The following is a 115,343-nucleotide window of genomic DNA, read 5'->3' as shown; positions in this document are numbered from 1 at the left end:
ACAACCGCATAGCCCACGCTGATTGCGCAAGGAGACCAACATGACCCAGCACGATCCCATTGTGATTACTGCCGCCGCCCGCACGCCGATTGGCGGCTTTCAGGGCGACTTCGCGTCCGTGACTGCGCCCCAGCTCGGCGCCGTTGCGATACGCGCCGCGCTCGAACGTGCCGGCTTGCAACCGGCGCAGATCGATGAAGTGGTGTTCGGCTGCGTGCTGCCCGCGGGCCAGGGCCAAGCGCCGGCACGCCAGGCTACGCTGGGCGCGGGCCTGCCGCTGGCGACCGGCGCCACCACCGTCAATAAAATGTGCGGCTCAGGCATGCGCGCGGCGATGTTCGCCCACGACATGCTGGCCGCGGGCTCGGTGGACGTGGTGATCGCCGGCGGCATGGAAAGCATGACCAACGCTCCTTACCTGCTGCCCAAGGCGCGCAGCGGCATGCGCATGGGCCACGGCCAGGTGCTCGATCACATGTTTCTCGACGGCCTCGAAGACGCGTACGAAAAAGGCCGCTTGATGGGCGTGTTCGCCGAGGCTTGCGCGGGTCAGTATCAATTCAGTCGCGCCGCGCAGGATGCGTACGCGATCGAATCGCTGCGTCGCGCCAAGCTCGCCAATGAGGACGGTTCGTTCGACTGGGAAATTGCACCGGTGACCGTGAGCGGCAAGAAAGGCGACGTGATCGTGAAGCACGACGAACAACCCGCCAACGCCAACCCGGAAAAGATTACGCAGCTCAAACCCGCGTTCGCCAAGGATGGCACCGTGACGGCCGCCAACTCGTCGTCGATTTCCGACGGTGCCGCGGCGCTCGTCATGATGCGGGCATCGAAAGCCGAGCAGTTGGGGCTCAACCCGCTCGCGCGCGTGGTGGGGCATGCGAGCTTCGCGCAGGAACCGAATTTATTCACCACCGCGCCGGTAGGCGCGCTGCGCAAGCTGTTCGACAAGACCGGCTGGCGCGCCGAGCAGGTGGATTTGTTCGAAATCAACGAAGCATTCGCGGTGGTTGCGATGGCGGCCATGCACGAGCACAAGCTGCCGCACGAAAAGGTCAACATCCACGGCGGTGCCTGCGCATTAGGCCATCCGATCGGTGCGTCCGGCGCGCGGATTCTGGTGACCTTGCTGGGCGCGCTGCGCAAACAAGGCGCGCGGCGCGGCGTCGCGAGCCTGTGCATAGGCGGCGGCGAAGCCACCGCGATGGCGCTGGAATTGTTCTAAAGCAAACCCTAACCTTAAGACAAGACCTGCTTTCATGAAATCTGTTTTAGTAGTCGGCGCATCGCGCGGCCTCGGTCTCGAATTTGTGCGGCAGTACAGCGCGGCCGGCTGGCGTGTGCTGGCAACCGTACGTGATGACGCAGCCGCCAAGGCCGTGGAAGCGTTGGGCGCGCAAAGCTTCTTTCTCGATGTCACGCAAGCCGAGCAGATCGCGGGGCTTGCCTGGCAACTGGACGGCGAAACGCTGGACCTCGCGCTGTTGGTGTCAGGGGTGTTCGGTCCGCGAACCGAGGGTGTCGAGGTCGTGAGTGATCGCGATTTCGACACCGTCATGCATACCAACGTGCGCGCGCCGATGCAGATGATTCCGATCCTGCTGCCGCTGGTCGAAGCGGCATCCGGCAAGCTGGTGGTGCTCTCCAGCGTGATGGCCAGTATCGGCAGTGCCACCGGCACCACGGGGTGGTTGTATCGCGCCAGCAAGGCCGCATTGAACGCCGTGCTGGGTTGCGCCGCGCTGGAAGCGAAAACCGCGACCTGCCTTACCCTACACCCAGGCTGGGTACGCACCGATATGGGCGGCGAGGGTGGGGCGCTGGCGATCGAAGACAGCGTAAGCGGCATGCGACAGGTAATCGCCGCAGCGACCCGCGAGGACAATGGCGCGTTCAAACGATACGACGGTCAGGTGTTGCCGTGGTAACGGCGCAGGCGCGGCTCGAAAGCGCATCCGCCACCTGCCCTTGCGGCGGTCAGCCAGTGGGTGCGTCTTACGATCAATGTTGCGGCCGGCTCATCGATGGGCAGCTCCCCGCGCACGACGCTAGCGAGCTGATGCGCTCGCGCTATACCGCCTATGTGCTGCAGGCTCATACGTACTTGCGCCAGACCTGGCATCCCGACACCTGCCCGGTCGACCTGGAGGCCGGCGTCGACGCCGGCCAGAAAACCCATTGGCTTGGCCTGAGCGTAAAGCGCAGTGCGCAGCTCGATGCCACGCATGCGGAGGTCGAATTTATCGCGCGCTACAAAATAGGCGGTCGCGCGCACCGCCTGCATGAAGTAAGCCGCTTCGAGCGCACTGGCGACCAGTGGCGCTACGTCGATGGCGATCTTCTGACGTGAATCTCTGTTCGCTCCCGGTGTGCGCCAACGTTGCGGCGCATCTTGACGGTGCCCGAACCGCGCCGAACTGCACATTAAGCGGGAATTTTTGCTAAGACTCTTATGCCGATACTAGAAACGCAGCTCAACGTTCGCTCCGACGATTTTCACACCAACACCACGGCCATGCAGGCCTTGGTCGACGACCTGTACCAGCGAGTCGCCACGCTGTCGGCCGGCGGCGGCGAAGCCGCGCGCCAGAAGCACCTGGGACGCGGCAAGCTGCTGCCGCGCGAACGTGTCGCGCAGTTGATCGATCCGGGCACGCCCTTCCTGGAGTTTTCCCAGTTGGCGGCCTACGGCATGTACAACGACGATGCGCCCGGCGCCGGCATCATCACCGGCATCGGACGGATCTCCGGCCAGGAATGCGTGATCGTCTGCAACGACGCTACCGTCAAGGGCGGCACGTATTACCCGATTACCGTCAAAAAGCACGTACGCGCGCAGGAAATCGCCGCCGAAAACTGCCTGCCCTGCGTCTATCTCGTGGACTCAGGCGGCGCCAACCTGCCCAATCAGGACGAGGTGTTCCCCGACCGCGATCACTTCGGCCGGATCTTTTTCAACCAGGCCAATCTATCGGCTGAAGGCATCCCGCAAATTGCGGTGGTGATGGGTTCCTGCACGGCGGGCGGCGCCTATGTCCCCGCGATGAGCGACGAGTCCATCATCGTCAAGGACCAGGGCACGATTTTCCTGGGCGGCCCGCCGCTCGTGAAAGCCGCGACCGGCGAAGTGGTGACCGCGGAAGATCTGGGCGGCGGCGACGTTCATACTCGCTTGTCGGGCGTGGTCGATCACCTCGCGCAGAACGACGCTCATGCGCTCAAAATTGCTCGCAGTATCGTCGCCAACCTTAACCGCACCAAGCCGACCACGCTGCAAGTGCGCGAACCGCTGCCGCCGCGCTTCGACCCGAGAAGCGTCTACGGCGTGATTCCGGTCGATACGCGCAAGCCCTTCGATATCCGCGAGATCATCGCCCGGCTCGTCGACGATTCTGCATTCGATGAATTCAAGGCGCGTTACGGCACGACACTGGTGTGCGGCTTTGCGCATCTGTGGGGTTATCCGGTCGGCATTATCGCGAACAACGGCATCCTGTTTTCCGAATCTGCGCTCAAGGGTGCGCACTTCATCGAGCTATGCTGCCAACGCAAGATCCCGCTGATTTTCTTGCAAAACATCACCGGCTTCATGGTCGGGCGTAAATACGAGAACGAGGGCATCGCGCGCAACGGCGCCAAGATGGTGACCGCCGTGGCGACTGCCAAGGTACCGAAGTTCACGGTGATCATCGGCGGCTCGTTCGGCGCGGGCAACTATGGCATGTGCGGGCGCGCGTATTCGCCACGTTTCCTGTGGATGTGGCCGAACGCGCGCATCTCGGTGATGGGCGGAGAACAGGCGGCTTCGGTGCTGGCGACCGTACGGCGCGACGGTTTGGAAGCGAAAGGGCAAAGTTGGAGCGCCGAGCAGGAAGAGGCGTTCAAGGCGCCGATCCGCGACCAGTACGAAGCGCAAGGGCATCCGTATTACGCCAGCGCGCGGCTGTGGGACGATGGCGTGATCGACCCGGCCGAAACCCGCAATGTGCTGGGTCTGGGCTTATCGGCGGCGTTGAATGCGCCGATCGCGGAAACGCGTTTTGGCCTATTCCGCATGTAAACGGGGACAGGCGGGGGGCAGGCGGAGCGGGCAGGCCGCGCTTGCGTCGCGAGTGTGCCGCTAGTGCGTCGCGGACAGGCCGGTTTGCCCAGAGCCCTCTTTGCGCAAAGTAACGGGTTTTTATTGCGTTTTACGCGAATGAAGCGCGCAGTAACCGAAACGAGCGCGCGCCGCACCGCTCGACCCGCGAGTGGCAGCGGGTAAACGAGGAGACGGATCGCCCGCAAGTCCGTCTTTTTTAAGATAATCGATCATTTGGCCACGCATTTCCGCCCGCAAGGGCGTCATGCTGACGCACAGTGCCGAAGCTGGATGCTGGGGCTGGCTGCAGATGTTGGATGTTCAAGTCTGATCTGCAACACACTCAGTGCCAACATAAGGAGCAAGACACACCATGAGTTACGAACGGATCACGCTGACGCACGACGACCGGCTACCGCACGTGGCTCAGGTCACCTTGAACCGCCCGGAGATACGCAACGCGTTCGACGAGATGACGATTGCCGAGTTGACACAGGTATTCAGCGAACTCGATGCCAATGGTCAAGTGCGCGTGGTGATACTCGCCGCGAACGGCCCGTCGTTTTGCGCCGGCGCCGATCTGAACTGGATGAAGCGCATGTCCGGCTACACCGACGCTGAAAACCGCGCCGATGCGCTCGCGCTGGCGACGATGCTGAACACGATATACCGCTGCTCCAAGCCGGTTATCGCGCAAGTCCAGGGCGACACGTATGCAGGCGGCATGGGCTTGTTGGCGGCTTGCGATATCGCGATCGCCGCCGATCACGCGCAGTTTTGCCTGTCTGAAGCGCGCCTCGGACTGATGCCCGCGACGATCGCACCGTATGTGATCCGGGTCATGGGCGAGCAAGCAGCGCGCCGGTATTTTGTGACGGCCGAGCGCTTTGGCGCGGCCTACGGCGCGCAGATCGGGATGTTGCATCAGGTGGTGCCGGCCGATGTACTGGAGGCGGCGGTGGGTGAAATCGCTCGCACGCTGGCCGCCAACGGCCCGAGCGCAGTGAGCGAATGCAAACGGCTGGTGATCGATTTGGCGCACCGCCCTATCGATACCGCGTTGATGTGGGACACGGCGGATCGCATCGCGCGGATACGTGCCAGTGACGAGGGCCGTGAAGGTATTGCCAGTTTTCTGGAAAAGCGCAAACCGAATTGGTTGGCGACGTGATGTCGCCTTGCACTTTGCTTTGTATAGCCGTTTTTTGAGATAGGATTCGATGTGAACAAGCACCAATCCAAAGAGTGGGCGGACCGCAGCCTTGCCTCGGTCTGGCATCCGTGCACGCAAATGAAACAGCACGAGCAGACGCCGCCGCTGGCGATCGCGCGCGGGGCCGGCGCCTGGCTGTACGATTTCGACGGCAATCGTTATCTGGACGCGATCAGCTCCTGGTGGGTCAACTTGTTCGGGCACGCGAACCCGGTCATCGGCGCCGCGCTCAAAGCCCAAATCGATACGCTCGAACACACGATGCTGGCCGGTTGCACGCACCAGCCGGTAGTCGAACTTTCCGAGCGGCTGGCAGCACTTACGGGTGGCGTACTCGGCCACGCGTTTTACGCGAGCGATGGCGCGTCGGCAGTCGAGATCGCGCTGAAAATGAGCTTCCACTATTGGCGCAATCATGGCAAAACGGCCAAGCAGGAATTCGTCTGCCTCGCTCATAGTTATCACGGCGAGACGATAGGCGCGCTTGGGGTGACGGATGTCGCGCTATTTCGCGATGCCTATGACCCGCTGCTGCGTCGGGCCCACCTGGTTGCATCGCCCGATGCGCGCGGCGCGCAGCCCGGCGAAAGCAGCGCGGACGTAGCCGCGCGCGCGCTAACCGAAGTGCGCGCACTGTTCGAAGCGCGCCACGAGCAACTCGCGGCTATCATCGTCGAGCCGCTGGTGCAATGCGCGGCCGGCATGGCGATGTATCACCCGTCGTATCTGAGCGGCCTGCGCGCGCTGTGCGACCAATACGGCGTGCATCTGATTGCCGACGAAATCGCGGTCGGGTGCGGGCGCACCGGCACGTTTTTCGCGTCGGAGCAGGCCGGTGTTTGGCCCGATCTGCTGTGTCTATCCAAGGGCATCAGTGGCGGTTACCTGCCCTTGTCGGTGGTGCTCGTGCGCGACTCGATTTACGAAGCGTTCTACGACGACGAGGTCGCCCGCGGCTTCCTGCACTCGCACTCGTACACGGGCAACCCGCTCGCCTGCACCGCCGCGCTAGCCACGCTGGACCTGTTCAAGAACGAAGACGTGCTGGCAAGCAATCGTGCGAAGTCCGCGACGCTGGCCAAGCATATGGCGCCGCTCGCGAGCCACCCCAAGGTGCGCCACCTGCGGCAAAGCGGCACCATTTTTGCCTTCGACGTACAACTCGGCCAGCAAGTCAGTGCGCAGGCGGCAGGCGCTTTTGCACGACGTTTTTTCGAAACCGGCTTGCGTCACGAATTGATGATTCGCCCAATCGGGCGCACCGTGTACTTTATGCCGCCGTATGTGCTGACCGATACTGAGCTCGAACTCCTGGCCTGGCGCACACGCGCGACGCTGGAATATGTACTGAACACGTACGAATAATTTAAGGTTGGTTGTTATGGAATTGCTGGACTCACTGGAACGACAGTTGCGCGAGATCGAGGCGCAGCGGCTGACCCGCCAACGCCGGATCGCCGACACCCCGTGCGATGCGCACATGAAGATCGACGGGCGCGACATCATCGGCTTCGCGAGCAACGACTACCTGGGCCTGGCGGCCCACCCGGCGCTGGTGGCGGCAATGGCCGAAGGCGCCGCGTTGTACGGCGCCGGCAGCGGCGGTTCTCACCTGCTGGGCGGTCACTCGCGCCCTCATGCGCAGGCCGAGGACGATCTGGCAGCCTTCACCGGCGGCTTCAGCGATGCACCGCGCGCGCTGTATTTTTCGACCGGCTACATGGCGAATCTGGCGGTGCTCTCGACGCTAGCCGACAAAGACGCCATGATTTTTTCGGACGCGCTGAACCATGCGTCGCTGATCGATGGCGCGCGGCTCTCGCGTGCGACGGTGCAGGTTTATCCGCATCTGGATTTAGTCACGCTCGAACGGCAATTGAACGCCTGCTCCTGCGCCACCAAGGTGATCGTCAGCGACGGCGTGTTCAGCATGGACGGCGACCTCGCGCCGATTCCGAGCTTGCTCGCGCTGGCCGAGCGCCATCATGCGTGGCTGGTGATCGACGACGCCCATGGCTTCGGCGTGATCGGCGGGGGCGCCGGCATCCTGGCGCACGCGCAAGTGCGCTCGCCTTACCTGGTGTACGTCGGCACGCTGGGCAAAGCGGCGGGCGTGGCCGGCGCGTTTGTCGTGGCGCACGAAACCGTGATCGAGTGGCTGCTGCAACGTGCGCGCCCTTACATCTTCACGACCGCGGCACCCCCGGCGATCGCCCATGCCGTGTCCGCGAGCGTGCGCCTGATCGCATCAAGCGAAGGTTCCGCGCGGCGGCGGCGCTTGCAACAGTCGATTGCGCGCGTGCGCGACATGCTCAAACGCACGCCGTGGCAACCGGTCGATTCGCACACCGCGATCCAGCCGCTCATCATCGGCGAGAACCAGCCTACGCTCGCGCTCGCCGCAGCGCTCGACGCGCACGGCATGTGGGTGCCGGCCATCCGACCGCCGACCGTGCCACGCGGTAGTTCGCGCTTGCGTATCTCGTTATCGGCCGCGCATACCGACGCCGATCTCGACCGGCTCGAAGCGGGGCTGCGCGAGGTCAGCAAGGTGGCTGCATGAAAACCTTAATACCTGATCACGCCTCGACACCTGATCAAGCCTCGTTATCGCCTCGAGTTTCGGTGCCGCATCAAGCCTCGGTATCGCCTCAGGCCTCGTTACCGGATCAAGCGCCGATGCCCCGGTCGATCTTCGTCACCGGCACCGATACCGGCATCGGCAAGACGCTGGCATCGAGCGCGTTGGTGCACGCGTTCGGCGCGTTGGGAGCGCGTACCGCCGCGATGAAGCCGATTGCATCGGGCGCGGTTTGGCACGGTGGCCGCTTGCTCAACGACGATGTCGAACAGCTCGCGGCCGCCGTCAATGTAAAGTTGCCGCTGGAGATGACCACACCGTACTTGTTCGAGGAGCCGGCGGCACCGCATCTGGTTGCTGCCGCGGCTGGCGTCACACTCGAACTCGAACGCATCGTGGCGTGTTACGAAGAGGTACGCACACGCGCGGATGTCGTGGTGATCGAAGGCGTCGGCGGCTTTCGCGTGCCGCTTGACGACACGCTCGACACGGCCGACCTGACCGTGGCGTTGGGCTTGCCGGTGGTGCTCGTGGTCGGCATCCGGTTGGGCTGCATCAGCCATGCCTTGCTTAGCGCCGAAGCCATCGTCGCGCGCGGCTTGACGCTGGTGGGCTGGATCGCCAACCAGATCGATCCCCACATGCTCCACCGCGAGGCCAATATCGATACCTTGCGAACCCGGCTCGAGCGGCAGTACGGCACGCCGCTGCTGGGCAGCATCCCTTTTCTGAATCCGCCCAGCGCTGCCGGCGCGGCCCATTATCTGAATATTAAACCGCTGCTTGGCGTAAATTACGCCAGCACGCACTCGACGATTTAAAGGAATCCGATTATGACGCTCAATACGCTGACCCCGACGCCAACCCCGACTCAAACCCTGACGGGCGCCGCCGCGTCGGTCAACGCAACGGCCGCTAAAAGCGCGTCGGCTGCATGGAAAGTGGCCGATGTCATCGCGCTATACGACCTGCCGTTCAACGACCTGATGTTTCGCGCACAACAAGTGCACCGCGAGCACTTCGATCCGAATCTGGTGCAGCTCTCGACGCTGCTGTCGATCAAGACGGGGGGCTGCCCCGAGGATTGCGCCTATTGCCCGCAGTCGGCGCATCACGACACCGGTGTCGAAGCCGACAAGCTGATGCCGATCGCCGAAGTGATCGAAGCAGCGCGCGCCGCCAAACAACATGGCGCAACACGCTTTTGCATGGGTGCTGCGTGGCGCAGCCCGAAAGAACATCAAGTTGCGCAAGTGGCCGAGATGATCCGCGAGGTCAAGGCGCTCGGCATGGAAACCTGCGTGACGCTGGGCATGCTCAAGGAAAACCAAGCGCAGTCGCTCAAGGAAGCGGGCCTGGACTACTACAACCACAATCTCGACACCTCGCCCGAGTTCTACGGCCAGATCATCAGCACCCGCACCTACCAGGACCGCCTGGATACGCTAGAACATGTGCGCGACGCCGGCATCAACGTGTGTTGCGGCGGCATTGTCGGGATGGGCGAATCGCGCCGCGAACGCGCCGGCTTGATCGCCCAGTTGGCCAACCTCGATCCGTATCCGGAATCGGTGCCGATCAATAACCTGGTGCAGGTCGAAGGCACGCCGCTAGCCGGCACCGCGCCGCTCGATCCGTTCGAATTCGTACGCACCATCGCGGTGGCGCGCATCACCATGCCGCGCGCGATGGTCAGGCTCTCGGCCGGACGCGAGCAAATGGACGAAGCGTTGCAGGCACTGTGCTTTGCCGCCGGCGCCAATTCGATTTTCTATGGCGAGCGCTTGCTCACCACCGGCAACCCGCAGGCCGAGGCCGACCGCGCGTTGCTGAAACGGCTGGGCATGCGCGCCGAGGGCGTCGACTATAACGATAAACAAGCCGCCACCGCATAACACGCACGCCGCACCGCAGCCTAGGAGACACCATGTTCAACAAAGTCCTGATCGCCAATCGCGGCGAAATCGCCTGCCGTGTGGCGGCGACCTGCAAGCGCATGGGCATTGCCAGCGTAGCCGTCTATTCGGACGCCGACCTGCAGGCACGCCACGTTGCGGTATGCGATGAAGCGGTGCGCATCGGCGAGGCCAGCGTCGACGCCAGTTATTTGCGTATCGATGCGATCATCGCCGCAGCGCTGGAAACCGGCGCGCAGGCGATCCATCCGGGCTACGGTTTTCTGTCCGAGAACGAAGCGTTTGCACAGGCTTGCGCGCAGCACGGCATCGCCTTCATCGGACCGCCGGTCGAGGCAATCGCGGCCATGGGCTCCAAGGCGGCGGCCAAGGCGCTGATGGGTAAAGCCGGTGTGCCGCTGGTGCCGGGCTATCACGGCGCCGATCAGAGCCCGGCGCTACTGCACCGCGAAGCCGATCAGATGGGCTACCCGGTGTTGCTCAAGGCGAGCGCCGGCGGCGGCGGCAAGGGCATGCGCGTGGTCGAGCGCAGCGAAGATTTCGAAACGGCGCTGAGCTCCTGCCAGCGTGAGGCGCGCAGCAGCTTTGGCGACGATCGCGTACTGATCGAGAAATATTTGCAGCGCCCGCGCCATGTCGAAATTCAGGTTTTCGCTGATGGCCTGGGGAATTGCGTCTATCTGTTCGAGCGCGATTGCTCGGTGCAGCGCCGCCATCAGAAGGTGCTGGAAGAAGCGCCTGCGCCCGGTTTGTCGGACGAGCGTCGTCGGGCGATGGGCGAGGCAGCGGTAGCTGCGGCGCGCGCGGTCGGCTATGTCGGCGCCGGCACCGTGGAATTTATCGTGGCGGCGGCGCCCGATGGCGGCGAAGGCCCGTTCTATTTCATGGAAATGAATACCCGCCTGCAGGTCGAACATCCAGTGACGGAAATGATCACCGGTCTCGACCTCGTCGAATGGCAATTGCGCGTGGCCGCTGGGCAAGCGCTGCCGCTCGCGCAACACGAGCTCACCGTGAACGGTCATGCGATCGAGGCGCGCGTGTATGCGGAAAACCCCGCGCGCAGCTTCCTGCCCTCTACCGGCACGCTGCGCTATTTGCGCACGCCTGCGGCCGTGCAATTCACCGTGGGCGACGGCCCGCAGCCGGCCGCGGTGCGCATCGACAGCGGCATACGCGAACACGATACGATCAGCCCGTACTACGATCCGATGATCGCCAAGCTGATCGTGTGGGGCCAGGACCGTGCCCAGGCGCTGGCACGCATGGCGCAGGCCCTGCGTGAATTCGAAGTGGTGGGGCTGCATACCAACCTCGCGTTTCTGGAGCGGCTCGTGATCAGCGTGCCGTTCAGCACCGCCGATCTCGATACGGGGTTGATCGAACGTCATCACGACACTTTGTTCGCGGAACCACCGGCACTGCCGGCCGCGGCAGTAGCCCTGGCCACGGCCAGCCTGCTCGCGCGCGAAGCCAGCCGATACGGCGGCGTCGGCAGCGCCGATCGGGCCGATCCGCATTCGCCATGGCAAGCTCTGCACGGTTGGCAGCTTAATGGCCGCTACACGCGCAACCTCAGCTGGCTCGATCCGATCAGCGAGACTGAGGTCAGCGCCAAGTTGAGTAGCGATGCAAGCGGTTCGCAACTGACCTACAACGGCGTAACCGCCCGCTTCGGCTGGACGCGCGACGGCAGTGGCAGTGGCAACGTCGATGGCAGCAACAGCGATGGCAACGGCAACGCGTATAGCCTGACGGTGACACTGGACGATGCGCGCGCAACCGGGCGCGTGTTTGCGCAGGGCGACACATTCACCGTGTTTCATCAGGGCCGCGCCATGCCGCTTGAATGGCAAGACCCGCTCAGCCATGCCGATGAAGGTGATCATCGCGAAGGCAAGCTCACGGCGCCGATGCCCGGCAAGGTCATCGCAATTTTGGTCGCGCCGGGTAGTTCGGTTGAAAAAGGCGATGCGCTGCTGGTGATGGAAGCGATGAAAATGGAGCACACGATCCACGCGCCGGCCGCCGGCACCGTGGACGAAATTTTGTTTGCGATCGGCGATCAGGTCCAGGAGGGTGCGCAGTTGCTGGCGTTCACTCCGGCCGAGGCCGAGGTTGCGCTCGCGGCGGTCTAAACGCCGCGTTCGAAACCTGAGGCGGCTCGCGCTCGGGCGACGCCCAGTGTCATGTCTCCGAGCGTGGTCTAGCGATCGTTGCACCGATCTTCACTGGATGAAGGGCATGGATTTACTGATTTATGTCGCAGATACCGATGCTGCAAAGTGGCTCGCGGGTTTTGCCGAACGGATGCCCGATGCGCGCGTACGCGCGTGGACGCCGGGCGATAGCGGCCACGCCGACTACGCGATAGTCTGGAGACCGCCAGCGCAAATGCTGGCAGCACGTCAAGGCTGGCGCGCGATCTTCAACCTCGGTGCGGGCGTCGATGCGCTGCTCGACCTGGAGCGTGCCACACCGGGATTGCTGCCGCCCGAGCTCGCGCTGATCCGCCTGGACGACGCGGGCATGGCGAGCCAGATGGCGGAATATGTCGCGTATACCGTGTTGCGGTATATGCGCCGCTTCGACGAATACGCGGCTCAGCAAGCGCGGCGCGAATGGCACCCGCTCAAACCGCATCCGCGCACGAGCTTTCACGTGGGCGTGCTGGGCCTCGGACAACTCGGCATGCAGGTAGCGCAAACCTTGGTCGGACTCGGTCTGCCGGTGCGCGGCTGGAGCCGTAGCGCCAAGCAATTGCCGGGCATCGCGAGCTTTCACGGCGAGCAACCGTTCGGCGCGCAGTTCGATGCGCAGTTCGATGCATTTCTCAGCGGCGTACGCGTGCTGGTGAACCTGCTGCCCAACACGCCGCAAACGCGCGACATCCTGAATCGCGACACGTTCGCGAAGCTGGCCAAGTCGGGAGAGCCCGCTTATCTGATCAACGTGGCACGTGGCGCACATCTGGTGGAGGCCGACCTGCTCGCAGCGCTCGCTCAGCAACAGATAGCCGCGGCCACGCTCGATGTGTTTCGCGAAGAGCCACTGCCGCAAGATCATCCCTTCTGGAGCGAACCGCGCATCACCATCACGCCGCACATTTCAGCTCTGACCCTGCGCGACGAAAGTATCGAACAGATCGTGGCCAAGATCGCCGCGCTGGAGCAGGGGCTGGCGGTAAAGGGTATGGTTGAGGTTGCCCGAGGATATTAAGAATAAGTCAGGACGCTAAAAAAGCCGGGGCCGGCTGAACCGGCGCACTGCACAGGAGAAATGCCATGAAGTTTCCCGAACACGTCAAAGTGGTTGAAGTGGGTCCGCGCGACGGCCTGCAGAACGAAAAAGACTGGGTACCCACCGTCACCAAGGTCGAACTGATCGACCGGCTGACGGCCGCCGGCTTCGCCAACATCGAGGCCGCATCGTTCGTGTCGCCCAAGTGGGTGCCGCAAATGGCGGACGGCTCGGAAGTGATGGCTCGCATCAAGCGCGGCCCGAACACGATCTATTCGGCGTTGACGCCGAACCTGCGCGGCTTCGAGGCCGCGGTCGCGGCGGGCGTGGACGAGGTGGTGATCTTCGCGGCGGCCAGCGAGGCGTTCTCGCAGCGCAATATCAATTGCGGCATCGCCGAAAGCATCGCCCGCTTCGAACCGGTGGCGCAAGCGGCCAAGCAGCATGGCTTGCGGCTGCGCGGCAGCGTTTCGTGTGCGCTGGGCTGCCCGTACCAAGGCGAAGTGCCGGTGTCGTCGGTGGTCGACGTGATCGAGCGGCTCGCCGCACTCGGTTGCGACGAAATCGATATTGCCGACACGATAGGCGTGGGCACCGCGGCGTTGACCCGCGAGGTCATGGCCGCAGCCGTTCGCACCTTTCCGCGTGAACGCTTGTCGGGACATTTCCACGACACGTATGGGCAGGCGCTCGCCAACATCTATGCGTCGCTGGAAGAAGGCATTGCGATTTTCCATGCGTCGCTCGCTGGCCTCGGCGGTTGCCCGTATGCGAAAGGCGCGACCGGCAATGTGGCGACAGAAGACGTGCTGTATCTGCTGCATGGACTGGGCATACGCACCGGCATCGATCTGGCGCAGGTGGTCGCTGCCGGCGATTTCATTTCGACGGCGATCGGCAAGTCCAATGCGTCGCGTGCAGGCAAGGCACTGCTCGCCAAGCAACGCGCGGCGGCCGAAGTCTAAACAATGCGGAGTGCGATGTGAAGTACAACGCGAAGCACAACGTGAAGCACGATTGCGTTCCTCGACCTTTATGAACTCTCCTGACTCAAGCGCCAGCCCCACCTCAAGCGCGGCATTCCCTGACGCAGCGCAACGGATTATCGAAGTGCTGCGCGCACGCGGCATGGATCTGCCCGTCGTGATGCTGCCCGAAACCGGCCGTACTTCGGCTGAGGCCGCTGCCGGCCTCGGGTGCGCTGTCGCACAGATCGCCAAGTCGATTATTTTCAGACGTCTTAGCGACGATGTGCCGGTGCTGGTGATTGCGAGCGGCGCGAACCGCGTCGACGAGACCAAGGTGGCAGCGCATACCGGCCCGATCGGCAAAGCCAACGCCCGATATGTGCGGGAAAAAACAGGTTATGCGATTGGCGGTGTCGCACCCTTCGCACATGCAACGAAGCCCGTGACCTTGATCGATGCCGACTTGCTCGAACTGGAAAGCCTGTGGGCTGCAGCAGGCCATCCGCACGCGGTATTCAATGTGACGCCCGCACAATTGGTCGCGCTCACGGGCGCGCCGGTATGCGACGTGGCGCTGCGTGAATCCGATCTCGAGCTGCAGCGCTCCTGATTCATGAGTTGCTGGATCATGGCCTTGCTACTCATGACCTGCCGGCTTAAACCCTACTGACTTGGTACCCCTTGAACCATGGCCGCCCAACGTCCGTCTCCCTGCACCAGCGTATGCACCATGAACCCCGAGACGCAGCTATGCGACGGGTGCCTGCGCACGCTCGGTGAAATCGCCACATGGTCGCAGTTGAGCGCCGCGCAACAGCGTCAACTGTGCGCGACGCTGCGGCAGCGACGCGCGCTGCAAGAGCGCCGCGCCCCATCCACCGGAGCGTCGCCGCAATGAAGCTGCCTGCACGGCTCGTCAATGTCGGCGAGCGTTGTTCCAAGAATCTGACGCTGAACGAGGAGAACATCAAATCGTTCGCTACACGCGTCGAAGATTTCAATCCGCTGCATCACGACGCCGAATATGCGGCACAGTCCCGTTTCGGCGGCTTGATTGCGTCGGGCACCCAACCGGTCGCCTATTTTATGGCCATGCTGGCCAGCCATTTTTGCGACGAACGCCAACCGCTCGGCCTTGAGTTTTCGATGAAACTGAGGAAAGCGGCGCATCTCGGCGATACGCTGACGATGAGTTGGGAAGTGACCGAATCTCACTGGAAGGAAAGCCTGAACGGCGACATGGTTACGCTGGCCGGCCAAATCGTGAACCAGCGCGGTGAGACGGTGACGGTGGGCTGCGCGAAAATTTTGGTGATGCCCAAGCCCAACACGGCCGCGTCGGATACCGACCGCGCGGCTCATGCATGACCGCGCCCACATTGCCGGCATCGATGCACGTCTTCGAGCGTGGCTGGCTATCGTCGAACAATATTCTGCTGCGCGGTCGCAACGGCAATGCATTGGTGGACACCGGCTACTCCACGCATGCACCTCAAACGCTGGCGCTCGTGCAAAACGCTTTGGGCGAGCAAACGCTAGCCTTGATCGTCAACACGCATCTGCACTCCGACCACTGCGGCGGCAACGCCTTGCTGCAACAGCATTACGGCGCGCACATCGCGATTGCAGCGCACGAGGCCGATGCCGTGCGCAACTGGGACGAGGACCAACTCAGCTTCAAGGCGACCGGCCAAACCTGCGAGCCGTTTACGTCCGATCGCGCACTCACGCCCGGCTCGACGATCGAACTCGGGGATCTCGAATGGCGCATCCTCGGCGCACCCGGCCACGACCCGCATTCGCTGATGCTGTATTGCGACGCTCACGGCATTTTGATCAGCGCCGACGCACTATGGGAAAACGGTTTTGGTGTGATCTTTCCGGAGCTGATCGGCGACAGCGGATTTGCCGAGCAGCAGGCGGTGCTCGAAGAGATTGCGCGACTCAAGCCGCGCGTGATTATTCCTGGCCATGGCGCACCGTTTGAAAATACGGAAGCGGCACTGGAACGCGCGTTCTCCCGGCTTGCCTATTTACGCGCCGAGCCGTTGCGCAATGCCCGCCACGCGCTGAAAGTGCTGATCGTGTTCAAGCTGCTGGAGGCGCGTACGCTGTCGATGGTCGAGTTGCTTGCGATGCTGCACGACGCCGCCATCATGGGCGCTTGCGCCGAGACGCTGATCGGTCGGCCGCTGACGGGTGACGATGATGTCGCGTGCAAGGCGTTGCTGGTATCGCTATTGGCGGATCTGGAACGAGGTGGTGCACTGGTCGTGGAAGGCGAAAGAATCCGCGCGGCGTGACTGCGTGCCTTATTGTCGCTGCGAGCCGTAGCTGTGACCCGCAGCTGTGAACGGCGGCCACAAAAAGAGAAAGCCGCCCGGCTATGAGCCCTGGCGGCCTAAGAAAACTAAAACATAAATTGTGAGACGTGATCAGCGTCGAATGCATAGTACCGCGGCACAAACCCTTGCCGCATCGGGACTTTCCCTCGATCACAAGCAGCTCGCTAAGCGGACAAGGCGCGCAAACCGTTCCCTGCACACCCCGTCTGGAACGCCGTGCCTAAACACAGCCGGCTTGGACGATCAGGCCGCCCCGCTGCCGATGGCTTGCGCGATGGCGGTGCCCAAGTCGACGGTGTTTCCCTTGCCGCCCAAATCGGCGGTCAACGGTGCGTGCGCCACGCCGCTACTCAGCACCTGCTCGATTCCGGTCAGGACCGCCGCGCCCGCTTCCGGATAGCCCAGGTGCTCGAGCATCAGGCCCCCACACCAGATTTGCCCGATCGGATTGGCGATGCCTTTGCCGGCAATATCTGGGGCCGAACCATGCACCGGTTCGAACAGACTCGGAAATTTGCGTTCCGGATTGATATTGGCCGACGGCGCGATACCGATCGTGCCGCACACAGCCGGCCCCAGGTCCGACAGGATGTCGCCGAACAGGTTGCTGGCCACCACCACATCGAACCAGTCGGGATGCGCGACGAACTGCGCGGTCAAGATGTCGATATGATATTTGTCCCTTTTGACCTGCGGATAGTGCTGAGCCATCGCTTCGACTCGCTCATCCCAATACGGCATGGTGATGGCGATGCCGTTGGACTTGGTCGCCGAGGTCAGATGCTTTTTCGGGCGACGTGCTGCCAGCTCGAATGCATATTTCAGAATCCGGTCCACGCCGTGACGCGACATCACCGTCTCCTGCATGACGATCTCGCGCTCGGTGCCCTCGTACATGCGACCGCCTATGCTCGAATACTCGCCCTCGGTGTTTTCGCGGACCACGTAGAAATCGATATCGCCGGGCTTGCGGTCAGCCAGCGGCGAGCGCACACCCGGCATCAGGCGGCAGGGCCGCAGGTTCACGTACTGGTCGAAATCGCGCCTGAAGCGCAACAAGGAACCCCACAGCGACACGTGATCGGCAATTTTCTCGGGCCAGCCGACCGCGCCGAAATAGATGGCGTCGTAACGGCTGAGCACCTCGAACCAGTTATCAGGCAACATCTTGCCGTGCTTCTCGTAATGATCCCAGCTCGACCAGTCGAACTGGTCGAATTGCAGGTCGATGCCGAAGCGGCGTGCGGTCGCGTCCAGCGCGCGAATGCCTTCGGGTATGACTTCCTTGCCGATACCGTCGCCGGGTATCACAGCGATACGATGTTGCGCCATGGTGCGGTCCTTTTCTAAATGAGCGGTGTCCCCATCTCATTATAAAGCGCACTCACTCGCGCTACCTGTGACCCGATGGACACATTAATCTTTCAAGCCCGATCGGCCACTGGCTTGCCGAGGATCGCCCGCGCCGCTTGTCGAATCAACCGCGACCTCGTGGGGCCCTCGCCTCATTGCTGTTTATGTTGTTGTGTAAATTTATTATTATGCTGTACTAACCTTAAAATCGTTCCATGTCGATGGTGAATTTTTTCATCTACATGAATTATTGAAATGGCACCATCCATGCGCGATCGGGACCGGTGCGTTAGCGAACACCGTCGAGCTTCAGTGCGGCAAGCGGCAACCGGAGCCATCGATACACGTAGGCTCGAAGCATGCTCCGATCGAAGCGTCCTTTAACTCTCCTGCGCCGTAAAAAACGCAATCATCTCCGCATACAACGCATCCGGCGCTTCCTCCGGAATGTAGTGGCCACAGGGCAACGCCCGCCCGCTGACATCGCGCGCCACGCTACGCCACGCTTCAAGCGCATCGAAGCATTGCTCGATCACGCCATACTCTCCCCACAACACACGCAGCGGGCAGGCCACTTTTCGGCCACGCTCGCGGTCGTCGCGGTCATGTTCGAGGTCTATGGTGGCGGCCGCCCGGTAGTCCTCGCAGATCGCATGGACGGTATCCGGATTGGCAAACGCGGCTTTGTACGCAGCCAGTGCCTCGGGCGCAAACACGCCCAGCCCCGCGTGACGGCTGCCCATGACGCGTTCCACATAGGCATCGGGATTGGCCCCCAGCAATTCCTCCGGAAACGGCGCCTGCTGGATCAGGAAGAACCAATGAAAATACGCGGTGGCAAAAGCGCGATCGGTGTTTTCATACATGGTCAGCGTGGGCGCAATGTCGAGCAGCATCAGCCGCTCGACCGACGCCGGGTGATCGAGCGTCATCCGATGTGCGACGCGCGCACCGCGATCGTGGGCGCACACCAGGAACTGATCGAAGCCGAAATGTCGCATCACGGCGACTTGGTCCGCGGCCATCTCGCGCTTGCTGTACAGCGCATGTGCGACGTCTTCACTATCGTTGCCGCCGGCCGCCACAGCGCGCGGTTTGGAAGACGCGCCGTAACCACGCAAATCGGTGACGATCACGGTAAAGTGTTCTGCCAGCCGCGGCGCCAGCAGATGCCAGATCATGTGGGTCTGAGGATGGCCATGCAGCAGCAACAGCGCAGGGCCGGTTCCGCCCTTGAGCCCATGAATGCGCGCGCCGCCGGTATCGACTTGAAACTGCGTGAAGTTTTCAAACGCCATGATGGGTGCGCCTTTTTTTTGAGACTTAATTGTAGGCGGGCGCTGCATCGAGACAAACCGCGAATTGCGCGTTTCTTGCGCAATCCGAATGTTTACTCAAATTTGACCGGCACGAGCAAGCGCTCAGAGCCTCTATAATCGAACGATCGTTCGTATTTAAGGAGAGTCCCGTATGGCCCTGCCTAAGGTTTTGCAACACCTCGCGCTGCCGGTCGTAGCGTCGCCGATGTTCATCGTCAGCTACCCCGAGCTTGTGCTCGCCCAATGCAAGGCGGGGATCGTCGGCGCATTTCCCGCGCTCAATGCACGACCGGCCGAAATGCTCGGCGACTGGCTGGTGCAGATCGAAGAAAACCTCGCCGCGCACCGCGCCCAGCATCCCGATGCCATCGTCGGGCCGCTGGCGGTGAACCAGATCGTGCATGTGTCGAACGCGCGCCTGGAGCACGATATCAAGGTGTGCGTAGAACACAAGGTGCCGATCTTCATCACCAGCCTGCGTGCGCCGCCCAAAGAAATGGTGGATGCGGTGCATAGCTACGGCGGCATCGTCCTGCACGACGTGATATCGATTCGCCATGCCGAGAAGGCGCTGGAAGCCGGCGTGGACGGGCTGATTCTGGTCGCGGCCGGCGCCGGCGGTCATGCCGGCATGCTGTCGCCGTTCGCTCTGGTCGGAGAAGTGCGGCGTATGTTCGATGGCGCCATCATTTTGTCCGGCGCCATCGCCAATGGCGGATCGATTCTGGCGGCTCAAGCGATGGGCGCCGATCTGGCTTATATGGGAACGCGCTTCATCGCTACGCGCGAGGCGCACGCTACGGATAACTACAAGAAGGCTATCGTCGACGCGCAGGCGGCCGACATCATCTATACCAACCTGTTCACGGGCGTGCATGGCAATTACATACGCGAAAGTATCGTCTCGGCCGGGCTGGATCCGAATAACCTGCCCGATTCCAGCAAGCATGCGATGAATTTCAGCGATGGTTCGAGCGCCAAGGCATGGAAAGACGTATGGGGCGCAGGACAAGGCGTCGGCCTGACCAACGATGTGCCGAGCGTGGCTGAACTGGTCGCGCGATTGAAGGATGAGTACGAGACGGCGCGGCAAAGATTGATCGCGCGCTAAAGAGCTTGTTGCTCACCGGGAAACATCGGGGAAGTGTGAACCGGAATCGGTCCCGAAGCGTGGCGCCAAAGTAGCCCGTTAGATCAGCAACGGGCCTATATGCAGAGCGCGGGTATCGCGCTTTTAATTGCTGTAGAGATTCGGAGAGTACGTCTGCGGCGTACGAGTCAGCTCAGCCGGACTCGATTCCGACTGCCCATGGCCCGAGCGTTCGGCGCTATAACGAGCGATATCTGCCCGCAACGAACCCGCGCGCACCGGACCCGTGTCGAGCGGCGGCCGAAACGCCGTGACGCTGCCTACGCTGAGTGGTGTACTCGGCGTCGCGGAATTGACGGACGCACTGGCAGCCAGGCTGGCCGAAGCCTCTCGAATACTGGCTCGCCCAACCGGCTGTGTCGAACCCGCGTGCAAGCCGTATCCCAAGCCGGTGCCATGTTTGGTCGACTGGGGTGCCTGCGGTTTCAGACCGGGCGTCCACCCCGTTTGGGGCCGTACAGCCAGACCGGGCTGCGCCGGAGCCTTGGCGCTGGGCGCGATGGTACTGAGTGGGGGAGGTTTAGCGGAACTCGCCTGGGGCCGTGATGTTTGCGTTGTTTGCGTTGAAGCAGCTTCGTCTTTGGCCACCGCACAAGTCCCGAGTAGCAGTGCACCCCCTAGTGCCAGGGAAGCAGCCACTGCCGCGTAGAGAGGGATGCGCTTAACCATCATGGGTCGTCGTTTGGTCGGGGTGCGCGGCGTTTTTCCCGCGGAAAAACGTTTGAGAGCGCGATGACCTTAATTTAGTGCGGCGCGCCTCCTATGTCGAGTCACAAAGTGTTAGTCCGGTAGGAGGGATGTAACACCCTGTAACCTATTGACCCATAAGCATAAATTGTCGGTGACCAGCCCGACGCGAGCCCATCGCGGAACAACTCATGCGATCGGCACATCAATTTTAAATTTAAATGAATTTGTTTTTCCAATTCAAATTCGCGGAAAATAAGGGTTTTCCGCTATATCGCACGTGCATATGGCTCACCCTGGTTTGAACCGACATCATGGCCCGCCCCAAGCTTTTACCCGATAACTTCACTCTCTGCCTGCTCGCAACCGTTGCCACCGCCAGCCTGCTCCCTTCCCGAGGCGAAACCGCCGTGGTGTTCGACTGGGCTACCAATTTCGCCATCGGCCTGCTGTTTTTCCTCCACGGCGCCAAGCTCTCGCGCGAAGCGGCGCTGGCTGGGGCGACCCATTGGCGACTGCATTTGCTCGTTCTACTCTGCACATTCGGCATGTTTCCGCTGCTCGGTCTCGCGCTCAAGCCGCTCTTGATGCCGATTGTGACTCCGGCGCTGTATGCCGGCGTGTTGTTTCTGTGCACGCTGCCCTCGACCGTACAATCTTCGATCGCGTTTACCTCGATGGCCAAGGGCAATGTGCCGGCGGCCGTCTGCTCGGCATCGGCGTCCAGCCTGCTGGGCATTTTCATCACACCGGTAGTGGCCAGCGTCGTGGTGACGTCCAATACCGCGGGCGGTATTTCGCTGCATACTATTTGGGGCATCGTGCTGCAATTGCTGGTGCCGTTCGTAGCCGGGCAAATGGCCCGGCCGCTGATCGGGAAATGGGTCGCACGTCATCGCTCGTTCCTGCGTTACGTCGATCAAGGCTCGATCCTGCTCGTGGTGTATACGGCGTTCAGCGAAGCCGTCAACGAGGGTATCTGGCGTCAGACGCCGTTACTCGCGCTAGGCGGCGTGCTGGTCGTGTGTGCCGTGGTGCTGGGCCTGGCACTGGTCATTACCTATTTCACCGCAAGACGCCTCGGCTTTGACCGAGCCGATCAAATCACGATTATTTTTTGTGGTTCGAAGAAAAGCCTGGCTTCGGGCATCCCGATGGCCAAGGTATTGTTCGCAGGTCACGCGCTCGGCTCAGTTGTATTGCCCTTGATGCTGTTTCATCAAATGCAGTTAATGGTTTGCGCGGTGCTGGCGGCGCGCTGGGGAGCTCGTCCCGAAACGGAAAGCACCGAGATCGTTCACAAAGCGTAGGTACTTTAAACGGGCTGATAAGAAGTGGGCTTTCTCGATTTTTTCATTCGATTAAGATTCAGTATTCTTTTCGAAAATGCAACGTCAAATATATTTCGAGCAGATTATTGTAGCTAAAACAAAGCACCGCACTCGCTTGCACAGATGAATTCAAACGCAGAACCTATTGCTCCATGCCCGTAAGCAAATAAATCGGCAATTGATTCTGATAGAAAAATATCGCATCGAAGTTAAATTTTTCTTTCGCATATCGGCAGATTCGAAGCGATAATCATTCGCCTGGGGCTTATCGCATTCGCGGTATCCTTTATCGGTGATACCGGCCACGTTACATCATCCAGTGACGCGAAAACCCCGATTTGTCGAGACCATCATGGCATTAGTCGGGGATGTGAAAAACGAGCCGCGCGGACACGAGATGCCCGATGACGCCCGCTCGTTCAGCGAATACGTTTCGCGGCGGCTGGGGTCTTTCATGCGGGTGCAATTGATCGCCGGCATGATCGTTTATTGCGTCGCCATCCTCGGCCACTCGGTCATCGAATTGCCCAGCGTATCGTATTGGCTCATCGCGGCGCCCGTCTGCGCAATGCTGCTGCTTACACTAGCGACCTGGCGCAGCCAATCCAGCATCGTTCTGGGCGCCGCCTGTGTCTTGTATGTGGCGTGCGCCGAAAGCGGCGTCATCATCAATGCGCTGAGTTGGACCGACGGCGTGAAAATGGGCTTGCCGTTTTTTGTCTTGATCCCCATGGTTGCGTCCGTGGTGCTGGCGCAGGGTTGGGATTTCGCGCTGGCCAGTGCGATTGCGGCGATTGCGCCATTGGTTTTGATACTCATGCATTCGGGTTCGCCAGCGATGCGAATCTACTACACGCTATATATGCTGATTGCGATCTCGATGAGCATCGTGACCAATATTTTCGCGGTACGCATTTATCACAAGAATTATCGATTTGAACGTCAATTGCGCGCGTTTGCCGATATCGATGAGTTAACTCAATTGCCTCGCCGGCGTCGTGTTATTGAATTGGCGAAACGTATCTTGCATCGTTGCGAGCGGGCCGACTTACCGGTCTGCGTTTTATATCTCGATGCGGATCGCTTCAAGTCGATTAACGATTTATTTGGGCACGACGCGGGCGATCGCGCATTGGCGATGATCGCCACTCAAATTCAGGAAGCGGTACGCCCCGCCGACGTAGCAGGACGTTTCGGTGGCGAGGAATTCATTATTTTTCTGCCTGGCGCCGACCTGCACGTGGCCACCAGGATCGCCGAGCGCATACGCAAGCGCATCGAAAGCATCAACGATTTCGAGGCGTCGCTAACGGTAAGCATCGGCGTGGCGCAGCATATGAAGGACCAGGACATCCACGATGTGATCCAGGCGGCCGATGGCGCTCTGTTGCATGCAAAACGCACGGGCCGTAACCGCGTCACGATTGCGGACGCCTCGCTGCGCGTGCATGGGCTGCCCTCCGCCCTGACCGACCACGCGGCCGAAAACGGTGCGCAAAACGATCTGAACTGTATCGGCTCCTGATTCGACGCTGGGTTGCCCGCTCGTCTGCCCGCTCGTCTGCCCGCTTATCTGCCTGCTGGTCTGCGGTGCCCCCGGGCGCGTGTTCCCGGCGGCGCCCTACGTAAATCCCCGTAAACGTGCATAATTCCTGCCCACCTGCGCGGCCGGCGCTCGTGCATGGCCGCGGCTTTCTCGGTGATGGCGTCGGTATCGTGATAAAACTGATGGCAATGGACTATTCAAACGCGCTTACAGACGCGCTCGCGCTACGGCCGAGTGACACGCCGCCCGGTGCATCTGTAGCGATTTGTACCTTGGAGCAAACCTATGACCGATAAGAGCCAACCACCGGACAGCACACACGCCGGCCATGACCACGACCACAGCCATGACCACCACGACGCGGACCACGGCTTCAGCGAAGTCGATTGGCAAAGGTTTTTAGTCAGCCTGGGCGAAGATCCGAATCGCCCGGGGCTGCGTGAAACACCGACCCGCGTGACCCGCGCATGGAAGCACTGGACCTCTGGCTATGCGCAGGACCCGACCGAAATTCTCAAAGTGTTCGAAGATGGCGCCGAGCGCTATAACGAGTTGATCGTGGTGCGCGGCATCCCTGTGTACAGCCATTGCGAGCATCATTTGGCGCCGTTCTTCGGCACGGCGACAGTGGGCTACGTGCCGGAAGGGAAAATTGTCGGCCTCTCGAAGCTGACTCGCCTTGTCGAGTGCTTTTCGCGCCGCCTGCAAGTGCAGGAGCGGCTCACGAGCCAGGTGGCCGAAACCCTGCTGCGCGAGCTGCAGCCCAAGGCCGTCGGCGTTGTCATTCGGTGCCGGCACTTATGCATGGAAAGCCGCGGAATTCGCACCCCGGGCGAAGAAACCATCACCTCGGCCATGCTCGGCGAGCTGCAGACCAATTTGGGCATGCGTTCCGAGTTACTCGCGCTGGGTCGGGAAAAATGAGTGTGCAACACGCACGTGCGCCAACGTATTGCCAAACTCTGGCGGCGCGATAAAAGGGTCTGGCGGGAAGGAAACCCGGGCCTCAGTGCAATTGCCCTTCGGTGGCAACCGCACCGAAGGTCTCGCTACGATTGGCCGCGCGCATTCGATGAGCAAATCCACGCGCAGTGAACAGTGCGACGACGATTGCGACTCCGCCCGCCCCCAGTAGCGCCGGTTCGCCGTATGTGACGTAAGCCGATTTAGACGACTCCACGCCTAGTGCCATCAGCAACATGAAAAGTGTGTTGATAGCGGCGGCTACCGCGCCTTTGGCGCCGTCCGAGGCGAACAAGGCCTGACGATAGATCGACGTATAAAACGGCCCCAGGCCCAGCGCGTAAATGGAGAAACCGGTCACGGCGCCGGTGAACGCCCCCGTTAGTACGTAGCCCAGATACGCCACGAAAACGCCGGCCACCATTGTGATCATGCCCGAGCGCATCAAGCGTTCGAGCGACCAGCGGCCGGCCACCCGCGCCACGATGATATGGCCGAGTATCATCGCGCCAAACACCGGCAACTGCCACCAGCCATAGTTCAACGGCGTCAGATGGTGCTGGTCGATCAGGATGACAGGGGCCAATGCGATCCAGTTCATTAGCGGCACGCAGGCACATCCGAGCGCAGTGGCCCCCAGCAGAATACGGCGATTGCGCAGCACCGGCACGTAGTCGCGTACCAATTGGCGCAAGGTGAAGCGCTGCCCGGCTCCCGGATGAGTCAGTGGATAAATGCGCGCCCCTGCGGTCTCGGGCATCTTCACCCACAGCCCGCAGAATCCGATCGAGGCAATCGCCGCAATCACGCCGAACACCATGCGCCACGACCATATGGTCACGACCCACGCGCCGAGCAGCGGCCCGAGCAAGGGCGCCAGCAACGCCACGCTTGCCATCAGCGCCACCGTGCGCACGGCGGTGGCTTCGTCAAATGCCTCCTGCACCGACGGATATCCGACCGCCGCGACGAATGCGCAGCCCATGCCTTGCAACCCGCGCAGCACGACAAACTGAGTCATCGTTTGCGCGAAGAACATGCCGAGACAACTCAGGATGAAGAATGCCACCCCCGCCAGCAAGACCGGGCGCCGCCCTTTGTAATCGGACAAAGGGCCCAGCAACCATTGCAGCGCGACATTGCCCAGCAAAGCCGCCGTCAGCGCGAGCGAAGCGCTGCCGATACCGACGTGAAACTCATGCACGACGCGAGGCATCCCCGGCATGATCATATCGTTGGAGATGTATGTGGAAAATTCAAACAGCACTAGAAACGCGGGAAACCAAAATCTCATTACACACTATCCACTTCAAAATATACGGGAGACGAGGAGCACCGCTGGGAGCGCATCGGTGGAGCGACACGGCAACCTGATGACACGACAGATGACACGGCGGCACGATCACATGGCTGCGACAAGTCGTCGCCCGAACGGCCACAGCCCCACCTTATGCTAACCGCTGCGCGGGTATGCGGATTCGCGGAAAATCAGACGCCGCGCTTGGCATAACATGCACGACGCGTGGATCTGAAAACCGCGAGCCTGGCCTTGGCATCGGATGACCCACTGTCGACGGATCTTGCAGCGTAGCACTATGCGAACATCACGTAGCGGGTCATGACGGCAAGCGTCAAATACACCGAGCCGGAAGGTAGAGAAGAGCCACTGGAACGAATTGCGACGCGGATAGGGGCCAGGTGCCGAGAGCCAGGATGCGCTGGAATAATCGTTTATCGAATTCTGGTGGAGGTGATCGGGATCGAACCGACGACCTCAACGTTGCGAACGTTGCGCTCTCCCAACTGAGCTACACCCCCCATGCATTCTTTTCCGCATCGGTAAAACGCGCGGCCTCCGAATTTCATCGCCAAATTCCACCCTCATCGGACGCCGTTCGAAAATACTAGCATAAACGCCTGCGCGTTTGGCCTTTTGCAGCGTCCTCCAGCTTGTGCTGTGCGCGTGGCACAATGCCGAAACCGAAGCGCGTCTTCTCCACGCGCCAACATTGCATTTTCGAAAGGTTTTCAGTTGGCCGATCTTCTCTCGTTCGCCGCGACACAGCAGTATCCGGCCGCCACCTTATATGTGGTGGCCACCCCCATCGGCAATTTGGCGGACATCACATTGCGCGCGATGCATTTGCTCAACCTGGTGGATCGCATTGCGGCCGAAGATACGCGCACCACAGGCCAGATGTTGTCGCGTTATGGCATCAGCAAACCATTGATTCCAGCCCATCAGCACAACGAGCACGAAGCAGCGGCGCGGATCATCGAGCACTTGCGCGCTGGCGAACGGGTAGCCTACGTCTCGGATGCCGGCACGCCCGGCATTTCCGACCCTGGCGCCAAGATCGTGGACGCCGTGCGTGCAGCGGGTCTTACGGTTGTGCCGCTACCCGGTTGCAGCGCGCTGGCAACCGCGTTAAGCGCCGCGGGTGCATGGGTCGATACCTTTACGTTTGTTGGTTTTCTGCCGACCAAAGCCCGGCAACGCGCGCAGTACCTGGAGAGCTGGCTTACCCATGTCCCGGCTCTGGTGCTCTACGAGGCGCCGCATCGTATCCTCGAAACAGTGGCAGCACTGGCTCTAGCGTTGGGCGGCGAGCGTCGCATCCTGATCGGGCGCGAGTTGACCAAGCTGCACGAGTCACTGCATGTGTGCCCCTTGGGAGAGGCGTCGGCGTGGCTGGAAGCCGACGCCAATCGCCAACGCGGTGAATTCGTGTTGGTGGTTCAAGGCGCGGCACCGCCCGCGGAAACGGGCGCGACCGAGCACGATGCGATGCTCAAAATTTTGCTGGAAGAAGTGTCGGCCAGCACCGCGGTCAAACTGGCTGCGGCCTTGACCGGCGCCTCGCGCAAAGTTTTGTACGCGCGCGCGCTTGAACTCAAGCAGGACTAGAACTCCCGCTTAGAGCCCCGCTTAAGAACTAGATCCCCGTTTATTTGGGGGCACCCGCCAGAATCCACTGGGTCACCGTCTTGATATCGGCGTCGTTCATATTCGGATGGGACGGCATCGGTAGCATGCCCCAGACACCGGATCCACCCTGTTTGATTTTTTGCATCAGCTTGGGCACCGCGCCCGGATCGCTCCCGTATTTGCTGGCGATCTCCTGAAACGAAGGCCCAACCACGTTACGGTTCACTTGATGGCAGCCGAAGCAGGCATTTTTGGTGGCGATCTGCGTGGCCGCGGCAGAATCGACACTGGGGCCGCCGGCAGCGTGAGCAATCGACGCTACGCCGCTCGCCGCCAGCGCGACTATCGTAAGAGCAAGTTTCATCGGGTAGGATCAGCGCGAACGCACACTCGCGTTATTTCAACTCGACCGGCTTGGGCGTCGAATCGACGATAGGTGCGGGACTCTGCAGATCGACCGGGGACGTGGTGGCCGGCGCATTTGCCGCAGTATTGGCCACCGAAGCATTACCGTTCGCCATGCCACCGGCTCCCGATATCGGCGCTGAGCTCGAATTCGAATTCTGATTGGAACTCGAGTCGAATTGCGTATCGAGCGACAAGGCGCGAGCCTCCTCCGGTGTGATGTAGCGATACACTTTAACGACCCCCATGACGCCGGGCACTTGGCTTGCGACCAGCGCGCCCTGATCGCCTTCAGCCTTGGTGACGAGACCCATCAAGTAAATATTGCCGCGCGAGCCGACCACTTTGAAATCGTTGGCCGAAATACCCCTCTCGGCAATTAGGGCGCTTTTCACGCGACCTTCAAGATACAGGTCGTTCGAGCGATCGGTAAACGACGCCTCGGGCATGACACCCAGTTCGTTGATTACGCCCTGTACGTTGTCGACGCCACGCGCAATGTCTCCGGCATGTTTTTTCGCGGCCTCGGTAGGCACCTCGCCGGTCAACAACACCCGCCGGTTGATGACGGTCGCGCTTGCATGAGCGTCGTCGGGCAAATCGTGATTCATCTGCACCTGCGTCTTGACCTGGATTTCGCGGTCCTCGGTTTGCGTGCCGACCGTGCGCCGGTCGCTCGCAACCAGAGCACCGCCGCCGGCCGCGCCGACCACCAGCAACGGGCAACCCTGCAACGACGCGATAACGCCAATGCCAAAAACGGCCTTGACCACTGTATTCGTGAAGCGAGTCGAAATCGTCAAAATCAGGTTCTCCTTGAATAGCGTTCGGCGTGGGCGGCGGTAACCCGCTCATGAAGCCACATAATTAAGCCAGATCGTAGTCCTCGCCTTTACACCCAGTCGCCCAGTCGCTCAATCGCTCAATCGGCATCGCCGAGTAACATCGCATCGATGCCGTCGCACAAACAATGCAGCGTCAGCAGGTGCACTTCCTGAATTCTTGCCGTGCGATCGTTCGGCACGCAGATCTGCAAGTCGGTATCGAACAACACCTCGTTCATTTTGCCGCCGCCCTTGCCCGTCAACGCAATCACGATCATTTCTCGATCATGTGCCGCTTCGATCGCCTCAAGCACGTTCGCCGAATTGCCCGACGTGCTGATAGCCAATAGGATATCGCCCGGTTGGCCCAGTGCGCGCACTTGCTTGGAGAAAATTTGATTGAAATCGTAGTCATTGCCGATGGCGGTCATGATCGACGAATCGGTGGTCAGCGCAATGGCGGGCAAACCCGGGCGCTCACGCTCGAAACGGCCGATCAGCTCCGCCGCAAAGTGCTGCGAGTCGGCCGCCGAACCGCCGTTGCCGCACGCGAGGACCTTGCCGTTATTCGTCAGCGCGCCGAAAAGGGTATCGATGGCCGCGGCGATCGGTGCAGCCAAATGATCGAGAGCGTCGAGTTTGGCGGCCGCGCTGTCGCGGAATTGTTGTTGAATGCGCTCGATAGACATAGAGATTTCCAGTAGCTCACATAAATCGGCTACGAGTGTACCGCACTCGCAGCATCGCGCTTATCAAAAGCCGTCGAACACATGCGGCAACCAGTCACAGCGACCACCATCGAACGCTACCACGTCAAAGCGGCACGGCGGACTGGGGCCGCGCCACCGAGCCAGCACTTGCCGCGCGGCGCACCGCAACCGAGCGCGCTTGGCGATGCCTATGCTGGCCGCAGCACCTCCAAAACGCGAGTCGGCGCGCGCGCGCACTTCGACAAACACGAGCACGCCTGCCGGATCGCGCATCAAAAGATCGATCTCGCCGCAGCGAAAATTGAGATTGCGCTCGATCAATTCGAGCCCCTCGTGTTCGAGAAGGGCCAACGCCCTGTTCTCAAAGGTCTTGCCGATGGATTTCGACATGCTGGCTGCAAAAAAGTTGTGGGTTCTGGTGAGCCCTATTTTGAGCAGAGTCGCAAGTTGGCACACCCTGGCCCAACGGCCAGGAATGTAAGGAAAACAGGCGAGCGCGAAACGTCGCCTGGCGAGGATCAGAGGGTCGTTATGGGAAACGAGAAGCGCTTATTTACCCGATGCCAGTACCGCGCCTCGTGCCTCTTGGGCTTCGTCCGCAGACAAGCCCTGAATTTCGACCCGTGCCGTGCCGCTATGCTGCAGGTCCAGCGCACTGGCCGCCGCAACTGACAAGTCGATGATACGGTTGCCGAGATAAGGGCCACGATCGTTGATGCGCACCACAACCGATTTACCCGAACTCTTGTTTGTCACGCGCACGTAACTCGACATCGGCAAAGAGCGGTGCGCCGCCGTCAGCGCAGCCATGTCGTAGCGCTCGCCGCTGGCAGTGCGGCGTCCGGCGAATTTATGCCCGTACCACGATGCTCGGCCTTCTTGATGAAATTTCGATACATCGGGTGCAGTGAGCGGCTGCGCGTCGGCCAATGAAGAGCCCGAGGTGGCGCCGTGGCTTTCACCTTGGCCGGAGAAAACGTCGCCAGGTTGGCCGCCTGCTTGCGCAGTGCTATTTACAATGCCGGAAGGGCTGGTTGCTGCATGCTCACCCGGCTGGGTGGCACAGCCGGCGAGCAAAAGTGCCACGACCAGGCTGCTAAACGTATGAGTAACAGAGAAGTGAAATGCTCTCAAAACCTATCCCTTTTTAAAGCAGGGGCTATAAGCCGCCACTGGGTTAAAAATCCGGACGCAATGGAAGATCACCTCCGACAGAAATCGCTGTCTGATGCGGATGTGTCTAACGGGTACGTCAATTACCGGCCGCAGCGGATGTGGCATTGCTGCATGCCCGCCAGACCGGGATTTCCCGCGTCTGCGCGTACTGACTTGATACTTGAACCGACCGCCAACGAAGTTCTCGCGCTTAAGGCAAGCGTGCTAGCGGGGCTAACTCTTTGCACCCGGCGTGTGCTCGACGGTTCTGCTGTCGGACGGCGGGTACTGAAACGTGCACCACGTTAAATTGGGGCGCAATTTGATGCAGATTACGAGTGGTAGTGAATCTATTATACAGCCTACCCGATTTCGCGTCGGAACCGCCATTTTTGGCATCGCACTTGGCATCGGCAAGCACCGGCAGGCCCCGGCAATGCGACACCAGCGTGTCGCGCCTGTCGATACAATAGGGGCTTTGGTCGATCCGATCGATCGCCCACTTCTGCCGGTTCGAACGAACACACCGTGCAGTACGGGCATCTCCCGGGTTCGGCCCTGCTTGCAGGTGCGCCCAGCGCAACCGCACGCAACCCACGGAGTCAGCTTATGAGTCAGGAAATTTACGTCAGCACCGATATCGAGGCCGATGGCCCGATTCCCGGCCCTCATTCCATGCTCAGCTTTGCATCGGCCGCCTACACCGCGGACAAGGAGTTGATTGCGACGTTTTCGGCCAATCTCGAAACTTTGCCGGGGTCGGCCCCCCACCCGATTCAGGCCGCTTGGTGGAAGACTCAACCGGAGGCATGGGCCGCCTGTCGCAAGGATTTGCAAACGCCCGAAAAAGCGCTGCCCGATTATGTGAAATGGGTCGAAGCACTGCCGGGCAAGCCCGTGTTCGTCGCGTTCCCGGCCGGCTTCGATTTCACCTATATGTTTTGGTACATGATGCGATTTGCCGAACGCTGTCCGTTTTCGTGGTCGGCGCTCGATATCAAGACGCTCGCGTTCGCGATAACCGGTATGCCGTACCGCAAGTGCATCAAACCGCGCTTTCCCAAGCACTGGTTCGACCCGCACCCGCACACACACGTCGCGCTCGACGACGCGATCGAGCAAGGCGCGTTGTTTTGCAACATGCTGGCCGAATTGCGTGCAACACAGGCAGCTGCGGCAACCGCGCCCGCCACGGCAGCCATCGCCTCGCCACCGCCCGAGGATGCAGCGGCGTGAGCCGTCGGAGCCATCGGCTACCCGGAATCGCTTCGAGCGCGTTCAGCGCACCGTAACCACCGGGATTCCCTTGAGCATGTTCGTGCCAGACGCGAGTTCCGCCATCGCTTCCTTGACGACCGGCGCGGTTGCCACGTCGACACCGAGCTGGCGCCCCAGCGCTTGCTCGCGCTTCTTGATCGCGACCAGATTGGCCAACTTGACCGGACCGTAACCGCGAATCTTGGCATGCAAGCCTGCCAGTTCGACGGCCGCGTCCAGGTTGCCGGGTTCGAGCTTGCTCAACAATTGCGCCAGCGTCGTCTCGTAGTCGCCCGGCAGCGCACGCTCCATTTTGCGCTCCAGCGTGCGGCCGAACGGGTCGATCAACGAGCCGCGCAGGAATTTGGCGCGCGCCATCAAACCGAGCACCGGCCACAACCAACTGCCAAAGGTCAGCTTGCGGGGTCGCCCGCCTGCGGTGGTCCCGCGCGCCAATCCCGGCGGCGCCATATGGAACTTGACCTTCAATGCGCGGCCGTCGACGGCCTCGAACTGGCTTTCGACCTGCGCGCGGAAGCTGCCGTCGGTATAAAGACGCGCCACCTCATATTCGTCCTTGACCGCTAGCAGACGATAAAAGGTCTCGGCCACTGCGGCGGTCAACGGGCCCTCGACGCCGCTGACCCGGATTTCAGCGTGACGCCCCTGCTCGATCAAGGCTTGGTATCGCGCCGCGTAACGTGCACCTTGCGCGCCGCCACCGTAGGCGAGCAACCGGTCGCGGCGATCGGCCACGAGATTCGCATTGTCGCGTTGAGGATCAACCGCTGCGTCGATTCCCACACCCGCGCCGATACCCGCGCCCACACCGGCGGCTGCGCCAACAACGGGCCCCGCGCCATGCAGCAAGGCGTCCAGCCCCGCTGGATCGGCGGCGGCAAGCCGTCCCAAGCTCAGCGCGAGCCGGTTCATCGGGACCGCGACGTTGTTCAGCTCGATCGCACGCAGCAGGGCGACCAGCGATACCGGAATCAGTCCGAGTTGCCAGGTGTAACCGAGCATCACAATATTGGCACCCATCGTATCGCCGAGGAAACGTGTGGCCAGTGCTTGCGCATCGCAAGCGTCCAAATGCTGATCGCCGGCCGCGGCGCACATCTTCTCCAGCAGCGCGTCGCCGTGCAAATCGGCGTCGGGATTTTGCACGAAACTGGCGTTCGGAATGGCATGGGTATTGACCACGATCCGCGTGCGTCCACGCCTTACCGTCTGCAGCGCATCGGCGCCGGCGCCCACCACCATGTCGCAAGCAAGCAGTACGTCGGCTTGTTGCGTATCGATGCGCACCTGGTTGAGGAACTCGGCACGCGCGGCGAAGCGGACAAACGACAAAACCGCGCCGCCCTTTTGCGCAAAACCCATGAAGTCCAGCACCGAAGCGCTTTTGCCTTCAAGATGCGCGGCCATGCTGATCAGCGCGCCGACCGTCACGACACCGGTGCCGCCCACGCCCGTCACCAGGATGTCGTAGGGCGCGTCAAAGAGTTGCACTTGCGGCTGGGCCAGCGCGTCGACGCGCGCCGCCAGCGCGGCCGGATCGAACACCGCGCCCGACGGCTTTTTCACGCGTGCGCCTTCCAATGTCACGAAGCTCGGACAGAAGCCGTTCACGCACGAGAAGTCTTTGTTGCATGACGATTGATCGATGCGGCGTTTGCGCCCCAGCTCGGTTTCCACCGGTTCGACCGCGAGACAGTTCGATTGCACGCCGCAATCGCCGCAGCCCTCGCACACTGCCGTGTTGATGAACAAGCGCTTGTCGGGATCGGGAAACTCGTTTTTCTTGCGGCGCCGGCGCTTTTCCGCGGCGCAAGTCTGGTCGTAAATCAGCGCGGTGACGCCCGCGATCTCGCGCAATTCGCGCTGTACGGTGTCGAGATCGTCGCGGTGATGGAATGTGGTTTGCGACGGAAATTGCTGTTTGTGACCATCGAATTTTTCCGGTTCGTCGCTGACCACCGCCAGGCGTACCACCCCTTCCGCTTCGACCTGCCGCGCGATCTGCGGTACCGAGATGCTGCCATCGACCGGCTGCCCACCTGTCATCGCCACGGCATCGTTATAGAGAATCTTGTAGGTGATGTTGGCGCGCGCCGCTACAGCCTGGCGGATCGCCAGGATGCCCGAGTGGAAGTACGTGCCGTCACCGAGGTTCTGGAAAATATGCGGGGTTTTGGTGAACATGCCGTGCGCGGCCCAATCGACGCCTTCGCCGCCCATCTGGATCAGTCCGGTGGTTTCGGCGCTATCGGCGCGCGTCATCCAGGACGCCATGAAGTGGCAACCTATCCCGGCATGCGCGACCGATCCTTCCGGCACACGGGTGGAGGTGTTATGCGGACAGCCCGGGCAAAAATACGGTAGCCGTTTCACGCCGTCGGCGGCGTTCGAGAGTATCTGCGGCGCCACCAGATCGACCACGCGTTCGCATCGATCCAGCTCCGGCTTGTGCCGTGCCAGCCACTGCGCGAACACCGGCAGAATCCGTCCTGGGCGCAGCTCGCCCAGCGCGGAAAGCAAATGCGCGCCGTCGGCGTCCGTCTTGCCCAACACAAGCGGGCGTGTGCCGCTGGTCCGGTTGTACAGGTACTCCTTGATCTGCTGCTCGACGATCGGACCTTTTTCCTCGACGACAAGAATTTCGCTTAAGCCCGCGACCAGCGCGTCGATACGCGACATTTCGAGTGGGAACGAAAGACCGACCTTGTAGATCCTCACGCCGGCACGCTCGAGATCGTCTACCGTGAGATCCAGGCGGCGCAGGGCCTCCATCAAATCGAGGTGGGCCTTGCCACACGTGACGATGCCGACGTTGGCGTGTGGGCTGGGCGCAATCCATCGATCGATGCTGTGCAGACGCGCAAAGTGCCGGGCTGCGTCAAGCTTGGCTGCAAGCCGCGCCTCGATATCGAGGCTGGGCAAATCGGGCCAGCGGTTGTGCAAGCCGCCGGGCCTTGCCGCCAAACCGTCTGCATCATGATTGCCGGGCGCCGGCCCCCAGTCGAGCTGCAGCGTATCGAGGTTGACTGTCGCGCCCGACTCGACCGTTTCCGAGATCGCTTTGAAGCCTACCCATGCGCCGCAAAAGCGCGACAATGCCCAGCCGTACAGACCGAATTCCAGCATGTCGGCCAGGTTGGCAGGGTTCACGATGGGCATCTGCCACGCCATCAAGGCATGGTCGCTTTGGTGCGGCATCGACGACGACACGCAGCCGTGGTCGTCGCCCGCCACCACCAGCACGCCGCCATGCGGCGACGAACCGAACGCGTTGCCGTGCTTGAGCGCATCGCCCGCGCGATCGACGCCGGGACCCTTGCCGTACCACATCGAAAACACCCCATCGACGGTGCGCTCGGGATCCGCCTCCACCCGCTGGCTGCCCAGCACCGCTGTGCCGCCGAGCTCTTCGTTGATCGCCGGCAAGAAGCGGATCTGGTTGGCCTCGAGCAGCTTCTTGGCCTTCCACAATTGCTGATCGACCATGCCCAACGGAGAGCCGCGATAGCCGCTGATGAAACCGGCCGTGTTCCAGCCGCGTTGCACATCCAACGCCCGCTGCATCAGCGGCAGGCGCACGAGCGCTTGGGTTCCGGTGAGAAAGATCTGCCCATGGCGGGCGACCAGATTGTCGGTGAGTTGATATTGCGCAAGCGTGACGTTTTCGCTTGTTTTCGAATGATCGGTCAAGGCTGTCTCCGGATAACGGTGCACTTCGGCGCGCGTGAGCACGCGACGAGCGTCCATCCCGTTATTTTCAGCCTCTACTTAAGAAATACTTTACTTGGTTTTGCGGAGAAACCCGCTATGATTGAGTATAAATAACCCGAGAGTATTGCATTTTGGGATATTCCTTCTTGTTGACCCCAATAGTCGTTGTTAAGCGCTGGTAACCGCTGGCCCCATAGACTCACCGGCGTCCTTTGCGCGCCGCACTTGACCAGCAAGATCGACTGAACGCCAGGTCCGCAGCGATGCGCCATCGGGACACCCCTGGCGCAGCGCGAACGGTCGCCGAGCAAAGCGAATGAGTTTGCTTTCGCTTCTCGGCACTTCTACCATCAATTACGGGCGATCCGCTGCGGGAGTCATGCCTTGAGCCTCGACGCTTTTTCCCAGAAGATCCTGCGGCTGCTGCAACTCGATGCACGCCGATCAGTGCAAGAGATTTCCGATCAGGTCGGACTCTCAAGTACGCCGTGCTGGCGGCGTATCAAGGATATGGAACAATCGGGTGTGATTCAGCGCTATACCGCGTTGCTGGATCGCGAGAAACTCGGTTTGCACATTTGCGCGCTCGCGCACATTCATCTCGCGCGTCATACGGAGGGCGGCGTCGAGCAGTTCGAACGCGAGATCGCGCTGTGTCCTCAGGTGACCGAGTGCTACAGCACGACCGGCGAAGCCGACTATATTCTCAAGATCGTCGCGCCTGACATCAAGGCGTACGACGCATTCCTGCATGAACGGATTTTCAAAATTCCGGCGGTCGCGCAGGTCCGTACCAGCATGGTGTTACGCGAAATCAAATTCGATACGCAGTTGCCGCTCTGATCAAGTCCGTTCGGGCACCACGGCCAATTCCCGCGCGACTCTGATCTGTCGTACACCGAGCTTCTTGCGCAATTGTTGAAGCTCGGTCGCCGCCGGCATGGCCGAGTTTTCGGGCAAAGTAATCTCAAGGTCGATGCCACGTCGCAAGTAGTGAATATTGACGTCCAGCACGTGAATGCTTGACGTTGCAAATGCACGGGTAATCTCTGCGGTAAGCTGTTCGCGCGACGGCAGTCCGGGCGTCGGCTTGCCGAACAGGTCGTTTTCCGGATCGACGTGTATCAGCGCATCGAGTACGCTGGGCGCCTCCAGCACCCTGAGCCGCGCCGATTCGGCGATATAGTGGCCTTCCGACACGCTGATCAACGGGTCAACCAGAATATGCGCGTCGACGAGTGCCATGTCACCCATCTTGCGTGTGCGTAATTCGTGCACGCCACGCACGCCTGAGGTGGCCATCAGCAATGCATAGATATTGTCGGCCGCGCTCTCGTCGAGAGCCCGGTCCGATAAATCCTGCACCGCATCCCAGCCGAAGGTCCAGCCCATGCGGGCAACCATGAAGCCGACCACCGCTGCCGCAATCGGGTCCAGCAGGCGCACGCCGCAGACGCTACCGATGATGCCCAGCGCCACCACCAGCGAGGACGCCGCGTCCGAACGCGCATGCCAGGCGTTGGCGATCAGCATGGCCGAGCGTACGCGACGCGCCTCGCGCAGCATGTAGCGAAACAGTAGTTCCTTCGAGAGCAGCACGACAAGCGCGATGCCGAGCGCGCTAATGTGCACCGCCGGCAGCGTGCTCAACTCCGTGAGGCGCATGCCAGCTCGCACCAGCATGCCGACACCCACTGTCACCAGCACTGCGCCCAGGAACAAAGACGCGACGGTTTCGTAGCGACTATGGCCATAGTTATGATCTTGATCGGGTTCGGCGTGGCTATGAAGATTTGCAAGCAAAACGATGAAATCGGAGACGAGGTCGCCCAGCGAATGCACACCGTCGGCGATCAGTGCTTGCGAATGTGCAAAAGTACCGACCGCGATCTGCAACACCATTAATGCCAGATTGAGCACCACGCTCACCAGCGTGGTCTTTTTCGCGACCGATTGCTTGCTGCTCATCGGAAAGCGCGGCGCAATGGCTGGTTGAGCCATATAAAACTCCGGGGATGCGGTGTTCGGGCATTCGAACGTGCCCGCGATCTAATTGTAGGCGCAAGCGCGGTTTCACCGCGTAATTCCCACAATAAATACATTTAAATCAAATGCTTACGATAACGCGACGCATTCGCGTTCAATAAATTGGAGAATGGGATAGGTGTGCCGGAGGCGGTTCGGGAGGGAGCGAACAGCAACTACGATAGCGGGCGGTGGCAGCGGTTCGCCGCAACAACCCGTCGCAACGACAATTCGTTGAAAACAAAAAATCGAGTATGAAGCGAAGAACGAAGTGCTTGCAAGGCAGGAAAGCGACGGCAGGCATGGAGGAATAACTGGCCTGCTGTCCTTGATTTACTGTCGTTGACGTACCGTCGCTGACCTACCATCGGAAATCATTTCTGAATCAGGAATTCGTCGCGATTTTTACCGGCGATCCATTTGGGCGGTTTTCCCCGGCCCGACCACGAGCTACCGGACAGCGGATCGCGAAACTTAGGCGCGACTCCAGCACGCGGCCGGCCCTTTACACCCTTGCCTGCGCGCGCCAAACCCAAATCGACTGCCGAGATACCGTAGTCCAACATCTTTTGCTTGATGTCTGCGACAACGGCGTTGAATTCTTTTTCCTTCGCTTGCTCGATTTGTTTTTCGAGATGCTCACGTTGAATCAGAAGATCTTTATAAGATGACATGGTGTAAATTAACTCCTTGATATCAAAACGGCATTCTCGCTGGACGGGAATCCACTGTCCCTTCCATTGCGATCGCGAGCGTACTCTAACATATCATTCAAATATCATAAAGACGGTATAGATCGATTTTTGGACGACGCAAAGCAGGTTTGTCATTTACTGACATTTGTCAAAACGATTCATTTTCATTTTGAGAAAGCAGTTAAGTTTTGGGGGCGGACCGTGGCCGGGTCGCGTTTTGCGCGAGCCTATTTGACAAATCTACCTGCAGATGTTGGCAAGCATTGAGTATGGTTGCGCTAACTTATTCTATTTCCCCTACGAGAGCCTATTCATTGTTATTAAGATTTATTACAAAAATCCTGCGCCAATAATGTCAACTACGTCGGACTGACAAAAATCGCCGCTTATTAAATACTTATTTAAAATGATTGCTCGGTATGCGGACGAATCCGTATGCGAATTGTCTAATTTGTCAGGCTAATTATTTTGAGAAATGACCCGTCCAGGGTTATTTCCGGCGTTATTGATAGTAATCTGCGAGCAAAACCATCAGTCTCTGGGTCAACAAATCGGCATCGCCGGCAGGCTCATCCAACGCGATTCGCACACGTGCCTGATTGACTCGCAAATCCGCACCAAAGTAATCCACTCCCAACACGGCAACCTCGGCCCTCAGCCCGATCGCGAGCCGCTGTGTAATCGCCGCTTCGTTTTCTTCATCGAGCAGTGCAAGTGATGCCCAATCGGTTGCAGTAATCCAACCCATGGTGGCGAAACCGCCGATATACCGCATGCGTTCCAGTTTTAGTCGGTAGAAGGCGAAATCGCCCAGGTCCAGATAGCGCTGCGCATCAGGTTGATAACGCAGGTAACGTGCGAGCGTCTTGGCGCCTGGCTGACAGGGCAGAAATTCGCCCACCAAGGTCAAGCGCGCACCACTCAACACGTCCTCGTCAGGCCCGGTAAAGACCACGAGACCGGCCCTGGAATCGGCTTGCAGATTGCGGGCGTGCTCGGATAACGCGCTCGCCAGGATCAGCGGCACGTGCGCTGTATCGCATGCAAACGGCAGCACTGTCGGGTACGGGTATCCGGCAGGTTCTCGCGCATGCGTCGCCAGGGCGCAGTACGTGCTTTGATGCAGGAGGTGGAGCGCGTTCAGGGGCGATCAGCATGGCGTGATGTCGTATTTGAGCGGCCGTCCATTCGATGGGCAAGCGCGACGCGATCGAAAATCCTAGGATAGCAATTTGCCGGTATCTGGTGGACGCATTGCGCGCAACATTGGGCTGTTGAATCGATCCCAACTCGCTTGGCTTAGGTCGCAGCCCTGGTAGCGGCGGCGCATGCGGCAAAAAGACGCAACTCAAACAAAAACGGCGCGTGCCCGGAAGGCACGCGCCGTTCGATCAACTTAAACCGCTATTACATCTTGACGATGTCGAGCAGTTTTTGCTTGCCGCCAACGTAGTCGTACAGCGAGATCACGCCTTGCTTGAGGTCACCCTTGGAGTCGAATTGGGTTTCGCCCAGCACGCCGTGGTAGTCCGTGGACGGCATTTCCGCCAGGATCTTCGCCGGATCGGTCGAGTTGGCACGCTTCATTGCATCGACAATGATGTACACAGCGTCATAGGTGAACGGTGCGTAGATCTGGATCGGTTGGTTGAAACGCGCGATATAACGCTTCTGGAATGCAGCACCACCGGCCATCTTCTCCAGCGGCATACCGGCGATCGAGCAAATGATGTTGTCGGTCGCGTCGCCTGCCAGGTCCGACAGCTTGTCGGTACACACGCCGTCGCCCGCCAGCACCTTCGAGGTGATCGCCAGTTGCTTGGCTTGCTTGGCGAACGGGCCGCCGGTAGCGTCCATGCCGCCGTACATGATCACGTCCGGATGCTCACCCTTGATCTTGGTCAGAATCGCGCGGAAGTCCACCGCCTTGTCGTTGGTCGCGTCGTGCGAGAGCACGGTCACGCCATTGGCTTTGGCTTGTTTTTCGAACTCGTTGGCCAGACCTTGACCGTAAGCGGTGGCATCGTCAACGATTGCCACCGACTTGGCTTTCAGGCCTTTGGATGCGTAGTTGGCCAGCGCCGGGCCTTGCTGAGCATCGGTCGCCACAACCCGGTAGGTCGTCTTGAAGCCTTGCAGCGTGTAGGTCGGGTTGGTGGCCGACGGCGAAATCTGAACGATGCCGGCATCGCTATAGATCTTCGACGCGGGGATCGACGTACCCGAGTTCAAGTGACCCACCACGGCGACGACCTTATCGTCCACCAGCTTTTGCGCGACTTGCGTGGCTTGACGCGGGTCGGCTGCATCGTCTTGTGCGTCCAGTTCCAGCGTGATCTTCTGGCCGCCGATTGTCAGACCTTTCTTGTTGATTTCTTCGATGGCCAAGCGAGCGCCGTTTTCATTGTCTTTGCCCAGGTGAGCGATACCGCCCGTCAAAGGAGCAACGTGACCAATCTTGACTACTTGGTCCGCCGATGCCTGCGATGCAAAACCTGCGCAGAGCATAGCTGCAGCGGCGATCGGCAGAAGTTTGTGAAGCTTGCTATCCATGTAACTCTCCAGTTTCGGTTCCAAAGTTCGTGCGCAAAGTTTTTGGGTCACGCCCCAGCGGATATTTTCCGTCGACTTCAATCGGGATTACATCCGCAGCCGTACATCATGTATGTACTGCCTTTTCGACAATCGCGGTTTCGCGTTTTTGACGGACCCCGCGAACATCTGCGCGAAGTGTACGGCGTCAAATAAAGTTGTGGTGAGGAATTTTAAAAGCCGTTACTCCACTCGATTTGATAGGCGCAAGCATGTCTGCCGAACCTTGCAAACGTCAATCAGGGTTTGCGAGCGCTTTCTTTTGCACCGGTCAAAGAGGCCGCCGACAAAGTTAACTGAACAATGGCACACTAACTGACCCCCTAACCCTTCGCGAGGAAATTGCAATGACCGTACGTTCAAGCTGGATCGATGTTGCTGCCGATGGCGGCACCATGCCGGCCTACCTGGCGTTGCCGCCGACCGGCAAAGGTCCCGGCATCTTGTTGTTCCAAGAGATTTTCGGCGTAAATAGCCATATTCGCGGCGTGGCCGACCAATACGCACAGGCCGGTTACGTGGTGCTGGCACCCGATGTCTTCTGGCGCGCCGAGCCGCACATCGAGCTGGGCTATGCCGAGCCCGACATGAGCCGCGCCATCGCACTCATGCAACAACTCGATCCCGCACGCACACTCAGCGACGCCGCGGCGGCCGCCAAAGCGCTGCGCAGCAGGCCCGAGGTGACAGGCAAAATCGCGGCAATCGGATATTGCTTCGGCGGCCGCATGTCTTATTTGTCTGCATCGGAAGGGCTGGTGGATGCTGCCGTGCCTTATTACGGCGGCGGCATTCAGGACAAGCTCGATGTCGCGAGCAAGATCAAGGTGCCGATGCTGTTCCACTATGCCGAGAACGACGGCCACATTCCCTTGTCTGCCGTGGAGCAGGTCAAAGCCGCCTTCAAGAGCCACGGAAACGCCGAGTTCCACGTCTATCCCGGTGCGGACCACGGCTTTAACTGCTGGGATCGCGGCGCTTATCAGCAAAAGGCTTCGGCTTTGGCGCTGGGCCGTACGCTGCAATTTCTCGTGCAAAACCTCTGATCGCAACGTGCGGCTATCGGTCTGATTGAGTACGCAACGCCGCGGCTTAAGTAGGCAACGCCGCGGCTGAAATGCACGACGCCACAGCTTAAGTGGACGATGCCACGGCTTGAGGACACCACGCCGCGGCTTAAGGACACCACGCCGCAGCTTAAGAGCACAACGCCGCGGCTTATGGAATACGAGACGCCGCCGCTTATGTGAGCCGTGCCGTCGCGTATTCCGCCAGCGCCAAGGACGACGTCAAACCGGGCGACTCGATGCCGAAAAAGTTGAGGAGCCCCTTTACGCCGTGCTCGAGCTCACCTTGCACTATGAAATCCGCCGCGGGCTGCCCAGGCCCGACCAATTTCGGTCGTATCCCGGCGTAGGCCGGTTGCAACGCGCCGTCGGCCAGGTCAGGCCAGTAAGTGCGTATCGCCGCGTAAAAGCTGTCGGCTCGATGCGGATCCACCTGGTAATCGACGGTATCGAGCCACTCGACATCCGGACCAAATTTAGCTTGCCCGCCAAGATCGACTGTCAGATGCACGCCTAGCCCCGCCTCGTCGGGCATCGGATAGATCAGCCTGTCGAACGGCGAGCGGCCTGACAGACTGAAATAATTGCCGCGCGCCATGTAGAGCGGCGGCACATGCTGTGGGGCTAGCCCTTGGATCCGGCTGGCCACCGCCTGCGCCTGCAGGCCCGCGCAATTCACCACGTGCTGCGCGCGTAACATGAAGGGCTGGACATCTTGCTCTGACCCGTGCTGTGACCCGGACGCTGACGCGGACTGCGATCCGGACCGGGCCCCAGGCTCTCCCGCAGGCTCGGCCACACCGCCTGCGGCATCGTCACCCACTTCAATCCTGAACCGGCCATCCGCCTCGCGCTCGATGCGCTGCACCGGCGCTCGAAACGCGCAGATCGCGCCATGCGCCTCAGCGTCGCCTTGCAAGGCCAGCATCAGCTGATGACTATCGACGATCCCAGTGTCGGGCGAGTGCAAAGCCGCCACGCAATGCAGCGCCGGTTCCAGCGCGCGCGCCTGTTCGGCACTCAGATGCCGCAGGCTGGACACGCCGTTGCGGCGCGCCTGCGTTTCGATCGCCGCCAGCTTGGGAATTTGCTCCTGCGTTGTTGCAACCAGCAGTTTGCCGCAACGTCGATAGGCCACACCATGGCTGTCGCAATACGCATACAGCAGCTCGCGCCCGCGCACGCACAGGCGCGCCTTGAGCGAACCCGGTTCGTAATACAGGCCCGCGTGTATGACCTCGCTATTGCGCGAACTCGTACCCGTGCCTATCATCGCTGCCGCTTCGAGCACCAACACCTCTCGGCCCGCCAGCGCCAACGAGCGAGCCACCGCCAGCCCTACAACGCCGGCGCCGATCACCACTACGTCGATTTCATCCATACAATTGGAACATCCATTCAAGTGCGGGCCATAATTACCACCGCCGATCCACCGATCCACCGATACCCACGCCACCATGGCAACCGCTCGCGTCGTGACGACCACCTGTCGCGAGCACCCTTAAGGGTTGCTGTAACCCATCCAGTGCCAAGCTCGCGTAAAATCAGAGGCGACGCATGGTGCGCCTAGTTATTCGCTGGAGGAATTCATGATTCATCGTACTCTGACCGTGCTTGCATGCGGTTTGCTCGTGTGCAGCACCGGGGCGTTCGCACAATATCGTCCCGGTACGCCCGGCGGCTTGGTCACCCCCGACTGGCAACTTCAAGCGCATCCGCAACTTGAATTCGCGGCATCGAGCTCAGTTGCGGAACAAAAACAAGCGATCGCCGACCAAAAACGCAAGAAAAGCTTCAAAACAGCCGACCCCGACGATTGTAACTTGCAGTGCCCGACTGAATGAACGCAAACCGGTCCGGCGCTCGGCCCGAGCAAGCACCTGACCCGACCGCCGGCGCCGTGTATGACGACGCATCTATCGCCGAGGCACCCCTACCTGCAGCATCCATCGCTCAGGCATACGCTGAGGCGACCGCTCATGCAACGGCTCATGTAGCCACTCAGGCGCCCGTCGATAAGACCTCCATCGCCGAGTCATCTCCCCATAAAGCCGCGGCGTACCACCTCAACCCCGTGGCACACGCCATCGCGACACGCCGCTCGGTGCGTGCCTTCAAGCCCGATCCGATCCCGCAAGCCCGCATCAAGGCGCTGCTTGAATTGGCCAGCCGCGCGCCGTCCGGAACCAATACCCAGCCCTGGCGAGTTTATGTCCTGAGCGGCCAGACCCTGCAGCGTGTGGTCGCCGCACTGCTCAAAGCGTATGACGACCCCCAACGCGACGCACTCTATGTGCAGGAATACGCCTACTACCCGCGTACCTGGTTTTCCCCCTATATAGAAAGGCGACGCAAAGTCGGCTGGGACCTCTACACACTGCTGGGCATAGGGCGCACCGACAAGCAACGGATGCATGCCCAGCACGCGCGCAACTTTCGCTTTTTCGACGCGCCGGTTGGACTGGTCTTCACCATCGACCGCCGGCTCGAGCTAGGTAGTTGGCTCGACTACGGCATGTTTTTGCAGAACCTGATGATCGCTGCGCGCGGCGAGGGCCTGGACACCTGCCCGCAAGCCGCCTTTACCCAGTTTCACCGGGTTCTCACGCGTGAACTCTCGCTCGGCGACGACGAGATGGTGGTATGCGGCATGGCGCTCGGTTACGCCGCCCATGACGCGCTCGAAAATACGCTACAAACCAGCCGCGATCCGGTCGAAGCTTTCACTCGTTTTCTGGATTGAGAGCCGCGACTTTCCAAAACAGGCTTTCAACCTCGTGAGGTCAGCATGACGATAGACCGACCCAGACGCCACGATCCGGTCGTCACATTTTTCAATGCCATAGCTGATCTCAGCGCCATAACTGAGTGCCGTCGGGCAGTGTTCGGTAAAACGGTGCTGCACGGGTTCATCGGCGCCCTGCTGATGGCCGGCGCGCCTTGGGCCGCCGCAGCCCAGAACGCGATTCAATGGGAACTCGACGTTGTCGAGCAAGGTCAGACCGTCGATCAGTTCAAGGACGTCACAAGCCTGGGCCAAGCCCGTACCGAGAGTGCATCGCACACGGTGCAGCACGTGTTGAATTGCCCGCCGCCGGCGGGCAACCCGATCGCACCCGGCTTCAAGCTGACGCGCACGATCACGCTCTCGCCGATACACCTGGGTGCCGACGACATCACCTTTGCCATCGATACGCGCGAGATGATCGAAGATCCCGTCGCGAATCCAAGCGCAAGCGGTTGCAGCTTGCCTCCCGAGGCGCGAGTCGTGTCGGCCAGCCATCCGGGGCTAACTGTGCGCACCGACGGCAGTTGGACGAGCTGGACTGTTATCGAGCACGACCCGTCGCTCGTTTATCGCATCAAAGCGATGCTGGCTGCGCCGACATCGCCAACTCAATGAGGTGTAAGCGATGACGTCGCCACCGAACCTACCGCATAACGAAGCGCAGAACGAAATGCATGAGGCAGCGCATGAGTCCGAGCATGATCGAAAGCACGATCCCGAGGACAACGCGCGCGACTTTGTCGCGGTCAGCTGGAATCTGCACAAAGGTCGTTCGCCGCTGGGCCTGCAGGCCTGGAGCGCGATGCGCCACTGGCTGCACACGAATCCGGCCAATGCTTATTTTTTGCAAGAAGCCGAAGCGCAACGACCGACCCCATGGCGCGCCGACGCTCGCGGAGAACCGGTGGTGCCGGCCAGCGAATTGCTATGGAATTGCCAGGCCACCGACATCGCGACCTCGCTCAAACTGCAACTCGCACTGGGCAACACCGTCATCAAACGCTCGCGCCGCCATGGCAACGCGATACTGTCGCCGCACCCGCTCGATCTGGGCGGGCGCTGGAATATCTCCGCGCATCGCTTCGAACAGCGCGGCCTGTTGGTCGCGACGGTCAAATTTGCCGATCAGCAAATCACGCTCTTATGCGCACACTTGGCCCTCACACGTGCAGCGCGTCTGCGGCAAATGCACTGGATCGCGGAGTGGATCGTGCGCGAAGCCCCCAGCGGGCCGCTAATATTGGCCGGCGACTTCAACGACTGGCGTAACGATTCGGGACCGCTATTCGGCACCATCGGATTGATTGAAGTGGCTGCCGCGCTCGGCCGCAAAGCCCGTACGTTTCCGTCCTTCTCTCCGGCATTGGCACTGGACAAAATGCTGGTGCGCGGACTCACGCCGGTCGAATGGCTGGTGCCGAGCCAGAAGACCGCCTGGCTATCCGATCATTTGCCTTACATGGCGCGGCTGCGGCTGCCCTGATCAACTGGCTGGCAAGGACGATGGCGGCAGGAATACCGATGGTGACGCTGAAGCCGAGCCGATGCCGATGCCGAGTCCTACGCCGACGCCGACGCCGAAGCAGAAAGCAGCCGTGCCTGCAACGCGGTCAGTACGTTTTGCAGCAGGCCCGGCCAATCTCCCGAAGCCGGCTGCCGGAACAGCGTCGCGCTGGGATACCACGGCGTATCTTCGCGATCGAGCATCCAACGCCAGTCCGGCAGAAACGAAATCAGGATCCACACCGGCCGGCCCAACGCACCCGCCAGATGAGCGACCGAGGTGTCGACCGAAATCACCAGATCGAGTTGCTCCACCACCGCGGCCGTATCGGCGAAATCGGTAAAGGACTCGCCGATGCGATTGACCTGCGCATACGCGTCCAGTGTTGCCCGATCTCCGGGTCGAATATCCGGCTGCAACCACACCCATTCCACCCCAGCCAATTCGAGCAGCGGTTTGAACACCTCGAGCCGAGTCGAGCGGATTGCATCGTCGGGATAATGCGGGTTGCCTGCGCACACCAAACCGATGCGCATGCCGCGGCGCGGCCCCAACGCATCGCGCCATTTTTCGCGATACAGCGCAGGCACGCTCAGATAAGGCACACCGCTCGGTATCGTCGACGCTTTCGTCCCATAGGCATGCGGCAGGCTGAGCAGCAGGGTTTGCCACTGCGTGGGCGGATGCGGCGTGCCTCGCCCGATCACCTCGACGCCCCATGCTTGCGCCTGCGGTTCGATCAACGGCAATAGCGAGCGCTGCACCTCGACGATGACCCGAGCCGCACCCATCGCCTTGATCAGGGGCGCGTAGCGGACAAAGTTCAGCGTATCCCCCAGCCCCTGTTCCGCCATCAAGATAATCGACTGATCCGTCAGGTCGGCGTCGCCGAGCCAGTAATGGTCGCCGGCCAGTCGTCGCGCCATGCTTGCCGACTGGCGACGCTCATAGGCTTGCCAGCCTTCCTGCAAGCGGCCGGCGCGCAACAGTAAACCGGCCTCATCCAGCCATGCTTCATTCCAGTCGGGGCGCAGGCGCCGTGCCTCTCGCAAACAGACTAACGCTTCGCGGTCCAGGCGCATCATGGTCAGCGCATTGCCCATATAACGATAGGCCGGCGCGTAGTGACGATCGATCTTGAGCGCCCGCTCGAACCATTTCACCGCTTCGTTCAAAAAACCCACCCTGCCCAGCGCCAAGCCGAGTTCGCTGGCTGGCTCCGGGTCCTCGGGTGCGGCCGTCACCGCCTCATTTAAAGAGACCAACGCGCTGGCCGAGCGTCCCAACGCCATCAACGCTAAACCTCGCCCGACCAACGCCTCGCCATAACCGGGCGTGAGCGCAAGTGCGGCTTCAAAAGCCCGCAGCGCTTCAAGCGGTTGTTTCGCGGCGAACAATACGCGCCCGTGTACGCAACGCGCCTCGGCGCCGGCGAGTCCATCGACAGCCGATTCGAACAAGGCCCCCGCATCCCCAATCCGATCTTGCACCAACAACGCTCGCGCCAACGCCAGACGCACTGCGAGCGCCTGCGGATTCTGTGCGAGCGCAGGCTCCAGAACTTCGACCGCCTGGGCGTACTGGCCGGCTCGGCTTAGCGCCACGCCGAGCACGCCGGCCGCAGCGCCCGGCTCGAACTGCGGCGAAACGTCATCGGGCAGTGCCAGGCAAGCGCGCGCAAGCGCCGCCGCGACATCGAAACGCCGCTGTTCCAGCCTGATTTCCGCAAGCTGCAGCAAGTTCCGGGACAGATCCGGTTGCCCGCTCAACGCCGCGAGACAGGCGGCCTCGCGCGCAGCGAGCCCATCGGCGGGCGATGCGGCGACTTGTGAAACAACCTGACCTGCGGGTTGGCTCGTGGGTTGGCCGGGTTGGCCGGGTTGGCCGGGTTGGCTAGTGAGTTGGCTCGTGGGTTGGCTCAATAAGGCAGACCCTAGCGTCGAGACAACCGGTGCGGCAGACGGAGATGAAGGCACGTGGGGAGCTAAATCAGCAGGTAAATGTTAAATGATCGGCTAAGTGCGCGCGTATAGAGTTCGTCGTAGCGCGATCGCCACGATCCCTCATAAGCAAGGCAGAACCTTACGGCAGCAGGGCCTATTGCGCACGGTTTTTCTCAGTGAGGTAAAATACCAGATTCATAAGCAGGGTGGTGTGTCGTCCTGTGCGCTTTATTTAACTCCAGGCTAAGCATTTGTTAGCCATCGCTGTTCGATCAACCACAAGCCATGAGCAACCTGAACCAGCAAACCGTTTTGTCCGTCCACCACTGGACCGATACTCTGTTCAGCTTCACCTGTACCCGCGACACCTCGTTTCGTTTCGACAACGGGCAGTTCACGATGGTGGGCCTCGACGTCGAAGGCAAGCCACTGATCCGGGCCTACAGCATGGCAAGCGCCAACTACGAGGAAAACCTCGAGTTTTTGAGTATCAAGGTACAAGACGGGCCGCTCACCTCGCGCCTGCAGCACTTGAAGGTCGGCGACCAGGTCTACATCGGCAAAAAGCCGGTGGGTACGCTGGTGGTCGACAACCTGCTTCCCGGCAAGACGCTGTGGCTGCTGTCGACCGGCACCGGTTTGGCGCCGTTCATGAGCGTGATCAAGGATCCCGACGTGTATGACCGTTACGATCGCGTGATCCTGACGCACACGTGCCGCTTTGTCGACGAACTCGCGTACATGGAATACATCACGCAGTCGCTGCCGAACCACGAACATATCGGCGACCTGATTCGCGAGAAACTGGTCTATTACCCGACCGTGACGCGGCAGGAATTTGCCAATCGCGGCCGGATCACCGACCTGATCGAGAACGGCAAGCTGTTCGAAGACCTTGGCCTGCCGCCCTTCTCGCTGGAAAACGACCGGATGATGCTGTGCGGCAGCCCGCATATGCTCAAAGACACGCGTGAACTGCTGCACTCGCGCGGGTTCGAAGAAGGTAGCCAGTCCAAACCGGGCCATTACGTCGTCGAAAAGGCATTCGTCGGCTAAAAATCGAGTTCTCCGGTGTTACACGAAAAAGCGGCCCGTCGGGTCGCTTTTTTTGTGACGAGGACAAATCCGCAACTGTTGCGACATCCGTTTCGCCCCGCTTGCACTTCTGCGCCCGCCCCCTCTATTCTTCTCCCCGCATCTTCATCGCGCGGTCGTCGCGCGCTCTTCCGTCGCATCAATTCGGCGTGTAGGAATTTATTACCTTCGATTACGCGTTTCGTTTCATTTCTAATACAGAAATGAAACGAATATTTTCGTCGCGAAAACGCCGCACGCCTCTGGAACGTCATTTATCTTCAATAATTTTGGGATACCATGGCGTCTTGCAGAATTTTCCGGGGCTGTTTTCTAGGTTTTATATCGCCAAGGATTTCTTTAAAGCGCGGTCTGAAATTTGAAAATTGACAGGGTGTTTTTCTTACACCGTGTCAGCCGATTTGCAAGCCAGAAGTAAGTAAATTGACACCCGGTTCGATCCGGGCCTCGGGCTAATGACATACAAAAATACTACGCCGCCGCCCCTTGCAGGCACCCGGAAGCCGCGGCACAACACCCCACAGTCGTCAACCGCGCTAAATGCCGCCCGAGAACAGGAACGAGAGCGTTTGGCCCGCGACCTGCACGACGAACTGGGCGCCCATCTGACCGCATTCCGATACGTTTTCGCGCGCCTCGAGGCCTGGCTGCCGCTCACCGATCCAGCCTGTCAATCCATGCTCGACACCACCCAGCAAGCGTACGACGCACTGTGCGAAGCGAGCCGGCGGGTCATCAGCGATTTGCACTCCCCTATCATCGAGGCCGGTTTGATTGCCGCACTCGGGCAATGGCTGGACGGCTTTTCAGCCCAAACGGGGTTGGCTACCAGCCTGGTTTGCGCCGCCGATTCACGCATCACCCAGTTGAACCCACAAGCCGCCACGGCGGTGTTCAGAATTATCCAGGAAGCCGTCAATAACTCGGCCAAACACGCTAAATCGGAACGCATCGACGTGAGCATCTCCACCGAATTGCGTCAGTTAACAGTAACCGTGACCGACTATGGACTCGGCTTTGCTGTGGGCACGCCGAGTCGAATCGGGCATTTCGGCATCGACGGCATGCGTGAACGCTGTCGAAATCTAGGGGGAACCCTGAAGATCAGTTCCGAGCCTGGTGTGTCGACCACCGTGTCCGCGCGCCTGCCTTGGCAAACGCTGCTTCAGCCTCAGGCGTGACATTCCTTCATGGCGCTTAAAATTTTGCTTGTCGACGACCATGCGATCGTTCGGCAAGGCGTTAAACAGCTGCTGCTCGACCTCGGGGTAGCCGACACCGTGAGTGAAGCCGAAAGCGGCGCGGATGCGCTGTCTCAAGCCGATCGTGCCGATTGGGACGTGGTGCTGCTCGACATCTCGCTACCCGACATGAATGGCATAGAAGTGCTCAAACGCCTGCGCCGCAAGGCGCCGCGGCTCCCGGTGCTGATGTTCAGCATGTATCGCGAAGACCAGTTCGCGGTGCGCGCACTCAAGGCAGGCGCAGCCGGATACCTATCCAAAACGGCGAATACCGCTCAAATGACCAGCGCAGTCCAGCAAGTTGCGGCCGGGCGCCGTTATGTCAGCCCGAAAATGGCCGAGGCACTCGCCGACTACATTTCGCTGGACAGCGACCAGCTTCCGCACGAAAAGCTATCGGATCGCGAATACCAGACGCTTTGCATGCTGGGCTCGGGCAAACGCCTGACCGATATCGCCAAGACGCTCTCGCTTTCGGTCAAGACCATCAGCGTGTACCGCTCGCGCCTGCTCGAAAAGATGGAGCTCGAAAACAATGCGCAGCTCACTTATTACGTCATGAATCACCATCTGGTGAATGACGAGATGGAGCGGTAAGCTCCCGTTGCTATTCGGCCGCCATACCCCGTCAATCTTTCCGTACCGCACCCACACACTATATATATGCGAAAAAGTAGCCAAAAAGCAGCCGTTCGCTCGCAGACGGACGTACCCAGCGTGCACGCAGCACAGATCGCGCGCGCCATAGAACTGCATAGACAAGACAAGCTGCCGGAAGCGCGAGCTATATATCAGTCTGTGTTGAAGGCGTCGCCGCGGAACTTCGACGCGATCAATTTGCTCGGTGCAATCGATGTACAGGTCGGCGAGCACGCAGCGGCCGTCGAGAAAATAAACCGCGCGCTCAAGATCAACCCCAACAACGCCTCGGCCCACTCCAACCTGGGCCAGGCGTTGATGAACCTGCGCCGTTATGACGAAGCCCTAGAGGCCCTGCTCAAAGCTGCCGCGCTCGATCCCAACCATATCAACGCCCACCAGAACCGTGGCGACCTGCTGGTTACCATGTACCGCTTCATGGATGCGATAGAGGCGTATCAAATCGTCGTCAAACTCGCGCCGGATCACGTTAAAGCCTGGTGCAACATGGGACTGGCCTTTGTGGGGCGGCAACTGTTGAACGAGGCGGTCGAGTGCTTCAACAAGGCCATCGCGATCGATCCGAAATTTGCGCAAGCGCTGAACAACCGCGGCCAGGCGCTGCGCATCTTGGGCCGCTACGAAGAAGCCGCGCAAACCTTCGCTGCGGTGTTGTATTGCCAGCCCGGTTACGACTACGTACCGGGTTATCTTTTCAACTCGCAACTCTATTGCTGCAATTGGAGCGCGTACTACGACAACCGCGCAGTGATCGCCGCCGAACTGATGGCCGGCCATGCCGCCGACAATCCGATGCAGTTCTTGTCCGTATCGGATTCACCGGCCGAGCAGTTGGTCTGCGCAAACGCTTACACGGCGAAACGCCATCCGCCGCACGAGCCCGTGCTGTGGCAAGGCGAGATCTACGGTCACACGCGCGTGCGAGTCGCCTATCTGTCGGCGGATTTCAACAATCACGCGACGGCCTATCTGATGGCCGAGTTGTTTGAAATCCATGATCGCAGCCGTTTTGAAATCGTCGCATTTTCGTTTGGCCCCAATGACGCCAGCCCGATTCGCCGGCGGCTCGAACAGGCGTTCGACCACTTTGTCGATGTTTCCGGCAATACCGATGTGGAAGTCGCGAAAATGATCCGCAAGCTGGAGATCGACATCGCGGTCGACCTCAAAGGCTACACCCGGGACTGCCGCACCGATATCCTGTCCTCGCGGCCGGCGCCGGTTCAGGTCAACTACCTCGGTTTTCCCTGCACCATGGGCGCGCCGTACATCGACTATTTCATCGCCGACCGGATTACCGTGCCCGAAGAGCATCATGCCTTTTTCAGCGAGAAGATCGTTTATTTGCCGGGTACCTATCAAGTCAACGATACCAAGCGCAAGATTGCCGATGAAACGCCCACGCGCGCGCAAGCCGGTCTGCCGGAAGCGGGCTTCGTGTTTTGCTGTTTCAACGAGACCTATAAACTGACGCCCTTTGTTTTCGACGTCTGGATGCGTTTATTGGCGCAGGTCGAAGGCAGCGTGCTCTGGCTGCTGGACGGCAATGCTTCGGTTGCGCCCAATCTGCGACGTGAGGCGCAGGCGCGTGGCATTTCGCCCGACCGATTGATTTTTGCGCCGCGGCTGCCGCTAGCCAACCACTTGGCACGCTACCGGCTCGCCGACCTGTTCCTCGACACCTTGCCAGTCAACGCTCACACCACCGCCAGCGACGCGTTGTGGGTCGGCCTGCCGGTGCTGACCTGCCTGGGCAACGCGTTCGTCGGACGCGTTGCGGCCAGCTTGCTTAATGCCGTATGCCTGCCCGAGATGATCACCACGAACCTCGCGCAATATGAACAACTCGCGCTGGAGCTGGCGCACGCCCCGGAACGGCTGCAGGCGATGCGGCAAAAATTATTGACCAATCAACTTGATTTCCCGTTGTTCGACTTGGCCCGCAAACGGGACCATCTGGAAACCGCCTATCTCGAGATGCATTCCCGCACAGCCAAAGGCCTGCCTCACGGCCCCTTCGAGATCGTGCCCTGATCGGGCGTCGAGCCGGCCTCGATCAGACTTCGATCGGACCTTACCCGCCGCCGGCATGGGCCTAGCCGGCGAGCGCGGGCTTCCTAATACATTACATTGCGTTGCAACATCGGATGCCCGCAGATCGCTCGCGCGGCTCTTGTGCCAACCCGTGGACCCATGCTTGGCCGCCCCGTGAGCCCACGCTTGAGCCCACTAAGGCAATTAATCTCCAGCCACCGCGAAAAAAATCGAAATTCTTTGCTAAAGCTTTCGGAAGTGCTTCCGATAACCTATTTAACGGTGGCAAGCGCGCAGCAAACTGCGTAGCCGACGTTATACGGCACGTTTGGCCGGAAAGCATAACTTCGCGAATTAGGAGCGTCTCAGATGACCACAGTAATTAACACCAATATTGCGTCGTTGATTGCCCAGAACAACCTGGCCAACACGCAAAACTCGCTGACCACGGCAATCACCCAGTTGTCGTCGGGCCTGAAGATCAACAGCGCTGCTGACGATCCTGCAGGTCAAGCTATCGCCAGCTTGCTGCAATCGCAGATCAACGGCCTGACCACCGCACAGTCGAACGCCAACATTGGTATTTCGCTGGCGCAAACCGGTGAGAGCGCGCTGAGCCAAATCACGAACAACTTGCAAACGATTCGCCAGTTGGCCGTGGAATCTTCGAACGGCACGCAGTCTGCAGCCAACCGCGCTTCGCTGAACCAAGAAGCTCAACAAGCGATTGCACAGATCAACACGATCGCCTCGACCACCCAGTTCAACGGCACGACCTTGCTGGACGGCACGTTTGGTCTGCAAAACTTCCAGATCGGCGCTGACGCAGGTCAGACCCTGGGCCTGAACATTTCGTCGGGCGTGAAAGCTTCGCAAATCGGTCAAATCTCGAGCACCACGTTCCAACTGAACTCGAGCTCGACGGGCAACTTGTCGGCCGCCGGCGGTACGCTGACCATTGACGACAACGGCCAGTCGACCTCGATCGGAACTGCACAAGCAGGCACGGGCGCAGGTCAAACGGCTAACAGCGCGTTCGCCGCAGCCGCAGCCATCAACAATTCGGACATCGTCGGCCTGGACGCTACCGCGACCAACAACCAAGCCTTCAACTTCACCGCTGTGGGCAACAGCAGCACGGCTGCAGACACGTTCTCGCTGACCTTGAATGGCCAGACGATCAACACCAACGTTGCAGGCGGCACCACGCTGACCGCAAACGACCTGATCCTCGCGATCAACAACTCGGGCACCGGCGTCGAAGCCGCAGCATGCGGCAGCCAGATTATCCTGACCGCAGCAGACGGCAGCAACATCAGCCTGTCGCAATCCGATACCAAGAGCCTGCTCAGCGGCGGTCTGTCGGCGACCACCGCAGCATCGGCACCGGCAGGTGACGGCACCGGCGGTTTGACCACCGCACTGGCTGCAGGCGGGACGTCGTCCACGGCTTCGGGCCAGTTGTTCGGTAGCGTCACGCTGTCGACCGCCAACACGCTGGCGCTGAGCGGCTCGGTTGCAGGTACGGCTGAGTTGGCTGACTTCTCGAACGTTGCTGCAAACTCAACCGGCGGCCTCTCGGTTGTGACGACCGGCACGCTGGCACAACTGAGCTTGACCACGGAATCCAGCTCGCAGACCGCCATCGAAATCGTTGACGCTGCACTGAATCAGGTCAGCACCTTGCAAGGTCAACTCGGTTCGGTACAAAACCGGTTCACCTCGACGATCTCGAACTTGACCGCATCGACGCAAAACGCGACCTCGGCTCAGTCGACGATTCAAGATGCCGACTTCGCCAGCGCAACGGCCTCGCTCTCGCGTGCACAGGTTCTGTCTCAGGCAGCCACGGCGATTATCGCCCAGGCTAACCAGTTGCCGAACCAAGTTCTGAAATTGCTTCAGTAATAAGTCGTAAGTGAGCGTGGCGGATTCCTTGTGGAATTTGCCACGCTTGCCGCAAAAAGCAGATGCAAGAACTTAAGCCCTCGGTAGAATACCGGGGGTTTCACACTGGGCGAGCAGTAATGCCGACCCGAAGCAGCAGTACCGAATACTATGTGCACCATCGCATGATGGGCATTGCGGGTTTTCCGCGAATATAGACAGCGTAGGGGTAAATATGAGCGTTGGGTCAGTTCCACCGAGTTCGGGTAACTCAGGCGGCTCTTCCGTAGCGCCTTCATCGACGTCAACGGCGACACCGGCCTCGATCATTGCGCAGCTCGGCATCGGCACCACCCTGCCGATCAGCGCAATTCTGGCTGGACTGCTCAATATCGACAGTATTCCGCTGGTCAACCTGCAGAATCAGGTCACCGGCATCAACACCGAGATAACGGCATACGGCTCGCTTTCACTGGCCTTATCGACGTTCCAGGATGCTGTGCAGCAACTCACGCTGCCCACCGAATTCGGCGCGCTGACCGCCACGTCCAGCAATACCTCGGTATTGTCGGCAACGGCCGTCCCCGGTGCCCTGCTCGGCAACGAAACCATCGATGTCACCGCCCTGGCGCAAGCGCAATCGATTGCGACGGCGGGGCAAGCGAGTCAATCGACTTCGCTGGCGACCGGCACCAGTTCGTCCACGGTGACGTTTTCGTTCGGCACTGAAACCGCGGCCACAAGCACCAGCCCCGCGTCGTTCACGGCCAATCCCGCACTCGCGGCCGGCAGCATCACGATCGACAGCTCCAACGACACGCTGCAGGGGATCAGGGACGCGATCAATAGCGCGACCAACCTGAATGGCGTCACGGCTCAAATCGTCAACAACGGCAGCACGTCCCAACTGGTCATTACGTCTGCGAGCGGCGCGTCGCAAGCGGTGCATATCAGTGTCAGCGGCGACTCCGGCATTTCCTCGCTGTTGACGTATCCTCCTGCGACCGGCACGACGACCGGTCCAACAGAAACGGTGGCAGGTCAGGACGCGGCGTTGACGATCAACGGCGTGAGCGTGACCAGTCCGACGAACTCGATCACGGCATCCATACCGGACTTGTCGCTAACGCTCACGGCAACCGGTACCACCACGCTTACCGTCGCGCAGGACAACACGAGCACACAGAAGAACATCGACGCTTTCGTGTCGGCATATAACGTGCTGCAAACCGAGATTTCGTCGCTCACGGCCTTCAATGCGGCGACGGGCGGCACGAATGGTCCGCTGATCGGCGACTCCACCACGCTGAACGTGCAGAGTTCGCTGCAGAGCATCCTGGCCAGTGCGCTGACCGGTACCGGCAAGGGTGGCTTGACCACGCTGGCCAGTGTTGGCGTTACGTTGAACGCCGACGGCACGCTAAGCGTGGCCGACTCGGTGCTCAGCGCCGCGCTTGCCGCCAATCCGGCCGCCATCACCTCGTTATTTGCGACCTCGGGTAGCTCCACCAGCAGCAACCTGACCTATCTTGTCGCCGGCTCCGCCGCGCAGCAGGGTTCGTACGCCGTGAATGTGACGCACCAGGCGACGAGCGCCTCGGCCGTCGGTACGACTGCGTTGGGCAGCACCACCAATTTTGCCAGCCCTACGTCGTTGAGCGTTTCGCTCGACGGCGTCAATGCAAGCGTGACCATTCCGGCTGGAACCTATTCGCCCAGCAGTCTCGCATCCGAATTGCAAGGCTTGATCAACAGCAACACGACCTTCCAGACCGGCGGACTCGCTGCCAATGTGAGTATCAATAGCGCCGGTGAGCTGTCGATCGCCGGCACCGATTTCGGCTCGGCAGCAACCATCAAGGTTTCGGGCGATGCCGATACCACGCTGTTCGGCAGCGGCGGCGCGACCGTCACGGCCGGCACCGACGTGCAGGGAACCATAGGCGGTATCGCGGCAACCGGCCAAGGTCAAACCCTTACCGGCAATAAAGGCACCGCAGTGGATGGCCTGGAGATCCAGGTAGCGGGCGGCGGTACGGGCAATGTCGGCACGATCAATTTTTCGCAAGGCTATGCGGCCCAGCTCAATACGGCCCTGACCAGTGCACTCGCCAGCACCGGCCCGATCGCGGCTGCCACCACCAATCTGAATAATCAGATTACGGCGCTGAACACGCAGGAAACCGCCACCCAGGCATTTATCACCAGTCAACAGCAACAATTGCAAGCTGAATTTTCAGCACTCGATGCAACATTGGCGGCTTTGCAGAATCAATCGAGTTTTCTGCAACAAACCTTTAATCCGACCACGACGAGCGGCTAAACTAATGTCCGCTGAGCGCGTATAGGCAGATCGTTTGATAATCCGCGCAATTTAAGCCTCGGGCACTCACAGACAAGAGGGAATCATGTACCCATCGAAGAATTTTGGCGCGAGCGCTTACGCACGCGTGGGTCTCGAATCGGGAGTCAACGGTGCCTCGCCGCACGGGCTGATCGCGCTGCTGTTCCAAGGTGCGCGCCGCGCCATTTCCATCGGCCGGGTGCACATGGAGCGCAAGGATTTCATGGAAAAGGGTAAAGCGTTGTCGCACGCGATCACTATCATCGGTGGTGGCCTGCAGCAGTCGCTCAATCTCGAGCAAGGCGGCGATCTCGCGCGCAAGCTGAATTCCCTTTACGATTACATGACACGCCGCTTGCTCGAAGCCAATCTGAAGAACGATCCGACCATGTTGCTCGAAGTCGATGGGCTGCTGGCGACGATCGAAGAAGGTTGGACCGCCATCGATCCGGAAGCGGCGCCGAAAAGCCCAGTACAAAATACGCGCTTGTCGTCGCCCTCGTTCAACTTCTAATATGCAATCCGTCGCTCAACTATTCGAATGCTACGAAGAGATCGCCAAGGTCGTTTCGAAAATGTTGGCAGCGGCGCGCGAAGATCAATGGACTGTATTGATCGAATTGCAGAAAGACTATTCTGCGTTGGTGGATCGGCTGCGCCCGGTCGACGCGACCTTTGTGCTCAGTGAGCACGAGCGAGCTCGCAAGCATGACCTGATACGCCGGATCTTGTTGGACGATGCGGTTATTCGCGAACTCGCCATGCCGCGTCTGGCACGCTTGTCCGCGCTGCTGGCGAGTAACCGCCAAACCCACGCGCTCACCGAGATGTACGGCGGAAAATCGCGCCGGTAGGTGCGTGCTTCGGGTGAGCTTATGGTGAACTCAGGCACGCGCTCGCAAGCGAGCCGCCACCCAGCCGACATGGCATACAACATCATCACTTAACTTAACTTAGGTCGTCATCATGAGCGGGCTAGACCCGATCATTGCTTCCACCCTCGCCAGCCGTCTCGATAGTGTATTGAGCGCGGTGGCGAGCGGCACATCGACGGCCACGCAAACCGGTACGGCCCAGCAAACGGGCCTCCAGAGTCCATCGGCTGCGAACACGGCTGCCAACGCCGCGAACCCGGCGAGCCCACCCAACTCGGCCGAGGCCACGCTGAGCACTACGGCGCTGGCCGTCGACGCGATCCTGCGCTCCGATACCGCGCCGCCCGGCCCGGTCGTCAGCCCCGTGCCGCTGATCGCGACACCGCCCGGCCAACCCAGCGTCCTCGTGCAAACCGCCGCTGCACTCGTCGATTTGGCGGGTACCTCGAACGCCGCAGTGACCACCACGCTGCTCAATGAGCTAGGGCAAGCGCTGCTCGGCAATACCGCCACCCAGAATCCCGCCGCAGCGCTCAATGCCGCCAACGGCCTAGGTAACGCCGCCACGCTGAGCAGCACCACGGCACTCAACAGCACGACAGCGCTGAGCAATACCGGCGCTGCTACCAACAACCCGCTCGCCACCAGTGCGCTGGCGGGGGTGTCGGCAGGCGCAGTCGAACCCTTGGTCGTGGCACTGGCCAGCGCGTTACAGCAGAGCGTCGAATCGAGCGGCCTGTTCTACGAGTCGCATCTGGCACAGTGGCTGGTCGGCAACCGCAGTTTGGCGGACATGCTGGAAGAACCGCAAGCGCAAGTGACCACCTCCGCCCCCGCAACGCCCACGCAGCCTCAAGCGCAGAGTCAGCCTTCGCCCGATACGTCGGGATTGGCCAGTCGGCTCACGGCTACGCTAGCGAGTACCTTGATGGGTGGAAATCTGGCGGCAAGTGCGCGCGGTGGGGCGCCATCGAGCGCGCTTGCGCAGAGTCTCACGGCAGACAGCGCCACGGCGAGCAACTCGGCCCAAGCCAACAATGCAAACGCCGCCGCGACTATCGTGGTCAATCCGCAATTGCTGCCCCTGGTGCGGCAGCAACTCGAGGTGCTATCGGAGGGGCAATTCCGCTGGGCGGGCGAGGCCTGGCCCGGTACGCCGATGGACTGGGAAATCGAGCGCCGCGCCCATGACGGCGGTGCATCGGACAGCGCCGAGGGCACCACGTGGCGCACCCGAATCTCGATCGAACTGCCTTTGCTGGGCCGCGTCGACGCGGAGCTTTCGCTGAACTCGCAACAACTGAGCGCGCGCATCAAGGCCGCGCCATCCGGTGCTGCGATGCTGATCAACGGCAGTGCCGATTTTCGGCGCCGGGCGGCCGCGGCCGGACTCGATTTGCGCGCGTTCCAGGTGCTGCAAACGCGCAGCGCCACGACCGCGGCCACGGTAGACACGGCAGCCACGGTACAGACAGCAGAAACGGGGACCCCCGCCGCCGGCGAGCGCACCGCGCCTGACGCGGCACCCGCAACCTTGCGCCTACCTGGGCCACACACGTCATGAGCGACGACACCCGACGCAGCGCAGTTGCGCTCAAGTACGACGCCGACAGCCGCGAGCAAACGCCGCGCGTGGTGGCTAAAGGATATGGGCTGGTCGCCGAGATGATCGTGCGGCGCGCACGTGAAGAAGGCCTATTCGTGCACGAATCGCCGGAGATGGTGTCGCTGCTGATGCAGGTGAACCTGGATAGTCAGATCCCCCCGCTGCTGTATCAAGCCGTAGCCGAACTACTGGCGTGGCTGTATCAGCTCGAAGCCGGCAAAGACGACGCCGACCCCGCGCCTGCCCCGGCTTTCAAGCCCCCGCCTAAACGCTCATCTGCATGACGTCGTTGTAAGCCGTCACCAGCTTGTTGCGCACCTGAAGCGCGGTTTGAAATTCGATATTCGCCTTCTGCCCGTCCAACATGACGTCATTGAGAGCGACATTGGGCGAGCCGAGCTCAAACGCTTGGCCCTCGGCCCCTGCGTTTTGCTGCGCTTGACTGACTTTCGCCAGCGAGTCCTGCAGCATGCTGGCGAACGTGCCCCCGCTGGAAGCGCTGTTTGCGGCTCCTGCGGCGGCGGTGGCATCCGGGCCATCGGCCTGTCCCGCCATCGATTGCATTTCCTGCAGCACCGACGCCATCGGATTGATACTCGGAACCATGGTTTCTCCTGTTACGCTGCTGCCCGAAAAGCGGAATCACCCGGGATTATTGCGATTGAAGCACACGATAGCACCGGCCGCACCAACTCTACAGTGAGGATAGACGTGAAAACTAGGCTCTTTTCGCGTGATTAAGCGGTGACTCTCGAACTGATAATCAGGAGGATGCAGGGAGTGTGCGTGCCCTATTTTGTCCCATGGGCACACCGCCTGAACCGGATTCGGAGAGCAAAACCGTGGCTAGCGCCATCTTCGCCAACCTATTGAAAGCTGACGACATGCACCGCCGAGGCATTCGATGAGCGACGCACAATCGCTGCTGCCTGGTGCAGGAAGTCTCATAGCAAGCGCCGCCAAGCCGTCTTTGGTGCAACAACTGCGCAGCAACCCGCGCGTGCCGCTGATCATCACCGCGGCGGTCGCGATCGCGATCTTGATCGTGCTGGTGCTGTGGAGCCGTCAACCCGACTATAAAGTGCTGTACGCCAACCTGACGGATCGGGACGGCGGCGCCATCATCACGTCCTTGCAGCAGATGAACGTGCCGTACAAGTTCTCCGACAACGGCGGCGCCATTCTGGTTCCCTCGACCGCGGTCAACGACGCCCGGCTGCGCCTCGCGCAGCAGGGGCTGCCCAAAGGCGGCTCGGTCGGGTTCGAGTTGATGGACGGCCAGAAGTTCGGCATTAGCGAATTCGCCGAACAAATCAACTATCAGCGCGCCCTGGAAGGCGAGCTCGAACGCACCATCAGCTCGATCGGCGCCGTGCAGGCCGCCCGCGTTCATCTGGCAATCCCGAAACCCTCGGTGTTCGTGCGCGAACAGCGCAGCCCATCGGCCTCGGTGCTGGTCAATCTGTATCCTGGACGCATACTCGACGACGGCCAAGTGAGCGCGATCGCCCATATGGTCGCGTCCGGCGTGCCTGATATGTCGAGCAAGAACGTCACGATCGTCGACCAGGCCGGCGACTTGCTCACGTCGCCCTCTTCCAGCGGGGACCTCGACGCCACCCAGCTCAAGTACGTCAAGCAGGTCGAATACGATACGCAGCAACGGGTGCAATCCATCCTGACGCCGCTGTACGGCAGTGGCAATGTGCGCTCGCAGGTCAGCGCGGATGTCGATTTTTCGCATACCGAGCAGACCGCCGAGACCTTCACGCCTAACCCCACCCCCGCTTCCGCCACCTTGCGCAGCGAGCAGATCAGCGAAGCCTCGGATGTCGGCGCACACTCCGGGGGCGTGCCCGGCGCGCTTTCGAATGCACCGCCGCAACCGGCCAGCGCACCGATTTCCACGCCGGCCGTAGCGAGCGGCGCGAGCGGCGCCAGCGCGACGATCATCCCGCCGACCAGCATCCGGCACGACGTCACCACCAATTACGAAGTCAACAAAACCATCCTTCATACCGCGCAGGGGATCGGTGGCGTGAAGCGGCTGTCCGTGGCGGTCGTAGTCAACTATCTGCCGCAGGTCAATCCCGCCGGCAAGCACATCATGCAGCCGCTCACCGCAGCCCAACTGGCCCAGACCGAGCAATTGGTCAAAGACGCGATCGGCTTTGACGCGAGCCGCGGCGACGTGGTCAATGTCGTGAACAGTACGTTCTCGAACGACGACGAGCGCGCAATTTCCGACCTGCCATGGTGGAAGCAGCCGGACAACATCGATTACGCCAAGACCGGCGCGAAGTACGCGTTGATGGGCGCGATCGGCCTGTATGTGTTCTTCGGCGTACTGCGTCCCACCATGCGGCGCCTGTTCACGCCGCCCGAACCGCCTTTGCCGGCGCTTGCGGTCTCCAGCGGCATCAACACGGAGGTCATCACCTCGCTCGACGACACCGTCAAGCTGCAAAAATCCGCCTCGTTTGAACGAAATCTGACGACTGCGCGCAGTCTCGCCAAGGAGGACCCGAAAGTGGTCGCCAACGTGGTAAAAAATTGGGTGGCCGATGAACGCTGAAGGAATCCACCGCAGCGCGCTGCTGCTGATGTCACTCGGCGAGGATGAAGCGGCCGAGGTCTTGAAATTTCTGGCACCCCGCGAGGTGCAGAAAATCGGCTCCGCCATGGCGTCGCTGAAGGGCGTGTCACGCGATGAGCTTGAAAAAGTGCTTGAAGACTTCTGTACCGAGGCCGAACAGCTGGGCGCGCTGAGCGTCGACTCGGACAACTACATCCGCGCGGTGTTGACCAAGGCGCTGGGCAACGACAAGGCCGCGGGGCTGATCGAACGGATCTTGCAAGGCGGCGACACCAGCGGCATCGAAGGCTTGAAGTGGATGGACTCGGCCGCGGTGGCCGAGCTGATCCGCAACGAACATCCGCAGATCATCGCCACGATCCTGGTCCACCTGGATCGCGACCAAGCCTCCGAAGTGATCGGCTTTTTTACCGAGCGCACGCGTAATGACGTGGTGTTGCGCATTGCCACGCTCGACGGCATCCAGCCGACCGCCTTGCGCGAATTGAACGACGTGCTCACCAAGCTGCTTTCGGGCAGCGAAAATATCAAGCGCAGCCCGATGGGCGGCATACGCGCCACAGCCGAAATCCTGAACTTCCTGGGCAGCGTGCATGAAGAGTCGGTCATCGAAAACATCAAGGGCTACGACACCGAGCTGGCGCAGAAGATCATCGACCAGATGTTCGTGTTCGAAAACCTGCTCGACGTCGACGATCGCGGTATCCAGTTGCTGCTCAAGGGCATCGAGTCGGAGTCGCTAATCATCGCGCTGAAAGGCGCGCGACCGGAACTGCGCGATAAATTCCTCAAGAACATGTCGCAACGTGCAGCGGACCTGCTGCGCGAGGATCTCGAATCGCGCGGTCCGGTACGTGTTTCAGAAGTCGAGGGCGAACAGAAGAAGATTTTGCAAATCGTGCGTCGGCTCTCGGACGCCGGCGAAATCGTACTGGGCGGCAAGGCGGACGACGCTTATGTTTAAGCTCCGCCGCCCTGAGGACCGAGGCCGGACTCTCGCCTGGAGCGCCCAGCGATGAAAGCCAGCCCCTATATCCCGAAGGAACGCCTGTCGGCCTACGAGCGCTGGGAAATGGCTTCGTTCGACCCGGTTCCTCCCGCGCCGCCGGCGCCGGTCGAGATACCGGACCCCTACTTGGGCGAGCTTGCACAGCGGCGCGAACAAGCGCATCACGAAGGCTATGCGGCGGGACTGATCGAGGGGCATGCAGCGGGACACGCAACCGGTTACGACCAGGGCCGTGCGTTGGGCCTGGCCGAAGCCGAGGCGCAAGCGGCATCGTTGCAACACATCGCCGCATCGTTCAAACACGCGCTGGTCGGCGTCGACGCCGAAATGGCCGAACATCTGGTCGCGCTGGCCTTCGATATTGCCCGGCAAGTGGTGCGCCAGGACGTGGTGATCGATCCTACGGTCATACTGGCCGCGGCGCGCGAAGTGATCGCCACCGAACCTACGCTTACCGGCGCACCGCATCTGCTCGTCAATCCGGCCGACCTGCCGGTGGTGGAGGCTTACCTCAAGGACGATTTGCTTGCCGAAGGCTGGACCGTGCGTGCCGACCTCACGGTCGAGCGCGGCGGTTGCCGCGCGCACGCGGTGAGCGGCGAAATCGATGCCACCTTGCCCACACGCTGGGAGCGGGTGGCAGCAGCGATAGGACGCGTTCTAGAATGACGCCCGCCTCGACCGCCACCGTCGCATCCAAGGGCTCGGCTACGCCGCCGCCGATGGCTGCGCCGGCTACTGTCGAGGCCGAGGATCTGCTGGACATCGCGCATTCCTCGCCGCCGGAAGAAGCTGACGCCTGGACGCGCCTGGTCGAACAGGACAGCTTGAGCGGCAGCACCGTGGCCGAACTTGAGGCAGAGCTCGAGGCCGAATTTGACGTCGAGCCTGAGGTCGAACATGCGGCCGAATTTGATGTAAAACCCGACGTAAAACGCGACGCCAACCTCGACGGCGACCTCGGCGACGACCTTGACCTCGGCGACGAATCCGAACGATCCGAACGCACACCGCAGGCCTCCGATCTCGATGCGCCGGCCACCGTTCGCGACCGGCCCTACACTATAGAACGCGATCCAGCGCTGGCCGACAACGTGCACGCGCTGCGCTGGCATAGCGTATTGGACGCAGCGTCCCTCGGCGTCGCGAAAGTGATTCCGCACCGCGCCTGCGGGCGCCTGATCCGCGCCGCGGGCCTGGTCCTTGAAGCCGTGGGGGTGCGCATCCCGGTTGGCGGCGCCTGCTTGATCGAACTGCCGCCGGGCAACCCCCTGGGCATGGCACAGGCCGAAGTCGTCGGCTTTTCCGGCGACCGGCTCTTCCTGATGCCGACCTCCGAGGTATCGGGCCTGCTGCCGGGTGCACGGGTTTTCGCGCTGGAAGCGGCCCCCATCGTCGACCCGCATGCCGGCGCCAAGCGCTTGCCCGTAGGCCTGGGCATGCTGGGGCGCGTGGTCGACGCGACCGGCAAACCGCTGGACGGGCTCGGTGCGCTCAAAACCGACGAAAGCGGCGCGCTGACCGCGCCCACCATCAACCCGCTGCAGCGCGAACCCATCCATGAAGTGCTGGACGTTGGCGTGCGCGCAATCAATGCGCTGTTGACCGTGGGACGCGGGCAGCGCATGGGCTTGTTCGCCGGCTCCGGGGTCGGCAAATCGGTACTGCTGGGCATGATGGCGCGCTACACCAGCGCGGACGTGATCGTGGTTGGCCTGATCGGCGAACGCGGTCGTGAGGTCAAGGAATTCATCGAACAGATCCTCGGCACAGAAGGCATGGCGCGCGCCGTCGTGGTAGCCGCGCCTGCGGATGTGTCACCGCTGCTGCGCATGCAGGGCGCAGCCTATGCGACCTCGCTTGCCGAAAACTTCCGCGATAGCGGCCTGAACGTGCTGTTGATCATGGATTCGCTGACCCGCTACGCGATGGCGCAACGTGAGATCGCGCTGGCCATTGGGGAACCCCCGGCCACCAAGGGCTATCCGCCTTCGGTCTTCGCCAAGCTGCCGATGCTGGTCGAGCGTACCGGCAACGGGCCGGCCGGCGGCGGGTCGATCACTGCGTTCTACACCGTGCTCACCGAAGGCGACGACCAGCAGGATCCGATCGCCGATGCCGCGCGCGCGATCCTGGACGGTCACATCGTACTATCGCGTGCCTTGGCCGAAGCCGGGCACTATCCCGCCATCGACATCGAAGCGTCCATCAGCCGCGCCATGACTGCGCTGATCGACCAAACGCAGTTCGACAAGGTCAGGCAGCTCAAGCAGATGCTGTCGCGCTATCAGCGCAACCGCGATTTGATCAACGTGGGCGCGTATGCCCAAGGCCGCGATCCTTTGCTCGATCGCGCGATCGCGCTGTATCCGAAAATTGAAGGTTTCTTGACGCAACGTATCAACGAACGGTCCGATCACGCTGCCAGCGTCGCCCAACTGGCGACGCTCGTCCAGGGATAGCCGCCATGGTTCGCACGCTCGGGAGCGCACGATAATGGAACATTTGCCGCTGAACACCTTGATCGATCTCGCCCAGTCGGACGTGGACGAGTCGACCCGCCATCTGGGCTTGTTGCAAAAGCAGCGCGATGAAGCGAAGCGCCAGGTCGATTCATTGGCGCATTACCGCGATGAATACCGGCGACGCTTGGCCACCGAGGCGCAAGGGGGCATGAATGCGTCCCACTGGCGTAATTTTCATCAATTTATCGACACCCTGGACGTGGCGATGGCGCAGCAGCGCTTGTCGATCGAAACGGTCGAGCGGCGCCTGGCGGTGGCCCGCACGGACTGGCAGCAAAAGAAGCAGAAACTCGATTCGTATGAAACCCTGCTGGAGCGCGCCAAGCAACGTGAGAACGTTCGTGTGGCCCGCATCGAGCAACGTGACTCGGACGAATTCGCCGCGAAGGCCATGCGGCGGCGCTCGGGCCTAGCCTTCGAATAGCGTGCTTGAGACGAAAAGACAGGACAACCGGAAAACAAAATGAACCCGACTAATCAGATCGATAGCATTGTCAACTCGACACCCCCCAGCAGCTCGACGAGCACTGCATCGTCGACTCCGAGCGACGCACCCAGTTTCGGCCAAACGCTGCAGGACACGATAGCCGCAGCGCAAAACGCCGCGCAGCAGGGCAAGCTGCAGGCTGAGCAAGTGGCGCAGCAAGCCGCAGCGCAGGCTCAAGCGATGGGTCAGCAGGCTGCGAACGTGTCGGCCAATGCCGCGGCGCAAGCCCGTTCGGCCGCTGGCGCGGCGTCGGCCAGCGTGGCGACCGGGAAGCTCCATCTGCACTCGCAAGGTCAGACCCAAACCGCCGACCATCACGTTCACGGCCATTCGACCGGTTCGACGACGGCCAAGGCCCACGAGCACGGCACGCACCAGACGGCTCAAAATTCGAGCACCGCCACCAATCCGAACGCTCAGGCAACCACTCAGGCAACCACTCAAGCAGCCACACAGGCCGCAACTCAAGCAGCCGGTCACGCAACCGCGGGCACAAAATCGCTGTTCCCCCCGGCCGCAGCAAACGATCCTATCGCGGCGGCGGTCACTGCCGCTTTGAACGCCGTGGCCAGTACTGCCACCGCGATACCGCGCACGGTACACGTCGCCAATACCGGCAAATCGGTCGATAAGGAAGCCCTCAACGCGACCAACACGTCCACGACCACCGCCGCCGACAGCGCCGCGGCGAAGGAAGCCCTCGAAGCCAACGCGGCTTCGAGCAAACCGGCCGCGCAGCCGGTCGCGGGCAACGAGGGCATCGGCGACAAGTCCGTGACCAAAGGTTTCACGCTGGGCGCCCAGACGGCTGGCGGCAAAAACACGCCCCCCTCGGGCGACGTCAAGGAGGGCGCGAGTCAGGCCAACGCCAACACCCGCGATGCCAACACCAGCGTCGCGTCCTCAAGCCCGGACGTGAGCGCGTCCAAAGATGCGCAGGCGTCCCAGAACACGTTGAACGCCTTGGCCGCACAAGTCGCGGCAGCACAACAACAACCGGCCAACCAGTCCGATGCCACCGCCTCAGTCGCGGCTGCCGCGGCGGCGGCAGCCGCCGTCACGACCGCGACCCCGCAGGTCGCCTCGGCCGACGCCGCCGTCAATCCGGCATTCACGATCACGGCACCTGTGGGCAGCCCGAACTGGGCGGGCGAGTTGAGCAACAAGGTGGTTTTCATGACCAACGACCATCAACAGACCGCGCAGCTCAGCCTCAACCCGCCCAATCTCGGGCCGCTGCAGGTGGTATTACAGGTGAGCGGCGCACATGCCCACGCGATGTTCGTGTCCGAGCACCAGCACGTGCGCGACGCGGTCGAGCAAGCCATACCCAAGCTGCGCGAGCAACTGGCGGCAGGCGGCATGGGTCTGGGCAGCGCCAGCGTGAGCGACGGTGCAGCTCAGCAACAAGCGTTTAACCAAAACAACGGCAACGGCTCGCGTCGCTCGGGCACGGCCCAGACGGAGGCTGCAGCCGCCGCGCTGGCGACCAGTGCGGCAGCCCCGGCTCGCATCAGCCAAGGCCTCGTGGATACGTTCGTGTAAGGCACTGCCGGCCGCCCGGGCCGCTCTCGTACTGCGTCCGCGCCACGCGGACGCCCCCGGTTCTGCGTGCGCGGGTCGCACGCGGAACGATGCCGCTTTTGCGATGCATCAAATTTTCGCCCGCTACCCTCAAGCCTGGGTCAATTCGCCCGTTAACGTGTTTACCGTGGTTTGTGCAACGCGAATGCGTGAGCGATATGACGGTGACGGCGTATAAATGCGCGAGGTGGCTCTAATTGTCCCTTCTGTTTGGGCAATCGCCAGCGGCGTTTTTAGCGAAAATTCACCTTGAAAGATTGAGGCTTCATCATGGCAACCAGCGCGAGTCGTCAACCAGCAGCGCCAGTGGCTGCGGCGGCACCCCAGAAAAAATTGATTGTTGTATTACTGGTGGTACTTTTAGTACTTTTAGTCTTGGGCGGGGCCGCGGCGGCATATTATTTCTTTTTCATGCCGCATGACAGCCAAGCCACAGAGAAACACGTGGAGAAGCTGCCGCCTCCGGTGTTCTTTGCGATTGATCCGTTCACCGTGAATCTGCAGTCCGACGATGGCGAGCGTTATTTACATGTGGGCCTCACATTGAAACTGAGCAACCAGTCTGCCGCAGACGACCTCAAGGAACACATGCCTGAAATCCGTAGTCGGATCTTGATCCTGCTTTCCAACAAGCATCCTTCCGACCTGACGTCGCTCGATGGCAAGAACACGTTGGCGCAGGAAATTCGCGCGCAAATCGAGACGCCGTATTCTCCGGGTGGCGCGGTGACGCACGTGAACGACGTCTTGTTCACCGATTTCGTGGTGCAGTGAGCGGGCAATGGCGCACGAAGAGTTCCTATCACAAGACGAGGTCGATGCCCTACTGAAGGGTGTCAACGGCGAGCAGGACGCGGCGGTCGACAAGACCGACGCGAACGGCGTTCGCCCGTACAACCTGGCTACCCAGGAGCGCATCGTGCGCGGGCGCATGCCCACGCTCGAAATCATCAATGAGCGCTTCGCGCGCTTGTTGCGGTCGGCGTTATTCAGTTTCATGCGGCGCACGGCCGAAATCGTGGTCGGGCCCGTCAAGGTCCAGAAATACAGCGAATTCATCCGCAACCTGCCGGTTCCGACCAACCTGAACCTGGTTCATATCAAACCGTTTCGCGGCACGGCCCTGTTCGTGTTCGACCCCAACCTGGTGTTCCTGGTGGTCGACAACTTGTTCGGCGGCGATGGACGCTTTCACACCCGGGTCGAAGGTCGCGATTTCACGCCGACCGAGCAGCGCATCATCCTGCGTTTGCTCAATTTGATATTCGAGCACTACACCGCGTCGTGGAAGCCGATTTATCCGATCGAACTGGAATACGTGCGCGCCGAAATGCACACTCAGTTCGCGAACATCGCAACACCGAACGAAGTGGTAGTGGTGACCACCTTCACGATCGAACTGGGCTCCGTTGGCGGCCAGCTCAACATCTGCATGCCGTACTCGCTGATCGAACCGGTCCGCGACCTGCTCTCCAGCCCGTTGCAGGGCGAAGCGCTCGAAGTCGACCGCCGCTGGATCCGCATGCTGTCGCAGCAAGTGCAGACGGCCGATGTCGAGCTGGAAGTCGATCTTGCCGAAATCACCAGCGATTTTCTGCAAATCCTGAACATGCAGGTCGGCGATGTCCTACCGCTGAACTTACCCGAGACCGTTGTGGCCAAGGTCGATGGAGTGCCGGTGATGGAATGCGGATACGGAATTTTCAATGGTCAGTACGCACTGCGCGTTCAACGCATGATCAGTGCGGCTGACGGATCACGCGATGGAGTGGACGAATGACACGCGCCACCCGCCCACCTGCCTCGAATTAGGAAGCCTACGATGAGTGAAGAAGCAGAAACAGGCCTGGACGACTGGGCGAGCGCCATGGCCGAGCAGACCAGCGTGACCGAAGCGGAAGCGCCGGCGCCCGCTGCGTTCCAGCCGTTGACGGGCATTACCGCCCCTGGCACCAAGAACGATATCGACATGATCCTCGATATCCCGGTGCAAATGACGGTCGAGTTGGGCCGCACCAAGATTGCGATCAAGAACTTGCTGCAGCTTGCACAAGGTTCGGTCGTCGAACTCGACGGCCTGGCCGGCGAGCCGATGGATGTGTTGGTCAACGGTTGCTTGATTGCGCAGGGTGAAGTGGTGGTGGTCAACGACAAGTTCGGGATCCGTCTCACCGATATCATCACGCCTTCCGAACGCATTCGGAAACTCAATCGATGAGGTGCTCGGACGAGACCGAGGCCGGCAGCGGGATGTATTGATGACGAGATTCAAGTATGCGGGCGGGTGGTTGCGGTTCGCGTGTGGCGTTGGCCTGAGCGTTTCCACATGGGCCATGTCCGCTGCAGTACTGGCCGCAGAGCCGCGTGCCGCCAGCGGCACGCTCGTGACTCCGGCCGTCGGCGCCGGCACCGCGCTGCCCTCGCTGGGCGTCGGCGGTATGCTCCAGGGTATGCTCGGTTTGGTCGCGGTGCTCGCGATGGTGTTCGGCTGCGCCTGGTTCGCGCGCCGTTTTGGCATGCAGGCCAAAGGGCCGCGCGGCGTCGTCAAGATCGTCGGCGGTGTCATGTTGACGCAGAAGGAACGCGTGGTGGTGGTCGAGGTGGCTGGCACCTGGCTCGTGCTGGGCGTGGCGCCCGGTCAGGTCAGCACCTTGCATACCGTGCCGGCCGGTTCAGCTGAAGTCGGCGCGACCGGCTCCCCCGGTGGCAACATCCTATTTTCGAACCGCCTGCGCGACTCACTCGCCAAGCGCTTCGGCAGCCCAATCGAACGGGCTTCCAGCGCCGCGGGTGCCGGATCCGAGCGCGAGACACGTTGATGTTTTTCAGGTCCGCCACGAGCGCTAGCCAGCGCCCCAGCCTGCGCACCTGGGTTGCGCTTGTCGCCTTTCTGACCTTGTTCAGCATCCCGGCCCTGAGCTGGGCCCAGACCGCAGGACCCCTTTCCTCCGGCATCGCCGCCTTTAACAGCACCCCGGGCGCCAACGGCGGAACGAACTACAGCCTGAGCGTGCAAACGCTGCTCGTGCTGACGATGCTGTCGTTCCTGCCGGCGCTGCTGCTGATGATGACGAGCTTCACGCGCATCATCATCGTCTTGTCACTGCTGCGCCAGGCCATGGGCTTGCAAACCACGCCGCCCAACCAGGTATTGGTGGGTCTCGCGCTGTTCCTGACGTTTTTCGTGATGTCGCCGGTGCTGGACAAGGCCTATACCGACGGCTACAAACCGCTGTCGGACGGCACCATCACCGTGGACCAAGCCGCCGATCGCGGCCTGCAGCCGTTCAAACAGTTCATGCTGCGCCAGACCCGCGAATCCGACCTCGCGCTATTTGCCCGCATCGCCAAGGCACCCGCGATGAACGGACCTGAGGACGTGCCGATCCGGCTTTTGGTGCCGGCTTTCGCGACCAGCGAATTAAAGACCGCGTTCCAGATCGGCTTCACCATTTTCATTCCCTTCCTGATCATCGACTTGGTCGTCGCGTCGGTCCTGATGTCGATGGGTATGATGATGGTGTCCCCGGCCACTATCTCGTTACCGTTCAAACTGATGCTATTCGTGCTGGTCGATGGCTGGCAATTGATCCTCGGCTCGCTGGCGCAAAGCTTCTACACATGACGCCCGAATATGTCATGGCGTTGGCGCACCAGGCGATGATTGTTTCCTTGTCGCTGGCAGGTCCGCCCTTGCTGATTGCTTTGATCGTCGGTCTGCTGATCGCAATGTTCCAGGCGGCCACGCAGATCAACGAATCGACGCTCGTGTTTATTCCCAAGCTACTCGCGGTGCTGATCACGCTGGTGATCGCGGGTCCGTGGATGCTTGGCGTGATGCTCGACTTCATGCGCAAGCTGTTCACCAGCCTGGCCGGCATCGCCGGCTAAGCCGCGCCGCATCGCCAAGATAAGGCCCAGGACAACCACCATGTTTTCCTTCACGTCGGCTCAGTTGAACGCGCTGCTCGGCGCCTATCTATGGCCGTTTTTCCGCATCCTCTCACTGCTGGCCACAGCGCCCGTATTCGGACAGCCCAATGTGTCAGTGCAAGTGAAGCTCGGCCTGGGTGCGCTGCTGACCATCATCATCGCGCCCACGTTGGGACCCATGCCCGATGTCAGCGTGGGTTCGCCGGCGGGCCTGCTGGTGGCCGCGCAACAAGTCCTGATCGGTGTATCGATCGGCATGGTAATGCAGGTGGTGTTTGCTGCGGTCGAGGCGGCCGGTGAATTTGCCGGCCTGCAAATGGGCTTGAGCTTTGCGCAACTGATCACGCCGACCGCACGCGGTGGCGCCACCGCAGTGCTGGCGAACCTCCTGAACGTGATCGGCACGCTGATATTTCTCAGCGTCAACGGCCACCTGCGCATGCTGTCCGCACTGATGGATACGTTCACGACCTTGCCTATCTCACTCGACCCGATCAGGGGCCGCGGATGGGAGACCGTGTCGGCCTGGGGCAGCACGATCTTTGCGGGCGGCTTGATGCTCGCGCTGCCGCTCGTAGCCGCGCTATTGATGGCCAATCTGGCGCTGGGAATCTTGAACCGCGCGGCGCCCCAGGTCGGGGTATATCAGGTCGGATTCGCGATCACGCTACTCACCGGCATAATCGTGCTCGACCTGAGCCTACCCAGCATGCTGCCGTTGATCCTGCAGTTGCAGGAGCGTGCTTACGACACCATCTCGGCCACCGTGGGCGGCTTCGGCGGTGCCCCTCCTTAGTTCTTAGTTGGGAATGACCGAAAACAAGGTCAAGCTTTGAGTCTGTGCGAAGGTCTTGTCCGCCGCTTCCATCGAGGTAATCAATTCCTGAATCTGCGTGGCGGTCTGCACCACATTGTCGCTGGTCAGCGTGCTCAGGTTGGTCTGCAACGCGGTGCTCGTCGCGGTGTTGTCCGTCGCGAGCGCCTGCAATTCCTGCCCGCGCGCGCCCACCGTTGCCTGTACGTTGAGCACAACGTTCAATGAATTGGCGATTTGCGAACTCGCAGTCGCCAGCGCATTGGTCAATGCGGCCGCATTGACCGTGCCGCTGCCCGGCTGCTTCAATGCGGCCACGATCGTGTTGAGGGTCGCGAAAATGCTGTTGCCGACATTTTGCTGAGCGCTCGTGAACGAATCGCCGTTGGCCGGCGTGCCGGTCACCGTCACCGATTGATCGTTGCCCAGCGGCACCGTGGTCACCGGCGGCGTGCCCGTCCCCAGCGGCACGGTAATCACGCTCGGCGGCGTGGTGCTCGAGTCGGTCACCGTGAACTGATTGGTGCCCGTCGAATACGAGACCGAATAGTTATCGAGGTTGCTCGCATTGACCGGCACCGAGGTCGTGACAGCGCCGATGGTCGCGCCTCCGGTATTGGCGCCGCCGGCGGTAGCGGTCGATGCCGTACCGAGCGCTGCGGGCGGCGTCACGCTGAAGGTGTCACCGTTGGCCGGCGTGCCGCTCAACGTAACCGACTGGCCTGCTCCCAGCGGGATGGTCGTTGACGGCGGCGCGCCGGTGCCCAGCGCAACGTTGTACGTCGTGGGCGGCGTCGCGCTCGTATCCGTGACCGTGTACTGATTGGTCGCGGTCGAATACGAAATCGAGTAGTTGTGGAGACTGCTCAAGGCGTTCGTGTTCGGAACCGCCACCGAGCCGACGCTGGCCGTGCCGGTGTTGCTCGTCGATGGCGTGAGCACGGTGTTCGAGCCGGCGCTTTGGGGCGGGCGGACCGTGAACGTGTCCCCGGCCGCTGGTGTACCCGACAGCGTGAGCGTCTCACCACCGAGGTTGATCGCGGTTCCGGAGGTATAGGGCTGCGGCGTCACGGGACCCGCCGGCACCGGCTGGTTGGTGGTCAGGTCTTGCACGGTATAGGTTGGGTTGCCGGTGGCATCCACGCCGAACGTGACCTGGAACGTGTCCCCATTGGCAGGGTCGGACGAATTGGTCACCGCTACCGCCCCCCCGCCGTTGCCCGCGGTCGCCGTCGCGCCGCCCGTGTTGTTGGCACCCGCATAGGCAATCGCCGTATTCGTACCGGGCGCCGTACCGAAGAAAACGGCGCTGCCGGGATCGTTGGTGGCGATGCTGCGGGTGTTGCCCACTTGCGCCAGCAATTGTCCGTTATCACCGGAATAGTTCACTGTGCCGTCGGCGGCGACGGTGAACGGCGGCGTGTTCGTCTCGAAACCACCGAAAATATAGTTGCCTTGCGCGTCCTGGGTATTGCCCAGGCTCACCAGTTGCTGCTCGTTCGTCTGGATTTCCCCGGCAATGGTGCTGCGCGAGGCGTCGGTCAGACCGGGTTCGCCGGCCGCGACGAGCTCCTGCTGAATCGAACCGATGGTCTTCGAGATCGAGGTCAGCGTCGAGCTTTCCAGGTTCAGGCTGTTGGTGGCCGAGGCCTGGTTGGCCGCGAATTGCGTGTTCAGCGACTCCGCCTGCTGCACGCCGACTGCAGCCGCTGCAGCCGTCGGGTTGTCAGAGGGAACATTGACGCTCAACGAGCTGCTTTCCTGGGCTTGGAGCGCGGCTATCTGAGACTGTTGGTTCAGGATGCCGGCCAAGCCCGTTTCGAAAATGGTACTGCTTGCGATACGCATGGGTAACCTCGTGCTTACTGAAGCGCCAGAATAGTGTCGAACAGCGATGTCGCGACAGCGATCACCTTGCTGTTGGCCTGGTAGATGTTTTGGAACTGCACCAGATTCGCCGCCTCTTGATCGAGGTTCACGCCCGACACCGACTGCTGTTGCGTCGAGAATTGCGTGATCAGCGCCGTCTGCGCGGTGCTCGCCGTCGTGACACTACTCGCCTGGGTGCCGACCTGGCTGACCAGCACGCTATACGCGGTACCGATCGTTTCCGTGCCGTTGCCCGCTACCAGGGCGGTTTGCAATGCCGCCAAGGCACTCGCGTTGCGAACATCGGAAGTGCCATTGCTAGGCGCAATCGTGAACGTGTCGCCGTCCTTGGGTGTGCCGCCAACGGTGACCGAGACGCCGCCGAAGCTCAGCGTGGTGGCCGATCCGTTATACGGAACCGAACTCACCGGCGGAGCAAACGTCGTGGTCACGCCGTTGACTACCTCGGTGACCGTTTCCCCGGGCGGAAAGCCGCTCAGGCTTTGCGAACTTGCCGAATAGGTCAGCGTGGTCGTGCTGCTCTGCGGCGCATTCGGGGCAACCACGAACGAGTCGCCCGTGGCGGGTGCGCCGCCCAGCGTAAACGACTGGCCGCTGATGTTGACGGTCTCGCCTGCGGTGTACGGAATCGCGGTGCCCGCGGGGATGGTGCTTGTCGTGCCGCCCACCGTGATCGTCACGGCGGTAGCAGGCACAGCGGTGTAGGTTCCCGGCGGCCCAGCCGTGAATTGAAAGGTCACGGGGCCCGCGAGCGGTGTCGCCCCGGCCGAACTGGTAACGACCGAAACCGTGCCGCTACCCGTATTGCCGCTGAGCTCGGTGCCGATCGCCTGCGAGAAATAAGCTGCGCTGACGGTGCCCGACGTGATCGTTCCGTTCCCGGTGTTGTTGGTCGAGGCGCTGGCCAAAACCGGTGCCGCGGCCGCGATCTGCGAAGGATCGCTGGTGGTGAGCGCGATACCGCCGGCGGCTCCCGCATTGGGCTGGATATTGAACGAATCGCCGGGGTTGAGCGTGCCGGTCAGGTTGATATTCACGCCAAAGGCCGAAACCGGGAAGGTCGTGCCGGTCGGAAAAGTCGTGGTCGCGCCCGTGGTCTGGTCGCGCACCAAGTAATTGGTACCCGTGAACGACAAGGTCAGGTTGTCGGCCGGCGGCGAGCCCGGGTTGATCACCGACGCGGTGACCGCACCTGTGCCGGTGTTGTTCGCGTCCGCAATCACATTCGGGCCGGGTATCGAAAACAGCGGTCCGCCCTGTTGGCCGGCCTCGTTCACACCCAGCTCGTTTTGCTGGTTGACCGCGCCTGCGACACTCGCGGCGAGCGCATTGATCGAGGTTTCCGCCGGCTCCAGCGATTGCGAGCGGAAGGTCAGCAGGCCGCCGAGCGTGCCTCCGGTCAACGACGTGTCGGGCAGCAAGGTCGGCGTGCCACCGTTAGGGTTCGGGTTGTACGCGATAGTCGTCTGGGACGGATCGCTGGGCGAGGGCACAGCCTGCAATTGGAACGCCGTCGTACCTTGCACCAGCGGCTGGCCCGAGCCAATAGAGACGTTGATCGAAGTGCCTGAGGTCACCACCGAGGTGCCGACCAACTGGCTCAATGAGGAAATCGCCTGATCGCGCTCGTCGAGCAACTGATTCGGCGGCTGGCCTTGGCCATTTGCCGTCGCTGCCAGGATTTGGCCATTGAGCTGGGCAATCTGAGTTGCAAGCGTATTGACTTGCGTAACGTTACCCGTGATCGCCTGGTTGATGTTCTGGTTCAGCGCGGTGAATTGCTGCGATACGTTGTTGAGCTGGTCGGCCAGCTGCGTCGCATCGCCAATAAACGCCGAACGCTCCGCGGCTACCGACGAAGTGCCCGTCGCCAGCGACTGCAGCCCGTTGAAGAATCCGCTGATGGAAGTCGTGAGACCGGCCGTAGGGCTGCCGAAAATGCTGTTGAGCTGGCCGAGCAGTTGGCCGTTCTCGGTGAGCGAGCTGCCTTGCGACTGAGCCTGATTGAGCTGATTGGTCAGCAGCTGATTGTAGGCGCGCGCGACGGTCTGCACATCCACGCCGCTGCCGAGAAACCCGACGCCGGTGTTGATGCCAGTGGCTTCCGCCGTCACGACGTTCTCGTCGTCATAGCCCGGCGTGCTGACGTTGGCGATGTTCTCGCCCGTCGTGGTCAGGGCGAATTCCGCCGCGTTCAGGCCACTTACGCCGATCTGAAAAAGACTACTTGTCATATGCCACCTATGCGCAGAGAACCCAAATAGGCCCAGTTTTTTTGTCTAACGGTAAACCAGATAACGACGTCCGCTCGGCAAACTTTAGGCCGCAGAACCAAATTAGTGCCTCATTATCCGAACCCGGTAAGCACACCGGGCCGGGCGGCGCCGCGTTCAGCTTGCCGGCGCCACGGCTTCCATCTTTACACCTGCTTCATGACACTCATCAGCTTTTTCGCATACAGCGGATCGGTGGCGTACCCGGCGTTCTGCAGCCCTTGGGCAAAACTGGCCGGATCGCGCGATGCGGACACCACGGCCGCGTAGCGCGGATTGTTCTTCAACAGCGACGCGTAGTCGGCAACGGCCTCGTCGTACGAGCCATAGGCCCGGAATCTAGCCACCACGTGATGCGCCACGCCGCCGATATATTCGGTGGTCTTAGCCAGGACGGTGGGGCCGGTCCAGCTCTTGCCCGCTTTGACACCGAAGACATTGTGGGTGGTCGACCCGTCCTGATGACGAATCTCCTTTTTGCCCCAGCCCGATTCGAGCGCGGCCTGCCCCAGGATATAGCGCGCCGGGATGCCGGTCGTGCTGCTGGCGGCTTGCGCCGAGGAAGCCAGTTTGCTGACGAATGCCTGTGCGTTGGTGGCGCCCTCGGCGTGCGCCAGGGTGTCGTCGGCATCGACCGATGCGGCGTCGAACCCTGACGCCTTCGACAAGCTGCCGTTGGTCGCCGAATTGGAATAGGCCTTCAACGCCGTTGCGTTGGCCCCCGCCCCTGCGGTGCTCGCGCCCTGCGCGCGCATCAACTGCCCGAGCATCTGGTTCGCCAGGCCGATGCCCTTGGACGAGAGGCTCTGCGAGAGCTGCTGGTCGAGCATATCCGTGTAGGTCTGGCTTTCGTGGCTGTCCAGCATCCCATCGGACGGCGTCGCTTCGCGCATGCTCTTGAGCATCATTTGCGTAAACATCACGTCGAACTGCTTGGCGGCGATACGCGCGCCTTGCTCCGGAGAAACCTTCGCGTCCTGTCTGAGCGCGTTGAAGCCCTGCATGTCGAATGCGAACCGCTGATTGAAATCATCGGGGGCCGACATGCCTGGGTTATTGGAAACGCTATCGGTCATATGCGTGCGCCATTAGATGATTTGTAAGTCGGCGCGCAAGGCGCCCGCGGCTTTGATCGACTGCAAAATCGAAATCAGGTCGGCCGGCGTGGCGCCCAGCGCATTCAGCGCACGCACCACATCCGACAAGGAGGCCCCGGCGCTCACCAACTTGAGCGAGCCATTGGCCTGCCGCACCTGAATATCGGTCTGGGCCGTGACGACGGTATTGCCGCCCGAGAGCGGGCCCGGCTGGCTGATCACCGGCGTCGAATTCACCACCACCGACAAATTGCCATGCGCTACCGCGCAATTTTGCAGTGTCACCATCTGGTTCATCACCACCGAGCCGGTGCGTGCATTGACGATCACCTTGGCCGCGGCCTGCGCCGGCGTCACGTCGATGTTCTCGATGCGCGCCATGAACGCGACTTGCTGGTTCGGGTCGAGCGGCGCGCGTACGGCGATGTTGCGACCGTCCAAGGCGGTGGCCGTGCCCGCGCCGAAGTTCGAATTCAACGCCGTCACCACGCGCTCCGCGGTGTTGAAATCCATATCGTTGAGTTCGAGTTGCATCAACCCGGACTGGCTGATCGAACTGGGCACCGCGCGTTCGACGATCGCGCCGCCGGAAATCCGGCCGGCATCAAGTTGATTGATCTGAACCTTGCTGCCGCCGGCGCTGGCGCCCGCGCCCGCGATCAGCAAATTACCCTGTGCGAGTGCATAGACCTGCCCGTCGGCGCCTTTGAGCGGCGTCAATAGCAAGGTCCCGCCGCGCAGGCTGCTGGCCGTACCCATGGATGACACGGTCACGTCGATCGCCTGGCCCGGCCGCGTAAACGCGGGCAAGCTGGCGGTCACCATCACGGCCGCCACGTTCTTGAGTTGCGCGTTGCTGCCGGCCGGCACCGAAATGCCGAGCTGCGTGAGCATGTTGTTCAAGCTTTGGGTGGTGAACGGCGTTTGTGTCGTCTGGTCGCCGGTGCCATCCAGGCCCACGACCAGCCCGTAGCCGATCAATGGGTTTTCGCGCACGCCCTGGATCGCCGCCAGATCCTTGATCCGTTCGGCGTGGGCGATGCCATGAGCGCTCAGCCCGACCAGGCAGGCCAGCACGCCCGCGGTGCGCATGAAGCGCTGCCGCAACGACCGGTGGCTCGTTGGAAAAGTGGTTTTCATCGTCAGTACGGCGCCACGCTTAGGAAAAGACGTTGTAGCCAACCCATCGTCTCACCTTCGTTAATAAACCCACGCGCGCTGTATTCGATCCGGGCGTCGGCAACCTGTGTGGACAAGACCGTACTCGTGCTGGAAATGGTGGTCGGGTTGACCACGCCGGAGAAGCGAATATATTCGTTACCCTGGTTGATCAACATCTGCTTCTCGCCGCTGATCTCAAGGTTGCCGTTGGCCAACACATCGGTCACGGTCACGGTCAACGTGCCCGTGAAGGTATTGGCCGCGTTCGCGCCGCCCGTGGACTGGAATTGGTTGCTGCCCGCCACCGTCGTGCTGGTGTGCGAGAACAAGCCGGCGATCAGGCCCGGTAGCGAAGTCGGCGTGAACGACGAGTTGCCGTTGCGAGTCGAGTTGGTGCCCGACGTCTTGGTCGCGTTGATGTTTTCCGCGATCACAATGGTCAAGATGTCGCCGACGTTACGCGGGCGCGTGTCCTCGAACAGCGGGTGATCGGAATAACCGGGGTTGTAGATCGAGCCATTGGTCTGCGACGGCAGCGAGCGCGGCGGCGGACGCGCCGTCATCGGCTGCGCCACCAACGGCTTTTGCGGCACGACCCCGCAACCGGCGAGCAAACTCGCGCCCACGAGCGCCGCCAGCAAGCGTCGCCGGCTTGGCATTTCGGCAATGCCCGCAGTGACACCCGAGGAAATCGCTTCGGTCAGTTCCGCGGCTATCCCGACGGTAATTCCGACGGGGATGCCACCCGGGTTGCCACCGCGCATGCCCCCGTTGACCCTGCTATCGCTCGACCAGACTGCCATCACTCAACGCCTTATTACACCGTTAACTGGCTGAGGGTCTGCAGCATCTGATCCGATGTCTGCACAGCCTTGCTGTTGATTTCGTACGCGCGCTGGGTCTGGATCATGTTGACCAGTTCCTGCACCACGTTCACGTTCGAGGTTTCCACGTTATCCTGATTGATCAGGCCCGCGCCGTTCAACCCTGGCTGCGACACGATGGGCGCCCCGGACGCCGTGGTTTCCGATAACAGGTTGTTGCCCAATGCCTGCAGGCCCGGCGGATTGATAAAGTTCGCCAGTTGGATGGTACCGATCTGGGCGGCCGCGACCTGGCCGGGCTGCGTCACCGAGACGGTGCCGTCCTGGCCCACGGTCAGCGATGTGGCGTTGGCCGGGATCGTGATCGCCGGGATCACCGGAAAACCCGTTTGCGTCACCAATTGACCGTTCTGATTCGGGGTGAACGACCCATCGCGCGTGTAGGCCGTGGTGCCGTCAGGCAGTTGCACCTGGAAGAAACCGTTGCCCTGGATCGCGAGATCGCCGGCATTACCGGTGTTTTGCAGCGCGCCTTGCGTGAAGAGCCTTTCCGTCGAGACCTGTTGCACGCCCGTGCCCAATTGCAGGCCGGTGGGCAAATCGGTTTGCTGGGTGGACGGCGCGCCCGGCTGACGCACGGTCTGGTACAGCAAATCCTGGAACACCGCGCGCGAGGACTTGAAACCATTCGTGCTGACGTTGGCCAGGTTGTTCGAGATCACGTCCATCTGCGCCTGCTCGGCATTCATGCCGGTCGCTGCGATGTATAGAGAACGATTCATTTATTGAGCTCCCGCTCTTAGGGCGTGAACGCGAACGGCGTCGAACGCCGGGCGCGCAAAATTGCTGACTAAAATACAAGCCGCGATCGAATCCAACCGCAAAGCCAACCCAAGCAACGAGGCCGGCATCAAGAGGTAAACGTCATGAGTGCGTTGGACGCCTGGTCGTCGGTGTCCGCGGTTTGCAGCAGCTTCATTTGCATATCGAACTGCCGGGCGTTCGCAATCATCGCGACCATCGCATTGATCGGATTCACGTTGCTGCCTTCAAGTGCATTGGGCGTCACTGTGACAGTGGGATCGGCGTCGGCCGGTGTTCCGTTAGCCTGCCGGAACAAACCGTCGTCGCCGCGCACCAGGGTCGTCACGTCCGGATTGACGAGCTTGAGTTGATCGACCACCGCCACCGAGTCGGCCGGCTCCCCTGCCCCAAGCGCGGACACGGTGCCGTCATTCGAGATGGTCACCTCGGCATTCGCCGGTATCGCGATCGGGCCTGCGGTGCCCAGCACCGGTAACCCGTTCGACGTCACCAACTGGCCGGCCGCGTTGATTTTAAAATCGCCGGCTCGCGTATAGGCCTCGTTACCATCCGCCGTCTGCACCGAGAACCATCCTTGGCCCGCCAACGCGACATCGAGCGGATTGCCGGTGGTCAGGACCGGCCCCGGCGTGAAATCCGCCGTCGGCGTGGAATCGACCACATAGGTTCGAGTCACATCGGTCGTGCCGGCCGCGAGCTCGTCCTCGTTGCGCAGCGGCACCGCCCGATACGCGCTGAGCTGCGCGCGAAAGCCTGTCGTCGAAGCGTTCGCCATGTTGTTGGCGATTTGCCCCTGCTGCTCGAGTGACTGAGTAGCACCTGTCATTGCGACGTAAAGCATTCGGTCCATATGGGATCAATCTCTCGCTTGAGTTCGGTGGATGGGTCGCGATCTAGGGTTCAGTGCCTGCCGCCCATTACAACTGGAACAGCGTCTGGTCGACCGTCTGCTGAGTCTTGATGGTCTGCGCATTGGCCTGGTAATCGCGTTGCGCCGTGATCAGATCCACCAGTTGGGTCGTCAGATCGACGTTGGACGACTCGGTCGCGTTCGATTCGAGTGAACCCAGGTTGGTATCGCCCGGCACGCCGATGATAGGTTGACCCGAGGCATTCGTTTGCACGTAGAAGTTATTGCCGATCGCGGACAAGGCGTTGACGTCGCCGAACGTCGCCAACGCGATCTGGCCGAGCGCCAGTTGCTGACCGTTGCTATATATCCCTTCGATCAAGCCGCTGGCGCTCGTGGTGTTACCCGTGAGCACGCCGGTGGCGAAACCGTCGGTGTCGAGCCCATTCTCGGAGAACGCACCGCCAAACTGGGTGGTACCCGTCAGGTTCAGCGACAAACTCAGCGGCGTACCGGCTCCCGTGGAGTCAGGTATTGAAATCTGGACGGCGCCGGCAGTCGCGGCAACCGCACCGCTCACATTGGCGAAACCCGTCAGTGTGCCGTTGGTGTTGAATGTCGCTGTGCCGACGAGACCGGCGGGTGCCGCGGTGCCGGCTTGCGTGGTGGCTGCACCGAAGAGCGCGCCAGAATCGGCGCCGCCCACGGTGATCACAGCCGCGGGAGTCGTTGGCGGCAAAGCGGTGAGCACCAAGTCGCCGGCCGCATCGACTGACGCTGAAACGCCCGTGCCGGGCGTGCTATTGATAGCGGTCGCCGCCGCTGCCGCCGTGACCGTGGCCGCAGGGGCCGTGCCCGTGGCCGGAATGGTGACGTTCACGCCGTTGATGTTGATGGCACCCGACGCACCCGCTACCGTGGCCGGAAAATCCGCGGCGGCGCCGGTGAACGTAACGGGCCCAGTGCCCTGCGAAGGCAGCAGCGTGTTGCCGTTATCCGAAGCGTATACATTCCACGTCCCCGCGACCGCACCCTTGACAAAGAACAGGCTCAGGTTTTCCTGATTGCCCAGCGAGTCGAAAGCCGTCACCCCCGACTGGTTGTTGAAACTAGCCGGATCGGTCGGGCTGAACGGCGTATCGACGGGCACCGTATCACCCGAATCAAGGTTGAATTGAGCCTTAACAAACGTCGATATTTGCGGCGGGATATTGGCCTGCGGAATTTGCAAGGGCTGGAGTGTGCCCGAGGTCGCGACACCGGCAGAATTGACCGGGAACCCCATCAACTGCGCGCCCGACGCATCGACGATGAAGCCGTTTTTGTCGGTGGTGAACTGCCCATTGCGGGTGAACACGGTCTGGCCGGCGTCCTGCATTTCATAGAAGCCGCCGCCATTGATGGCGATGTCCAAGGAATTGGGGCTGGTGGCGATATCGCCCTGGGTAAATGAGGTTTCGATTCCCGACACTTGCACGCCAATGCCGACCTGGTTGTTCGAACTTTGCGCCAACGAATTGGCGAACACGCTGGCAAATTCTGCGGAACCTTCCTTGAACCCGACCGTGCTCGAGTTCGCAATATTGTTGCCGATCACGTCCAGGTTGGTCGACGCCGCATCCAACCCGCTCAAGCCTTGTTCATAACCCATGAAACTCTCCCGATGCGCGACATTCGCAAAAAAGCTGGTTTAGTAACTTTAGTAACGCTGATTTAGTGACGCAAATACTAGAAAACGACAATAAAGGCCTGAGCCGTTTTATTAAGACGACGTTCCCGATGCCGGCTGCGTTCCTGACGCTGGCGCCGCTGGCGGCGCCGGTAAAATATCCACGATTTGGCTCAAGGCCACGACATCGCCGTCCGAGAGCGTCACGCCAGTTGTGCCGTCCGACTGCTGGATGATGCTCGTGACCGTATTCAGCGTAATCGTCGTGGCCGTGACAGCCGTCGTGGTTGCCGAAGCCGCGGTGGCGGAGATCGTGTACGTGCCGTCCGGCACCACGTTACCGTTGCTGTCCTTGCCGTTCCAGGTGTTCACGCTAAGGCCGGCCGGCTGCGCGCCTTCATCGATCGTGCGCACGGTGTTGCCGTTCGCGTCCTTGATCGTCAGCGTGAGATCGGTCGCGGCGCCCGAGAGATTGACCCCGGAAGTGCTGGGCTGGCCCGAGACGACCTGCACATTGGAGCCCGGCGCAAACACAGTCTTGCCGAGCAAGGTGCTGGCCGACACTTGCTGGCTCGCCGTGAGCTGCGTTTGCAACGAAGTCAGCGTCTGATTCAACTGGGCGATCCCGGACACCGTATTGATCTCGGCGAGCTGCGAGGTCAATTGCGAACTGTCCATCGGATTCGTCGGGTCCTGGTTCTGCAACTGAGTCACCAGTAGCGTCAGGAACGTGCTTTGCAGACTTGCGGCCGAATTCGCGTTACTGCTCGTGGTACTGGTCGAGTCGTTGGCGGCATTGCTGGCGCCTGGGCTGTTGACGGCTGTCATCGCGTTCCTTTACTGACCCATGGTCAAAGTTTTAAGCATCAATGTTTTGGCGGTATTCATGGCTTCTACGTCGGCCTGATAAGCGCGCGATGCCGAAATCATGTTGACCATCTCTTGAACCGGATCGACGTTGGGCAGCGTGACGTAACCGTCCGCATTCGCACCGGCGTTCTTCGGGTCGTAGACGGTTTTCGACGGTGTGGGATCCTCGATCACGCCGCTCACCCGCACGCCGCCGATGCTGTTGCCCGACGCGTCCCCACCCAGCGGATCCGTTTCGAACAGCACTTGCTTGGCGCGATACGGCTGACCATCCGGCCCGCTCGTCGTGTTGACGTTGGCCAGATTGCTGGCCGTTACGTTCAGGCGCTGCGACTCGGCCGACAGTGCCGAGCCGGCCACCTGGAAAATGCTCATCATCGTCATCTTAGGTTCCCGTCGAAAGCGCGGCCAACATGGCCTTGATCTGCCCTGTGAGACCGTTCAAAGCCGTCTCGTAGTGCAGCGAGTTATCGGCAAAATTAAGGCGCTCTGTGTCTAGATCCACGGTGTTGTTATCGAGGCTAGGCTGGGCAATATTGCGGTACATCAGCGTTGCGGACTGCTCGCTCGAACTTTCCCGCCCGGCGATCTGACCGCCGGCGTCGGTCGCCAGCACTACCCCACCCGAGCCCGCCGCCACGCCTTCGGACGGTGCCGCCATGGCGAGCGTGGTCGTGCCCGCCATGGGCGTAATACCGTTGCGCGCGAGCGCGCTCGTCAGCGTCGAGGCAAAATCGATGTCACGCGCTTTGTAGTCCGGCGTGTCCGCATTGGCGATGTTCGACGTCAGCACTTCCTGCCGATAGGCGCGCAGCCCCAACGCTTGCTTGCCGAATTCAAAATCCGCATCGAGTCTATCCATCTACGTACGATCCTCTAGTTAATAATCTTGCCCATCGCCGGTCTGCAGTCGAACGCTCGACGCTCACTCGCATTTCACTCGACGCGCCACGCATGCCGCAGCACACCGCTCAATGAGGGATTTTTACCGTTAGCGCATGTTATTTCGGCCGCGCAAGCGGCAATTGGCGGAATAGGAGGGTAAGGGCGCCTCAATTCAAGGTTTTCAGCCCGATCACCCTCTCTACAATCCGTAGGTAGTCGAAAAGTGGAGAAATGTCATGGCGCTGTATAGAATGCGCCCCGCCGTAGCCCGGGGGGCCAATACCCCGGGGCGTGACCGACGTCGCGCAAGCACGGCGGACGACAACGCGATGCCGCGCTTGAGGCGCGCGCGCGGGCGACTGGTCTCGCTGGCCGTGCTGGTCGGTGCGTTCAGTGCCACCTGCCAGGCTCAGACTTCGGCCTCCGGCACGATGATCATTGCGCCGAGCGCCGGCGGCATTGCCGTCAATGCGGGGAATATCGCCAATTCCGCCAACGTGGCGCTGCCCATTTCCACCAGCGTGACGCCCGCCGCGCCCCACGCGCTCGACGTGCACCCCGTGAGCGTGGCGGCCGACACGACTGCCCCGCGCCCCCTCATTGTTCCGTCGGGCAGCTCATTGAGCAGCGCGCCGGGGGCACCCCATGCATTGCAGCCAGCGCCGCTGCGCAGGATCATACTGACGCAGCGCACGCCGATGCCGATCATTCCGGCCTATGCGGCACAGCACCCCTACGTCATGCCGAAGATGGTGAGTCACGATCAGCCTGTGGTTGTGACCGCGTCTACCGGTTCCGCTCCTACCGCTTCCTCGCCCGTAGCGGCCGCGCCTGTCGCGACCGGCCGGCCCTTGGCCGGACACCTGCCGGAACCGGTGATAGATCCGAGTATCGGCGCCGGCAATGCCAGCGCCGCGGTGAACGACACCCGCATCGTCATCGAACCGGGCGCCCCTGCCGCGCCTGCGCCCGCAACTTTGCGCGCAGCGGATGGCGGCGTGGCTCGTCAGCTGGATACGGCGGTTCAGCCACAACCGGTTCCGCCACAATTCGTAGCGGCCAATACATTCCCGGCCCCCGCCATGCCGCCTCCTGCGCTGATACCCAACCTCGACCAGCCGGGCAAGCAAAATAATGAGGCGATCCGCGTCGCCGCCGAACAATTTTTGCGCCAGCAGGCGGCCGGTCTGCCAGGACAGGTGGTCATCACGGTCAAACCCGCGGCGCCCAGCGGACTGGCTCAATGTGCCTCGCTCGAACCTTTTCTGCCGCCCGGCGCGCGGGTATGGGGACGCACGACGGTAGGCATGCGCTGCGTGGGCGATCACCCGTGGACGCTTTATTTACAAGCGCGCGTGGCGGTCAACGGTAGCTATTACGTGGCCTCCCGCGACATCGCCCCGGGCCAGTCCATCTCCCAGGCCGATATCGAGGCGCGTCAAACCGATTTGACCAATATGCCGCGTAGCCTCGTAACCGATCTCTCGCAGGTCGTCGGCACGGCAGCGCAATCGCGTATCACCGCGGGCATGCCCTTGCGCACGGATTTGCTGCGTACGGTCAACGCGGTTAAATTCGACCAGCCCGTCAAGCTCGTCGCCCAAGGCGCGGGGTTTTCGATCAGCTCCGAGGGCCGGGCGCTCGGTAACGCGGCCCCCGGGGAGTCGGTGCAGGTGCGTACGGGTTCCGGGCAGATCGTCAGCGGCGTCGTAAGAGACGGGGGAACTGTCGAGGTGCCGATGTGATCGAAGTTGCACCAGACAGGATGCGTCCGTGCGCGGCGACGGCCTTTGGCCGCAAGCGGGATCGGACGGCGAAGCTCGCTGGGCGGCGGCGGGGCATTGAATCGGTAGGTTTTTTTGCGCCACGCGTACGATAATGGCTAAAGAATTTCAGCAGTTTGCCGTTACGTTAGTCAGACGCTAAATGTGAGAAAACACCGTGAAAATTGATCCAACCGTCACCCCTACGCCAAGCAGTTCATCGGCGCTGAACGGCAGCGCGCAACGCGCAGCGCAAGGTGACGCGTCGACGCAAAACGCGTCAAATACGCAGGCAACGTCGCAAGCATCGGCACCGGCAAGCTCGCAAGCAAGCTCGCAGGCATCGACACAAACCAGCACGCAAGCAGCCGGCACACAGCAAGATGTCAATTTGTCGACACTCTCGTTGGAGATCCGTGGGCTCAGCGGCGGCCTGACCAACGCCACTGGCGGCATCGATACAAAACGCGTGGCCGAAATCAAGGACGCGATCAGCAAAGGCAATCTGTCGGTCGATCCCGGCAAGATCGCCGACGGCTTGATCCAAACAGTACGTGATCTGCTGCAAAAACCGCACGAGTCGAGTTGATTCGGGCCTGATTTCATACTCGCATGCCGGCTGGCTGGCCGGCGCGCGACCGACCCATAAAGGCAAAACACAATGACCGATGCGCTCCTGACCTGTCTTGTCGAAGAACATAAGACTGCGGCCGAATTCGATAGCGTGCTGGCCGAGGAACAGGCGGCCCTGACGTCAAGTTCCCTGATGGAGGTTTTGCCGAGCATCGTCGAACGCAAGAGCGCACTGGCTAGTCAATTGGCGGAGCTTGCGCTGGAGCGAGGCCGTTGTCTGGCGGCGATCGGACAGGCGAACGACCGCAAGGGCATCGAGGCGGCGATACGCAAGGACGCTCGCCTCGCGCCGGTCTGGAACGAGCTTACCCGCAGCGCGACAAGCGCGCGTTCCTGCAATCTGACCAATGGGATGCTGTTGCGCACACGCCTGGAATACACGCGGCGCGCCATGGTGGCGTTGCGTGAAGCGCGCGGTGCGGGCGGCGCCGCGGCCGCGGTGTACGGGCCTGATGGTCGCATGCCGACCGATATGCGCTAAGCTTGGTGGCTAGGGATTGGCACTAGAGATTAGCCTGGTCCCGACAGAGCGCGGTACTTTCTTCCCGTGTTTTCATGTGCTTGGCTTTAACCTCCAAGCCATCCGCTCATTCAGTCTGACTCCGGCCGCTCCCAGGCCAGTTCACGCAACCGCACGCGCAATCGCGACACCGCCTGGCTGTGCAGCTGGCAAACGCGCGATTCGCTGACTTCCATCACCGCCCCGATCTCGCGCAAGTTCAGGCCCTGTTCGTAATACAGGCCCATCAGCAATTTCTCGCGTTCGGGCAGGCGCTCGATCGCGTCGATCAGCGCGTTGCGCAAATGCTCGTCGAGCAGCGCCGAAAGCGGGTCGCTCTTGTCGACGCAGTATCGGTCGAGAAACGATTCGTCGTCGCCGTTGCGGTCGAAATCCTCGTAATAGATCAACTGGCTGCCGTGCAATTCCTGCAACACGGCCTGATATTGATCGAGCGGCAGCTTCATCTGCCCGGCCACTTCGGTGTCCAGCGGCGCGCGGCCCAATTGCTGCTCGATCGCGTGTATCGCCTGCTCGACCTCGCGCGACGTCTTGCGCAAGCTGCGTGGCAACCAGTCGTTATTGCGCAGCTCATCGAGCATCGCGCCTCGAATCCGCTGGCTTGCATAGGTTTCGAACTGCGCGCCCTGATCTTCCTTGAAGCGTCCGGCCGCGTCCATCAAACCGATCGTGCCGGCCTGGATCAAATCGTCCAGGTCAACGCTGGCCGGCAGCTTGGCGATCAACTGCAGCGCCAGCCGGCGTACCAACGGCGCGTACCGCATCAACGCTTCGGACGAGGAAACGACCTTTCCTTGGGCTGTGTACATAACCGACATCATTAGGCGGGGTCTATCGACGCCATGGGCGTCCTGAGCGTTTTGCCCGACGGGGCTTCCGTGGCAGCCACCGGACGCCACGGCCAATACAGCAGGTCGCTGGCGACCCGGCGGTAATCGAGCGCCGCGGGCGCCGCGGGAAATGCCTCCACCACGCTACGACGCAATTGCAGCGCACGCGCCATCCTGGCGTCCAGCGAGATCGCACCGGCCAGCGACAGCGATACCGATAGATAACGGTTCGCCACCTCGGACAAATTCTGATAAACGCTTTGCGCGTCGCTCGCGGAGGCCACCCCGTTGAGCAGCACCCGCAATTGCTGGATCGCATGGACGTAATGCAAGCGTTTCACGCAGGCATAAGCGCCCGTGATCGATGCCGCGTCGGCGCGCATCGAAATCACCAGGTCGTGACCCTGCATGGCGAGCGGCGAGATGCCGCCTTCATCGTCGAGCATCGCGTCGATCAGCACAATATCGGCGAAGCCGTTCAACGCTGCCGACAAACGACCCGGAGCATACCCGTCGATAGTGGCACGAGGCGATGGCAACACCGCCACGCCGTCGGGTGTCCGACCGACCGCTTGCGACAATGGCAAACGCCCGGCCAGCACGCCCGCGAACGATCCGGCCGCGACAATGCCGAGCGCGGCCGTCACCGAGTTCTTCCCGCCGTCGCTTTCGTCGATCACGAGCACGTCCTTGCCCTGATGCGCCAGCGCCGCGGCCAAATTGGCCACCGCCGAACTGGTGCCGGCACCGCGCACGCCACCCACCAGCGAGACAATGCGCGCGACGTCGGGCGCGAGCAGCCGACGCAGCCCTTCGGCCTGGTCGAGTACGATCTTATCCAAAGCGGACGGCACCCAATTCAGCCGCGACGTTCGACGATGCGGCGGCCATCACGGCGTGGAGATCGTCCTCGTTTGATACGAACGGAGATTGCTCTCGTGAAACGCTAAACGCGGCCTTCATCAGGAAGTCCTTGCGACCTACGTAGAAATTCTCCGGCACTTTTTGGCCGGTCGACACGTAATGAATCGGCAAACGGTAGCGAATCACGGTATCGAGCGCGGCACCGATATTGGTCGCCTCGTCGAGCTTGGTCAGGATGCAGCCCGCGAGATCGGGATCGCTTTCGGCCTGACGATTGCGGTAGGCGTGCACCACCTCGTTGAGGGTATCGCCGTGGCTGGTCGCGTTGAGCAGCAGCAGCCGTTGTACCGGCACGCCCGTGCCGCACAGCATGGCGATCTGTTCGGAAACCGCGCGATCGCGTTGGCTCATGCCTATCGTGTCGATCAGGACGATGTGCTTATTGCGCAGCTCGGAGAGCACCAGGCGCAGATCGACGGCATCTTTCACCGCATGCACGCTGACCCCGAGGATCTTCCCGTAGATATGCAATTGCTCGCGCGCGCCGATCCGGTAACTATCGGTGGTCAAAAGCGCGACGCGGTCCGCGCCGTAACGGATGACGCAGCGTGCGGCGAGTTTCGCGGTCGTGGTTGTCTTGCCTACGCCGGTTGGGCCCATCAGCGCATACACACCGCCGCGCTCGAGCAACGCGTCTTCGCTTTGCAGTACCGGCAGGTTGCGCTCTATCGTGGCTTTGAGCCATTGCATCGCCTGAGCGTGATCGGTCTGGCTCGGCATGCGGTCTATCATCAGCTTGACCAGTTGCGCCGAGAAGCCCGCGGCCAGCAAGGTTTTGGCGGCATGGCCACGCACCGGCTCACGCTGCTGACGATCGCTCCAGAGCAAGCCGGCGAGCTTTTCTTCCAACACACCACGCATCGATTGGATTTCGCCGATGACGCTTTGCGCGACGATTTCGGCGACACGCATCTGCGCTTCGTCGACGGGGACGGCGGCAATCTCTGCGGCAAGATCGGGCTTGGACGTGACCGGTGCTGCAGCGACGGGGGCTTCAGCGACGGGTGTTGCTGTGACGGGTGCTGCTGTGACGGGTGCTGCTGTGACGGGTGCTGCTGTGACGGGTGCTTCAGCGATGGGCGCTCCAGCAATCGCTTGCTGCAGCGCTGCAGCGGTAGCGGCAATGTCGGCGGCAGAACTATCCGCGGCGCAAGCGACGGCGGCCTCGCTATCGGCGGCGTCCCTGGGCGTTTGCGAGGCCGTGGCCGTGCCGCCGAGATTGAACGGCATGCCGAACGAAGCGGAGACATTCGTCTGGACCGAGTACGCGAGCGCAGGCTGAGTCGGCATAGTCTGCGACGTCGGCGCCTGTGGTGGTTCGGCAGCACTCTGCGGCTCGGGCGCGCTGAAGCGCACGGGCGCCACGGCGAACGCGGCGGCGCTCAAGGGCATCCCATGGCTCTCCGAGGGCTTGATTGGTTGGCTCGCGACCTCCGGGCGCCCGGCCCGGCCCGTGTCGGTGTCGGTTGCACGCGCTGCGTGCCTTTCAACAGTTCCGCCGAGATGTTTCGCCATGGCATCGGCCGGCGTCATGGGTTTCGCGTCGACGTGCACGACATGGTCAGCGTCGCCGAGGTACGGCGGACTAACCCGGGTCGCGAGGCCCGGCGTCGGGCCAGTACCCGCACCGGTCTTGAGACCGGCAGTATCGGACGATGCCGGTTGCTGACGCAGCCGTTCCAGCGCACGCTCGAGCGCGGCGCTGGGCGGCACGCCTAGCGTGGGCGACATCGTTGGCACGCCTTGCGTTGCACCTTGCGTTGCACCTTGCGTTGCGCCTTGAGTTTTAGCCTGAGTTGTACCTTGCGACGCGGACGAGCCGTACATGCCTTGATCGACCACCGAGGCAGGCGCGCCGAACCTCGATGCAAACGGATCGGGCAAGCCGGCGTGGCGCATCGGCGCATCGTGCGAAGGCACTTGTGAAGACCCGTTCGACCCAGCCTGCGCAGCCTGTGGCGTCGCGTACGGTGTCCATGGCTCGGGGCGCGAGGCCTGCGGCACATTCGCGCGGGGCGTAGCCGACTCGCCTGGATGCGCCAGCGACGCGAGATCGTCTTCGGCCAACGCAACCAGTTCGACTCCGTCTTCGGTCGCGCGGTTACTCAGGACCACCGCATCCGGGCCCAGCGCTTCACGTACCAGGCGTAACGCCTCGCGAGACGACCCTGCGACAAATTTACGGATTTTCAAACCTGGCCTCCGATCATGGCTGTGACTTTAATAGTCCGGGTGTCGGGCACCTCGGCGTAGGATAAAACTTTCAGGTGCGGCAAACTACGGCGCAAGAATCGCGCGAGCAAGGGACGCAGACCGTGCTGCACCAGCAGTACCGGCGGGTGTCCGAGATTTTGCTGGCGCGTCATCGCCGTCTGCGATTCCTGCAGCAGCGTGCTTGCCAGCCCGGGCTCCAGGCCCGGCTCTTGATGCCCGGCCGGGCTGGCCGACATGGCCTGCGCCAACACGCGTTCGAGCCCGGCGTCCAGCCCCATGACCGACATGTCGCCGGTGCCCGGGTACCACTGCTGTGTAATCGCGCGACCCAGTGCGAGCCGCACCAGCGCGGTCAATTCGAACGGATCCTGAACCTTAGTCGCATTCTCGGCGAACGCGTCGAGGATGGTGCGCATATCGCGGATCGGCACACCCTCGTCGAGCAAGTTCTGCAGCACCTTCTGGACCGTGGTGAGTGGTAGCAGCTTGGGCACCAGATCCTCGGTGAGCTTGGGCGCCTCCTTGCCGACACGATCCAGCAGGCTCTGCACTTCCTGGCGCCCCAGCAGCTCGGACGCGTGCGTGACCACCAAATGATTCAAGTGGGTAGCGACCACCGTGCTGGCATCCACCACGGTATAGCCGAACACCTGGGCTTGTTCGCGCGCGGCGGAGTCGATCCACACCGCCGGCAAGCCGAAAGCGGGATCCTTGGTCTGCGTGCCCTGCAACGGAGCGCTCACCTGCCCGGGATTGATCGCGAGCCACTGGCCCGGGTATGCCTCGCCGCTGCCCACTTCCACACCGTGCAGCGCAATCCGGTAAGCGTTCGGCTTGAGTTCGAGGTTGTCGCGTATGTGCACCACCGGCGCGAGGAAACCAATCTCCTGCGCAAATTTCTTGCGGATGCCTTTGATGCGCTTGAGCAACTCGCCGTCGCGGCTACGGTCGACCAGCGAGATCAGGCGATAGCCCACTTCGAGACCGAGCGGATCGAGCATCGTCACGTCGTCCCAGCTCGCTTCAGGCGCTTCGACCGGACCGGTCACGGCCGGCACGGCCGCAGCACTCGCGGCGCTCGCCGCGTCCGCCGCGGTGCGCTTGCTCATGCGCCGCGCCAAATAAATCAAACCACCGCCCAGCGACAGAAAAGCCACGTGCGGCATGTCGGGGATCAATCCCAAGCTGCCCAGAATCACTCCGGTAATGAACAGCACGCGCGGGTTGGCAAATAACTGCCCACTGAGCTGCGTACCGATATCCTCATTGGTGGCGACGCGGCTCACGATCACACCCGCCGCCGTCGAGATCACCAGGGCCGGGATCTGTGCAACCAGGCCGTCGCCGATGGTCAGCAGCGTGTAATTCTTGGCCGCCGCGCCGATATCCATGTCGTGCTGGACCACGCCGACGATCAAGCCGCCGATGATGTTGATCGCCATGATCAAAAGGCCGGCCACCGCATCGCCGCGCACGAACTTGCTGGCACCGTCCATGGAGCCATAGAAGTCGGCTTCCTGCGCCACTTTGGCGCGCCGCGTACGCGCCTGCTCTTCGTTGATCAAGCCCGCATTCAGGTCGGCGTCGATCGCCATCTGCTTGCCGGGCATGGCGTCCAGGGTAAAGCGCGCCGACACTTCGGCGATCCGCCCCGCGCCCTTGGTGATCACCATGAAGTTGATCACGATCAAGATCACAAACACCACGATGCCGACTGCGTAGTTGCCGCCGACCAGGAAATGCCCGAACGCTTCGATCACCTTGCCGGCCGCGTCGGGCCCGGTGTGGCCTTCGAGCAGCACGATACGGGTTGAAGCGACGTTCAGCGACAGGCGCAGCAACGTGGAGAACAGCAACACACTGGGAAACGACGAGAATTCCAGCGGCTCGGTGGTGTACATGCTGACCAGCAGCACCATGATCGCGAGCGCGATATTGAAGGTGAACAACAGATCGAGCGCGAATGCCGGCAACGGCAAGATCATCATGCTGAGAATCAGCACGATCAAGACCGGACCCGCGGCGCCCTTGAGCTTCAGACCTGTGAGTGCGGCGGGCAGCTTGAAGCCGCTTTTGCCCGGCGCTTGTGCTGGTGTACTCATGCGAGGCTTCCGGCGCCGCGCGCAGGTATGTCGAGTTCAGGGGGCACTGCCAGTTCTGAAGGCGCATCGGGCGCATTCCCGCTGCCGTCCTTGTGCCAACGGCGCAGTTGATACACCCAGGCCAGCACTTCGGCAACCGCGCCGTAGAGCGCGGCCGGAATTTCCTGGTTCAGTTCGGTGTGTTGGAACAAGGCGCGCGCCAGCGGCGGAGATTCGAGCACCGGTATGTTGTGTTCTGCCGCAATTTCGCGAATCCGCGCCGCGACCAGGTCCGCGCCCTTGGCCAGCAAGCGCGGCGCCTTCATCGAGCCGTCTTGATACTGCAACGCCACCGCGTAGTGCGTCGGGTTGGTGACAATGACGTCCGCCTGGGGAACCTGCGCCATCATCCGGCGTCGCGCCATTTCACGCTGCTGCTGGCGGATCTTGCCCTTGATGAAGGGGTCGCCCTCGCTTTCCTTGAATTCGCGCTTGACCTCTTCCTTGGTCATGCGCAGCTTCTTGGCGTGCTGCCACAACTGGTAAGGCACATCGAACAACACCAGCACCAACATCGAAGCGATGATCCATATGCAGGTGTTCGCCACCATTTGCAGGGCATGGCCGAGTGCGGTATGGAGCGACTCGGCGCCCAAGCCGAGCGCAGCATCGCGGTAGTGTCGCATCACGAGGATCGACACGCCGCCGACCAGCACCGACTTGGCAAAAGCGAAGCCCAGGGTCGTCAGGCTTTGGCCCGAAAACATCTTGCCCAGGCCCGAGATCGGATTCAAGCGCGAGAATTTCAAACCCAGCGGCTTGCCCGATATCATAAAACCGCCCAGTGCCATCGGCGACGCCAAGGCCACCACCATGCACGCCGCCAGGATGGGCATTATCGTCACGGCGCCGTGAAAACCCAGCAGACTGAGGTGTTGCAACATCGCGCCCGGCTCGAATGCGGCCGCGCGATCGAAGATGAACGCGCCGCGAAACACAGCTTCGAAATTCGCGCTGACGGTCCCAGCCATTGCGTACAGGCCACCGAAACCCGTGACCAGCAATGCGAACGTGGTCAGTTCACGCGAGCGCGCAACCTGTCCTTCCTCGCGCGCCTGTTCCAGGCGCTTCGGAGTCGCTGATTCTGTTCGTTCGAGATCGCTGTCTTCTGCCATGAATTCTCCGTGCGGGCCCACGGCGCAGACGAACTTGCGCACGCGGATTTACCCACCGAATGCATTATTCAGGGTCCAGTCAAGCGACGATGCGGGGATAAACGCGTGAAAACAGGCGCAATTCAGCAGATCAAACGCGGATCAAATCAGAGCGCGCCGATGCTGGCCGGAAGGCGCTGCGCAGACTGCCCGCAGCGCCCCGTCCGGCTTGTCAGAAACCCAGGCTGGTCAACAGATCGTCGACCTGTTCCTGGTCGGCCACCACGTCGGTATGCTGGGTCGGGTTTACCTGCGGTCCATTGAGCAGTGTGTCGCCCGAACCGACGGTGCCGCTGACTACGGCCTGGATCTCGGCGCGGCGCTCCGGCGAGATGTTTTCCAACAGCACGGCCAGCAGCTGTTGCTCGATGTTGTACACCACATCCATGATTTTCTTGATGACCTGCCCGGTCAAGTCCTGAAAATCCTGGGCCAGCATGATTTCCATCAACTGGGTATTGGTTGCCTGCGTGATAGCCGGCAATTCCTGCAGATAGGTGCGCGTATCACGCACGATCTGGCGCGCATCGTCGATTTCCATGGGGGCGTCGAACCACTGCTGCCAGCGGCCCTCAAGCGCCTGCGCATCCTTTTGCAGTTGCTCTTGCAGCGGCTTGGCGATCTCGATCGAATTCAGCGCACGCTCGGCTGCCTGCTCGGTCATCGATGCCACATATTCGAGCCGGTCGCGCGCGTCCGGAATCGCCACCGCGGCTTTTTCGACCTGCGTGTCCAAGCCCAGCTCGCGCATGCTCTCGCGCAAGGTGCGGGTCAACTGGCCGATACGGTTGATGATGCGCTCGGCTGCTTCGTCACCGCCCGTCAGGTTGGCCATGGCCGCCTTCGCGGCGGCTTCCGTGGCGTAGGCATCCTGGGCCGCTTGATTCACGTCTGGCTCGATGCTCACATCAGGTCCCCTCTTTTGCCATCTTGTCGATAATCTTGGAGAGCTTTTCGTCCAGCGTAGCGGCGGTGAAGGGCTTCACCACATAGCCGTTGGCCCCGGCCTGCGCTGCCGCAATAATGTTTTCCTTCTTGGCTTCGGCGGTCACCATCAGCACCGGCAGATGCGACAGGTTCGCGTCGGCGCGAATTTCCTTGAGCATCGCCAAACCGTCCAGGTTCGGCATATTCCAGTCGGACACGACGAAATCGAAATTGCCGCCGCGCAATTTCAACAGCCCGGCTGCGCCGTCTTCAGCTTCGTCCACGTTGGAGTAGCCCAGCTCCTTGAGCAGGTTGCGAACGATCCGACGCATGGTCGGAAAATCGTCCACCACCAGAATCTTCATGCCTTTGTCCATCGTTTCCACTCCAAAAATCGATTGCTTGTGCGGGCCGCCCGAAACGTCGTACCCGATGTTTTGCTTAAACGCGGTGTCCCCGATCGCCCATTGAAGCCAGGCGCGACAACAGGCGCGTACTAATTTCACTGAGTGCCGTGACTTCATCGGCACCGCCCATCGCGATCGCTTCGCGCGGCATGCCGAACACGATGCAACTCGCCTCGTCCTGCGCTATCGTGTACGCACCGGCCTTGCGCATTTCGAGCAATCCCGCCGCACCATCCTTGCCCATTCCGGTCAAAATCACGCCCAGCGCATTTTTACCGGCGAAGTGGGCCGCCGAATGGAACAGCACATCGACCGACGGACGGTGGCGATTCACCGGCTCGCCATAATCGAGTTCGGCGACGTAGTTTGCACCACTGCGCGCCAACTTCAAGTGTGCGTCACCAGGCGCAATATACGCGTGTCCCGGCAAAACCCGTTCGCCGTGCTCGGCTTCCTTCACGGTGATGCGACACAAAGTATTGAGGCGCTGCGCAAACGAACGCGTAAAGCCCGGCGGCATATGCTGGGCAATCAGCACCGCTGGGCAATCGGGCGGCAGCGGCAGCAATACCTCGCGAATCGCCTCGGTCCCGCCCGTGGAAGCCCCGATGATAATCAATTTCTCGGTACTTATGAGCGGATTGCGCAACAACGGCGCGTCGCCTGTGGTTCCGGTACGTCCCGCCGCATGCGGCGCGGCTGCGTGCGGATGCTGCCGCACGCGCGCGTGCGCCGCGGCGCGAATTTTGTCGGCGATCAGTTCCGCATAATCGAGCATCCCGTCGCGCAGGCCGACTCGCGGCTTGGTCACAAAATCGACCGCGCCCAGTTCGAGCGCACGCATCGTAATTTCCGAACCGCGTTCGGTCAACGACGAAACCATGACCACCGGCATCGGCCGCAGGCGCATCAGTTTCTCGAGGAAGTCCAACCCATCCATGCGCGGCATTTCAACGTCCAGCGTCAGCACGTCGGGGTTATGCAGCTTGATCAGATCGCGCGCGACCAGCGGATCGGGAGCCGTGGCGCACACCATCATGTCCGCGTGACTATTGATGATCTCGCTCATCAAGCTGCGCACCAACGCCGAATCGTCGACGCACAGCACTTTGATTTTAGGTTGAGGACTCAAGCCTTCTCCACGGTTCGGTTGATGCGATGCAGCCCTGCTTGCGGCGCTGCCGCCGAGCTTTTAGGGCTGGTGAAAAGCTCGACTCTCGGACGGGCCGCGAGATCGGGCTGCTTTTTATACGGCGACGCACTGCGTGTGCTGAACAACTCCACCGCCCCGCCACCCTGCGTGCGCTGCTCGCTGAGCTGACGTGCCAGCGCTTGTTCGCGCTGGACAATCGAGGCACCCTCGCTCGCACTGATAAGCTCTTGTTGCAAACGTAATTTCTTGACCATGACCTGTCCGGTCGCGGGCAAAAAGGCCACCTTGCGCGGATGGCTACCTTGCAAATCCTCAGCGGTGATACGCACTTTCTCGGTTGCCAGGTAGCGCCGCACGAACTCCGCGTTGCGGTCGCCGATGTTCAGGGTCGTCATGCCCGCCAGCACCGCGCCTCCGCCGAACACCTTGGCCTCCAGGCGCTCGCGCTTGGCGCCCCCCTTGAGCAGTTCATTGAGCAACACTTCCATCGCATAAGCGCCGTAACGGATTGCATCGGACGCGCCACGGTTCGGATCGCCGTCGTCGGGCAGCATGAAATGATTCATCCCGCCTATGCCCGCCGTGCGGTCATGAATACACGCAGCCACGCACGAACCCAACACCGTCGACAGTACCAGATCGTCGGTCGTGACAAAAAACTCGTTGGGCAACAGCTTGACACCGTTACGATGAAACACCGTATCGACGTAGAAGTTGCTTGCAACGGGCAGGCCGCTCACGATGCGCTCCGGGTTCCGGTTATTCCGGCCGCGGCGCCCGTTCCAGCCATTCCACCCGCGCCAGCCGTGCCCGTATCCGCGCGCCGGTTGCTATCGTTCGCGAGTTCGTAGACGGTCTGGCCACGCAAGCGGAAAAACCGCGTCACATACGTGAAGTTTTCGGAGTGGCCCGCAAACAACAAGCCGGATGGTTTCATCAACGGCGCGCAGCGTTCGAGAATCCGGCCCTGTGTCGGCTTGTCGAAATAGATCATCACGTTGCGGCAAAACACCACGTCGAACGGGCCGTGCTTTTGCGCGAGCGGCCATTGCGTATCCGTGAGGTTGAGCTGCGCAAAGGTAATCATCGAGCGCAGTTCGGGGCGAACCTTGACGAAGCCCGCTTGCGCGCCGGTGCCCTTGAAGAAGAATTTGCGCAGCCGCTCGGGCGTCAGGCCTTTGACTTGGTCCACCGTATAGACCCCGGCCGCAGCCTTGGCCAGCACCTGGGTGTCGAGATCCGTCGCCAGGATCGTGCACTGCGAGGCGCGCGCCCCCAGCGTTTCGATCAGCGTCATCGCGATCGAATACGGCTCCTCGCCGGTCGACGCGGCCGAGCACCAGACCGTCACCGGCTCGCGTACTTTCGCGACATGTTCGGCCAGCAACGGGAAGTGGTGCGCTTCGCGAAAGAACGACGTCAGGTTGGTGGTCAGCGCATTGGTGAACGCCTCCCACTCGGCTGGATCATTGTCGTGTTCGAGCGCGTCGAGATAGGCGCTGAAGCTCGATTTTCCGCACGCGCGCAAGCGCCGCGCGAGACGGCTATACGCCATGTCACGCTTGTGGTCCGACAGCGCGATCCCTGCACGTTGATAAATCAGCGCACGGATCCGGGTGAAATCGGATTCCGTGAAATCGAAGTCGCGCTCGTGATCTGCGGCCGCGTGTTGCGGGGCAGTATCATCGATCCGACGCTGTGCGCGTACTTCCATGCTCATCCTCTCGCGGTAACGCTGTCACCGCATAACCTAAGTGCTGTTCGGTTGCCGTGGCGCCCGAACCGATCGCGCTGGCTAGGCGACCGATTCAATCAGCGCCATTTCTTCGCTGGTCATTAATTTTTCGATGTCCATCAAGATCAACATGCGACCGTCGACGGTGCCCAGGCCGGTCAGGTATTCGGTCGTCATCGACGCACCGAATTCCGGCGCCGGCCTGATCTGATCGTCAGTCATGGTCAGCACGTCGGACACGCCGTCGACCACCATCCCGACCACGCGACTCGCCACATTCAGGATGATCACCACGGTCTGGTGGTCGTACTCGACGCGGCCCAAATGGAACTTGATGCGCATATCGACGATAGGCACGATGATGCCGCGCAGATTGATCACGCCCTTGATGAAATCGGGCGCATTGGCAATGCGCGTCACCGTGTCATAGCCGCGAATTTCCTGAACTTTCAGAATATCGATGCCGTACTCTTCGTCGCCCAACGTGAAGACGAGGAATTCGCTGCCGGCGGCTTCCGCCTGGCTTGAAGGACGGCTGCGGGTCATTGCTTGACTTTCAGACATCGTGATCTCCGGATGCGCTGTTTTGGGTTGATCGGTTGGATTGATCGAAATTAGTTGTCGAACATCGCGGCTTTCGCCGCAGCCTGCACGTTCGTGAGCATTAGGTTCGTGGCCGTCATGTCTTTATGCCGCCGCCAGCTTGCCCGCAGGCTTGTCCCGCATGCTCTGCGCGCTGCGGTTCAAGGTCGCCACGTCGACAATCAGCGCCACGCTGCCGTCGCCCAGGATCGTCGCCGCCGAGATGCCACGCACTTTGCGGTAATTGGTTTCCAGGTTTTTCAACACCACTTGCTGCTGACCGAGCAAATCGTCCACCAGCAAGGCGAAACGCCGGCCTTCGGCCTGCATGATGGTGACGATGCCCTGGGTCGGGTCGGTGCGCGCATTCTCTACCTGGAAGAACGAGTGCAATTCGACCAGCGGCAGGTATTCGCCGCGCACGCGAACCACGCGCTCGTCGCCCGCCACTTGGTAAATGTCGTCCATCGACGGCTGCAGCGACTCCATGACGAAATTCAGCGGCAGGATAAAGACTTCGCTGCCAACCTTGACCAACATGCCGTCGAGGATCGCCAGCGTGAGCGGCAACACGACGCGTGTGGTCGTGCCCTGCCCCGCTCTCGATTGGATTTCGACATGGCCGCCCATGCCCTGGATATTACGTTTGACGACGTCCATCCCGACGCCACGCCCCGACACATCGGTGACCTTTTCGGCGGTCGAGAAGCCCGGCATGAAAATCATTTGCCAGACGTCCTCGTCGCTCATCGATTCGCTGGACGGCAGGCCTTGTTTGGCGGCCTTGGCGAGAATCTTGTCGCGGCGCAAGCCGGCACCGTCATCGCTGACTTCGATGACGATATTGCCGCCCTGATGTTCGGCCGACAGGATCAATTGGCCGACCGCATCCTTGCCCGCGGCCACGCGCACGTCCGGAGTCTCGATGCCGTGATCGAGACTGTTGCGCACCAAGTGCGTGAGCGGATCGATGATGCGCTCGATCAAGCTCTTGTCGAGCTCGGTCGCTTGACCGAACGTGACCAGTTCGATTTCCTTGCCGAGCTTGCTGGCCAAATCGCGCACCAGACGCGGAAAGCGGCTGAACACGTAATCCATCGGCATCATGCGGATCGACATCACCGCTTCCTGCAAATCGTGCGCATTGCGCTGGAGCTGCCCCAGGCCGTTGAAAAGGCGCTCGTGCAGAACCGGGTCGAACGCCGTCGCGGTCTGCGCGAGCATCGCCTGGGTGATCACCAACTCGCCGACCAGGTTGATCAACTGGTCGACTTTTTCTACGCCCACCCGAATCGAGCTGTTCTCGCTGGCAACCGCGCGTGGCGCGGCAGCTGCGGCACCGCTTGCCGCCGGTGCTTTGGCCGCGGCTTCCGGGTTCGCGGGCGCCGGTACAACGCTTAATGCCGCGCTCGGCGCCGGGGCGGCCTCGACCGGTGGCGCAGCTACAGGTGCGGCGCTCGCGGGGGACGCAGCAGGGGTCGACGCCGGATTGGATGCGGACGCCGCAGCAGGTGCAGTCGCTGGGGCCGCGCCGCTGTCGACTTTCTGCACTTGCGCCGAAAGTTCGGCTTCGGCGATCTCCTGCGGCGTGTATATGCCGCGGCTCACATCGATCTGGTCGCCATCGATCACGAAGCAACAAACGGCCATGATGTCGTCCGGATCGCAATCCGTTTCCAGCCACAGCGTGAATACCTTGCCTTGCTCGCTGCGATCCAGAATTTTCCCGAGGTTGCCGACCTCCTCCACCAGCAGGTCGCGGTCGCGCTCACTCACGCCGGTGAATTTGACTTTCAGGCAGGGTTTGCCCTCGGCGCCTTCCGCATGGGCGCCGGCGGCATCGCTGCCCAGCACGCCGGCCAATTCTTGAAGTTGCTGGACCAGATGCCCGGGCGGCTCGCTCGGATCCACCACGGCCGGTGCGGGTGCGGGTGCAGCCGCCACCGGTGCGGCTGGCTTGGGCGCGGCCGGTGCGGGTGCAGGTGCAGCCGATTTGCCGCTTTCAGCATCAGCTAGCGCCTGCAAACGTCCGCACATCGAGGAGACCAAGTCGGGATCGGGATCGGTGCTGGCGCGCAAGGCCTGCAACAACTCGTGCAACACGTCCTTGGTCTCAAGGAACAGATCGACCATGTCGGTGCGCAGCGTGAGCTCGCCCGTACGCGCGCGATCCAGCAAGGACTCGAGGATGTGGGTGGTATCGGTGAGCGCCGTAAAACCAAAGGTCGCGGCGCCCCCTTTGATCGAATGCGCGGCCCGGAAAATCGCGTTCAAATCCTCGGATTCGGGGTGCGCAACATCGAGTCCAAGCAGCAGCCGCTCCATCTCGGCCAACAATTCGTCGGCTTCGTCAAAAAACGTCTGATAGAACTGTGTAATGTCGAGTGTCATGCCATATACCCATGTGGGCTGATCGTTGCGCTGGGGGTCGAGCAATGAACCGTGAATCTGGTGCATGCTTGCTCGACCCGCTTTACTTTTTCCTGTGCTCGCCTTGCGTGCCCGCTAACGCTTTTGTGCTCACGCGCCTTCGATTTCGACAAACGACGCAACGATGTCGGTCAGCGTGCGCGGATCGAACGGCTTGTTGAGCCAACCGTTCGCGCCGCAGTCGCGAGCCTCGTGCTTGAAATCTTCGCCATGTTCGGTGGTCAGGATCAGGATCGGCGTTTCCTGGTAGGTTTCGAGTTCGCGCAAGGCGCGCACCAATTCGAGCCCCGAAAGCCCTGGCATGTTCTGATCCGTCAAGACGAGGTCGAAGCTGCGAATCAGCGCCTGAGACAGCGCTTCGCGCCCGTCCGCCGCGATCGTGACCGCGTAACCTGCGTCACTGAGCGTGACCTCCAAAATCTGCCGCATGGAAGCCGAATCATCGACCACCAAGATGTTTTTTGTCATAGCGTCGCTATCCCCAGTGTGACTTCGTGACTTTGTGCTCGTGTCACTGTTATTGAAATGGCGAACTGCTTCAGCGCGCCGGCGACGGGGCAAACTGCTGTATTGCCCCGAGCGCCGCCCCCGGCGTATTCGGCATGTCGGTCGTTTGCGAAGCCTCATGTGAGTAAGCGGCTTCGGCACGCTTGTTTAACACAATGATGCTGATGCGTCGATTCGTGGCATCGAACGGATCGCTGTTCAGGTTCTCGATCGATGCCAAGCCAACCACGCGCAGTACCTTCGCTTCATCCATTCCGCCGGCAATCAGCTCGCGCCGTGAAGCATTGGCCCGGTCCGCCGACAACTCCCAGTTGCTGTAACCCTTTTCCCCACCCGAGTACGGATGGGCATCGGTATGACCCGACACGACGATCTTGTTCGGCACGCCATTGAGCGCAGCCCCGATCTCCCGCAGGATCGCCTGCATGTAAGGCTCGACCACTGCACTCGCATTCGCAAACATCGGCCGGTTCTGCAAATCGACGATCTGGATGCGCAGGCCGTCGCGGGTGATATCGATCAAGACCTGGTTACGAAACTGCTTCAGTTGAGGTGTAGCGGCAAACGCGTTGTCCAGCTTGATTTGTAAATCGCGCAAGCGCGCGGATTCAAATTTTTCCTGGAAGCCGCCTGAGCCACCCGCGACTTTGTCGTTGATCGGGCTCGAACCTTGGTCCAGCGGTATCTGCTTGCCCTCCGCATCGCTGGTATCGCCATCCTGTTTCATCAACTCCAAGCCGCCGGCCAAGATCACGCTGGCGCCTTCACTCTTTTTCTTCCCGCCCAGCAACGCCGTGCGCAGCGGCATCTTGAAGTAATCGGCAATTCCCGAAAGCTCGGAAGTATTCACCGATCCGAGCAGCCATAACAACAGGAAAAACGCCATCATCGCGGTCATGAAGTCCGCATAAGCGAGCTTCCACGCGCCGCCGTGGTGCTGATGGCGGGGCGGCGCACCGCGCTTGATGATGATGGGGCGTTCGTCGCGCTTGGACATGGTCGATAACTATTCAGGAAAAAAACTCGGGTCCGCTTAGCGGCCCTGGCTCTTGACCTGGTTGACGTGCTCTTCGAGCTCGGCGAACGACGGCCGTTCGGTTGAAAACAGCACCTTGCGACCGAACTCGACCGACAAAGCCGGCGCGTAACCATTCAGGTTGGCGAGTATGGTCACCTTGATACACTGCAGCATCTTGGTCGATTCGGCCACGCGCTGCTCGATCAACGAGGCCAGCGGCGAAATGAACCCGTACGACAATAAAATCCCGAGGAAGGTGCCGACCAGCGCCTGAGCGATCAATGCGCCCAGCTCCGAAGGCGGCAGGCCGGCCGAAGCCATCGTGTGCACGACGCCCATCACGGCGGCCACGATGCCGAATGCCGGCATCGCATCGCCGACCTTCTGCAAGCTATGGACCGGAATTTCGCCTTCGCTATGATGCGTTTCGATTTCTTCGTCCATCAGGTTTTCGATTTCGAACGCGTTCATGTTGCCGCTCACCATCAAGCGGAAATAGTCGGTCAGGAAATCCAGCACGTGGTGGTCGGCGACGATCTTCGGGTATTGCTGGAACAGTGGGCTTTGCTCCGGCATGTCGACATCCGATTCGAGCGACATCATGCCGTCCTTGCGTGCCTTGGCCAGCATGATGTAGAGCAACGCCATCAGTTCCATATAGGCGCTCTTGCTGTAACGCGAGCCACGCAACAAGGTGGGCAATACCTTCAGGGTCGCCCGGATGACTTTGATATTGTTGCCAACGAGAAAAGCGCCAAGACCAGCGCCGACGATCATCAGCACTTCGACCGGCTGAACCAGTGCACCCACGTGGCCGCCCTCAAGGGCATAGCCACCGAAGACCGACGCTAGCACGACCAGGTATCCAATAAAGACGAGCACTACCGTGTCCTCTTGCAGTTACTGAAAAAATGAATAAAAAAACATCCGCATGTTTCAGTATTACGGCAACGTACGGCCGGAACTGAAGGGTAACGAAAAAGTATTGCTGAGGTGGGGTATCTAGCCAGAAGCCCCGCCAGAAAAGGCTGAGCACAGTCTTGATGCAGCTTGGCCCGAGTCAAATACACGCATGCGCCAGGAAAGATCGGGAAAGAAGTGCTGAAATCGTCAGAAATGGCGTGGGCTGCACTCGCTTCGCCCTCATGCGGCCCGATTTTACGGCCTACTTTGCAGCCCGCTTGCTGCCCGCTTTACAGCCCGCTTTTAGCCCCTTCATGCTGCCATTTCTCCTGCCTCTTCCGCTTCTTCAGCCAGCGCCAGCATCTTGTCGGAAGCGGCCTTGCGAGTTTTACCGGCACGTGACGGCGGCTGGCACAAGCCGCACACCACATGCTGCTGCGGATCATGAGCGTGGGCGATGAAATGGCCGTGGCAACGGCAGCACGCTGTCATCTGCAGCATCCCGCTATCGAAGAAGCGCACCAAGGTCCACGCGCGCGTGAGCCCCAGCACCGGTTCCCGGTCTTGCAATTCCATCTGCTCAAGGTAAAGGCGATAGGCTTTGACCACCGCAGTGATCGAATCGCAACGGCCCTCGTCGACCATGAAGCGATAGGTGCTATAGAACAGCGAAGAATGGATGTTCGGCAGCCAGGTGGTAAACCAGTCCGTCGAAAAAGGCAGCATGCCTTTGGGAGGTGAGACGCCTTTGAGCTCCTTATAGAGCTTGATCAGACGGTCGCGGCTCAGGCTGGTTTCAGCTTCGAGCAATTGCAGGCGCGCACCCAATTCGATCAACTCGATGGCCAAGGTGATTTCCTTGGCTTCGCGCACTACGCTTTTGCCAGCCATAATCTTATTTCCTACAAATAATGCATACAGCAGGGAGGGGTTGCCGGCCAAGCGTTGTTGGGTCGCGCCCCACGCTTTAGCCGATCTGCTCGACGGACTGCCCGGCCAGCAGGATCGCAACGTGCGACTGAGTCGCTGCGGCATTTTTACTGCTGTGGATTAGCGTCGAGAGTATTGCGTGATCATCGAAACGGAAGCGGCACAATAACTGGCTTGCGGCCGCCAATTTGACTGTTTGCGCCAAGGTCATACTGGAGAGCACGTCGGCTAGTTGCTCCGAGATACCCAACCGGAACATGCCGGTCGCTTTGTCTTCCCGCACCAAGCGTTGCGCCAGCAACAGGTAGGACAGATTGACCTCCTTGATCTCGCTGAGCGTATCGCCACTTGAACCCATGTTTCCCTCACTTTAAGTACCGCCGCATTGGCTAAGGCCAGAACCTTGATGCCAAGCTGACTTAGCGCCGATTGTGGGGAAACGCTAATATTCTGGAAATAGGAGAAAGCCCCCAATACAACAGAAGGGATATTCCGTAAAAGATGTAGGAGTTTTTCTGACAAGACGCATCATCGGCTTAATTTTGTGCCGACATGCTGATGGAACCTACTCTAACGACCTCAAATGGCAAAACTTGAGGGGTGGAAAGCAAATCAACCGAGTAGCATTACCTACCCAAGATAGGACATTTTTCTCATTATTTCGGGCTACTAGCCGGCAATTGCGCCGTTTATTGGCCAGAAATTGCGTTTCATCAAATTTTCCGCCCGTCTTCGCAAAAATGTCACAGAGCGCATTTATTGCACTTTCCGAGCAGAATCTTGCTTTAGCCGATTCGACTGGGCTCTCTCATAAAAGTTTAATTTTTGTCTCTTGGCCCCAATTTAATGTCTCTAATGATCAAAAATAAGTACTCACCGTGCTCGCTCGCCCTTCGATTCCTTGCGTATTTTGCGGCTGCAATCCTCGCCATTGGCACCAAGCCGGCAAGCGCAGCGAGTGACCCGGCCACCGTCAGCGACGTGGCCGCCGCGCAGAATTCGGAGCAAACGCTGATTCTGATTCGGCATGGCGAAAAACCCGATGCCGGACTCGGTCAGCTCGATTGCCAGGGTTTGAACCGCGCGTTGGCATTGCCGGCGGTATTGATGTCCAAATTCGGTCGCCCCGATTTCATCTTCGCTTCCAATCCGGGCGAGCTTAAGTCCGATCGCGGACAAACCTACAACTACGTCCGGCCGCTGGCGACGATCGAGCCCGCTGCAATCCAGTTCGGCATGCCCGTCTATACGCCCTTCGGATATCTGGATATCGACAAATTGCGCCAGACACTCGAGCAACCGGTTTATCGCAATGCAAAGATCGTGATCGCCTGGGAGCATACCTATGCCGAACGTTTCGCTCGGAACGAATTGCAAGCGTTCGGCGGCGATCCGCGCGTGGTCCCCAAATGGCCTTCCGACGATTTCGATCGGATCTATGTCGTGAAAATCGCGCGCACGCCCCAAGGCGCGACAGTCAGTTTTTCGGTGGATCAGGAAGGCCTCAATCAACAACCGACCACCTGCCCAGGGGCGAATTAGTAACCCTGTTTATCATTGATGTAAGACGATATTACTTGGCGTGTACCGCATGCGGGCTTTATGCGGGGCGCGCCAGCTTCGTGCGTTTAGCTGCGCAATCTCTGCCCCACCCCACGTTGCGCCAAGCCCAGCGGACCTCCGCCTCGTTTCCAGGTACGCGCGACATCCGCTCCCGCAGGTATCCCGTCAGCCACTAGATCGGCGCCTTTTGGCCTTGCACTCCGTTACACGTGAGTCCAACACACGGTCGCGACGGAGCATACATTGAAGTCATGGCATCGCATTCGCGGGCCCCTTCGAGCAGGAGAGCATCATGAAGACGATCGGAAAATGGGTGGTTGCATCAGCTTTGATGGCAGCAGCATGTGGCGTCGCTCAGGCACATACCTCCATCAGCGTTGGCTTGGGTGTGGGCGGCTGGCAACCCGCCTACGCCGCGCCGCAGCCCGTGTACGTTGCACCCGCTGTCGTACCGGTCTATTACGGCTACGGCGGATATCACGGTTATGGCAATCGCAATTGGGATCATCGTGGCTGGGATCACGGCTATCGCCCGGGCAATGGCCACGGTGGCCGCGATTTCCATCACGACAATCGCGGCTACCGCGACTGAACGTAACGATGGGCCAATAGCAGTGCGCCGCTTGCGGAGTCGCCTTGGGGCGCACGCAAGCGGCTTTTATATTGGCCGGGCACCCAGTCCTGCAACGCGGGCGCAAGACCACCGGCCAGCACCAGCGGCATCGCGTCATGTGGATCGAGCGCCGCGATCATCAATCCGATCTCCTCACCGGCTTTGAGCAGACATTGCACGACGAAGGCGTGGTCCCGGTAATCGAGCACCACCGGCGCCAGTCTTGCATAGTCGGCTTGCCGAGCGGCGGCCAGCCATTCGATGAGGCTTTCGTGCCCATCGATGCCAGTGCTTTTGAAAAGCGCTTGCGCAAAGGCGTCGCGCGCGGCCCTCCCGTCTAATGCGTACTGCGCGTATTGCATGGCGCGCAGTCCTAGCCAAGCGCCGCTGCCTTCGTCACTGGCGGGAAATCCATAACCACCGACCGTGCGATAGGTGCCGTCACGTTCGAGCACTGCGCCTATGCTGCCGGTTCCGAGCGCGACCACCACGCCGGGCGCGCCGCCGTGTGCGCCCAGTACGGTCGTATAAGCATCGCTATCGATCGTCAGGGCTGCCAGCGCGGGGGCACGTTCGATGAACTCGGCGCGCCACTGCGGATGATTGACTCCGGCCAGACCGCACGCCATCACACAGGCGGAGGCGTCGAATGAGTCCGGCGACGAAAGCGTCGACGCTTCAAGAGTCGACGCTTCGGTTGCCGACTGGGTCGCCGAGTGAGTCTTGGAGACGGTTGCCGAGTCGACTGCAAAATCGGATCTCGCGTCGATGGCCAAGTCAGACACGGCGCTCTCCGAGGTTACCGAGCCGGGCATAACGAGGCCCGCTTGCCTGAACGCAAGGTTGCACGCGGCTTCGATCGCCGCCCACGCTCGAACCGGTCCCAATGCGAGCGTCGCGGCCGCGCCCTGGGCTCTCGCCAGAATCGCACCATGCCGGTCGGCCAACACGACTCGACAACCGGTGCCCCCTCCATCGACGCCAATCAAATAACGCGCCGAGTGCTGGATTTCCGACTGAGTGGCAAAGTGAGAGGCAAAAGCGTAACGCGTGGAAGTCAAAGACATCGATCGAACATGTAATGGGAGATGAGCCGACGAGTCGACCATTCGACCAGTCGACGCGTCGATGTTGCAGCACGCCGGGCAGACAAGTTAGCGAGCGCAGTGAGCTACGAAGTTAGCTCACTAAGTTAGCTAACTTAGTTACCTACCTAAATCAGCGGCAGGCAATCAGCAGGCTGCGCGCCGCGTTGTCATTGCTGCGCGAAACGATGTCATAGGCGCCGTCGTGGCATTGCGCGCGAGCCTGTGCAAAACAATCCTGCCAGGAGTCTTGATTGCCGCATTGAACGCTTTGAGTAGGGCGCCCATCGGAAGTAAACAAAGTCGGGCCGGAACTGCATCCAGCCAATAACATCACGGCCAAGACCGTCATAATCCGCTTCATCGTCGCCTCGCAAATCGGTTTAGATGCGTTTATAACGCAAAACCCGGATTGGGGGACAGCAGAATATAAGGTTTGCGATAAAGCGGACGTCGGCATACTTGCCGACGTCGCTCAGCGGCGATGATCAATAACGATAGTAGTCGTGGTGCAAATGGCCTTCGGGTACCACGATGCAGCCGCTCAGGCCCGCACCGAGCAAGATTGCAGCGGTCATCAGTAACAGCAGTCGTTTCATCTCTAACTCCTTGTTGATCATGTGAAACGACTATAGCGAGGCCACCTGCAGCTACCGGTTTCGAAATGTAATTAAGTGATTCGGCTTATCCGACCGTGCACTTCCGCGCCAAGGCCGATCGCGCCATTATTTGAGTGCGCGCGGCACACCAATAGCCGCGCTGTATAGCACCACTCGCGGTGCAAGACCCGCGCGCATGACCGCTGCGGGCGAACTTGGGAAAGGCCGCGTAAGCGCTCGTTACATGCGAGACAAATTGATGTCGCCGCAGCGGCTCACACAAAGCGGTTAAAGTAGCGAATTGCGCCCACCGCAAGTTGGGCAGTTTCGACTTGTATGGAGTACAGGCATGAGATCGACGCGCGCAGTGGCGGCAGTAGAACGGCTTAAATCGCGTAGCGCGAACCCTGGCTACGCGATGATACTCAGCGGCGGTTTGTTTCACCTTGGCTTGCGCAGCGAGGGCGGCGGCACGCAAAAATTGTGTGACCCGTTGCCGCTCGACGCATTCGTCAAATTCGTCGACGGCTATGGGCCGCCGAAACCGCGCAAGGTCAGCAAGCTCGACGAGGCCTTCGAAAAGCAACTGGTCAGAAAGCCCAGCGCCAGCGCAAGCGATTAAGCTTTCTTGAACAACACCGTGAGCGAGCGCACGCCTTGCGCGCCGCGTATCAGGATGCCCTCGATGTCGGCCGTGGCTGATGGTCCCGTGACCAACACCGCGTAGCGAGCCTGCGCAAAATCCGGGCGCCGATACGCATCCTGGACGCCCGGCACGATTTCATCGGGATCCAACAGGATCACCAGATGCTGCGCCAGGTAGCCGATCGAATTCACCACGTATTCGGCTTCGCTGAACCATACCGATCCCGTTTCTGCCACGCCGAAACGCGCTCTCACGACCGCCACTTCGACGTCGTGCATCGAAGCGGGCGACATGCTCGCATCCAATGGACGATCGCCTTGCACCTCGGCCGTGGCCGAGCAAATCGGCAGATCGCCGAATCGAGCGCGGATGATGTCCAACGCGTCGGGCGCACCCGGCGCGGTCAGGTCGACGCATTTGCCGCCCATGCCATCGAGCGCCTGCGTGAAGTGAGCAATGCGCTCGGTGGCGTTATGCGTCACGGGCTCGAAATCGGGGACCACGGGCCGCTGTCGTGCGGGCGGTTGCGCGGCGCGTACCCGCGCCAGGAATGCGTCGCGCGCGGCGACGCTTGCGCTCGGCAAGCGCGGATGAGCTGCACGGGCATCGGGTTGTGCGGCGGGTCGCGGGTCGGGATAGGCGGCGGGTCGCGCGTCAGGATAGGCGGCGGGTTGTGCCGCTCCCGCCTCGGCCGGCTGCGCCGGATCGGTTTGAGTAGGCAGCGTCATGACGCGTCCCCCTTGGGCTTACGGTTCTTCTTATACCAGTCGTGGAACGTCGCCTTCGGCGCATCGGGCAAGTCGCGGTTCAAGCCCCAGATGTTCAGCGGGTTGTACAACACGAAGTTCGGCAGCTTTTCCAGTGCCACGCCCATCGATTTGACTGTCGCGCGATAAAGCTTGGGGCTTGCCAGCAGCTTGCCCGCCATCTTCAGCGCTTCGGTTTTGACAAATGGAAGTTCGTGGTGCGCCGCAATCACCGAGCGCCATTTATAGATCTGCTCGTGAATATTGATTCTCACCGGGCACACGTTGGTGCAACTGCCGTTGAGCGTCGAGGCAAACGGCAGCGCGCTGAACTTCTTGAGATCGTAGGTGGGGTTGATGATCGCGCCGATCGGCCCCGAGTAAGTGCTGCCGTACGACAAGCCGCCGCTGCGCCGATACACCGGACAGGTGTTCATGCAAGCGCCGCAGCGTATGCATTTCAGCGAATACCAGAAGTCTTCCATCGCGAGACGTTCGACGCGGCCATTGTCGACGAGGATGTAGTGCATCTCGGTGCCCGGTCGCGGCGCGCGAAAATGCGAGGTGTACTGGGTGATAGGCGAGCCTAGCGCACTGCGCGATAACAAGCGGATAAACACGCCGAGATCGGCAATGCGCGGGATCAGTTTCTCGATACCGATCGAGGCAATATGAATCGGCGGCACATTGCCTGAAAGGTCGGCGTTGCCCTCATTGGTGCAAACCACCACCGAACCGGTTTCGGCGACCGCGAAGTTACAGCCCGTCATGCCCGCGGTTTTTTCCGCGATGAAATACGGACGCGTATGTTGACGCTGGCTTTCCGCCAGATAGTGCACGTCGCTATTGGTGGGATCGGTGCCCAGTGTGCGGCCGAACAATTCGGCCACATCGGTGCGCAATTTGTGAACGGCCGGCATCACCATGTGGCTCGGATCCTGATGGTCGAGCTGCTGAATCCGCTCGCCCAGGTCGGTTTCCATCACTTCGATACCGCGCGGCTCGAGGTATTCGCGCATCGCACATTCGTCGGTCAACATCGACTTGCTCTTGACCAGCTTTTCGATACCCCGCGATGACAGCAGCTGATGCACGATCTGGTTGTGTTCTTCGGCATCAGCCGCCCAGTGCACCGTCACGCCGTTGGCTTCGGCGCGCTGCGAAAATTGTGCGAGATAGTCGGACAGGTTCGATAGCGTGTGTTCCTTGATCTGCGACGCAAGCGTGCGCAGGGTTTCCCATTCGGGGATCGCCTCGCCTTGGGCATCGCGCTTCTTGCGGATGTCCCACAAGCGGCGATCATGGAACGCGACGTGATCCGGTTGGGCGATAAACGACGCAGCACGCTTCGCATGATCGATCCGCTTGGCGCCACTCGATTTGGTCGGGGGTTGGGTGCTCATTCGTGCGCTCCGTTAAGGATCTGCGCCAAGTGGATAAAGCGTACATCGACACCCATGCGCTGCGCACATCCGCGTTGGTGCATCAGGCACGACATGTCGCCCGAGACGACATACTGTGCGCCGGCCTGCTGATGGTCACGCACCTTGTCCTGCCCCATGCGCACCGACACCGCCTCTTCCGAGACCGAAAAGGTGCCGCCGAAACCGCAGCACTCGTCGGGGCGTTCGGGCTTCACGAAAGAGATACCTTTGACTGCGCTCAGCAAGGCGAGCGGCTTGGAGAAGGGCGTGCTCTTGACTTCGGAGATCGACGCCTGATGCAGATGACGCAATGCGCTGCAGCTATTGTGCAAACCCACCGGATGCGGAAATTCGGCCCAGGGGAAGTCCGTCACCTTGAGTACGTCGTGCAGGAATTCGGTCAGGTCGTAAGTGTTTTTGCGCACCGCCTGCACTTCCGGGGTCTGCTCGATGGCCGTCAGATGATCGCGAATGTGGTACACGCAACTCGCCGAAGGGCCGACGATATAGTCGTAGCCGGCGAAATTGCGGATAAAGACTTTTTCCGCGCCGACGGCATCCGCCTGCGCGCCACTATTGGCCATCGGCTGTCCGCAGCAAGTCTGCTCGCGCGGATAGTCGACCTCGCATCCCAGCCGTTCCAACAGTTCGAGCGTCGCCACCGCAACTTCGGGGTAAAACGCGTCGATAAAACAGGGGACAAACAAAGCAACTTTCACGTATCTCTCCGTCAGGTTTCAGCGCGGCGACATTATGCAGCGAATAGGGCGCGCATAAGGCGCGAAATGGATTGCCCCCTGGGTCGAGCAGGCCGTCGCGGCAGCAGAGGCTACTCGGAAAAGAATATCACCAAGGATGGTGCAACGCGCGTGTAGGTGTTCGCTGTAGCGCGGTTTCAGGTGGGTAGCGGGTGGATAGCACCCGGGCGCTGGGGTGCCAGAAGCGCCGCATGAGAAAACGGCGCGAAGAAAGCACGAAAAAAATGGGATGGCTTTTTTGATACATACCTACTAGTATGTATCTAACCAGCCCGCGTTCTTATAGGAGTTCGTTATGCCGCTAGTACGTATGTCCTTCAAGCAAGACCGTCCGCAAGCGTTTCGTCGCAGCGCCGGCGCCGCCGTCCACCGGGCGTTGATGTCAGTGGGCGTGCCCGCGCAGGATCTTTTCCAGGTCCTTTCCAGTCATGGCGAAGATCTGGTCTACGACCCGAGTTTTCTCGGCGTGGAGCGCACCGATGGCATCGTGATCGTGCAGATTTTTCTTTCGCGGGGTCGCACCGTCGCGATCAAGCAGGCGCTTTTTAAAGCGATCGCGGAGAACCTTCAACAGGATTTGCAGATTCGCCCTGAGGACGTTTTTGTCAGCCTGGTAGAGGCGGGACTGGACGACTGGTCGTTCGGGAATGGGCTGGCTCAATATGTCGAAAACCCGCCCGCCCACCTGACGCGCAAAGCCGAAGCAAGTTGAACAAGGCGCCGAGCGGGGGGGTAAATAAGCGGCCCAAGAAGCCGTCACGCGAGCCGTCCAGCAAACGCGCCGCGCTGCTTGGCGCGGCCAAGCAGCTGCTATGGGAACGCGGTTACGAGGCCATGAGCCCGCGCGATGTGTTGGATCGCAGCGGCGCCGGTCATGGCGCGTTATATCACCACTTCACCGGCAAGCAAGCGCTGGCGTTGGCCGCGCTCGAAGAGATTGCAGCCGAAGAAATGCAAGCGCTGGATGAGATTTTTCTTGGGGCCTTACCGCCGCTGCAACGCATACGCGGCTATCTGCGGCGCGAGCGCTCCGCATTGCGTGGTTGTCGGCTAGCGCGACTCGCCAACGAAAGCGCGATTGAATCGGAGGCATTCCGTCTGCCGATCGTGGCGTTCCTGGAGCATATCGCCACCCATCTGCAGGCATGCCTCAAGGCTGCACAGCAGGACGGGACGTTGGCGGGCAAGCTTGATCCGGCGGCAATCGCCGCGGCTTTGGTCGCCGTTATCGAAGGTGGCTTCGTGATGGCGCGCGTGTATTGGGACCCGGCGAAAATGCGCCTCGCGGTCGAGGGCGCACTGCAGTTGCTGGACAGCGTGAGCACCCGGCCAAGGGGGGAGGATTAGTCGTCCGTATTGCGCCGCAGCGGGCCGACAAAGAGCTGACGCGGCCGACCAATCTTCTGGTCTGTTTCCGAAATCATCTCGTTCCACTGCGCGATCCAGCCCACCGTACGTGCCATCGCGAAGATGCAGGTGAACATCGGCGTCGGAATGCCCAATGCGCGCTGCACGATGCCGGAATAGAAGTCCACGTTCGGGTAAAGCTTGCGCGACACGAAGTATTCGTCTTCGAGCGCGATTTTTTCCAGTTGCATCGCCAGCTTGAACAACGGGTCGTCGTGCAGCCCCAGTTCGTCCAGCACTTCGTGGCACGTTTCGCGCATCAGCTTGGCACGCGGGTCGTAATTCTTGTACACGCGGTGACCGAAGCCCATGAGCTTGACGCCCGAGTTCTTGTCCTTGACCTGCTTGATGAACTCGGGAATGTTGTCAACC

The 115,343-nt window shown here is 61.1% G+C and carries 109 protein-coding genes and 1 tRNA gene; 59 read left to right on the top strand and 51 right to left on the bottom strand.

Annotation, left to right across the window (positions count from 1 at the left end):
• Positions 1-40: 40 nt before the first annotated feature.
• The 16 genes from GSQ77_RS28435 to GSQ77_RS28360 all read left to right on the top strand — a co-directional run bounded on the left by GSQ77_RS28435 (position 41) and on the right by GSQ77_RS28360 (position 16,305).
• Positions 41-1,228, top strand: coding sequence for an acetyl-CoA C-acetyltransferase (locus GSQ77_RS28435; protein ID WP_158907403.1), 1,188 nt, complete (start codon positions 41-43; stop codon positions 1,226-1,228).
• A gap of 34 nt (positions 1,229-1,262) precedes the next feature.
• On the top strand, positions 1,263-1,931 hold the full coding sequence (locus GSQ77_RS28430; protein ID WP_158907401.1) for an SDR family oxidoreductase: 669 nt from the start codon (positions 1,263-1,265) through the stop codon (positions 1,929-1,931).
• Positions 1,925-2,353: a YchJ family metal-binding protein gene (locus GSQ77_RS28425; RefSeq protein WP_158907399.1), complete on the top strand. Its 429-nt coding sequence runs from the start codon at positions 1,925-1,927 to the stop codon at positions 2,351-2,353. Before GSQ77_RS28430 ends, GSQ77_RS28425 begins: the two co-directional genes overlap by 7 nt.
• 102 nt (positions 2,354-2,455) lie before the next feature.
• Positions 2,456-4,063 carry a carboxyl transferase domain-containing protein gene (locus GSQ77_RS28420; protein ID WP_158907397.1) on the top strand — a complete coding sequence of 536 codons (1,608 nt, stop codon included), beginning with the start codon at positions 2,456-2,458 and terminating at the stop codon, positions 4,061-4,063.
• A gap of 394 nt (positions 4,064-4,457) precedes the next feature.
• Positions 4,458-5,255, top strand: coding sequence for an enoyl-CoA hydratase/isomerase family protein (locus GSQ77_RS28415; protein ID WP_158907395.1), 798 nt, complete (start codon positions 4,458-4,460; stop codon positions 5,253-5,255).
• Positions 5,256-5,306: 51 nt separating this feature from the next.
• Positions 5,307-6,662 (top strand): adenosylmethionine--8-amino-7-oxononanoate transaminase, encoded by a 1,356-nt coding sequence (bioA, locus tag GSQ77_RS28410; protein ID WP_158907393.1) that lies wholly within the window; start codon positions 5,307-5,309, stop codon positions 6,660-6,662.
• Positions 6,663-6,678: 16 nt separating this feature from the next.
• Positions 6,679-7,860: an 8-amino-7-oxononanoate synthase gene (gene bioF, locus GSQ77_RS28405; RefSeq protein ID WP_158907391.1), complete on the top strand. Its 1,182-nt coding sequence runs from the start codon at positions 6,679-6,681 to the stop codon at positions 7,858-7,860.
• 116 nt (positions 7,861-7,976) lie between these two features.
• Complete coding sequence (bioD, locus tag GSQ77_RS28400; protein WP_158907389.1) at positions 7,977-8,699, top strand: dethiobiotin synthase; 723 nt, start codon at positions 7,977-7,979, stop codon at positions 8,697-8,699.
• A gap of 12 nt (positions 8,700-8,711) precedes the next feature.
• The gene (bioB, locus tag GSQ77_RS28395) at positions 8,712-9,773 is read left to right on the top strand and encodes a biotin synthase BioB (protein WP_158907387.1); all 1,062 of its coding nucleotides are present in this window, start codon (positions 8,712-8,714) and stop codon (positions 9,771-9,773) included.
• Between the two features lie 32 nt (positions 9,774-9,805).
• Complete coding sequence (locus GSQ77_RS28390) at positions 9,806-11,932, top strand: acetyl/propionyl/methylcrotonyl-CoA carboxylase subunit alpha (protein ID WP_158907385.1); 2,127 nt, start codon at positions 9,806-9,808, stop codon at positions 11,930-11,932.
• Positions 11,933-12,038: 106 nt separating this feature from the next.
• Positions 12,039-13,013 (top strand): glyoxylate/hydroxypyruvate reductase A, encoded by a 975-nt coding sequence (locus GSQ77_RS28385; protein WP_158907383.1) that lies wholly within the window; start codon positions 12,039-12,041, stop codon positions 13,011-13,013.
• A gap of 65 nt (positions 13,014-13,078) precedes the next feature.
• A complete protein-coding gene (locus tag GSQ77_RS28380) occupies positions 13,079-13,999 on the top strand; it encodes a hydroxymethylglutaryl-CoA lyase (RefSeq protein WP_158907381.1) in 921 nt (306 codons plus the stop codon).
• A gap of 70 nt (positions 14,000-14,069) precedes the next feature.
• Complete coding sequence (locus GSQ77_RS28375; protein WP_158907379.1) at positions 14,070-14,612, top strand: YbaK/EbsC family protein; 543 nt, start codon at positions 14,070-14,072, stop codon at positions 14,610-14,612.
• A gap of 120 nt (positions 14,613-14,732) precedes the next feature.
• Positions 14,733-14,900, top strand: a complete 168-nt coding sequence (locus GSQ77_RS28370; RefSeq protein ID WP_254067869.1) for a DUF1289 domain-containing protein — start codon at positions 14,733-14,735, stop codon at positions 14,898-14,900.
• Positions 14,897-15,370: a MaoC family dehydratase gene (locus GSQ77_RS28365; RefSeq protein WP_158907375.1), complete on the top strand. Its 474-nt coding sequence runs from the start codon at positions 14,897-14,899 to the stop codon at positions 15,368-15,370. The genes GSQ77_RS28370 and GSQ77_RS28365 overlap by 4 nt, the downstream gene beginning before the upstream one ends.
• Positions 15,367-16,305 (top strand): MBL fold metallo-hydrolase, encoded by a 939-nt coding sequence (locus GSQ77_RS28360; protein WP_158907373.1) that lies wholly within the window; start codon positions 15,367-15,369, stop codon positions 16,303-16,305. The genes GSQ77_RS28365 and GSQ77_RS28360 overlap by 4 nt, the downstream gene beginning before the upstream one ends.
• Before the next feature lie 285 nt (positions 16,306-16,590).
• Here the strand turns inward: GSQ77_RS28360 and GSQ77_RS28355 are convergent, their stop codons facing one another.
• Entirely contained in the window at positions 16,591-17,679 is a 1,089-nt protein-coding gene (locus GSQ77_RS28355) for a tartrate dehydrogenase (protein WP_158907371.1), read from the bottom strand.
• Positions 17,680-18,080: 401 nt separating this feature from the next.
• The gene (locus GSQ77_RS28350; protein WP_158907369.1) at positions 18,081-18,998 is read right to left on the bottom strand and encodes an alpha/beta fold hydrolase; all 918 of its coding nucleotides are present in this window, start codon (positions 18,996-18,998) and stop codon (positions 18,081-18,083) included.
• Positions 18,999-19,170: 172 nt separating this feature from the next.
• On the opposite strand from GSQ77_RS28350, the gene GSQ77_RS28345 reads away from it, so the two are divergent.
• Complete coding sequence (locus tag GSQ77_RS28345) at positions 19,171-20,130, top strand: nitronate monooxygenase family protein (RefSeq protein WP_158907367.1); 960 nt, start codon at positions 19,171-19,173, stop codon at positions 20,128-20,130.
• A 123-nt stretch (positions 20,131-20,253) separates the two neighbouring features.
• On the opposite strand, the gene GSQ77_RS28340 is transcribed toward GSQ77_RS28345, so the two are convergent.
• Positions 20,254-20,841 (bottom strand): hypothetical protein, encoded by a 588-nt coding sequence (locus GSQ77_RS28340; protein ID WP_158907365.1) that lies wholly within the window; start codon positions 20,839-20,841, stop codon positions 20,254-20,256.
• A 329-nt stretch (positions 20,842-21,170) separates the two neighbouring features.
• Between GSQ77_RS28340 and GSQ77_RS28335 the strand changes: the two genes are divergently transcribed.
• The 3 genes from GSQ77_RS28335 to folE all read left to right on the top strand — a co-directional run bounded on the left by GSQ77_RS28335 (position 21,171) and on the right by folE (position 24,657).
• Positions 21,171-22,166 carry a bile acid:sodium symporter family protein gene (locus GSQ77_RS28335; protein WP_158907363.1) on the top strand — a complete coding sequence of 332 codons (996 nt, stop codon included), beginning with the start codon at positions 21,171-21,173 and terminating at the stop codon, positions 22,164-22,166.
• Positions 22,167-22,539: 373 nt separating this feature from the next.
• Positions 22,540-23,712 carry a GGDEF domain-containing protein gene (locus GSQ77_RS28330; RefSeq protein ID WP_158907361.1) on the top strand — a complete coding sequence of 391 codons (1,173 nt, stop codon included), beginning with the start codon at positions 22,540-22,542 and terminating at the stop codon, positions 23,710-23,712.
• A gap of 306 nt (positions 23,713-24,018) precedes the next feature.
• Complete coding sequence (gene folE, locus GSQ77_RS28325) at positions 24,019-24,657, top strand: GTP cyclohydrolase I FolE (protein ID WP_158907359.1); 639 nt, start codon at positions 24,019-24,021, stop codon at positions 24,655-24,657.
• Positions 24,658-24,739: 82 nt separating this feature from the next.
• Here the strand turns inward: folE and GSQ77_RS28320 are convergent, their stop codons facing one another.
• Entirely contained in the window at positions 24,740-25,990 is a 1,251-nt protein-coding gene (locus GSQ77_RS28320; protein ID WP_158907357.1) for an MFS transporter, read from the bottom strand.
• Positions 25,991-26,438: 448 nt separating this feature from the next.
• Positions 26,439-26,514: transfer RNA gene (locus GSQ77_RS28315), tRNA-Ala, on the bottom strand.
• Between the two features lie 214 nt (positions 26,515-26,728).
• On the opposite strand from GSQ77_RS28315, the gene rsmI reads away from it, so the two are divergent.
• The gene (gene rsmI, locus GSQ77_RS28310; protein WP_158907355.1) at positions 26,729-27,604 is read left to right on the top strand and encodes a 16S rRNA (cytidine(1402)-2'-O)-methyltransferase; all 876 of its coding nucleotides are present in this window, start codon (positions 26,729-26,731) and stop codon (positions 27,602-27,604) included.
• A 40-nt stretch (positions 27,605-27,644) separates the two neighbouring features.
• On the opposite strand, the gene GSQ77_RS28305 is transcribed toward rsmI, so the two are convergent.
• The 5 genes from GSQ77_RS28305 to GSQ77_RS28285 all read right to left on the bottom strand — a co-directional run bounded on the left by GSQ77_RS28305 (position 27,645) and on the right by GSQ77_RS28285 (position 30,650).
• Entirely contained in the window at positions 27,645-27,989 is a 345-nt protein-coding gene (locus tag GSQ77_RS28305) for a c-type cytochrome (RefSeq protein WP_158907353.1), read from the bottom strand.
• A gap of 31 nt (positions 27,990-28,020) precedes the next feature.
• Positions 28,021-28,836 (bottom strand): BON domain-containing protein, encoded by an 816-nt coding sequence (locus tag GSQ77_RS28300; protein WP_254067884.1) that lies wholly within the window; start codon positions 28,834-28,836, stop codon positions 28,021-28,023.
• A 116-nt stretch (positions 28,837-28,952) separates the two neighbouring features.
• Complete coding sequence (locus tag GSQ77_RS28295; protein ID WP_158907351.1) at positions 28,953-29,543, bottom strand: phosphoheptose isomerase; 591 nt, start codon at positions 29,541-29,543, stop codon at positions 28,953-28,955.
• Between the two features lie 63 nt (positions 29,544-29,606).
• Positions 29,607-29,954: a YraN family protein gene (locus GSQ77_RS28290; RefSeq protein WP_158907349.1), complete on the bottom strand. Its 348-nt coding sequence runs from the start codon at positions 29,952-29,954 to the stop codon at positions 29,607-29,609.
• A gap of 159 nt (positions 29,955-30,113) precedes the next feature.
• The gene (locus tag GSQ77_RS28285) at positions 30,114-30,650 is read right to left on the bottom strand and encodes a septal ring lytic transglycosylase RlpA family protein (protein ID WP_367889708.1); all 537 of its coding nucleotides are present in this window, start codon (positions 30,648-30,650) and stop codon (positions 30,114-30,116) included.
• Between the two features lie 678 nt (positions 30,651-31,328).
• Between GSQ77_RS28285 and GSQ77_RS28280 the strand changes: the two genes are divergently transcribed.
• Complete coding sequence (locus tag GSQ77_RS28280; RefSeq protein WP_158907345.1) at positions 31,329-31,955, top strand: exonuclease; 627 nt, start codon at positions 31,329-31,331, stop codon at positions 31,953-31,955.
• Between the two features lie 42 nt (positions 31,956-31,997).
• On the opposite strand, the gene GSQ77_RS28275 is transcribed toward GSQ77_RS28280, so the two are convergent.
• Positions 31,998-35,744, bottom strand: a complete 3,747-nt coding sequence (locus GSQ77_RS28275) for an indolepyruvate ferredoxin oxidoreductase family protein (RefSeq protein WP_158907343.1) — start codon at positions 35,742-35,744, stop codon at positions 31,998-32,000.
• Positions 35,745-36,092: 348 nt separating this feature from the next.
• Here GSQ77_RS28275 and GSQ77_RS28270 point away from each other — a divergent pair, with 348 nt between their 5' ends.
• Complete coding sequence (locus GSQ77_RS28270; protein WP_158907341.1) at positions 36,093-36,551, top strand: Lrp/AsnC family transcriptional regulator; 459 nt, start codon at positions 36,093-36,095, stop codon at positions 36,549-36,551.
• Here the strand turns inward: GSQ77_RS28270 and GSQ77_RS28265 are convergent, their stop codons facing one another.
• From GSQ77_RS28265 to GSQ77_RS28250, 4 genes are all read right to left on the bottom strand, one after another.
• Positions 36,552-37,709 carry a cation diffusion facilitator family transporter gene (locus GSQ77_RS28265; RefSeq protein ID WP_254067868.1) on the bottom strand — a complete coding sequence of 386 codons (1,158 nt, stop codon included), beginning with the start codon at positions 37,707-37,709 and terminating at the stop codon, positions 36,552-36,554.
• Positions 37,710-38,107: 398 nt separating this feature from the next.
• Complete coding sequence (locus GSQ77_RS28260; protein ID WP_158907339.1) at positions 38,108-38,407, bottom strand: H-NS family nucleoid-associated regulatory protein; 300 nt, start codon at positions 38,405-38,407, stop codon at positions 38,108-38,110.
• Positions 38,408-38,930: 523 nt separating this feature from the next.
• Positions 38,931-39,554, bottom strand: coding sequence for a HugZ family protein (locus GSQ77_RS28255; protein ID WP_301951191.1), 624 nt, complete (start codon positions 39,552-39,554; stop codon positions 38,931-38,933).
• A 281-nt stretch (positions 39,555-39,835) separates the two neighbouring features.
• A complete protein-coding gene (locus GSQ77_RS28250) occupies positions 39,836-40,981 on the bottom strand; it encodes a branched-chain amino acid ABC transporter substrate-binding protein (protein ID WP_158907337.1) in 1,146 nt (381 codons plus the stop codon).
• 386 nt (positions 40,982-41,367) lie between these two features.
• Between GSQ77_RS28250 and GSQ77_RS28245 the strand changes: the two genes are divergently transcribed.
• On the top strand, positions 41,368-42,066 hold the full coding sequence (locus GSQ77_RS28245; protein WP_158907335.1) for a dienelactone hydrolase family protein: 699 nt from the start codon (positions 41,368-41,370) through the stop codon (positions 42,064-42,066).
• Positions 42,067-42,262: 196 nt separating this feature from the next.
• Here the strand turns inward: GSQ77_RS28245 and GSQ77_RS28240 are convergent, their stop codons facing one another.
• Positions 42,263-43,468: an NAD(P)/FAD-dependent oxidoreductase gene (locus GSQ77_RS28240; protein WP_158907333.1), complete on the bottom strand. Its 1,206-nt coding sequence runs from the start codon at positions 43,466-43,468 to the stop codon at positions 42,263-42,265.
• Between the two features lie 208 nt (positions 43,469-43,676).
• Here GSQ77_RS28240 and GSQ77_RS28235 point away from each other — a divergent pair, with 208 nt between their 5' ends.
• The 4 genes from GSQ77_RS28235 (at position 43,677) to GSQ77_RS28220 (ending at position 46,358) form a co-directional block, all read left to right on the top strand.
• Complete coding sequence (locus GSQ77_RS28235) at positions 43,677-43,931, top strand: hypothetical protein (protein WP_158907331.1); 255 nt, start codon at positions 43,677-43,679, stop codon at positions 43,929-43,931.
• Positions 43,932-44,113: 182 nt separating this feature from the next.
• Positions 44,114-44,830: a nitroreductase gene (locus tag GSQ77_RS28230; protein ID WP_254067882.1), complete on the top strand. Its 717-nt coding sequence runs from the start codon at positions 44,114-44,116 to the stop codon at positions 44,828-44,830.
• Positions 44,831-44,968: 138 nt separating this feature from the next.
• On the top strand, positions 44,969-45,490 hold the full coding sequence (locus tag GSQ77_RS28225) for a hypothetical protein (protein ID WP_158907327.1): 522 nt from the start codon (positions 44,969-44,971) through the stop codon (positions 45,488-45,490).
• A gap of 10 nt (positions 45,491-45,500) precedes the next feature.
• Positions 45,501-46,358 carry an endonuclease/exonuclease/phosphatase family protein gene (locus tag GSQ77_RS28220; protein ID WP_254067867.1) on the top strand — a complete coding sequence of 286 codons (858 nt, stop codon included), beginning with the start codon at positions 45,501-45,503 and terminating at the stop codon, positions 46,356-46,358.
• Positions 46,359-46,435: 77 nt separating this feature from the next.
• On the opposite strand, the gene GSQ77_RS28215 is transcribed toward GSQ77_RS28220, so the two are convergent.
• Positions 46,436-48,301, bottom strand: a complete 1,866-nt coding sequence (locus GSQ77_RS28215) for a tetratricopeptide repeat protein (protein WP_158907325.1) — start codon at positions 48,299-48,301, stop codon at positions 46,436-46,438.
• 306 nt (positions 48,302-48,607) lie between these two features.
• Here GSQ77_RS28215 and GSQ77_RS28210 point away from each other — a divergent pair, with 306 nt between their 5' ends.
• The 10 genes from GSQ77_RS28210 to GSQ77_RS28165 all read left to right on the top strand — a co-directional run bounded on the left by GSQ77_RS28210 (position 48,608) and on the right by GSQ77_RS28165 (position 60,351).
• On the top strand, positions 48,608-49,378 hold the full coding sequence (locus tag GSQ77_RS28210; protein ID WP_158907323.1) for a ferredoxin--NADP reductase: 771 nt from the start codon (positions 48,608-48,610) through the stop codon (positions 49,376-49,378).
• A 608-nt stretch (positions 49,379-49,986) separates the two neighbouring features.
• Complete coding sequence (locus GSQ77_RS28205; RefSeq protein ID WP_158907321.1) at positions 49,987-50,598, top strand: sensor histidine kinase; 612 nt, start codon at positions 49,987-49,989, stop codon at positions 50,596-50,598.
• A 9-nt stretch (positions 50,599-50,607) separates the two neighbouring features.
• A complete protein-coding gene (gene rqpR, locus GSQ77_RS28200; RefSeq protein WP_158907319.1) occupies positions 50,608-51,258 on the top strand; it encodes a response regulator transcription factor RqpR in 651 nt (216 codons plus the stop codon).
• Between the two features lie 120 nt (positions 51,259-51,378).
• The gene (locus tag GSQ77_RS28195) at positions 51,379-53,355 is read left to right on the top strand and encodes a tetratricopeptide repeat protein (protein ID WP_158907317.1); all 1,977 of its coding nucleotides are present in this window, start codon (positions 51,379-51,381) and stop codon (positions 53,353-53,355) included.
• A 369-nt stretch (positions 53,356-53,724) separates the two neighbouring features.
• Positions 53,725-55,263, top strand: a complete 1,539-nt coding sequence (locus GSQ77_RS28190; protein ID WP_158907315.1) for a flagellin — start codon at positions 53,725-53,727, stop codon at positions 55,261-55,263.
• Positions 55,264-55,477: 214 nt separating this feature from the next.
• Positions 55,478-57,565, top strand: a complete 2,088-nt coding sequence (gene fliD, locus GSQ77_RS28185; protein WP_158907313.1) for a flagellar filament capping protein FliD — start codon at positions 55,478-55,480, stop codon at positions 57,563-57,565.
• An 85-nt stretch (positions 57,566-57,650) separates the two neighbouring features.
• Complete coding sequence (gene fliS / locus GSQ77_RS28180) at positions 57,651-58,100, top strand: flagellar export chaperone FliS (protein ID WP_158907311.1); 450 nt, start codon at positions 57,651-57,653, stop codon at positions 58,098-58,100.
• A 1-nt stretch (position 58,101) separates the two neighbouring features.
• Positions 58,102-58,440 carry a flagellar protein FliT gene (locus GSQ77_RS28175; RefSeq protein ID WP_158907309.1) on the top strand — a complete coding sequence of 113 codons (339 nt, stop codon included), beginning with the start codon at positions 58,102-58,104 and terminating at the stop codon, positions 58,438-58,440.
• Between the two features lie 112 nt (positions 58,441-58,552).
• The gene (locus GSQ77_RS28170) at positions 58,553-60,025 is read left to right on the top strand and encodes a flagellar hook-length control protein FliK (protein ID WP_158907307.1); all 1,473 of its coding nucleotides are present in this window, start codon (positions 58,553-58,555) and stop codon (positions 60,023-60,025) included.
• The gene (locus GSQ77_RS28165; RefSeq protein WP_158907305.1) at positions 60,022-60,351 is read left to right on the top strand and encodes an EscU/YscU/HrcU family type III secretion system export apparatus switch protein; all 330 of its coding nucleotides are present in this window, start codon (positions 60,022-60,024) and stop codon (positions 60,349-60,351) included. The genes GSQ77_RS28170 and GSQ77_RS28165 overlap by 4 nt, the downstream gene beginning before the upstream one ends.
• On the opposite strand, the gene fliE is transcribed toward GSQ77_RS28165, so the two are convergent.
• Complete coding sequence (gene fliE, locus GSQ77_RS28160; protein WP_158907303.1) at positions 60,332-60,673, bottom strand: flagellar hook-basal body complex protein FliE; 342 nt, start codon at positions 60,671-60,673, stop codon at positions 60,332-60,334. The genes GSQ77_RS28165 and fliE overlap by 20 nt on opposite strands.
• Positions 60,674-60,971: 298 nt before the next feature.
• On the opposite strand from fliE, the gene fliF reads away from it, so the two are divergent.
• The 13 genes from fliF (at position 60,972) to fliR (ending at position 72,997) form a co-directional block, all read left to right on the top strand.
• Complete coding sequence (fliF, locus tag GSQ77_RS28155) at positions 60,972-62,642, top strand: flagellar basal-body MS-ring/collar protein FliF (protein ID WP_158907301.1); 1,671 nt, start codon at positions 60,972-60,974, stop codon at positions 62,640-62,642.
• Positions 62,632-63,627, top strand: coding sequence for a flagellar motor switch protein FliG (gene fliG, locus GSQ77_RS28150; protein WP_158907299.1), 996 nt, complete (start codon positions 62,632-62,634; stop codon positions 63,625-63,627). Before fliF ends, fliG begins: the two co-directional genes overlap by 11 nt.
• 51 nt (positions 63,628-63,678) lie before the next feature.
• A complete protein-coding gene (fliH, locus tag GSQ77_RS28145; protein WP_158907297.1) occupies positions 63,679-64,341 on the top strand; it encodes a flagellar assembly protein FliH in 663 nt (220 codons plus the stop codon).
• Positions 64,338-66,134 (top strand): flagellar protein export ATPase FliI, encoded by a 1,797-nt coding sequence (gene fliI / locus GSQ77_RS28140; RefSeq protein WP_254067866.1) that lies wholly within the window; start codon positions 64,338-64,340, stop codon positions 66,132-66,134. The genes fliH and fliI overlap by 4 nt, the downstream gene beginning before the upstream one ends.
• A 34-nt stretch (positions 66,135-66,168) precedes the next feature.
• Complete coding sequence (gene fliJ / locus GSQ77_RS28135) at positions 66,169-66,621, top strand: flagellar export protein FliJ (RefSeq protein ID WP_158907295.1); 453 nt, start codon at positions 66,169-66,171, stop codon at positions 66,619-66,621.
• 39 nt (positions 66,622-66,660) lie between these two features.
• Positions 66,661-68,229, top strand: coding sequence for a flagellar hook-length control protein FliK (locus GSQ77_RS28130; protein WP_158907293.1), 1,569 nt, complete (start codon positions 66,661-66,663; stop codon positions 68,227-68,229).
• 309 nt (positions 68,230-68,538) lie between these two features.
• Entirely contained in the window at positions 68,539-69,042 is a 504-nt protein-coding gene (gene fliL / locus GSQ77_RS28125; protein WP_158907291.1) for a flagellar basal body-associated protein FliL, read from the top strand.
• A gap of 7 nt (positions 69,043-69,049) precedes the next feature.
• A complete protein-coding gene (gene fliM, locus GSQ77_RS28120) occupies positions 69,050-70,048 on the top strand; it encodes a flagellar motor switch protein FliM (protein WP_158907289.1) in 999 nt (332 codons plus the stop codon).
• A 42-nt stretch (positions 70,049-70,090) separates the two neighbouring features.
• Positions 70,091-70,486, top strand: a complete 396-nt coding sequence (fliN, locus tag GSQ77_RS28115; protein WP_158907287.1) for a flagellar motor switch protein FliN — start codon at positions 70,091-70,093, stop codon at positions 70,484-70,486.
• Between the two features lie 40 nt (positions 70,487-70,526).
• On the top strand, positions 70,527-71,087 hold the full coding sequence (fliO, locus tag GSQ77_RS28110; RefSeq protein ID WP_254067865.1) for a flagellar biosynthetic protein FliO: 561 nt from the start codon (positions 70,527-70,529) through the stop codon (positions 71,085-71,087).
• Positions 71,087-71,893 (top strand): flagellar type III secretion system pore protein FliP, encoded by an 807-nt coding sequence (fliP, locus tag GSQ77_RS28105; protein ID WP_158907285.1) that lies wholly within the window; start codon positions 71,087-71,089, stop codon positions 71,891-71,893. Before fliO ends, fliP begins: the two co-directional genes overlap by 1 nt.
• Positions 71,890-72,159: a flagellar biosynthesis protein FliQ gene (fliQ, locus tag GSQ77_RS28100; RefSeq protein ID WP_158907283.1), complete on the top strand. Its 270-nt coding sequence runs from the start codon at positions 71,890-71,892 to the stop codon at positions 72,157-72,159. The genes fliP and fliQ overlap by 4 nt, the downstream gene beginning before the upstream one ends.
• Positions 72,160-72,199: 40 nt before the next feature.
• A complete protein-coding gene (gene fliR / locus GSQ77_RS28095; protein ID WP_158907281.1) occupies positions 72,200-72,997 on the top strand; it encodes a flagellar biosynthetic protein FliR in 798 nt (265 codons plus the stop codon).
• Between the two features lie 3 nt (positions 72,998-73,000).
• Here the strand turns inward: fliR and flgL are convergent, their stop codons facing one another.
• The 11 genes from flgL to GSQ77_RS28040 form a co-directional block, all read right to left on the bottom strand.
• Entirely contained in the window at positions 73,001-74,863 is a 1,863-nt protein-coding gene (gene flgL / locus GSQ77_RS28090; RefSeq protein ID WP_158907279.1) for a flagellar hook-associated protein FlgL, read from the bottom strand.
• Between the two features lie 14 nt (positions 74,864-74,877).
• Positions 74,878-77,139 carry a flagellar hook-associated protein FlgK gene (gene flgK, locus GSQ77_RS28085; RefSeq protein WP_158907277.1) on the bottom strand — a complete coding sequence of 754 codons (2,262 nt, stop codon included), beginning with the start codon at positions 77,137-77,139 and terminating at the stop codon, positions 74,878-74,880.
• A 185-nt stretch (positions 77,140-77,324) separates the two neighbouring features.
• Positions 77,325-78,224: a flagellar assembly peptidoglycan hydrolase FlgJ gene (gene flgJ, locus GSQ77_RS28080; RefSeq protein WP_158907559.1), complete on the bottom strand. Its 900-nt coding sequence runs from the start codon at positions 78,222-78,224 to the stop codon at positions 77,325-77,327.
• A 42-nt stretch (positions 78,225-78,266) separates the two neighbouring features.
• A complete protein-coding gene (locus GSQ77_RS28075) occupies positions 78,267-79,367 on the bottom strand; it encodes a flagellar basal body P-ring protein FlgI (RefSeq protein WP_254067881.1) in 1,101 nt (366 codons plus the stop codon).
• A gap of 50 nt (positions 79,368-79,417) precedes the next feature.
• Positions 79,418-80,095, bottom strand: coding sequence for a flagellar basal body L-ring protein FlgH (locus GSQ77_RS28070; protein WP_158907557.1), 678 nt, complete (start codon positions 80,093-80,095; stop codon positions 79,418-79,420).
• A 158-nt stretch (positions 80,096-80,253) separates the two neighbouring features.
• Entirely contained in the window at positions 80,254-81,042 is a 789-nt protein-coding gene (gene flgG / locus GSQ77_RS28065; protein ID WP_158907273.1) for a flagellar basal-body rod protein FlgG, read from the bottom strand.
• A 128-nt stretch (positions 81,043-81,170) separates the two neighbouring features.
• Complete coding sequence (gene flgF, locus GSQ77_RS28060; RefSeq protein WP_158907271.1) at positions 81,171-81,935, bottom strand: flagellar basal-body rod protein FlgF; 765 nt, start codon at positions 81,933-81,935, stop codon at positions 81,171-81,173.
• Between the two features lie 67 nt (positions 81,936-82,002).
• Positions 82,003-83,586 carry a flagellar hook protein FlgE gene (locus GSQ77_RS28055; RefSeq protein ID WP_158907269.1) on the bottom strand — a complete coding sequence of 528 codons (1,584 nt, stop codon included), beginning with the start codon at positions 83,584-83,586 and terminating at the stop codon, positions 82,003-82,005.
• 111 nt (positions 83,587-83,697) lie between these two features.
• Complete coding sequence (locus GSQ77_RS28050; protein WP_158907267.1) at positions 83,698-84,432, bottom strand: flagellar hook capping FlgD N-terminal domain-containing protein; 735 nt, start codon at positions 84,430-84,432, stop codon at positions 83,698-83,700.
• 9 nt (positions 84,433-84,441) lie between these two features.
• Positions 84,442-84,858: a flagellar basal body rod protein FlgC gene (flgC, locus tag GSQ77_RS28045; RefSeq protein ID WP_174246514.1), complete on the bottom strand. Its 417-nt coding sequence runs from the start codon at positions 84,856-84,858 to the stop codon at positions 84,442-84,444.
• 1 nt (position 84,859) lies between these two features.
• On the bottom strand, positions 84,860-85,336 hold the full coding sequence (locus GSQ77_RS28040) for a flagellar basal body protein (RefSeq protein WP_158907265.1): 477 nt from the start codon (positions 85,334-85,336) through the stop codon (positions 84,860-84,862).
• Between the two features lie 259 nt (positions 85,337-85,595).
• Here GSQ77_RS28040 and flgA point away from each other — a divergent pair, with 259 nt between their 5' ends.
• The 3 genes from flgA (at position 85,596) to GSQ77_RS28025 (ending at position 88,236) form a co-directional block, all read left to right on the top strand.
• Positions 85,596-87,104, top strand: coding sequence for a flagellar basal body P-ring formation chaperone FlgA (gene flgA, locus GSQ77_RS28035; RefSeq protein WP_158907263.1), 1,509 nt, complete (start codon positions 85,596-85,598; stop codon positions 87,102-87,104).
• Between the two features lie 196 nt (positions 87,105-87,300).
• The gene (gene flgM, locus GSQ77_RS28030) at positions 87,301-87,711 is read left to right on the top strand and encodes a flagellar biosynthesis anti-sigma factor FlgM (RefSeq protein WP_158907261.1); all 411 of its coding nucleotides are present in this window, start codon (positions 87,301-87,303) and stop codon (positions 87,709-87,711) included.
• Positions 87,712-87,783: 72 nt separating this feature from the next.
• A complete protein-coding gene (locus GSQ77_RS28025) occupies positions 87,784-88,236 on the top strand; it encodes a flagella synthesis protein FlgN (RefSeq protein WP_158907259.1) in 453 nt (150 codons plus the stop codon).
• A 110-nt stretch (positions 88,237-88,346) separates the two neighbouring features.
• Here GSQ77_RS28025 and GSQ77_RS28020 read toward each other — a convergent pair whose 3' ends face one another.
• From GSQ77_RS28020 to flhD, 17 genes are all read right to left on the bottom strand, one after another.
• Positions 88,347-89,084 (bottom strand): RNA polymerase sigma factor FliA, encoded by a 738-nt coding sequence (locus tag GSQ77_RS28020; protein WP_158907257.1) that lies wholly within the window; start codon positions 89,082-89,084, stop codon positions 88,347-88,349.
• A gap of 11 nt (positions 89,085-89,095) precedes the next feature.
• Positions 89,096-89,947 carry a MinD/ParA family protein gene (locus tag GSQ77_RS28015; RefSeq protein WP_158907255.1) on the bottom strand — a complete coding sequence of 284 codons (852 nt, stop codon included), beginning with the start codon at positions 89,945-89,947 and terminating at the stop codon, positions 89,096-89,098.
• The gene (flhF, locus tag GSQ77_RS28010; protein WP_254067864.1) at positions 89,940-92,222 is read right to left on the bottom strand and encodes a flagellar biosynthesis protein FlhF; all 2,283 of its coding nucleotides are present in this window, start codon (positions 92,220-92,222) and stop codon (positions 89,940-89,942) included. Before flhF ends, GSQ77_RS28015 begins: the two co-directional genes overlap by 8 nt.
• Positions 92,219-94,345 carry a flagellar biosynthesis protein FlhA gene (flhA, locus tag GSQ77_RS28005; RefSeq protein WP_158907253.1) on the bottom strand — a complete coding sequence of 709 codons (2,127 nt, stop codon included), beginning with the start codon at positions 94,343-94,345 and terminating at the stop codon, positions 92,219-92,221. The genes flhF and flhA overlap by 4 nt, the downstream gene beginning before the upstream one ends.
• Positions 94,342-95,499 carry a flagellar biosynthesis protein FlhB gene (gene flhB / locus GSQ77_RS28000; protein WP_254067863.1) on the bottom strand — a complete coding sequence of 386 codons (1,158 nt, stop codon included), beginning with the start codon at positions 95,497-95,499 and terminating at the stop codon, positions 94,342-94,344. The genes flhA and flhB overlap by 4 nt, the downstream gene beginning before the upstream one ends.
• Before the next feature lie 211 nt (positions 95,500-95,710).
• Entirely contained in the window at positions 95,711-96,373 is a 663-nt protein-coding gene (gene cheZ / locus GSQ77_RS27995; protein ID WP_158907551.1) for a protein phosphatase CheZ, read from the bottom strand.
• Positions 96,374-96,446: 73 nt separating this feature from the next.
• Positions 96,447-96,842, bottom strand: coding sequence for a chemotaxis response regulator CheY (gene cheY, locus GSQ77_RS27990; protein ID WP_158907251.1), 396 nt, complete (start codon positions 96,840-96,842; stop codon positions 96,447-96,449).
• Positions 96,843-96,906: 64 nt separating this feature from the next.
• Entirely contained in the window at positions 96,907-98,004 is a 1,098-nt protein-coding gene (locus GSQ77_RS27985) for a chemotaxis response regulator protein-glutamate methylesterase (RefSeq protein ID WP_158907249.1), read from the bottom strand.
• Positions 98,001-98,768: a chemoreceptor glutamine deamidase CheD gene (gene cheD / locus GSQ77_RS27980; RefSeq protein WP_158907549.1), complete on the bottom strand. Its 768-nt coding sequence runs from the start codon at positions 98,766-98,768 to the stop codon at positions 98,001-98,003. The genes GSQ77_RS27985 and cheD overlap by 4 nt, the downstream gene beginning before the upstream one ends.
• Complete coding sequence (locus GSQ77_RS27975) at positions 98,762-99,745, bottom strand: CheR family methyltransferase (RefSeq protein WP_158907247.1); 984 nt, start codon at positions 99,743-99,745, stop codon at positions 98,762-98,764. Before GSQ77_RS27975 ends, cheD begins: the two co-directional genes overlap by 7 nt.
• Positions 99,746-99,820: 75 nt before the next feature.
• Positions 99,821-100,306 (bottom strand): chemotaxis protein CheW, encoded by a 486-nt coding sequence (gene cheW, locus GSQ77_RS27970; RefSeq protein ID WP_254067879.1) that lies wholly within the window; start codon positions 100,304-100,306, stop codon positions 99,821-99,823.
• 141 nt (positions 100,307-100,447) lie between these two features.
• Complete coding sequence (gene cheA / locus GSQ77_RS27965; protein WP_158907547.1) at positions 100,448-102,733, bottom strand: chemotaxis protein CheA; 2,286 nt, start codon at positions 102,731-102,733, stop codon at positions 100,448-100,450.
• A 129-nt stretch (positions 102,734-102,862) separates the two neighbouring features.
• Entirely contained in the window at positions 102,863-103,240 is a 378-nt protein-coding gene (locus GSQ77_RS27960) for a response regulator (protein ID WP_158907245.1), read from the bottom strand.
• 70 nt (positions 103,241-103,310) lie between these two features.
• Positions 103,311-104,276: a flagellar motor protein MotB gene (gene motB, locus GSQ77_RS27955; protein ID WP_158907243.1), complete on the bottom strand. Its 966-nt coding sequence runs from the start codon at positions 104,274-104,276 to the stop codon at positions 103,311-103,313.
• A gap of 36 nt (positions 104,277-104,312) precedes the next feature.
• On the bottom strand, positions 104,313-105,179 hold the full coding sequence (gene motA / locus GSQ77_RS27950) for a flagellar motor stator protein MotA (protein WP_158907241.1): 867 nt from the start codon (positions 105,177-105,179) through the stop codon (positions 104,313-104,315).
• Between the two features lie 333 nt (positions 105,180-105,512).
• Complete coding sequence (gene flhC / locus GSQ77_RS27945) at positions 105,513-106,091, bottom strand: flagellar transcriptional regulator FlhC (protein WP_158907239.1); 579 nt, start codon at positions 106,089-106,091, stop codon at positions 105,513-105,515.
• A 76-nt stretch (positions 106,092-106,167) separates the two neighbouring features.
• Entirely contained in the window at positions 106,168-106,488 is a 321-nt protein-coding gene (flhD, locus tag GSQ77_RS27940; RefSeq protein WP_158907237.1) for a flagellar transcriptional regulator FlhD, read from the bottom strand.
• 488 nt (positions 106,489-106,976) lie between these two features.
• Here flhD and GSQ77_RS27935 point away from each other — a divergent pair, with 488 nt between their 5' ends.
• Both GSQ77_RS27935 and GSQ77_RS27930 read left to right on the top strand, forming a co-directional pair.
• Positions 106,977-107,672, top strand: coding sequence for a hypothetical protein (locus tag GSQ77_RS27935; RefSeq protein ID WP_158907235.1), 696 nt, complete (start codon positions 106,977-106,979; stop codon positions 107,670-107,672).
• Between the two features lie 313 nt (positions 107,673-107,985).
• The gene (locus GSQ77_RS27930) at positions 107,986-108,285 is read left to right on the top strand and encodes a hypothetical protein (RefSeq protein WP_158907233.1); all 300 of its coding nucleotides are present in this window, start codon (positions 107,986-107,988) and stop codon (positions 108,283-108,285) included.
• Here the strand turns inward: GSQ77_RS27930 and GSQ77_RS27925 are convergent.
• Positions 108,273-109,373, bottom strand: a complete 1,101-nt coding sequence (locus GSQ77_RS27925; protein WP_158907231.1) for a BadF/BadG/BcrA/BcrD ATPase family protein — start codon at positions 109,371-109,373, stop codon at positions 108,273-108,275. The genes GSQ77_RS27930 and GSQ77_RS27925 overlap by 13 nt on opposite strands.
• A gap of 966 nt (positions 109,374-110,339) precedes the next feature.
• Between GSQ77_RS27925 and GSQ77_RS27920 the strand changes: the two genes are divergently transcribed.
• Positions 110,340-110,612, top strand: coding sequence for a hypothetical protein (locus GSQ77_RS27920; RefSeq protein WP_158907229.1), 273 nt, complete (start codon positions 110,340-110,342; stop codon positions 110,610-110,612).
• Here GSQ77_RS27920 and GSQ77_RS27915 read toward each other — a convergent pair.
• The 3 genes from GSQ77_RS27915 to GSQ77_RS27905 form a co-directional block, all read right to left on the bottom strand.
• The gene (locus GSQ77_RS27915; protein WP_254067878.1) at positions 110,609-111,220 is read right to left on the bottom strand and encodes an LUD domain-containing protein; all 612 of its coding nucleotides are present in this window, start codon (positions 111,218-111,220) and stop codon (positions 110,609-110,611) included. The two genes, GSQ77_RS27920 and GSQ77_RS27915, sit on opposite strands and share 4 nt — an antisense overlap.
• A 140-nt stretch (positions 111,221-111,360) precedes the next feature.
• The gene (locus tag GSQ77_RS27910; RefSeq protein WP_158907225.1) at positions 111,361-112,785 is read right to left on the bottom strand and encodes a lactate utilization protein B; all 1,425 of its coding nucleotides are present in this window, start codon (positions 112,783-112,785) and stop codon (positions 111,361-111,363) included.
• The gene (locus GSQ77_RS27905) at positions 112,782-113,525 is read right to left on the bottom strand and encodes a (Fe-S)-binding protein (RefSeq protein WP_158907223.1); all 744 of its coding nucleotides are present in this window, start codon (positions 113,523-113,525) and stop codon (positions 112,782-112,784) included. Before GSQ77_RS27905 ends, GSQ77_RS27910 begins: the two co-directional genes overlap by 4 nt.
• 334 nt (positions 113,526-113,859) lie before the next feature.
• Here GSQ77_RS27905 and GSQ77_RS27900 point away from each other — a divergent pair, with 334 nt between their 5' ends.
• On the top strand, positions 113,860-114,276 hold the full coding sequence (locus tag GSQ77_RS27900) for a tautomerase family protein (RefSeq protein WP_158907221.1): 417 nt from the start codon (positions 113,860-113,862) through the stop codon (positions 114,274-114,276).
• Positions 114,273-114,911, top strand: coding sequence for a TetR/AcrR family transcriptional regulator (locus tag GSQ77_RS27895; RefSeq protein WP_158907219.1), 639 nt, complete (start codon positions 114,273-114,275; stop codon positions 114,909-114,911). The genes GSQ77_RS27900 and GSQ77_RS27895 overlap by 4 nt, the downstream gene beginning before the upstream one ends.
• On the opposite strand, the gene GSQ77_RS29730 is transcribed toward GSQ77_RS27895, so the two are convergent.
• A partial coding sequence (locus GSQ77_RS29730; RefSeq protein WP_301951188.1) for a citrate/2-methylcitrate synthase occupies positions 114,908-115,343 on the bottom strand: 436 nt, incomplete at its 5' end. The genes GSQ77_RS27895 and GSQ77_RS29730 overlap by 4 nt on opposite strands.

Origin of the sequence: Burkholderia sp. L27(2015), assembly GCF_009765705.1 — a bacterium.
In the GTDB taxonomy this organism is placed as follows: Bacteria; Pseudomonadota; Gammaproteobacteria; order Burkholderiales; family Burkholderiaceae; genus LMUX01.
Note: the sequence above shows the minus strand (reverse complement) of the source record. Positions and strands in the feature narration are given on the sequence as shown.

What these genes read in the sequence shown, in the direction of transcription:
- GSQ77_RS28265 (WP_254067868.1), bottom strand. Translation starts at nt 37,709, where the DNA reads ATGGCTCAACCAGCCATTGCGCCGCGCTTTCCGATGAGCAGCAAGCAA.
- GSQ77_RS28250 (WP_158907337.1), bottom strand. Translation starts at nt 40,981, where the DNA reads ATGGATAGCAAGCTTCACAAACTTCTGCCGATCGCCGCTGCAGCTATG.
- GSQ77_RS28340 (WP_158907365.1), bottom strand. Translation starts at nt 20,841, where the DNA reads ATGATGGTTAAGCGCATCCCTCTCTACGCGGCAGTGGCTGCTTCCCTG.
- GSQ77_RS28220 (WP_254067867.1), top strand. Translation starts at nt 45,501, where the DNA reads ATGACGTCGCCACCGAACCTACCGCATAACGAAGCGCAGAACGAAATG.
- fliR (WP_158907281.1), top strand. Translation starts at nt 72,200, where the DNA reads ATGTTTTCCTTCACGTCGGCTCAGTTGAACGCGCTGCTCGGCGCCTAT.
- GSQ77_RS28390 (WP_158907385.1), top strand. Translation starts at nt 9,806, where the DNA reads ATGTTCAACAAAGTCCTGATCGCCAATCGCGGCGAAATCGCCTGCCGT.
- fliO (WP_254067865.1), top strand. Translation starts at nt 70,527, where the DNA reads ATGACGAGATTCAAGTATGCGGGCGGGTGGTTGCGGTTCGCGTGTGGC.
- GSQ77_RS28365 (WP_158907375.1), top strand. Translation starts at nt 14,897, where the DNA reads ATGAAGCTGCCTGCACGGCTCGTCAATGTCGGCGAGCGTTGTTCCAAG.
- GSQ77_RS27935 (WP_158907235.1), top strand. Translation starts at nt 106,977, where the DNA reads ATGTCTCTAATGATCAAAAATAAGTACTCACCGTGCTCGCTCGCCCTT.
- cheZ (WP_158907551.1), bottom strand. Translation starts at nt 96,373, where the DNA reads ATGGCCAACCTGACGGGCGGTGACGAAGCAGCCGAGCGCATCATCAAC.
- GSQ77_RS28170 (WP_158907307.1), top strand. Translation starts at nt 58,553, where the DNA reads ATGAGCGGGCTAGACCCGATCATTGCTTCCACCCTCGCCAGCCGTCTC.
- GSQ77_RS28345 (WP_158907367.1), top strand. Translation starts at nt 19,171, where the DNA reads ATGGCCCTGCCTAAGGTTTTGCAACACCTCGCGCTGCCGGTCGTAGCG.
- GSQ77_RS28360 (WP_158907373.1), top strand. Translation starts at nt 15,367, where the DNA reads ATGACCGCGCCCACATTGCCGGCATCGATGCACGTCTTCGAGCGTGGC.
- GSQ77_RS28380 (WP_158907381.1), top strand. Translation starts at nt 13,079, where the DNA reads ATGAAGTTTCCCGAACACGTCAAAGTGGTTGAAGTGGGTCCGCGCGAC.
- GSQ77_RS28430 (WP_158907401.1), top strand. Translation starts at nt 1,263, where the DNA reads ATGAAATCTGTTTTAGTAGTCGGCGCATCGCGCGGCCTCGGTCTCGAA.
- fliF (WP_158907301.1), top strand. Translation starts at nt 60,972, where the DNA reads ATGAGCGACGCACAATCGCTGCTGCCTGGTGCAGGAAGTCTCATAGCA.
- GSQ77_RS28370 (WP_254067869.1), top strand. Translation starts at nt 14,733, where the DNA reads ATGAACCCCGAGACGCAGCTATGCGACGGGTGCCTGCGCACGCTCGGT.
- fliJ (WP_158907295.1), top strand. Translation starts at nt 66,169, where the DNA reads ATGGAACATTTGCCGCTGAACACCTTGATCGATCTCGCCCAGTCGGAC.
- GSQ77_RS28070 (WP_158907557.1), bottom strand. Translation starts at nt 80,095, where the DNA reads ATGCCAAGCCGGCGACGCTTGCTGGCGGCGCTCGTGGGCGCGAGTTTG.
- GSQ77_RS28330 (WP_158907361.1), top strand. Translation starts at nt 22,540, where the DNA reads ATGGCATTAGTCGGGGATGTGAAAAACGAGCCGCGCGGACACGAGATG.
- GSQ77_RS28350 (WP_158907369.1), bottom strand. Translation starts at nt 18,998, where the DNA reads ATGGCGTTTGAAAACTTCACGCAGTTTCAAGTCGATACCGGCGGCGCG.
- GSQ77_RS27920 (WP_158907229.1), top strand. Translation starts at nt 110,340, where the DNA reads ATGAGATCGACGCGCGCAGTGGCGGCAGTAGAACGGCTTAAATCGCGT.
- folE (WP_158907359.1), top strand. Translation starts at nt 24,019, where the DNA reads ATGACCGATAAGAGCCAACCACCGGACAGCACACACGCCGGCCATGAC.
- GSQ77_RS28275 (WP_158907343.1), bottom strand. Translation starts at nt 35,744, where the DNA reads ATGGACGCTCGTCGCGTGCTCACGCGCGCCGAAGTGCACCGTTATCCG.
- fliE (WP_158907303.1), bottom strand. Translation starts at nt 60,673, where the DNA reads ATGGTTCCGAGTATCAATCCGATGGCGTCGGTGCTGCAGGAAATGCAA.
- GSQ77_RS28235 (WP_158907331.1), top strand. Translation starts at nt 43,677, where the DNA reads ATGATTCATCGTACTCTGACCGTGCTTGCATGCGGTTTGCTCGTGTGC.
- flhA (WP_158907253.1), bottom strand. Translation starts at nt 94,345, where the DNA reads ATGAGTACACCAGCACAAGCGCCGGGCAAAAGCGGCTTCAAGCTGCCC.
- cheA (WP_158907547.1), bottom strand. Translation starts at nt 102,733, where the DNA reads ATGACACTCGACATTACACAGTTCTATCAGACGTTTTTTGACGAAGCC.
- GSQ77_RS28245 (WP_158907335.1), top strand. Translation starts at nt 41,368, where the DNA reads ATGACCGTACGTTCAAGCTGGATCGATGTTGCTGCCGATGGCGGCACC.
- flgF (WP_158907271.1), bottom strand. Translation starts at nt 81,935, where the DNA reads ATGGACCGAATGCTTTACGTCGCAATGACAGGTGCTACTCAGTCACTC.
- GSQ77_RS28130 (WP_158907293.1), top strand. Translation starts at nt 66,661, where the DNA reads ATGAACCCGACTAATCAGATCGATAGCATTGTCAACTCGACACCCCCC.
- GSQ77_RS28435 (WP_158907403.1), top strand. Translation starts at nt 41, where the DNA reads ATGACCCAGCACGATCCCATTGTGATTACTGCCGCCGCCCGCACGCCG.
- motB (WP_158907243.1), bottom strand. Translation starts at nt 104,276, where the DNA reads ATGTCCAAGCGCGACGAACGCCCCATCATCATCAAGCGCGGTGCGCCG.
- fliD (WP_158907313.1), top strand. Translation starts at nt 55,478, where the DNA reads ATGAGCGTTGGGTCAGTTCCACCGAGTTCGGGTAACTCAGGCGGCTCT.
- cheY (WP_158907251.1), bottom strand. Translation starts at nt 96,842, where the DNA reads ATGGACAAAGGCATGAAGATTCTGGTGGTGGACGATTTTCCGACCATG.
- GSQ77_RS28175 (WP_158907309.1), top strand. Translation starts at nt 58,102, where the DNA reads ATGCAATCCGTCGCTCAACTATTCGAATGCTACGAAGAGATCGCCAAG.
- fliG (WP_158907299.1), top strand. Translation starts at nt 62,632, where the DNA reads ATGAACGCTGAAGGAATCCACCGCAGCGCGCTGCTGCTGATGTCACTC.
- cheW (WP_254067879.1), bottom strand. Translation starts at nt 100,306, where the DNA reads ATGACCCGCAGCCGTCCTTCAAGCCAGGCGGAAGCCGCCGGCAGCGAA.
- fliH (WP_158907297.1), top strand. Translation starts at nt 63,679, where the DNA reads ATGAAAGCCAGCCCCTATATCCCGAAGGAACGCCTGTCGGCCTACGAG.
- fliS (WP_158907311.1), top strand. Translation starts at nt 57,651, where the DNA reads ATGTACCCATCGAAGAATTTTGGCGCGAGCGCTTACGCACGCGTGGGT.
- flgK (WP_158907277.1), bottom strand. Translation starts at nt 77,139, where the DNA reads ATGACAAGTAGTCTTTTTCAGATCGGCGTAAGTGGCCTGAACGCGGCG.
- GSQ77_RS28280 (WP_158907345.1), top strand. Translation starts at nt 31,329, where the DNA reads ATGAGTCAGGAAATTTACGTCAGCACCGATATCGAGGCCGATGGCCCG.
- flgA (WP_158907263.1), top strand. Translation starts at nt 85,596, where the DNA reads ATGGCGCTGTATAGAATGCGCCCCGCCGTAGCCCGGGGGGCCAATACC.
- flhD (WP_158907237.1), bottom strand. Translation starts at nt 106,488, where the DNA reads ATGGGTTCAAGTGGCGATACGCTCAGCGAGATCAAGGAGGTCAATCTG.
- fliQ (WP_158907283.1), top strand. Translation starts at nt 71,890, where the DNA reads ATGACGCCCGAATATGTCATGGCGTTGGCGCACCAGGCGATGATTGTT.
- GSQ77_RS28025 (WP_158907259.1), top strand. Translation starts at nt 87,784, where the DNA reads ATGACCGATGCGCTCCTGACCTGTCTTGTCGAAGAACATAAGACTGCG.
- GSQ77_RS28415 (WP_158907395.1), top strand. Translation starts at nt 4,458, where the DNA reads ATGAGTTACGAACGGATCACGCTGACGCACGACGACCGGCTACCGCAC.
- GSQ77_RS28190 (WP_158907315.1), top strand. Translation starts at nt 53,725, where the DNA reads ATGACCACAGTAATTAACACCAATATTGCGTCGTTGATTGCCCAGAAC.
- GSQ77_RS28165 (WP_158907305.1), top strand. Translation starts at nt 60,022, where the DNA reads ATGAGCGACGACACCCGACGCAGCGCAGTTGCGCTCAAGTACGACGCC.
- flhB (WP_254067863.1), bottom strand. Translation starts at nt 95,499, where the DNA reads ATGGCAGAAGACAGCGATCTCGAACGAACAGAATCAGCGACTCCGAAG.
- GSQ77_RS27960 (WP_158907245.1), bottom strand. Translation starts at nt 103,240, where the DNA reads ATGACAAAAAACATCTTGGTGGTCGATGATTCGGCTTCCATGCGGCAG.
- GSQ77_RS28050 (WP_158907267.1), bottom strand. Translation starts at nt 84,432, where the DNA reads ATGACAGCCGTCAACAGCCCAGGCGCCAGCAATGCCGCCAACGACTCG.
- GSQ77_RS27925 (WP_158907231.1), bottom strand. Translation starts at nt 109,373, where the DNA reads ATGTCTTTGACTTCCACGCGTTACGCTTTTGCCTCTCACTTTGCCACT.
- fliI (WP_254067866.1), top strand. Translation starts at nt 64,338, where the DNA reads ATGACGCCCGCCTCGACCGCCACCGTCGCATCCAAGGGCTCGGCTACG.
- flgG (WP_158907273.1), bottom strand. Translation starts at nt 81,042, where the DNA reads ATGAATCGTTCTCTATACATCGCAGCGACCGGCATGAATGCCGAGCAG.
- GSQ77_RS28260 (WP_158907339.1), bottom strand. Translation starts at nt 38,407, where the DNA reads ATGTCATCTTATAAAGATCTTCTGATTCAACGTGAGCATCTCGAAAAA.
- fliP (WP_158907285.1), top strand. Translation starts at nt 71,087, where the DNA reads ATGTTTTTCAGGTCCGCCACGAGCGCTAGCCAGCGCCCCAGCCTGCGC.
- GSQ77_RS28375 (WP_158907379.1), top strand. Translation starts at nt 14,070, where the DNA reads ATGAACTCTCCTGACTCAAGCGCCAGCCCCACCTCAAGCGCGGCATTC.
- GSQ77_RS27975 (WP_158907247.1), bottom strand. Translation starts at nt 99,745, where the DNA reads ATGAGCATGGAAGTACGCGCACAGCGTCGGATCGATGATACTGCCCCG.
- GSQ77_RS28210 (WP_158907323.1), top strand. Translation starts at nt 48,608, where the DNA reads ATGAGCAACCTGAACCAGCAAACCGTTTTGTCCGTCCACCACTGGACC.
- GSQ77_RS28295 (WP_158907351.1), bottom strand. Translation starts at nt 29,543, where the DNA reads ATGTCTATCGAGCGCATTCAACAACAATTCCGCGACAGCGCGGCCGCC.
- fliN (WP_158907287.1), top strand. Translation starts at nt 70,091, where the DNA reads ATGAGTGAAGAAGCAGAAACAGGCCTGGACGACTGGGCGAGCGCCATG.
- GSQ77_RS27910 (WP_158907225.1), bottom strand. Translation starts at nt 112,785, where the DNA reads ATGAGCACCCAACCCCCGACCAAATCGAGTGGCGCCAAGCGGATCGAT.
- GSQ77_RS28335 (WP_158907363.1), top strand. Translation starts at nt 21,171, where the DNA reads ATGGCCCGCCCCAAGCTTTTACCCGATAACTTCACTCTCTGCCTGCTC.
- fliL (WP_158907291.1), top strand. Translation starts at nt 68,539, where the DNA reads ATGGCAACCAGCGCGAGTCGTCAACCAGCAGCGCCAGTGGCTGCGGCG.
- flgJ (WP_158907559.1), bottom strand. Translation starts at nt 78,224, where the DNA reads ATGTCGGCCCCCGATGATTTCAATCAGCGGTTCGCATTCGACATGCAG.
- GSQ77_RS28055 (WP_158907269.1), bottom strand. Translation starts at nt 83,586, where the DNA reads ATGGGTTATGAACAAGGCTTGAGCGGGTTGGATGCGGCGTCGACCAAC.
- GSQ77_RS28240 (WP_158907333.1), bottom strand. Translation starts at nt 43,468, where the DNA reads ATGGATGAAATCGACGTAGTGGTGATCGGCGCCGGCGTTGTAGGGCTG.
- GSQ77_RS27900 (WP_158907221.1), top strand. Translation starts at nt 113,860, where the DNA reads ATGCCGCTAGTACGTATGTCCTTCAAGCAAGACCGTCCGCAAGCGTTT.
- rqpR (WP_158907319.1), top strand. Translation starts at nt 50,608, where the DNA reads ATGGCGCTTAAAATTTTGCTTGTCGACGACCATGCGATCGTTCGGCAA.
- GSQ77_RS28420 (WP_158907397.1), top strand. Translation starts at nt 2,456, where the DNA reads ATGCCGATACTAGAAACGCAGCTCAACGTTCGCTCCGACGATTTTCAC.
- flgC (WP_174246514.1), bottom strand. Translation starts at nt 84,858, where the DNA reads ATGACGATGATGAGCATTTTCCAGGTGGCCGGCTCGGCACTGTCGGCC.
- GSQ77_RS28385 (WP_158907383.1), top strand. Translation starts at nt 12,039, where the DNA reads ATGGATTTACTGATTTATGTCGCAGATACCGATGCTGCAAAGTGGCTC.
- fliM (WP_158907289.1), top strand. Translation starts at nt 69,050, where the DNA reads ATGGCGCACGAAGAGTTCCTATCACAAGACGAGGTCGATGCCCTACTG.
- flhC (WP_158907239.1), bottom strand. Translation starts at nt 106,091, where the DNA reads ATGGCTGGCAAAAGCGTAGTGCGCGAAGCCAAGGAAATCACCTTGGCC.
- GSQ77_RS28305 (WP_158907353.1), bottom strand. Translation starts at nt 27,989, where the DNA reads ATGAAACTTGCTCTTACGATAGTCGCGCTGGCGGCGAGCGGCGTAGCG.
- GSQ77_RS27930 (WP_158907233.1), top strand. Translation starts at nt 107,986, where the DNA reads ATGAAGACGATCGGAAAATGGGTGGTTGCATCAGCTTTGATGGCAGCA.
- GSQ77_RS28355 (WP_158907371.1), bottom strand. Translation starts at nt 17,679, where the DNA reads ATGGCGCAACATCGTATCGCTGTGATACCCGGCGACGGTATCGGCAAG.
- GSQ77_RS28075 (WP_254067881.1), bottom strand. Translation starts at nt 79,367, where the DNA reads ATGCGCACCGCGGGCGTGCTGGCCTGCCTGGTCGGGCTGAGCGCTCAT.
- bioB (WP_158907387.1), top strand. Translation starts at nt 8,712, where the DNA reads ATGACGCTCAATACGCTGACCCCGACGCCAACCCCGACTCAAACCCTG.
- GSQ77_RS28320 (WP_158907357.1), bottom strand. Translation starts at nt 25,990, where the DNA reads ATGAGATTTTGGTTTCCCGCGTTTCTAGTGCTGTTTGAATTTTCCACA.
- GSQ77_RS28290 (WP_158907349.1), bottom strand. Translation starts at nt 29,954, where the DNA reads ATGTCGAAATCCATCGGCAAGACCTTTGAGAACAGGGCGTTGGCCCTT.
- GSQ77_RS28020 (WP_158907257.1), bottom strand. Translation starts at nt 89,084, where the DNA reads ATGTACACAGCCCAAGGAAAGGTCGTTTCCTCGTCCGAAGCGTTGATG.
- bioF (WP_158907391.1), top strand. Translation starts at nt 6,679, where the DNA reads ATGGAATTGCTGGACTCACTGGAACGACAGTTGCGCGAGATCGAGGCG.
- flgL (WP_158907279.1), bottom strand. Translation starts at nt 74,863, where the DNA reads ATGCGTATCGCAAGCAGTACCATTTTCGAAACGGGCTTGGCCGGCATC.
- GSQ77_RS28040 (WP_158907265.1), bottom strand. Translation starts at nt 85,336, where the DNA reads ATGGATAGACTCGATGCGGATTTTGAATTCGGCAAGCAAGCGTTGGGG.
- bioD (WP_158907389.1), top strand. Translation starts at nt 7,977, where the DNA reads ATGCCCCGGTCGATCTTCGTCACCGGCACCGATACCGGCATCGGCAAG.